The organism is Brevibacillus sp. BC25 (assembly GCF_000282075.1).
GTDB lineage: Bacteria > Bacillota > Bacilli > Brevibacillales > Brevibacillaceae > Brevibacillus.
Genome location: NZ_AKIX01000117.1, coordinates 1 through 114,670 on the forward strand (window position 1 = coordinate 1; position 114,670 = coordinate 114,670).

A 114,670-nucleotide genomic window follows, 5' to 3' on the forward strand; every position below is an offset into this window, starting at 1 on the left:
GCTCGAAGCCCAACACTTTTTCAGCATACAAGCTCCCCATCCCCGCGTATTGTACAAGCTGATGCGGCTTGGCATCCATATTGGCTCCGACGTCCAGCGTCAGTGTTACTCGGCCTTTTGTATTCGGGATATAGGCACAAAGCGCAGGGCGCTCGATTCCATCCATGCGACCTGCATACAACAAACCTGCTGTCATTAATGCGCCAGTATTCCCGGCCGAGATCATCGCGTCGACTTTTTTCTCGCGCGCCATCTCAACAGCTACGACCAGTGAAGAATTTTTCTTACGCCGAACAGCTCGAACCGGTTCATCATCTGGCAAAATCACATCCGCTGCAGGAACGATTTCAATGTTTGCCGGAATATCCTGCGGCAAGTGGTTCCGAATAGCCTGTTCATCTCCCACCAATACAACTGTAATGGCCGGGTTTTCCTTGATGGCAGCAAGCGCCCCTAATACGGTACTCTTCGGTGCGTGATCGCCGCCCATCGCATCCACTGCAATTCGCAACCGTGATTCCTCCTTACTCGTCATTCATGCTGTTATGGTAGCTCGACATTTCAACTACACGGAAGGTTGCGGTAAAGACCAATTCACCTTGGACCTTCGTCTCTACACGTACCTTGCATTCGTCGCCGTTACGACTTCTCACCACTGCTTTGGCAACCAGCTTCTCCCCTGCTCGTACAGGGCGGACAAAGCGGATTCTCGCCGTAGCTGTCAACGCTACGTCTGCGTTAATTACTGCTACTGCCAATGAGTTGGCCTGAGCAAATATATAATGCCCTCTGGCAATTTGTGTTTTCGAAAATACGTGTTCTTCTTTTATTTCCAATACGGAAATAGCCTGTGAATCGAGCTTTAGATCAACCATTTCACCGATGATTTCATCGACACCCAATGATTTTACAGGATCAAGACTTTTCTCTGCGACCGTCTTGATACGTTCACGCAGTTCCGGTATTCCTAATTCCAGTCGGTCTAAACGTATGGTTTGAATACTGACATGAAATAACTCAGCCAGATCTTCGTCCGTCGCAAATGGATTATCCGCCAGATACTGCACCAAGCGGGACTGGCGATCTTTTTTTGGCAAGCGGGCGATGCCGAACACCCCCTTAAGCAAGATTCAATTGTACTATGTATGATTGCGATCTGTTTTTAATACCTGGTACCAAAACACAGTATAAGGGAGAAGATGTGGAATTACAAGTATTGTTCACGAAATTAGGTAGGCGTCCCTAACGATAAATGAGGCGAATGATCTCCTCAATCCCCGGTTCTTTCATCTGAATGTCCAGAGGCTCACCCCACCCCGCGACTTCGGCAAGGATTCGCGGGGAAGAAATTTTTCCTTTGTCGAAGTAAATCGAAAGTACATTTTCTGATAGCTCCATCCGCTCGATTCCCTCTAGGTCGTAAAGCTTTTCGGGCGGTTGTCGAAATTCGATTCGAATAAGGCTTGGCAACCCTATCTGACGTCGCAAATCGGCCAAGCTCGTATCCATCATCTTTTTGCCATGATTGATCACGATGATTCGGTTGCAGAGTTGCTCGATATCGTCCATATCATGAGTCGTCAATAGAATCGTCTTCTTCTGGGATTGATTCACTTCTTTCAAAAACGCTCTGATGCGCGTCTTCGCGACCACATCCAACCCAATCGTAGGCTCGTCTAAAAACAAGACAGGCGGATCATGCAGTAGTGCCGCCGCTAAATCAGCTCTCATCCTCTGACCCAATGACAGCTTACGCACTGGCGTATCAAGGAATTCATGCAGATCCAGCAGTTCCTGATACGCCTCCATCGATCGCCGATATGCCTTGTCCTCAATCTTATACATCGCTTGCAAAATTTCGAAGGAATCTCTGACCGGCAGATCCCACCACAACTGTGTTCGCTGACCGAACACCACACCGATTTGTGAAGCTACTTGAATTCTTTCCCGCTGTGGACTATATCCGCCTATTCGTATTTCCCCCTGACTGGGATGAAGAATTCCTGCGAGCATTTTGATTGTCGTCGATTTTCCTGCGCCATTCGGTCCGATATATCCCACGAACTCGCCTCTGTCAATGGAAAAAGAGATATCGTGGACGGCTTTGACTTCCCTTTGTTCACGAGAAAAGAGTGTTCGTAGAGAAGCAAAGCGCCCCTCTTTCGCTTTTGCCAGGAAAAATGATTTTTCGATGTGCTTTGCTTCAATCATGTTACCCCTCCTTAGCTCCCTGTACTATGGTAGTGTCGAATCCCGACATTCCACAGCATACGAGCGAAATAAAAAGCAATCGCTGCGGCTACCGGGGTGAGTATCGGATAAAACCATTCTCCCCCTTTGCCCAACAGCGTCAACATTGGCAAATAATTCATGTACGCGATTGGAATCGCTGAGAAAAACAGCCATTTGAGCCAGTTTGGATATAGCCCGATCGGATAATTGGAAGCATTGGCTGGCGCATAAATGGTAAAGGTCAGCATGTCTTTCATCTGATGCGTCCAAAAGGCGACCCCTGCCGTAGCAAGCCCAATGGAGAAATAGATTACTCCGCCAGACAATATGGCAATCGGTGAGAATAGCACCAACCCCATGATCGATTTTCCTTCCGTCGCAAGACCCGCCAATGAGATGACCAAAACAGACACCCCTTGCACCAAGCCTCCCACTCTCGACAAATCAAGATTGCGTGTCAATAGCAGAAGCAAAGGTGATACAGGACGGATGAGCAATTGATCGAGTTCCCCTTGTACGATGTACTTCTCAAAGTCGTTGATTTCCGGGGCAAACAGTCGATACAAGGAGACAGATGCCGAGGAAATCCCGTAAAGCATCCCAACCTCGTAAATATTCCACCCGACCACATCGTGAAATCGGTACAAAATCGCAGAGAGAATAATAAAATCAAGCACCATAATCATTCCGGTCGTGGCAGCGCTCGTGACAAAATTTATCTTGTACTGCATTTGCGAGCGAATGCTGGCCGCAATCAGTTTGCGATAGAGGGCAAACATGTGTGGTTATCCTCCTTGAATTTCTAGCTTTCTCCTTGCCATGTTCGTCACCAATAAAGCAACTGCCGTTAAAACGAGCGCCCAGCCAGCTTGTACAAGCATGCCATAAGGAGGCGCAAGCTCTAGCAAGGTCATGACTGGATAATAAATCATCACCGAAAAGGGCAAATAAGGTGCTACCTTTCCAATCATCCCGGGCATCAAGTCTATCGGAATCATTTGTCCACCTAACCCAAAGATCAATGACAAAAGGATGAGGTGTACCCAGCGAATTTCTGTCGTCCAAAAGGAGGAAATCCCTGCGAGATAAAAGAGCAACATACCTACGTAAGTTCCTAGCAGTAGCGAGAGGATAAACGAGAAGTAAGTGAACGGATGGGAGGGAAAAAAGAAGCCTACCGCTAATCCTAGCAGCAAGCCAATCGGAACACTTCGGTAACAAGCGTTGTACAAAAGTCTTCCAAACTCCTGACTAAGCATGTACCAGAGGTAATGAACAGGCTTGATCATATCCAGACTGACAGCCCCGCTTCTTACCGCTATTTGCACATTCAGGCCCGGCGATATAAATGTTGTCATCCAGAGAACACTTTGGCAAATCGCGATGTAATACCCCATCGTTTTGACATCATAGGGACCGTATACTTGTTTTCCAGAAAGGACACCCGTCCAAATGGCAATAAAAACAAGCCCAAAAATCGAGCTTGCGACATTGTTGATGACATGCGATAAACGATACTGAAGATTTCGACGATAGCTCTTGCGAATAATCCGCCAATAGACCATAAAACCCTCCTCTTGGAAAAGTCAGGATTACTAGAATAGCAGGGGCCGTACACAAATGCAAGAAAAAAAGAAAGAGCCCTTCCCTTTTGAAGGACTCTCTCTGATAAATCCATTTGCTGTCACGCTGGTCACCCATTCACGCCAGCCAAATGGAAATTATCCTCTTTTTTATGGATCAATAGCTTCATGTGGAAGCTACAATCACCTCTACATCGTTGGCGTGCAAAGCCTCGGCTATTTCCTTTTCAGGCAGCTTATCGGTCACGATAATATCGATCTGCTCAAAACCTGCAACGCGATACAGCATGCTTTTTCCAAACTTGGTATGGTCGGTGAGTATGATCACTTGATCGGCGCGCTTGATCATTTCTTTGATCAGAAAGCCGTGATCTTCCTGCGTGGACATGAGCCCTTCCTTTGTAAGACCGCAAGCACCAACCAGAACCTTATCCACATGAAAATCAGCGAGGTTTTGAATCACGCGTGAACCGAGCACACATTGATCCTCAGCATGTACGTCTCCGCCTAAAACCTTGACAAGAACGCCTTCTTTTCGGGACATACTGGAGGCAGTCGCTAATGAATTCGTGATGATGACATGGTCGCGGGTCTGCAAGGATTCCACTGTTAGCTGAACAGTTGTGGACGCATCGAGCAGCAAGTAATCGCCATCTTTGATCAGACTGGCCGCCGCTGCTGCAATACTGCGCTTTCCTGTCAAATCAAGCTGCATTCGTTCCTGATGGGAGTAGTTCTTTTTGTTGAGGCTGGGCAATACTGCTCCTCCCCTAGTTCGCAGGATTTGCCCCTGCTCCTCCAGCTTGACGATATCACGCCTCGCTGTGTCACGGGAAACTCCAAACTGCTCAACTACTTCTTGCACGCTGATTCGCTGATACTCCTGCAAATACGCAAGAATTGCAGCGAGCCTCTCCTCTTGAAACACGAAGCCTCAACCCCATCCTTATCTTGACTTCATTATAAGTCATTTAAGTAAACTTCGCAAGTGATAATAAGCGTTTGTAAGTAATCATAAGCAATAGGAAGAAACAAAAAAAGCAAGGCGATTTCTCACCTTGCTTTCTTAGCAGCGAATATTACTTCGCTACTTTCACGCCTTTGTAGTGACCGCAGCTTGGGCAAACACGATGCGCAAGCTTGTATTCGCTGCAATTATCGCATTTGATCATGCCTGGAATCTCTAATTTGAAGTGCGTACGACGCATTCTTTTACGGGTTTTGGAAGTTCTCCGTTGAGGTACTGCCATCTTCCTTACACCTCCTTCAACTGACAAATGCTAAGAAGCTCTATTGGGTGGACAGTATAGGCAAAATGCTTATGCCATCCTTCAAAAATGAGACGCTGCCACGAATGGTCGGCGAATCATCTTGAATACAGTAAGAATACTTATTTGCTGTCTTTGAAAAAGTCAGCCAACCCAGCCAAACGCGGGTCAACACGCTCATTCTTGCAGCTGCATGCCACTTCATTACGGTTCACACCGCAAGTCGGGCACAGACCCTTGCAATCCTCCTCGCAAAGCGGGAAGGTCGGCATTGCCAGTAAGAAATCCTCTTGAAGCAGTGAGTCCAGCTCGATTTCATCGCCTTCCAGAGGAAGGATATCGCTGTCCTCGTCATCTTGCAGGATTGGATCATCCGCAAGCGCAAATGTCTCAGAGAAATCTACTGTTGCCTGATCGACAAAAGGATTCAAGCATCTCGCGCAGACAAAATTCACATCTGCCTTCATGCTTCCTTTTACGTAATAGAGATTGCCCAGCTGTACGGCTTCACCACTCGCAGTCACAGGTGTAATCCCGCGAATCTCATCATGGCGCTTCTTCAGCTCATCTGCTTCCAGGGTTACCTGGAATGGCAACGGCTCTCCTTTTCGGTGCTCTAACTCTGCTAACTTAATGTTCATAGCATTTCACCTCATGCACAACAAAGATGATTATAGACCCTGCCCAAAGCTTTGTCAACCATTTTTGCTTGACAGCTAGTTTGCTCAGGTAGATTTCGGTTTTTGTCCATTCAAGTAAGTAATCGCTTCTTCTACCGTCTTGACCGGAACCACTTTCATTGAAGTTCCAATCCGCTTGGCAGTCGCTAACGCCTCCTCGTAATTGGAGTTCGTATCTGGCGTATCCTGTGGAGCAAAGAAGATTTCTGCGCCCGCTGTGTCCGCTGCGATTACCTTTTGATTAATGCCACCGATCCTGCCTACTTTTCCGTCTAACGAAATCGTGCCTGTTCCTGCAATTTTATAGCCTTTTGTCAAATCCGTCTCCGTATTTAACTGGTCATAAATCTCCAGTGTCATCATTAATCCAGCAGAAGGACCACCAATCCCTTGAGAGGCAATGGTTACTTCTTTCGGAATGATGATTTCCTGTTTGTTGTCAGGGCGTACACCAATTCCAACTGACTTGGATTCAGGTAGTGGTTCCAAGGTTAACATCGTTTTGGCCTCTTGTCCATCTCTTGTGTACGTAATTTCGACTTGATCGCCTGCTTTTTTTGTAGAGAGGGCTGTCAGCAAATCTTTTGCCTCAGACGTGCGCACCCCGTCTACATACGTAATAACATCACCGATTTGCAATTTTTTATAGGCAGGGAACCCTTCCAAGGTACCCATCACCCACACACCCTGCTTCTCGATTTTCACTTCGAAACCGGCAAGACGGAATGCGACTGCCTCCGCAATTTTTTGTGAATTGTCCATGACTGCTTGTTCTCGACGGATAAAATCTTCGCTGTCCTCGCCCTTGCTGACAACGAGCTCCTTGGGCATCAATTCAACATCCTGCGCCACTTTTGCATACCAATACCACGGCAAATTCGCTTCGCCCATTCGAACTGTCGTGAGCATGAAGGAGCCGGTCTCGTCTTTCTTGCCACCTTCCACTTGAATCATCGGCCCCAACTCAATCGCTGAACCCGGACGACTCACGTAATAATTCGTCGGTACAAAAAAAGAAATACCCAACATGACGAAAACCAAGGCAAGTATCCAGCTAAAGCCTCTGGTTCCTGTAGATCTGCGTCTATTGGCATAAAGCTGTTCCTCACTCATTCTTGTGCCTCCCAATTTGCAATTAGTTCCTGAATGCGTTCGATATGTTCAGTACCCGCACGTTCGCCTAGCTCGATAATTTCTTCGACACCCGTATACGCGATACTGCTATAGTGTCCAACATCCGGCCTGATTACGATGTCTGCCGCAATGATTCGATGTCGCAGAATTTCCCTTTCCATCACATCAATCGTCTGGGCGATGACATCAAAAATACTTTTGACCTCCATCCGTGTATCGAATTGGGCGACATCTACCGCAATTACGATATCAGCGCCCATTTCACGCAGCACCGTCACGGGCACACGATCAATGACTCCTCCATCGACTAAAAGCCGACCCCCTACTCTTTCAGGTACGAAGATGCCTGGAATGGATATACTCGCCCTCACAGCTTGATCAATTGGGCCTTCTCGAAATACGACTCGCTCTCCTGATTCAATATCCGTCGCCACAATGGCAAGCGGCTTGTTCAGCTCTTCCAAGCGCTTTCCGTGCGTTAACAGACGAATCAATTGCTTAATCTTTTCCCCCGTAACAAAGCCCATGCTGGGTACGGTTAAGTCGAGCCAATGCTTGCGTTTTAAATTAAGGGCAAGCTTTCCCATCATGTGCGGTTCAATTCCGTTCGCATAGACGGCCCCAATCAGACTGCCCATACTGGAGCCAGCCAGCATGTCAATCTGGATGCCATGGGCTTCTAACGCATTCAATACACCAATATGCGCAAAACCGCGAGCGCCCCCAGAACCCAGGGCTACACCCACGATTGGTTTACTCTTTGTCTCCATGGAAAAACCCCTCCCCGTAACCAGCCTATGTGGTAAATCGCTGTATCTTTCACACTTGGGAGATATTCGTCGACCAAGCTTACGCATAGTTCTCCCGCCTGCCACGTAGACATGTACTACTACTTTTCTTCGATTCAGGAGGAATCCATGTCACGCCACTCACCCGTACTTACTTTGTTGCTCGCCATCTCGACAGTTTTCATTGTTATTTCGTTGATTGCTTACTCGCAGATTTCTTTTGAAGCTGCCGTACGCGGTCTGAAAATATGGTGGGAGGTAGTTTTCCCCTCTACCCTTCCCTTTATCGTGCTGTCTGAGGTGTTGATGGGTCTGGGCGTCGTTCATTTCGTCGGCGTGTTACTGGAGCCATTAATGCGTCCACTGTTTAACGTTCCGGGCACTGGCGGGTTCGTACTGGCTATGGGCTTCTCGTCCGGCTATCCGGTAGCCGCAAAGCTGACAACACGCCTGCGTCTACAAGGCAATGTAACGAAGGCTGAGGGTGAACGTCTCGTCTCTTTTACAACGACGGGAGACCCCTTATTCGTCATGGGAGCAGTGGCAATCGGATTTTTTCACAGTGAGCAAATGGGCATCACATTAGCTCTGACTCATTATTTGTCAGCTGTACTCATGGGCGTAATCTATCGTTTCCATGCGCCTTTTGCCATTACTTCAGCCCCATTGGAGAAAAATTCACTGCCTCTTCCTTTACGCGCCTTGCAAGCGATGCATCGGGCACGTGTCCGCGATGGACGTCCGTTCGGAAGATTGATGGGGGAAGCGGTGCAATCCGCCCTGAATACATTGCTCATGATCGGTGGCTTCATCATTGTTTTTTCGGTATTAATTCAACTATTCTCCACAATTCATCTGACACAGATCATCAGTACGCTTCTCTCGATCATTCTCGGTCCCTTTGGTTTTCCACCAACTTTTTCTCAAGCAATCGTGGCTGGCTTGTTCGAAGTAACCCTCGGCGCACAAGCAGCGAGCATTGTGCCTGACAATGTTTCCTTGGTCTGGAAAGCGGCCATTGCCAGCGCTATATTGTCCTGGGGCGGTTTGAGTGTTCACGCGCAAGTCGCGAGTATCTTGAGTGAAACGGATATTCGTGTCGCCCCTTACTTGATTGCCAGAGCGCTGCACGCTTTTCTAGCTGCGATTTTGACCTTTGTCTTTTGGGGTCCTCTTGCCACAGTCAGCTCCTGGTTCGTGGAGAAAGCCGTCCCCGTATTTGTGCATGTGAAATCTGAGATTCCGGCGACGAGTTGGTGGGAGACCTTGCTCCTATCAGGGGGAATCGCCATCGGCGTCGGTGTAATTCTGTTGTGTACCAGCTTGACTCTTTCGCGCATGAACCGAAGCAAGACACGATAATCTACTCGGCCATTTTTCGCTTCAGTGCCTCTTCTACGACCGGCGGCACCAAATCGGCGACACTTGCCTTGTATTTCGCAACTTCCTTTACAATACTTGAACTCAAGTATGAATATTGATTGTTCGTCATCATGAAAAACGTTTCAATATTTTCGTCGAGCTTTTTATTAATTGAGGCGACTTGCATCTCATATTCAAAATCTGAAACAGCACGAAGGCCACGAATGATCACCTGTGCACCCTTTTTGTTCATATAGTCAATCAACAAGCCGTCAAAAGAGTCCACTTCTACATTTTTCATGTCAGCCGTTGCCTGACGAAGCAAATCGACGCGCTCTTCTACGCTGAACAATGAGTTTTTCTTTGAATTGATCAAGACGGCAACAATGACCTTATCAAAAACGTTGGCACCCCGCGCAATAATGTCGAGATGCCCATACGTAACAGGGTCGAAGCTTCCTGAACATACGGCGATTGCCATAGCGGGTTATCCTCCCTTGGTGCTCTTTTGCACCTTGATTTGAAAATTAGGCTTGTGGCTCCAAAGCGTAATAATACACGGTAACGGCCGTATCCCCATACTTAGCCGCTCGATCCTTTACACAATGACCAATCGTATCTGGAAAGGAGTCTGCGATATCATGCTCAGCCACGATCCACGCTCCGTCCGCCAACATTCCCAGCTCCTGCAACATCTCAATTTCTTCGACAATTTTTTGCTGGGCGTACGGCGGGTCCAAAAAGACGAGATCAAATTTTTGATTGCGCGTACTTAGTGTGCGAATGGCGCGGTCCGCATCCATTCGATATAATTCTGCATAATCGTCTAGCCTGCAAGTGCTGACGTTTTGTTTTACCACGGCAAATGCTTTGTGATCTCGCTCCACGAAAACAGCTCGATCCGCTCCCCTACTCAATGACTCGATCCCGAGACCACCCGTTCCTGCGTATAGGTCCAATGCCCAACCGCCATCGAAATACGGACCAATCATATTAAAAATCGATTCTTTAACTTTATCGGTTGTCGGTCTGGTTCCTTTGCCCGGAACTGCTGCCAACCGTCTTCCTCTGTGCTCTCCAGCGATGACTCGCATACTCATTTCACCTGTCTGCTTTCCTATGTATGTTGTTAGACGCGATTTTCTAAGACTGAGAATGATATCATACTATCACAACTGCATACACCCGTAAAATTAGCAACTGGAAAAATTTATGTGCAAGAAAGGTATACAACCCATTTCGATTGGAAAAGATGATGAATAGCGACGCAACGGTGTCGCTGACAACCGCGGAGAAGACTTACGTTTCCCCATAAGCTCTTCCTCCGGTTTCTCCTCTCCCATAATTGAAAGGCTGTTCACTTTGGCGCACGACGTGTCTGATAGGAGCATTTCGTGCCATCGCTCCCTTCATCGGGAGGAGTTGAACGGCTGCCCCTCGTCATTTGGCGATGGGGTATTTTTTTGTGTGCAGCGCATACTACATGTACCTGCAACACCCCCTACATGTAGATTGCCTGAAAGGAGTGAGTCGTTCATGGCAGAAAAGCGACCGTCTGCACAAAAGCTGAAGGCGTCCAAAGCCCAGTCCATTGCGGACCGTACTGGCAATGATGTAGAGCTGGCGCGAGACATGCAATCACGTGCAGATCAATCGGACATCGTCAAACATGGGCAGTAGCTATACAAGAAGCCAGCCGCATCGAATCGGCTGGCTTTTTACTTTTCCACCTTCAATTACCTCGGCACTTCTTCGATGCAGTTACAGATACTATAAAAAAATAGCTGTGAAGGAGGTATCCGCATGCATACGGTGTGGAAGGGCTCGATCAGCTTCGGCCTCGTCAATATACCTGTTCGCATGTTTACTGCAACGGAAGAACGCGATATTCGCTTTCGCCAACTGCATAAAGAGTGCAATACCCCGATCAAGTACACGAAAATGTGCCCGCACTGCCAACGCGAAGTTGATACGAGCGAAATCATCCGTGGCTTCGAATATGAAAAAGGACACTTTGTCATGATTGACGATGATGATCTGGAAGCCATTACGCCAGAAACACGCAGAGCCATTGAAATTATCGACTTCGTAGACTTGGCGGAGATCGATCCGGTTTATTTTCATAAAAGCTATTTCCTATCCCCACAGGATACTGGTGAAAAAGCATACGCCCTGCTACGCTCCGCCATGGAACAGACAGGCAAAATCGGCGTTGCACAGGTGACGATGCGCAATCGGCAGAGCCTGGCCGTTATCCGACTGTATGAGCATTGTATTATGCTGGAGACGATCTTCTATCCAGATGAGGTACGTCCCGTCAGTCAAGTACCTGCCTTGCCAGAAGCCACTGTACCGTTGGCCGAAAATGAACTGAAGATGGCAACTGAGCTCATTAGCAATATGACGATCGCTTTTGATCCGGCAAAATATACGGATGAATATCGATCCGACCTGCAAAAACTGATTGAGAAAAAACTGGAGGGCCAGGAGATCGCCACAGCACCTACCGTGGCAAGAACCAATGTAATTGATCTCATGCAGGCCTTAAAAGAAAGCTTGGAGACTACAGCTGGTCAAGCCGCAGTGCCCATCAAAATCGAGCCCGAACCGACTCCGTCAAAGCCTGCGCGAAAACGTACCACTGCTGCCTCCTCGTCCGAAAAAGAGCAGGCATCAAAAAAGGAGACTGCAGCCAGTCTGAAAAAGACTACGACTACTTCTACAACCAAAACACTGCGCAAAAAGAAGGCTACCCCTGTTTAATTGCACCTAAAAAAACCTGCCCACTATGGACAGGTTTTTTGCATTTCACATCATGGAATCTAGTTTGGCACCATCTTCCGGCATGGTTCAATATGGATATGAACGGCGTTAATACGGTGAATCTTGCGCATCTGTTCTTCAATTTTCTCGGTGATGGTGTGGCTCTCCACCACATTCAGACCTGGATCTACATGGATCACAACATCCACCAGCACGCTGCTGCCATGGTAGCGGGCTTTGATGTCACTGATATCCTTAACTCCCGAAATCGAGGAAATGGTAGCCCGCAGGTCCGCAAGCTCGCTCTCGTCAAAGCCATCTGTCAAACGGTGAGTTGCTTCCCTGAAAATGTCCCAAGCAGTCTTCAAGATGATGAGACCAACAACAAAAGCAGCTAAAGGATCAAGCCAGTGCAATTGAAATTGTGCGCCAGCTACCCCGATAAACGTCCCGATACTGACGAATGCGTCTGAACGGTTGTCAGCGGCCGCTGCATTTAATGCTTGGCTGTTTGTTTTGATGGCGAGCTTTTTATTATAGCGATAGACGAAAAGCATAATGACTGCAGTCGCAAGTGCTGTCCACCCTGCCAACAGGTCAGGAGCCTCATGCTTTGGGTCCAATAAGGATGGTACGGCATTCGTAACGACTTGAACTCCGACAAATAGCATAATAAATGATGCGACAAGTGCTGAAATCGTCTCCGCCCGAAAATGACCATACGGGTGATCTTTATCAGGTGGTTTCCTTGCAATACGAAGCCCGATCAAAACAGCAATCGATGCAACGACATCCGTTGAGTTGTTAAGACCGTCGGCCATTAAAGCTTCCGACGCAGTGACATACGCAACTCCTATTTTTAATACAGAGCAGAATATGTAGGCGAAAATACTTACCCACGCTCCACGTTCTCCTTGTTTTAGATCCGAATAGACATCCATTCCTCATCACCTCAAAATACTTCTCCATCCTGCTTCGACAACGAGAAAAATCAAAGCGCTGGAAGCAGTTGCTTTTTTTCGAACTTCATCGTAACAGATAGGATTCATGTGGGTCTACAGAAACAGTTTTAGTCCGATTCATGAGAATAGGGGGGAGGAAAATGTGTTGCACACCCGCAATTTTCCCATTGGAAAATTTTCCTTGAAATTAAATGGACTTCCCGTTATCCTATTCTTGCAATCCAAAATAAAAAAAGCACGGGAGCTTGGAAATCACCAGGCTGAGAGGATGGTACTGTGCCATCGACCGTTGAACCTGAACTGGGTAATGCCAGCGGAGGAATGTCATATACGACACGAAAAGATACGTGTATTTTAGGATACCCGTTTCTTCTCTACTCTCGCGTTGGCGTCGCATGTTGTTTATGCGGCGCTTTTTCGTGGGATGTTTCTTTCGCCTCCCTAAACGGTTCTCACTTTCGTGCAACCAAAACAAGGAGGTTTTTCTTATGTCATTGGTGTCATCTTTTCCAGGCAGTCGCAAAGTATACGAAACAGGTAGTCGTGCGGACATCCGTGTCCCGATGCGCGAGATTTCCCTTCATCCTACCGAAGGATTGTCTGGTTCCACACCCAATCCTCCTCTTCGCGTGTATGATACGAGTGGCGAGTATACCGCAACAGGTTACGTCCCTGACATTCAAGCAGGACTGCCCTCCATCCGCCACAAGTGGATCGATGAGCGAAATGATGCGGAAACGTATGTCGGTCGCAAACCACAACTAGTTGACGACGGCATCCGAAACGAAGAAAAGGTAGCCACCCTCCCTACTTTCCCTCGAGAGGGCTACAAACCAAAACGGTCAAAGCCAGGGAAAAATGTTACCCAGCTTCATTATGCCCGAAAAAATATCATCACACCGGAAATGGAATACGTTGCCATTCGCGAGGGTGTCTCCCCTGAATTTGTACGGGCAGAAATCGCCGCTGGACGTGCGATCCTCCCTTCTAACGTCAATCATCCTGAAAGCGAGCCGATGATCATTGGCCGCAACTTTCATGTCAAAATCAACGCCAACATCGGAACGTCGGCCGTTAGCTCTTCGATGGAAGAAGAAGTTGAAAAAATGATTTGGTCGGTCCGTTGGGGCGCCGACACCATTATGGACCTCTCGACGGGAAAACATATACACACTACGCGGGAGTGGATTATCCGAAACAGTCCCGTTCCAGTCGGTACCGTCCCGATTTATCAAGCACTTGAAAAAGTTAATGGGAAAGCCGAGGATTTGACATGGGAGGTTTACCGAGACACCTTGATTGAACAAGCAGAACAAGGCGTTGATTACTTCACGATTCATGCTGGTGTTCTATTGCGCTACATTCCTATGACAGCTAACCGTGTTACCGGTATCGTCTCTCGCGGCGGATCGATTTTGGCCGCATGGTGCCTGGCCCATCATGAAGAAAACTTCTTGTATACGCATTTCGCTGAAATTTGTGAAATTCTGAAGGCCTATGACATTTGTGTATCCCTCGGAGATGGATTACGTCCTGGCTCTATCGCGGATGCGAATGACGAGGCGCAGTTCGCAGAGCTTGAGACATTGGGAGAACTCACAAAAATTGCGTGGGAACACGACGTACAAGTCATGATTGAAGGACCTGGTCACGTCCCGATGCATCTCATTCGCGAAAATATGGATAAACAGTTATCCATTTGCCATGAGGCTCCTTTTTACACACTTGGGCCGCTCACGACAGATATCGCACCCGGCTATGATCACATTACTTCAGCGATTGGCGCCGCCATGATTGGATGGTTCGGAACAGCGATGCTCTGCTACGTAACGCCCAAGGAGCACCTCGGCTTACCCAATAAAGAGGATGTCCGCAACGGTTTAATCGCATACAAAATCGCAGCGCATGCCGCTGATCTCGCAAAAGGGCATCCGCGGGCAAAACAGCGAGACGACGCCTTATCCAAAGCTCGTTTTGATTTTCGCTGGAACGATCAATTCAATTTGTCCCTGGACCCAGAGCGCGCTCGCGAATATCACGACGAAACATTGCCAGCAGAAGCCGCCAAATCCGCTCATTTTTGTTCCATGTGCGGACCTAAATTTTGCAGCATGAAAATATCGCACGACATTCGTCACATCGCCAATCAAGAAGGGTCTGCCCACGATCCCGCTATTCTTGCAGGGATGCAGGAAAAATCGCGTGAGTTCCGCGAACAGGGAAGCCGTTTGTACCAGTCGTAATGAAGGAGGATGCCTATGGAGGAAGCTAGTCGTTTACGTGAAAAGATCAGTCGATTAGAAGCTGAGCTAGAGCAATCTAAACAAAAATTGCAGCTGATTCAACAGGACTGCAGCCACGTCTATATCGAAACCCCACTTACGCGAACATGCTCCAAGTGCCTGCAAACCGAAAGCCTCTATTATTAATAGAAAAAGGTCGAAATCCTTTTGGAGGATCTCGACCTTTTTTCTTGCTTATTTCGTCATTCCGACTTGCAATGGAAGTCCTTCTTTATAATAGAGAGAGGGCGATAGCAGAATGAAGAAAATATGGACATGTAGAAAGCCTTGCTTCTTCAAAAAGCCGTGTATGGCACTAGCAATCGCGTCATGCTGCTTTTGTTCACGTGGAAACATCATGATCTCTACGGACAAAGGACTGTTTGTCAATTGCTCTACCTGAAGCAGCTCCAATTTCACCTTTTCCTGAGCTACCTCAGCAATTTTGGAAAACTCTTCTATAAGAATCTGAGAAATGGGCTCTATGTCTTGCTTTGCAAAGCCTTTAAACCGAAGAAACGGCAAGTCAATTCCTTCTTTCGTAAATGAGTTCGCACAGTCATTATAAACAAGTCTCTAATTGTATATCAATGAAAAAAGGATTAAAGAAAGTGAACAACAAAAATTCCCACCCCGAGCGAGACACAAAGAGGGCCATATCAGAGAGCAGCTTCCTTCCCATGAGGTGTGGTGGACGTACCACGGAAGGAGGAAGCAGCTCAACCAGATATAGCCCAACCCGCTAACCAATCAGTTACTTTATACAGGTAGTATAGCTCGAATTAAATACTTAATCAATAAAAAAGTTTCGTAAAATTCTCACAGGAATTCATCCACCTTCCCCACTCGTATAGATCATGCCCATCCGTGAAACTGTATTAGAAAACTGGGCAAATCCCAACTAAACATAAAGGTGGCAGCTATGGAACTAACTCCGCTTTTTCCTTTTGAGCCTACCAGCACGGAAGCTATACCTGTAGGACCACAATGGATAGGCCAAGTGAAATGGGATGGCGTTCGCATTCTTACCTACTACGATGGACAGGAGGTCAAACTGTTCAACAGAAAATTAAATGAACGGACTTTCCATTATCCTGAAGTGACCGATCTTCGCTCGTATTGCTGTGCCGATTCTGTGATTTTGGATGGCGAAATAATCGCTCTCGGCCCGAACGGAAAGCCTTCTTTTTACGAGGTCATGAGAAGAGACGGGCTGCGTCGTTTAGAGAAAGTCCCCCAGATACAAAAGCTTGTCCCTGTCACATACATGATCTTCGATGTACTGTACTGGAATGATGAATGGGTAACTTCCTACCCACTATCAGAGCGGCAACAAATACTGGGCAAAATCATCACTCCTACTTCTCATGTGCAGCTCGTTGAAAATTTTACTGATGGAGACGCTCTTTACCGTGTCGTAGAAGCTCAAGGCATGGAAGGAATCATTATGAAGGATGCGTCAAGCAGCTACTTGATCAATGGGAAAGATCAACGCTGGAGAAAGAAAAAGTATTATCGGGATCTCATCGCTGTTGTAGGCGGCGTTACGCTTCGGAATGATATAGTCAATTCGTTGCTTCTGGGCCTCTTCGATCAACAAGGTTCTTTTTGGTACATCGGTCATGCAGGTACTGGAAAATTGACGCAAACGGACTGGCGCTCTTTAACGGAGAGAATACAGCCCCTCGTCCAACAGAAGATGGCTTTTGTTAACAAGCCACCACGCGCAACCAATACCTTATGGATACAACCGGAAATCACCGTCAAAATCAAATTTGCGGAGTGGAAGGAAGGGCATTCCTTGCGACAGCCAAGTATACAAGGCTTTGTGGATGTCGCTCCTCACCAGTGTGTTTTGGAGTAAGGAACTCCTTGGCTTTCGACCTCATTGTCGAAACGATCCAGCCTGTTTTGCCTTTCCCAGCTTTTGCTTGCCATGATTAAGAGCCTGCATTTCCCCGTAGCTGGTAAACAGCGCTATCAGTAAGAGGGCAATGTACACAACAGCTGTCGTAACCCCACCTGCCGCTGATTTATCCTTAAAAAAGTCCCCAATAAAAATCACTAGCACACATCCACTCAAACAGAGTTTCGTGATCCACACCATCGACCGGTAAAATCGATAAAGCTTCGTTCCTTCGGGAATGAGGCTTTGCTCTCTTCCTTTATTCTTTCGCCTTACGTGAATGAGCAAAAAGATCGCCAACGGTAATTGAAAAACGAGCACGATCAACGGCAAACTATAACTAATAAATTGATCGATATGCGCTACATTTGGAAACGCAAATATGGATGATACAACGATAAACCATCCACACGGAGCATTGAATGTATTGTAATGCCGCTGTCCTCCAAATGATCCCACCCCCACTAAAAATGCCAAGTAAGCAACTATGACCTTGATTGTGAAAGCGGGGAACCACACGCTAAAGAGGATCATTTCGACCCTGTCCAGAAAATCTGTGATGTGGATTTGCTGGACGAGAATATAGATGGGGAAATTCAGTCGACCGGCGATAATGAAGCCCATTACCCCGAGCAAGACGAGCAACATAATCGTCGTCCCAAAGCCAACAATGATGACCCCGTGCTTCATCGCAGCATAAAATAGTCGCGGCTCTACAATGGCATGTAAGAATGCCCCAATGAGAAAAATATCACCATATACACCCACTGGTAAAAAGTTGCTGACCACGATCCGATCCAACCTACTGGTCAAGATTGGTTCCAATCGCTCTACGTTATATTCATTAATCAGCAGGAAATATAGCGAAATGCACATGATGAAATAAAGGGGAAAATAAAACTCATTTACCCGTGCCGCCACCTCAAGACTCGTTTTGCCATAGTACATCATTAGCAGGACGAAGACGAGTAAGATGACCTCCAATGGTGTGGTTGGCAATAACGAGATATGTAAAAAATCAGCAGCCCCTTTAATATCGATCGCCAGGATGATCCAAATGTAAAACAAAATGAGTAGATTGATAGCTCCACCAATCCACTTTCCGCCAATGATAAACAAGATTTCAAAGATATTTTTCCCGGGGTATGCTTCAACCAGCCCACTCAAAACGTAGGCGATAAAAAGCGCATAAAAGATGGGGAAAATTTGAGAGAACCAAGCATCCATCCTTGCTACCTGAACGACAGACCGCAAGAAACTGATCATCATTCCTGTCATCAAGACACTGCCGACCAGCCAGGCAATTTGTCGATGGTTGACAACTTGCTTGTGAATCATACTTGGGGCCTCCTTATACGAACTGATCCACCCACCGCTTCACATGAGGAGATAGAAAGTTCATCAAATTACTCGTGGGTAGCACTTGATAATACTGGAATTGTAAAGCAATCAGAAAAACAATGGTTAGGGTGTAGAAAATAGCAATGACTCGCTGTTGTCTTCCATCCATGCCTTTTCGCTTCAGGATGAATTCTCCAAAGGAAAGTAACAGCATGAAGACAAAAAAGACCAGAAATATTCTATTCATGATCATCTTCACCTTGGGTTATATTTTTCGTTGTCTGCCCGAAATTGGCCATGTTCACTTTGGTTCGGATTTCATATGTGATTTTCGGAAGCTCCTCATTCCACCTGTTCCGATATCGGTCTCGCCACTCTCGCGGATAATTCCTTGACAATGCGATTCCTAACCCGATGAAGTCTGATTGTTTCTGTTTGATCGTTTGCATCATATGACTCACACCGTTATTGATTTGCTCGACGAGCTTCGCTTGCAGCATTCTAATATTTTTCTCTTCCTCGAGATCGAGGTTTGAAATATTCTCCACCACAACGGCAGAAGCGTAGAGGTCAATTTTGAAATGGATGTGGCCTTTCCTGATTACGGGCTTGATATTCGCCCTTCCTTTCGAAAGAGTTATCGTAAGCCGTTCGTGTTTGTTAAGGGACAACACAACAGAAAACGGTGTAAAATCGCGTTGGAACAATCGCAAGCCGAGCAGTTCTTTGGGCTTCGCGATGGTTACGAGCTTGTCGTGTCGAAATAAGCCTACCCCCGTCGCCTCTATTTCTTTTGACTTTCCTTTCGGATGGGAATCCACTGCTGCCAGAACGGGTAAAATGGCATCAATCCCTGGTGTACCGAGCATCTGGGCCACATCCTTCAACGTTACCGAAATCCCCCCCATCTTGACCAACTCACGCATCGCCTCTCCTGAAAAACGTTCAAATTGCGGCTGGGCGGTTAGTAATTCGATTCCTTTGCCTTTTGTCATGACAATGTAAGCTGTCAGTCTGTTTTCTGGAAAGCGCGCCACAATATCCAGCACCTCCGACATTCCGTTCTTCGCCAGTTCTTCGCCTATGACGATCATCCGGTGATGGGAGTAGTAAATTTCTCGAGACATTCTTGCTTGGATCAATCCATTCGCTTCCCGAATTGTCCTACCTACTGCGGAATCAACGTAATAACTCTTATCACCACTCGTCCCACCGCCACCTCCGGACTGTGCGCCTAGACTGCTGACCAGTGGGACCTGAATGGATAACCGATACCTGCCGTCTGGTTCCTTATCCATCGCCATTGCAATGACGATGGCCATATCATTTACTTCACGTCGATCCCAACATCCCGATACTAGGAACATACAGAGCGACACTACCAGCACGCGGGTCACAGTCTTCACGATTGCCCCTCCTCACTCTGCTGACGGTTCCCTGTCACCCCTGATTGCCCTCCTCTTTGCTGGATAGAATTTGCATAACCATCGTTCATGCGCCTTGCGTTTTGTACGCCTAAGAAGCTCGGGCGTTTTTCCATCATCGACCATGGAGCTCTTATCAGTACGTCTTTAAGATCGCCGATCGACATCGGTCCTAGTGGCGATAAATAAGGGACACCAAAAGAGCGCAGGTTGGCCATATGCCCGAGGATTAGCAATAACGATACCAGCATTCCATAGATGCCGAGGATCGAAGCGGCAATCATGATCGGAAAACGCAGCATTCGCAGTGAAATCGATGCATTAAAATGCGGAATGGTAAACGAAGCAATCCCTGTAAGCGATACGACGATAACCATGGGGGCAGAAACAATCCCTGCCTGCACGGCTGCCTGACCAACGACCAGCGCGCCTAAAATACTGACGGCTTGCCCGACCGTTTTCGGGAGACGAATCCCGGCTTCTCGCAAGGCTTCAAAAGAAATTTCCATGATAAAAGCCTCCACAATAGCAGGAAAAGGAATAGACTCGCGCGCAGCCGCAATACTTAAAAGAAGCGTGGTTGGCAGCATCTGTTGGTGATAAGTCGTAATGGCCACATATAAAGCAGGGGTAATGAGCGAAATGATAAGAAATACATAACGCAGCAGACGAGTAAGGGTAGCCATTTGAAATCGCTCGTAATAATCCTCGCTGGCCTGCATCATCATCCAAAACGTAACAGGCACTATCAAAACCATCGGTGTCCCATCCACAAATATCGCAACACGTCCCTCCAGCAATGCTGCAGCAACCGTGTCTGGGCGCTCGGAATACATAACCTGAGGGAAAGGCGAGAACGTGTTATCCTGGATCATCTCTTCGATATATCCGCTTTCCAGCACAGCATCCATATTGATCTTGCTGATTCGACCAGTGACCTCCTGTACGATCTCTGGATCAGCAATCCCATCAAGAAAGGCAACCACCAGATTGGTGTTCGTCTCACGTCCAACTACCAAGGACTTCATTTTCAATCGAGGTGTTCGCAATTTGCGCCGCAGCATCGACGTGTTCGTGCGAATATTTTCGATAAAGCCCTCACGTGGCCCCCGTACTACCGCTTCTCCTTCTGGTTCGTTGACTGAGCGTTTTTCTGCTCCACGAATGCCCAGCGTCAGAGCTTCTGTATTTCCCTCTACAAGAATGCCCGTATCTCCTGAAAGCACAGCCTGTAGCAGCTTCTTATAATCGTCCACTCTCGCCATCTGGGAAACAGGCAAAAGTGCCTCTTCTATCACTTTTATATCCTCATCGCCGTCTTCAAGCACCATTAACGATTTCAGTGCGGAATTGACCTCTTTGGTATCAATTAGCCCATCAACGAAGACAGCAATCGCTCGGACACTGTTTTTTTGGCGGAATTCTCGTATGACAAAATCAGAGCAATCAGCAAACATTTTTTTCAAAAGATCAATGTTCTCTCCCAATTGAGGCGAAATCGGTATACCCTCCAGCTCAATCAAGCTGCAGGCATTCATTGTCTCAATTAGTTCTTTCATTTTATCTTTCTTCTTGAATTTCATTTCATCACCAGCCATTAGAAAGCTACCCGTATTATGGTTGATTGGCAGGAAATATATGCAAAGAGGTATTCCTTTTACATAGAGAAACACGGATGGGAGATAGTAGGAACACCTAAACCGTTTAATAAGGAAGGTGAAAACGCCATTGCGTACTGCAACAAAAGAGTACGAGCTGACGATCGACAATCACACATTGTCCATTACAAATCCTGACAAGCCTCTATGGTCACAGGCCAAGGTAACCAAGCTAGATTACTTGCGCTATTTGCTGATTGTCGCAGCCCCGCTTCTACGGTATAGCAAGGATCGGCTGTTAACCGTCATTCGCTACCCTCACGGAGTTGGCGACAAGCACTTCTATCAAAAAAACACCCCTGACTATGCGCCTGACTGGATACAAACGCGTATGTGGGAAAATGTCCGTTATGTACTGTGCAATGATCGGGCGACACTCGTGTGGATGGCAAATCAAGCTGCATTGGAGTGGCACGTCTCCTTTCACCTCGCCAAGGATGAGACTCCGACAGAGCTCGTATTTGACCTCGACCCTTCCACAGATGATTTTGCCGTTGTGATAGAGTCTGCCCTCTTATTGAAACAACTGCTCGATGAATTACAGCTGCCTTCATGGGTCAAAACATCTGGTTCCAGCGGCTTGCAAGTATACGTTCCGATTGAACTCCGCTATACGTTTGAACAGACACGCCAGGTCGGACATTTCATCGCATCCTATTTAGTCAGCAAGCATCCCTCACTTTTAACCATAGAGCGACTAGTGAAGAATCGGGGAGATAAGCTGTACATTGACTATTTGCAACACTGGCGCGGGAAAACATTACCAGCCCCTTATTCAACCCGTGCAAAAGAACAGGCAACCGTATCAACACCACTCCTGTGGGAGGAGGTTCCCCATTCTCATCCCACAGATTTTACCGTTTATACGGTGCCCAAACGGCTGGAAACATTCGGAGATTTATTCTCATCCGTATCTGCTCCGACGAAACGAGCCTCCCTTGATGCCATCCTCGGCTTTTTGCAGTCCCAGTAAGCCATTAGTTGGAATCCAGCCGCCTATTTGTGCTATACTTGGCACAGATGTTTTGAGGCAAGGAGGCACATTCATGATTGATCCGATCGCAATTGCAATCGGCCCCTTAAAGATTCACTGGTATGGCATTATTATGGGGCTGGCGTTTTTCTTGGGTACTTATCTCGCGCGCTACAATTCCAAACGTTCTGGCATTGATCCTGATCACGTCTTGAACATGGTGGTTCTGATCATTCCAGCAGCCATCGTTTGTGCAAGATTGTATTATGTAACGTTTGAATGGGAGCAGTACAAAGACAATCCACTGGACATCTTCGCAGTTTGGCAAGGCGGCTTGGCTATTCACGGTGGATTAATCGGTGGTGTTCTGGCAGGAAGCTGGTATATTCGAAAACATAATCTGCCGTTCCTTCGTTTGGCTGACATTTTTATGCCAAGTGTCATTTTGGGTCAAGCCATCGGACGTTGGGGAAACTTTATCAACCAGGAAGCGCACGGCGGTCCCGTCTCTGCTGAGTTTATGGAAAAGTTCCCTGCATTCATTCGCGAACAAATGTTTATCGGCGGACAATATTACCACCCTACTTTTTTGTATGAATCAATTTGGAACCTTCTCGTTTTCGCCGTTCTCATGTTCATGCTGTACCGGTTCAAAAAATTTGATGGACAGGTCTTGTTTAGCTACATGATCCTGTATTCACTCGGTCGCTTCTACATTGAAGGAATGCGTACAGACAGCTTGTTAATAGCAGATACCCTGCGTGTCGCTCAATTAGTCAGTCTGTGCTTAATTGCTGCCGGTGTCATCTTGATGCTCGTGTTTGCACGCAAAAGCAAGCAGACAGGACATTCCCAAAACTCAATTGAATAACGTCAACACGCTATATTCATTACCACTCAGGTCAGTCCGACTGGGTGGTTTTTTCTTTACCTTGTCTGAATTGTCGCAATGCAGGCAATAACTAGGAGAAAGAATGAAAAAAGGAGGGGAATAAGATGGATGATGGAATTTTGGAAGAGTATCTCGATCGCTACGTACGTATTCATTTTGCTCCTGATATGATTGGCCAAGGATTATCTGCATATGCAGAAGGCAAATTGTATGATTACAGCCCTAATGGCGTTTTAATTGAAGAGCGGGATGGCTCGCTGGACTACATCCCATTCTCTGCCGTACGCCTCGTGCAAATTAAACCCAAGCCCGGCTTATGGGAGCGTTTAACTGGATCAAGTTAATGAAAAAGACACCTTCCCGCGTACTCTACACGGAAAGGTGTCTGTTGCCTGTTGGATAAAGATGTAGCTCTACAGGAATACGTCAAACACGACGTAGCATGCTGCAGCCAAAAGTCCGGTAATCGGAAGGGTAATGACCCAAGTGACCAAAATTCGGCCAGCCAAGCCCCATTTTACTGCGTTCAGCTTTTGCGATGCCCCAACCCCCAAGATGGCGGATGTGATCACATGCGTTGTGCTCACAGGCAGTTTCAAAGCTGTAAAGATTGTGATAATCAAGGCAGAGGACAGGTCTGCTGAGAAACCGGAAATTGGCTTGATTTTCATAATCTTACCACCCAAGGTCTTGATGATACGCCATCCACCAAAGGCTGTACCTAAAGCCATTGCAATAGCAGCTGAGAGTTTTACCCACAGTGGAATGACGAATTCGCCCGGTTCTTGTATCAAGAATCCTCCAGAAATCAGAGCAAGGGTGATTACGCCCATTGTTTTTTGCGCATCGTTGGCTCCATGGCTGAAGGCCTGCCAAGCTGCTGACACGACTTGCATCGAACGGAAATTTCGATTGGTTTTGTGGTACGCTGAGTTACGAACAAACCAGGACACAAGCTTGATCACGACAAAACCAACAGCAAAGGCAACAAGCGGTGATACGATCAACGCTTGGATAATGCTAATGAAGCCTGACCAGTTAATGGCACCACTTCCTGCGGCACCAAAAGCAGCACCTGCAACACCGCCGATAATCGCGTGCGAGGACGAACTAGGAATTCCGAACCACCAGGTAATCAGGTTCCACAAAATCGCAGATGTCAACGCGGCCAAAACGACGACCAATCCATTTTCCAGTTTGAATGGATCGGTAATGCCTCCCCCGATTGTCTTCGCTACACCTGTATACGAAAGTGCCCCAAGCAAGTTACACACGGATGCAATAATAATCGCGGTTTTCGGACTTAATGCACGCGTCGAAACAGAAGTCGCAATTGCATTCGCTGTATCGTGAAAACCATTGATAAAGTCAAAAGCTAGCGCCATGATGACGACGAGTACCAGAATAAGCAACTCTGGCGAAAGATCAGGCATTCTTTAACACGATCCCTTCTACCAGGTTGGAGACGTCCTCAGCAAAGTCAGCACAGTCTTCGAGCTTATCGTAAATCTCTTTGAGTTTGATCGCTTCCATTGGGTTGGTATCAGGAGAATTCAACAAATCAGATACCATTTTGCGGTAGTTGGAGTCAGATTCATGCTCCAAATCTTTGATTTCCCCAGCGATTTGTGTAACGACTTTATGATCCAGCTTGCGCAGTGTGCGAATCAGCTCGATCAGCTTAGCCGAGCATTTTACCAAAATATTTGCTTGTGCCAATACACGTGGATCTGGTTGAGTCACTTGGTACAGATACATACGATCAGCGACACCGTCAATGTAGTCGATCATCGAGTCCATCGTATGAGCGAGTTGGTGAATGTCTTCACGCTCAAGCGGAGTGATAAAAGTGGAGTTTAACTCGTTCATGATGCGACGAACGATCTCATCTCCTTCTTTCTCGACAGCCTTGATTGCCTTAACCTTTGTTTCTAGATCTTGATAGTTTCCTATCATTTCATAGAAAAGATGAGTTCCTTTGTGCACAGTGGCAATCTGCTGCTCGAACAGATCAAAGAAGATATACTTGTTTGATTTCAACATACGGGACTTCTTCACTCCTTTGAATAAATGACACCTTACAGATTATATCGAAAGTTATTGTTTCCGTAAATTTAAAATCAAGGTCAAATGTGTATATTTTTCTTTAAGGAATTATTAAGTTTTTGTAAATGCCCTTTACAATCAAAAAAAACACCCGTGTCAAGAGAGATGACGAGTGTTATTCTTGCCAATATTTATCTTTTCATTCGAAGCAACCATCATGCAATCTTTCCGTTTTTTCGCTTCATACATAAGCATATCTGCTTTTTTCGCTAACTCTTCCGCTGTTGAAGCATGGTGTGGGTACGAGGCTACTCCGATGCTGACCGTGACACCTGAAAGAGCTTGCCTCACTTGATTTTGAATACGTTCTCCGATTGCCAGTCCTCTTATTGTGTCTGTATGTGTTAACAAAACGACGAATTCTTCCCCACCCCATCTTCCAACCGTATCTTGTTTACGTACACTTGCTTGCAAGAGTCTTGCAAATTGGCAAAGGAGTCGGTCGCCTTCCAAATGGCCAAATGAATCATTGAATATTTTGAAATTATCCAAATCAATAAACAATAAAGTAACAGATTGATGATTGCTTTTTGCCAACTCTACTTCTACAACCAACTTGTCCAGAAATCTGCGATTGACGAGAACGCCTGTAAGTGAATCGTGATAAGCCATCTGCCGTAACTGATCTACATATTTCCCTATTTGATAGGCAGCAAGCGACTGAATGATAGCCACAAGTAAAAGAAAGACAATCATACTCTCATCCGTCGGTAATCCGTATCCGATCAGCCAAACCGAGATGATCACACAGGACACACCCAAGCTTATCCAGCGTGAGCCCAAAGTACACTACCCCCAATCTATCCGATGTAACCCTATTTCAATTAAATCCGGACATTAGACCTATCCAAACAAGTTTATAGTAGGTCTTTTTTCATATAATCAGGAATATTTTACCTATCTTTTTTTGTAAGTTCAAGCAAAACCACGAAACTGTCACTTATTCATTCACGCGAATCTTGGAAAAATCCTGACAACCAGCCTGTGGTCTATACACATGGTGTAACATGAATTGGAACCAATTGGAAGGGATAAGCTAATGGCTAATGAAGACAGACGGGAGTGAATGAATGTATGCCCCGTATTGAAGCAGTGGCTACAGCAGTACCTTCCCACGAGATTACACAAGAGGATTCCATGAAGCTGGCACGCCTATTTTTTCAAGATGCTTTTCCTGACATAGACCGTTTGTTACACGTATTTGCACACAGTCACATTCAGAAGCGATATTTTAGCATGCCAATGGATTGGTTTTTGGAGGACCGGCCCTTTGCAGAGAAAAATCAATTGTATATCGAACATGCGGAAGCCTTGGCCGAGGAAGCAGCCCGAAAGTGTTTGACAAAAGCTGGCGTCGAGCCGTCATCCATCGATTGTCTGATGTTTGTATCAAGCACTGGCATTGCGACCCCAAGCCTTGATTCCCGCTTGCTTCACCGTTTAGGACTCCGTCCGCAAGCAACCCGTGTACCGTTGTGGGGTCTTGGCTGTGCCGGTGGAGCGATGGGATTGTCGCGGGCATGTGAATACACCCAGGCTTATCCCTCACGACGAGTATTGCTTGTGAGCGTAGAACTGTGCGGCTTGACCTTCATCCGACAAGATTTGTCTAAAAGCAATTTGGTCGCAACGTGCCTATTTGGAGATGGAGCTGCAGCCGCATTAATAGAAGGAGACCAAGTCTTGTCCTCTTCTGACGCACCTAAGGTTCAATTTTGTGATGCGCGAACGACAACATGGCCCGACACTGTAGATGTTATGGGATGGGAATTGACCGATCCGGGGTTAAAAGTCATTTTCTCTCGAGACATCCCTACTCTCATTCGTTCTTCGATGCGAGAAAACGTCGAGAGCTTTTTGTCACCGCATGGGATGTCTATTGATCATCTGCGTCATTTCATTTTCCATCCAGGTGGAGCCAAGGTATTAACGGCTTACCAGCGGTCTCTGGGCATTGGTACAGAAGCCACTCGTTTTTCTGAAGATGTCTTAACCAATTTTGGAAACATGTCTTCCCCTACGGTTTTGTTCGTCTTGGAAAAAAGCTTGGAGAGGGCGTGGGAGCCAGGAGATCGCGGTTTGGTCGCTGCGCTTGGACCTGGATTTAGCTCCGAGCTCTTACTTCTGGAGGCGAGATAGCCATGTTGCTCTTCTTTGGATTCGTCATGGTTGCAGTCGTGTTGCAGCGGCTGGTCGAGCTTCTCGTTGCCGTGAGGAATGCCCGCTATATCCGGTCAAAAGGTGGCTACGAGGTTGGGGCGAGTCATTACAAATACATCGTCCTTCTTCATCTTTTCTTTTTTCTCTCGCTTATTTTCGAGGTGGTGGGAAAAGGCAGCGCCATGGTTCTGCCCTCTTGGTGGGCGGTTCCGTTCAGCCTTTTTTTGATCGCGCAAGGACTTCGTTACTGGTGCATTCGCAGCTTGGGCAAACGGTGGAATACCCGCATCTTCATACTCCCGGGGGAGGCTCCGATCAAGCGAGGTCCTTATCGGTTCATTCGTCACCCCAACTACTTGGTCGTATCGCTTGAGCTGCTCCTACTCCCCCTGACATTTTCCGCTGTGACAACTGCCCTGACGTTTTCACTCTTGAATGCCTGGCTGCTCCTGCGCATACGGATTCCCATGGAAGAAGCAAGCGTCTACGATGGTCATCGTTAGCCATAAAAACGAAAAGTCTTTGGCAAACGCACATGCCAAAGACTTTTTATCGAGCAAAAGGTTTATCACTTGTCATTTCTCGGGTAAAGAAAAGAAGCTGTTACTCTTTCCCGTGAGGTGGATCAAGTGAATCGTACAACCATACTGGAGCCTCAGGAGACGAAGCGTATCATCGTCCGAGACTTTTTCGCTTTGATTGAAACGGTACCGAATAAGGATGACCAGGCTAGCATTCAAACCTTTCTTCGCTATTTGCAAAGTCTGCTAAGAATCAAGCAAGTCGTTCCTCCGGTTGTGGAAATCATGACCGTCTTCAAACAAAACAAGCCACTTCTCTACCACGCGGCACGCAGAATTACTCTTCCTTCAAGCAATCTGCACATGCTATTTCAGCTAGAAATGGATATTATGCTTGCTCACGAAAGGCTCCGTCAGTACGACAAATGATTTGGGTAGGCTTTGTCTTACCCTTTCAAGTTTTCTGGATTCAGACATTCAAGTTCTGCAATGACAAAACGACCATCTTTGCGAATCAGGACGTCATCAAACCAGATTTCTCCTCCGCCCCAATCCGGACGCTGGATGGAAACCATGTCCCAGTGCACAGACGATTTGTTGCCATTGTATGCTTCGTCATAGCATTGACCAGGCGTGAAGTGGAAGCTTCCGTCTATTTTTTCGTCAAACAAGATATCTTTCATCGGGTTGCGAATGTAAGGATTCACACCGATAGCGAACTCGCCAACGAAGCGCGCTCCCTCGTCCGTATCCAAAATTTGATTCAAACGTTCGGTATCGTTCGCTGTCGCTTCCACAATTTTACCGTCCTTGAAGGTCAGGCGAACATTTTCGAAAGTGAAGCCGTGGTATGGTGTTGGCGCATTATGGGTGATAACGCCATTTACGGAATCCTTCACAGGTGCTGTATACACTTCACCATCTGGAATATTGCGCAGCCCAGCACATTTCACAGCAGGAATGTCCTTGATTGAGAAGGTGAGATCCGTTTCAGGTCCTACCAAGCGAACCTTGTCTGTGCGATTCATCAAGTCAACCAGACTATCCATTGCTTTGTCCATTTTCGCGTAATCCAGGTTACATACTTGGAAGTAAAAATCTTCAAAAGCTGCTGTAGACATGTTCGCAAGCTGTGCCATGGAAGGATTCGGGTAACGAAGAACAACCCACTTCGTTTTCGGCACGCGCACGTTCATCACTGGCAGCTCATACAGGCGAGAATAGATACCGAGCTTGTCACTTGGAACATCAGCCATCTCATTGATGTTGTTCGCTGCACGAATCCCGATGTAACCTTGCATTTTCTCCATGAGTTCAACTTCATGTTGAGCCATGGTCTTCAACTGCTCTTCATTGCAATTCATTGCGATCTCTCGGCTTACGGCAGGATTAATCAATTGAACATAAGGACTGCCGCCTGCTTTGTAAATCTCACGCACGAGGGCTTGCACCAAATCCGGTGTGTCCCCTTTCGCGTTGATCAAAATGTTTTCCCCTGGCTGTACTCGTACAGAATAGTTAACCAGATTGTACGCTAATTGATCTAATCGTGAGTCTCTCATTCGTGGCACACCCTTTTTAAATTTTCTGATTCCTCTTGTATTTTTACCGATACAATCTACCAAGTCAATAAAAAATTTTTTATCAACGAAACAAAAAGCGGCCAGCCTCCTTGTATCCAGGCTGACCTTGCTCTTTTCCTATGTTTTTACACCGTCTGTTCCCTGTCCTCAATGGTTCCCATCTTGTACATGTCACTGACCAACTCTTGCGTTGTAGCTAGACCAGCCGTATATTCGTCTGCCTCTTGATAGTAGACGGCTCCACCTGCATCCTCAGTGCCCAACTCTCTCGCCCTGGATCGAGCCTGATCTTTATCATAACCTGCCATTTTCGTTCCTCCTTCCTTTTGGTTTCTATCCGCTATAGTTTGTACGGGAATCTCCAGATTTAGCCGAAAAAAGACGCCTTGCCCAATCGAGGGACAAAGCGTCTTTATCATCAGCTATGCTTATTTTTCGTTATCGGATTCTGGAGCGATCGTTGCCCAACCAGCTGCTGGAGCACTCACAGGAGTTACGCCACCAGTTGTAACAAATTGATCTACTCCTGGCATCATTGCCCAGCCTGCTACGTTAGAGATTACTGGAACATATTGACCACTTACCCATACATACTCATCTTTACCTGGCATGATGACCCAGCCACCTTGTTGAGTCAAACCTTGAATTGGGGTAACTGTTTGTGGAGTCGCAGGTTTTACTTCAGGTTTAGTTGTTGGTGCAGTTGTTGTGGTTTCAGTTGCCGGCTTTTCTTCAGTAGCTGGTTTCTCTTCTGTAGCTGGCTTTTCATCTGTTGCAGGTTTTTCTTCTGTTGTCGTTGTTGTTGCTTCTGTTGCAGTAGTCGTTTCAGTAGCTTTTACTGCCTCTTCTGCAAATGCAGCTTGTGTGAAGAGAGCTGCTCCTAGGATACAAGAACTCATGATCAGTGTGCTTTTCTTTTTCATATGTGTACACTCCCATTCCCGCGGTACACACTTTTGTCTTACACGAATGTCCCCAAACCCGAACTTGAAGGCATGCTATATGCACTGCTGCATTTTCCTGAGAAAATACGTAAACTGCTCTAACTCGTCGTCAGTCAGATTCTCCAGCAGCTTTCCTACTAGTGCTCTCCTGTGGCACAAAAGTCCTTCCAGAGTCGGAATGGCTTGTTGTGACAAAGTGACCCACACGACACGTCGATCCTGTTCATCTCGAACCCGGTCAATAAAACCGGCCTTGACTAACCGATTGAGTGCGATTGTGGTGGCACTATTGGATAACTTCAAAATAGTCGCCAGCTCAGAAACTGTGCTTCGTCCTTTTTGATGTAACACACGCAGCAAGATAAACTGCTTCGGACTGATTGACTCTTCCTCTAGCCAATTGTTAATAAAGAAACGAGCAATCTCGACAAATACTCGATCCAGTTCCTCAAGTTTACTGGCACGGGACATATTGCTCACAACATCACCCATTTTCGGAAAATTAATAATATAAGTACTTTTACTATAAAACTATATAGCCTAAGTACCGGAAGATCAAGAGGACTCCCGAAATTATTTCTTTTCACGAAAGATATGTATGAGCCAGACAAAGTGTTTACCACTTAATATTTTTATTGTAAAACTTATTTCATGAACATCTTAACTCAAACAGGAAAAACTGACAATAGGTAAGCTTGCAAAATAATGTTACGACTTTTTCAGCTTCATCCACGAAGCCAATTATTTCCTTGAATCATCTTTCGTATCTATTCGTAAAGCATGTATAATGGGAAGACAGCCTTACACACACGAGGCATTTGACTCAGGCATATTTGCCACAGAAACTACATACATAGGAGAATTTCAATGGAACAAACCAACCCTACACCAAAATGGAAAGCGGAATTGCTCGATTGGTTAAAATCGTTTGTCTTGATTGGCGGATTGACTGCCTTTATCTACGTATTTGTCATGGCTCCCTACGTCGTCCAAGGGCGTTCCATGGAAAGTACGTTGCAAGACCGCGAGCGTGTCATCGTAAACAAAGCCGTTTACTATCTCAAAGAACCGCAACCTGGCGATATCGTCATCATTCATCCAGATGCAACTGGCGACAACTGGATCAAGCGCGTGGTCGCAGTAGCTGGTGACACCGTAGAAGCCAAAAATGATCAAGTGTATGTCAATGGCCAACCGCTCAGCGAAGAGTATTTGGTCGAAAACAAGCTAAAAGCTTCTTCATCAGGTGTGACGTTAACCGAAGATTTTGATCCTGTGAAGATTCCTGAGGGCAGTGTGTTTGTTATGGGAGACAATCGTAACAACAGTATGGACAGCCGTGTCATTGGCCCTGTTCAACTGGATCATGTAGTAGGACGTGCAGAGGTCGTATACTGGCCGCTGTCCCAGGTTCGCCTTCCACGTTAACATTTATCCATGTAGAAAAAAAAGCCGCTCCTTATCGGGGCGGCTCTTTTCATTTTCGGTGACGTTATTTGTGGGCAATTGCCGCTTCAGAAAAATAATCCTCCAAAGTAAGGCCACCTGCCATAATTTCTTTCGCCATTTCCTTCCCTACATAACGCAAATGCCAAGGCTCATACGCATATCCAGTCGTATCTTCCTTGCCCTTCAAATAGCGAATGACGAAGCCAGAGTCTGCACAGTTGGCTGCCAGCCATGTTCCTTCAGGTGTCTCAGCAAATGATTCTTCCAAGCGTGTACTTGCATCATATCCGGACACATCCATAGCCAAGCCAGTCTGATGCTCGCTCTTTCCAGGTACAGCACTGTAGGCAGCGGCATGTTCAGCACCTTGTGTTCTTACATACGTTTCGTACAGCGATTTTTGGGTCTTATATGAGCGGTAGCCAGAAACAGCATACAGTTCAATACCTTCTGTCTTTGCTTTGGCAAACAGTTCTTCTAATGCTTGTGCGGCTTCTGCTCTCAGCAATCGCTTCTCAACTTTTTCATCAAAAGGAAACGGCACATTCGGCTCTATCAAATCCGGTGGAATATAATCGGCAGGCAATGCCCGCTGTTTATTTACGACAACCGAGAGATCTGTTGCATTCGTAACGGTTGGCACTCCATCCACATCTTTTATCGTCTCTGTAAGAGATGCCCGTTGGGGACGTGCTGTCTCCTCGTTATTTGGCTTAACTGTCGTTGACTGCGTTCCCTCTCCCGCGGACTGTCCATTCGACTCGCTGGATAACATTCCACTTAATGAGGGAGGTTCACATCCGCTGAGTAGTGCTACTGATAATGCTGCGACGATCGCAAGGCTGCTGGTGCGATTTTTGTTCATGATCGATCCTCCTGGTTCCTTACAGACACATATGTTCTGCTCTACCTTACCATGGAGTTATACGAAAGAAAAGGTAGATAGGTCACGCTTTTTCGGAGGTATATTCCTCGTTTAGGTTTTTGACAAGCGCCGACACCCATTCATCCAGCAACCAAAATGGGAAACCCGCGGCCTTAGCCTTTCCGTTATTCATGTAAAAGGATGCTACAAACCCAAAGGGAGACGCATCAGAAGCATCTGTCGTTGGCTCGATGCGGGCAGGTTTTCCGACTGTTTGCGCAATCATCTCCATCAGTTCAGCAAGCGAAACAGCCCCATCCGAGCAGGCATTCACTGGCCCTGTGATGGACGTTGTCGCCACCCATGCCAAAAATTGAGCTGCTTCCTGTGCATGTATAAAGCATATCCGGGCAGCGGGATTCGTGATACCTATTGGGAGCTCCTCTTGCACATGCTCAATGTGAAACCATAGCCGACGAGTGTAATCGTCTTCCGCCAGTACGATTGGAAAACGAACGGCTACGACAGGGAAGGCCTTCTCCTGAAAAAAGACGGCTTCTGCTTGACGTTTGCCTTCTTGATAGGTCATCTCGTCTCTCGTTTTCCGGTTGATTTCATACGTGTATGGATCAAATGCTTCTTCCTGTAGTGGTTCCTCTGCATAATCGTAGACGGACAGGGTAGAGGTCAAAACGTACTTACCCACTTTCCCCCGAAAAACCTTACACGCATCCATTGCATTTTGGGAGGAATAACAGATGTTATCGTACACCACGTCCCACTGCTCTTCCCCTGCAACCGCTAGTGAATGGACGTCATCGCGATCAAGCGTCATTCTTTTGACAGAGTCAGGCAACTCCACTTGGGTAAGCCCTCTCGTTGCCACCGTAACGTCTGCCCCAGCTTCAACGAGAAGCTGGACCAATCGCTTTCCAAAAAATCGCGTTCCTCCGAGTACAAGTACTTTCTTCATTTTGCTACATCCTTTCCTTGATCAGCCTACTTTTTGCGATTTAACTCGATGGACCGCTCCTCTTCCTTCCAAATGACCGTATAACCCAGCTTCTCGCCAACTTTTTTGACAGGCAAGTAAGGCATTCCCCTTACCATGACCACATCTGACTGGAAGGACGTCACTTTTTGTCCCAAACCTAACAGCAACTTGTTGGCGTGAATATACGCTACCCCATCTATCATCACTTTTTGCTCTGCTGTATATGGGTAGACATTGCCGTTTACTCGTAAATCAAAGGGGCCTTCTTTTTCTTGTGGCGACTGGACTGGCTGCGCAGCCGTATACGCAATGGCATCTACCCCGAGTACAGTACCCTCGCGTGTGTTATCCGCTCCGCCGTACATTTTTCCCGTTTCAAAATCGTACACAATCGCTTGGACGTTGCCAATGTTCGTTGGTTCCTCAGCAAAGACGTGACCTTTTGCCATCAATTGCAGGATGACATCTTGGTCAATACCCGCTTCCCACGTCACATTCGGATAGCCGCTAGAAAAAATGCGTGGTGCACGGATGGCATCCTCAATTTCCATTCCATGATCGATCACATTGAGAATCGTCTGCGATACGGAGGCGATAATCGTGGAGCCACCAGGTGAGCCAATTGCTAAAAAAGGCTTCCCGTCTTTTAGCACCATGGTTGGTGTCATGCTCGAACGTGGACGCTTGCCAGGCTCGACCTGATTGACACCGCCTGGAATCGCGTCAAAATCTGTAAGCTCATTATTGAGCATGAAGCCGTAACCCGGAACCATCACACCGCTGCCAAAAATATCTTCAATGGTGGTCGTATACGCAACGATATTCCCCCATTTATCCATCACAGAGAAGTGCGTGGTCTGCTTGACCGGAGATTGATCTCTCAGTTTTATGGACACCTCTGGCTTTCTGCCAGGATCGTACTTCCAAGGGTCGCCTGCCACTATATTGGCATTCGCGGTTTCTTCACGAATGAGCTGACGCCGTTCCTTGATGTATTCCTCCGCAATCAGCCCCTTTTTCGGTACTGGATACACGTCCTCGTCCGCCATATACGCCGCCCGATCTGCGTAGGCGAGGTGGTTGGCTTCAATCAGATGATGCAAATAGGCTACCGACCCGATTCCGTCCTTTGTGTTATCGTAGCCTTCCATCAGCTTCAAAATCTGAATCAGCGTCAAGCCGCCAGAGCTGGGTGGTGCCATCGAAATCACTTCATATCCGCGATACATGCCGCGGACCGGTTCACGCTCTTTTACTTGATACGCCTGCAAATCATCGAGTGTCATGGAGCCACCCGTCCTTTGTACCTCCTCGACGAGGGCCTTGCCAATTTCCCCTTCGTATAAGGCATCCGAGCCTTTGTCGCGGATGATCTTCAACGTTTTCGCCAACTGGGGCTGAATCAGCATCTCACCTTCTTTGAGTGGAACGCCATTTGGCGCAAACACCTGTGCAGCCGTCCCGTGCTTCTTCAGCTTTTCCATGGAATTGGCAATAAATTGAGCAGACACCCAGTTGACGCGAACTCCTTTTTCCGCCAGTTCAATCGACGGTTCTATCACTTTTCCCAGGTCCCATGTCCCATACGATTCCAACGCCTGTTCTACACCCAGCAATGTACCTGGAACACCTACGGCCTGACCGCTCGTATGTCTCTCCTCAAACGGGATCGGCGTACCGTCTGCCCGCAAAAACATATGGGGAGTCACCTTGGCAGGCGCCACTTCCCGACTATCTAACACGGTCACTTTGTTTTGATCCTTCACATAAATCATCATGAAGCCACCGCCGCCGATACCGGACATATACGGTTCTGACACATTCAGAGCAAATTGGATCCCAGCCGCAGCGTCAATCGCATTACCGCCCTTTGCCAAGATATCTCTACCGACCTGCGCCGCTGCTGGATGAGAGACCGCGACAATTCCTTTTGTAGCTCCTTGCACACCTGTTGGTACACCTGGGACTTTTCCCACAGCAAAATGAGGAAACGAAAGCACGGAAACAATCGAGAGAGCAACCAACATTCCTTTTTTCATGCGATCCCTCCTATTCCATTTCATTACTTCTATCTATTATTATAATTTTCAGCATTTTTTAAGGTCAACCCACATTCACAGTTGCCTAGGCAAACTTTTCTCTACAGAAAAAAACACTCTTCTGCAGCAAGACTTGTCGTCTTCACAGAAGAGTGTTGCGATTTTTGCTTATGGCATGACGACCAAATTGCTGACCACGCGTCGTTCTTTGCCGCCTGAAGGCTTGTTCAACAGCTTGCCATTGTAATAAAACGCACTGGAGCCGCCACCATCGAGGTTATACGCATCTACGACATGCCACTCTTGCAGCTTTCTTTGCGCTTCCTCCAGCGTAACACCATTGCTCCAACCATCTCGTCTTCCATCAATAACAATCAGCAGCAAATCGCCGTTGTCGAAATGACCGATCAGTGTTCGCGGTTGACGCGCATTCGCCCAATCACGAGGAATAGGCAATCGCTTTCCGTCTTGCAAGAGACGCGGCAAAAAGCTCGCTCCCTGTAATATCCCTTGTTGCGTAATTTGCGCCTGTGTCTTGATGTTCGTTCCGACCAGATGACCTTTGTTGTTGAAACCGACAAAGCTCAGCTTCGCATTATTGGAAAAGGTTCGAATCTTGCCGTCAACAACAGTGATGCCTAACGGAGTCAGATTGCCCTGCTTGTCCGCCATAAAGCCGCCTGCATTGATCGCAAGTATGGCTCCTGTACGCTTACCAGCTTGACTCGTCGTTTCTCCTTTACTTTTCACAGAGTTGTTGGCTAGCACCATTTTCAACGCGTTCGGATCATTGAGGCGAACTTTGGCCATATAACCGCGGTATCCGCCTTCTTGCAGGGAATAGACTTTCACTGTCGAGTTTTTCCCGAAGTGTTGGCCGATCGGCTTGCCAAGCATGTTGGACAAAATCGTGTCCAATACATCCGCAGATTTTTGCGTCTGGGATTTGCTCGCTTCAAGTGCGCTGCTGATGTTCTTGTTTTGTTGCTCGTATTCTTTCTGTTCCTTTTTCGAGCGATCCTGAATGTCTTCGATGACAACTTCTACATTTCGAAGCTGCACCTTGGTGTCGTTGAGCCGTTCCCCCAGCTCATCTGCTTGGCTCTTCGCTACGGCAGAAGGAAGCTTCAGGCCTTCTGTCTGGAGCTTGTCCCCTGGATTGTCCAGCGCAAAAGCGACCAAAAAACCGAGAGCAGGCGCCAACAGAAAGAGAAAGAAACGGTTTATCTTACCAAGCACGGGCAGCATCCTCCAATTTTTTCAGAGATGCTTTCAAATCAACCAGCTGTTTGTTGAGCTGGTCAACCCGATCCTGCAGAGCTTCTTTGGTCTTGTTAGTTCCACCAATGGTTTCACCAGTCAATGCCAGATCTTCTTCCAGATTTCCCAGACCCTTCTGGACATTTTGCATTTCTTCCTGCACAAGAGTCAATTGATCTCCCAATGCCTTCATCTGCTTTTGATTATCTTCTTGAATTTGATCAATTCGTTGGTTCACAAATTGCTGCTGCTTGTCCAACGTATAAACAGCAAAGGCATATCCAGCGTAGGCAAGTCCTACCCAGACCAGAACGGCCAAAACGATTGGTAGTAAAGGGCGCTTTCCTTCTGTCTGGGAGGGAATCAATGCCTGAAAAAGACTGCCTCTTCTGCGTCTTCCTTTCTGCGTCCCGTTTGCCGGAAGTGGCAGTGTGGGTGACGAAGTCGATGACGCTCCCATGTATTTGTCGTCCATCGGCCCCCTCCTCCTTTCTGTGACTTAGAGTGAGGTTTCATTATAACATAGAAAGTTTTTGAAGCAGCATTTTGCTGAATAATGGGAAAATAAGTCGAAAAAAGAAAATACCGCCACTATTTTTGGCGGTACCTCCCTTTATTTTCGGAGTTGAAATTCGCTTTGCAACTGATTGTGCAGCCTTTGCAAAAACTGGATCGGGTCTTCCTTGGTGTTCTGTTCGTCAACAAGCTCTAATTTTTTGCGCATGATGCTGGCAATTTGATTCCCGAGTTCATATTTTTTCGCTTGAGTTAAAGAGGATAATCTGCTGATAAAGGAGGAAAGCAGCTGCCAGTCCTCTCGGGTAATCGCCTGTTTCTGGCGCTCATCAAGAACGAGTAGCGCATGATTCAAATCAAAGCCGTTTGGCTGTTTGTCTTTCTTTTTCTGAAAAAGAGTCGATTGCTGGCCTGACTCCACCACGACAATTGTGCCCGCTACCATATCGCCAATTCGCTTATCACGGGGGTGAAAAAAGCATACGAGCGCCCCGAGAAAATAACCAGTTGGAATTGCGTCAATGATACGAAACAGATTCCGGATCGTTGAGGAAACAAAAGTCGCAGGCTGTCCGTTATCACGGATGACCCGGATTCCCACCAGCCTTTTGCCAACGGTCTGTCCGCCCCAGAATGCTTCCAATAACCAATAGTAGCCAAAATTCACTACGAAGATAACCAGGAGGACGATGGCCAACACGTAGTTGTCAGAATCCAGGAAAAAACCATCTTCATTTCCAAATAAAACTATACCAAACAAAATAAATACAGTAAGATTAACCAGGAGCAAGATTCCTGTATCAATCAGCATCGCAGTGGCGCGGCTACCTAGACCTGCCGTCTGAAATCGCAGCATAACATGCTCGGGCGTCACGACAGACGCTTCTCGATTTGCCCCACTGACGTATGTCGGTTCATTCATGATATTTTTCTTCCCCCCCTCGAAACTTTGAGGTTTTTTCGAGTTTTACACACGCGCTAATGAAGGAGGCATTATACATGGATATTACCTCGTTTTGGCACAAGCATAAAGCCTCTTGGGCCGAACTGGAACAATTAGTGGAGCGTTTTACCCGACAACCTCGACACATTAGTGCTACCGATATTGATCGCCTGACTCAACTATATAAGAAAACATCTGCTCATTTGGCCTATGTGCGCTCCTACCATCCTGCAGACGAGATCACACTTTACTTAAATCAACTCGTCTTACGTGCACATAATTTGGCGTACAAGCAGCGAATAGGCAGCTGGCAGCAGCTCAAGCATTTCTTTGGTAGCTACTTGATGGGTCTCGTACATAAGCGAATGAGCTTCATTGGTGTGGCAGCGCTTCTCTTCATCATCGGTGGTATTTCTGGCTTTGCCGCCGTTATGGTCGATCCACTCAACCTGTATTATGTATTGCCACAAGGGATGGCTGAGCAGATCGATCCATCTAGGCTGGGAGAAGGGCACGAATCTCTCGACAGTCCGGTCATCTCCACGATGATTATGACCAACAACATCAAGGTTGCGATGCTGGCCTTCGTCAGTGGAATAACGTTTGGAATCGTCCCTATCTACCTTCTCTTGTTCAATGGCCTTCTGGTTGGAGCTTTGGCAGCCGTCTACTATCAGGCAGATAGCAGCTATGCGTTTTGGGCCTACATTTTGCCACACGGCGTGATTGAGCTGACTGCCATTTTCATTGCTGGCGGAGCAGGTCTTCACATGGGGTACCGTCTGCTTGTGCCCGGCCGGTACGCACGAAGACATCAATTTTTGGAGGCGGCAAAAGAATCAGCGTATCTACTATTGGCTACCATCCCACTTTTGTTCATCGCGGGAATCATCGAGGGCTATATTACTCCATCGAGTCTCTCACTCGAAGCCAAGTATATCGTAGCTGTCGGCACATTGCTTTTGCTGATTGCCTGGTACCTCCTCGGATACAGACCCAATTCTCACAAAGCTTCTCTTGATTTGATATCCAAATAAGTATTGATAACCGTTAGCGTCAATTGATCGGCCGGAACGTCCAGTACCTGGATACCCGCGCCGATCATTTTTTGTTGAAACGCCCTGCGATCGAGCTGGAACCGTTGAGCTACCGCCTTCGTAAACGCCAAGCTGCTGTTGCTCGTGTCTATATGACTCCATTCATGCAGAAGAGGATCTGCCAAAGACAGCAGCAAGAGCAAATGCGAACGGCGCATCCGCCACAAATAATTGCTCAACTGATCTTCGACGAGGTAGTTTTCCATATCTGAAAAAAGAACCACCAAGCTCCTTCTCTTCTGCTGGCGATTCAAAAATTCAAGCGCCTTCGCCGGATCAGCCTCTACAAAATCACTCGTCAGGTTGTAGGTTGCCTCCAAAAGGGTGTGCAAGTGGCGCAGCCCTCTACCTGGAGGTATGTACGTCTTGATCTCATGCGAATAGGCTAGTAGCGCTACCTGATCTCCTTGACGCAATGCCACCGCTGCTAACGTGAGCGCAGACTCCAGTGATCGATCCAGTCTCGTCTGGTTATCCAGCTCAACACCCATCAACCTACCGCAATCGACCAGTATGGTAATCACCTTGCCATGCTCTGGTCGATATTGGTTCGTCATCAGACGGCGGGAGCGTGCTGAAGCAGACCAGTTAATCATCCGAGGATCATCGTCAGGCACGTAATCGCGGATCGCATGAAATTCCGTCCCAGCTTTTGCCCTGCGCATGATTTTTTTCCCGTCGACGATCAGGCTCTCCTGCAACGAAGCCAAATAGCCACGAACGGCTGAAAGGTCAGGATATACCTTGATCGTTTGTTCACACGCAAAGCGGCTTTGGCGATACCACAAGCCGAGCTTGCCATGCCACCGCATGTAAAGCCATCGGAACACGTACTCTCCGCGTTCTTTTCCTCTTGTTTCAAAACTTATGTTAGTGAAAGGTTGCTCCATCACACCTGTGACCGGTCCGGCTTCTTCAAATGACAACGGAAGATCATCTACGATGGAGTACGCAACGGATTGCCCGCTTCTGTTCGCCAGCTCAAGCTCGATCAAAAACGATTGTCCGATATCCGTCTGCTCAGGCAAGATTCGCTGGATCGACAAGTCTCGGCGTTTAGGGATGGTCATCCAATCCAAGATGCTAGTGATCAGAAGTAAACCGTTGTACAAAAAGAATGTCGAATAACCAATCTCCAGTAGAAATCCGACGATCGCGATGGGTGTGCCTAGCAAAACTGCCACAAGCAGTCGCTTCGATGGCAAGACAAAACGGTCTGCCAAAAAATCAGCGAGGAACTGGAATAGCCGCCAGCGTCTCTTCGATGATGTGGTCACTGGTACCCCCCTCCAATTCTACCTGCGGTGACAGTATGAGTCGGTGCCGCAATGCAGGACGGGCCACCATCTTCACGTCATCAGGCGTCACAAACTTGCGATTGTCCAAAAGTGCCCAGGCTTTACTCGCCATCAACACACCGATTCCAGCACGAGAGCTGGCACCTAAGAGCAATCGTTTCGTTTCGCGTGTATTCCGAATCAGTGTCGTGATGTACTCCAAAATCGAATCATCCACAACCACTTCTTCTAATTGGCGTCGCTTCTCCAAAATCGCCTCCCATGTAAAGAGCCGCTCTTGATTACGCTCGTGGCTACGCTTGTTGGGAATATGTTTGGCGAGGATTTGCTTTTCGTTTTCATGCGAAGGATAGGACATCGTTAGCTTGAACAAAAAGCGATCAAGCTGAGCCTCCGGCAACACATACGTTCCTTCGTACTCCACCGGGTTTTGCGTAGCGACGACGAAAAACGGATCTGGCAAAGGATAGGTGACACCATGAATCGTCACTTGCCCTTCCTCCATTGCTTCTAAAAGGGCCGCTTGGGTTTTCGGGGGAGTCCGGTTGATCTCGTCCGCCAGCAATAAGTTAGTGAAAACAGGACCTTTGATTGTCTCAAACTGGTTTTGCTGCATATTGAACACCACGTGACCAATAATGTCCGATGGCATCATGTCAGGCGTAAACTGGACGCGTTTGCTTACGCCCCCCATCAATTCCGATAAGGTCCTGACCATTTTCGTCTTTCCGATACCAGGTACACCTTCTAGCAAGACGTGTCCACCAGCAACCAAAGCTGTTAGCAGTAGCCGAACATTTTGCCGCTGACCAACCAGCTCTTTTTCCATTTGTTGCAACAATTGCTCCACAGTTGTTGTCACTCCTTCTCCAGACGCTTCGTAATCTCATCCAACAAAAGACTGTCTGCAAGCAAGCTCTTCGGCGAGTATCGCCCTTCGTTTTTTGCCTGTTCAAGTCGTTCCAATAGATGAGCGAATTTCTCTACCTCTTGATTTGTCCATCTTGTTTTGGCATATCGCACAATTTCCACACGATCAGCCCGTTGGTGCACTCCCCACCGATCGTACAACAGCTGTCGCATGTAAGCCTCTCGATGTCGTAACGCATCCTGTGCCAGCCCTCTTCGCTCATACCAGCTAGCCACGGCGAGCAACGTCTCATCACCACGTCGCACCGTCCATTCCCTAAGCGTATAGACCGGTCCGAAACGTTTTCCTCTCCACCACACATACAGCAACAGCAGGATACCGAGTTGTATGCAGGCAGCTATGAGCCACCCCGGGTAGATCGCCAAAAAACCTGGTTTTTCCTGCAAGCCGTGATGGTATTCGTCTACCCAAAGGACCGACCAATCTCCTTGTACGTACGGCCAGATCGCTTCAAAGTGGGACAGTCGATCAATTTTTTGATTGGTTAGCCATTCCGGTACGAGAAAAAACGTGACACTGCCATCTCCCACTTCTGTTCTTCCTCCGAGTATCCCCTGATCGTCGTAGAGAAGTGGCTCCATGTCGTCATCTTCTAAAAATCTAAATGAGGTCTCTGCTTTGCCCATGAACCTACCCTGAACGAGAGGTCCCTGAATATTTCGCTCCTGATTTTCTTTATCCCGGATGTACTCCGTATAAAAGGGAAGGTCTTCCCACTCTGGTCTCGAGTGAAAGAGAATCAGGTCATTGCCTTCACTGACCCAATCCAGAATGTCTATTTGTTCCTCTGGCATCAGTCTTTCCGGCTCTACTACGAGCATGGCCTGCCCAGTTGCTGTTGGTAAAAAACGCATAGGCTGCCGCCATTCCTTTACCTGCTTGCCTTTTTCCTCCAGTAATACGAGCACAGCCTTGATTCCGCTCGGCTGTGCAGAAGAAGCCAAGTACGGTGGAAGAGGCTCAGCTGTAGGCTTGACAATCAACCAGCCCACGATGACGAGCAGCAAGGTAGCCACAACAATTCCGACACGATAGGTGCGCAAACTATCCATGCTGTCCCTCCTCGCGCCAGATGCCTTCCAGTTCGTTTACACGCTGCCAGAACGACGCTTCATCAACAAGTGCTTGCCCGTACCAAACAGCGTCGAATTCTCGTGCGAAGCTGCCGAACACATCGCGTAAGCTCGGTTGATTTGCCTCAATTTCTTCTGCGTATTCCCAATTCGTTTTCCATTTCTCCACACGAACCCATGATTTCATTTGCAAATAAACCAACAACGCCAAAAATAACGAGCGTTCTCCTTCCCGCCATTCTCCTCGCGCTGCTTTTTCTTTCGCATCACGCAAATAGTCTGCATGAGAACGTATTTTTTCACCTTCCATAAACAGAGGTCGATGCTTCTTCTGTACCCAAATCATTCTGCGGAACAACCAGTAAATGATGCCGACCAGTCCCAGTACTGCCATAATGAGCACGAGTGTAGATACGGTATTAGCCGCACCAGATGGAATACTGGTCCACTCAAAAAGATCGGCGATCAACTCGATCACAAACTCCATCGCTCTTTGAATCCAGTTCTCTCCACTGCCTTGGGGCAAATTGAACTCGTCTCTGGCTAGAATCTCTTGTAAATGCTCCTTGTCATCTACCCAAGGACTCGTGCTAATCATGTGTAACTCCCGGCTCTTGTGCAGGGGTAGGAGTTGTTGGTTCTACTGGTGCAGATGTGGCAAGCTGACGGCTTACTAGCTCTTGTAAATCTGTCCCGTCTTTTCTCACGCGCAGATCAAAGTAAGCCAAAGCGTAAACAATGGCCATCCAAGGGCTCAAGAGGCAGGTAAGTGCAACCAGAATAATTTGCGCGAGGATAGATGTACCTAATACGCTAGTGAGTGCTAATTGCATGCCGCTTGAGAACATCGAGTAGATCACACTGAGAACAACAAAAATACCGAATAAACGCCAAAAGTTTCCTTTTGTCAAATTCCAGCTCTGGCCGATTCCGACACCATCACGTTCGAACAGAACGAGCGGCATATAAAAACCCCAACGAATTAAGAAAAAGCCCGGTACGAGCATCATCCCAGCAATTAAAAATAAATAGCCAAATAAAACCAAAACGATCATAAGCACAATGCTGCCTTCATCTGATGGATCAAACATGGTTTCCAATGTCATTCCACCGGCGAAGGCGATCACAACGAAAATCAATCCATATACGATGACAAATGCTGTCGACACTGCAAACGCGATTACTCCATATAGGAAAGTACTGCCCGCGAGCGGCCAAAATCGACGAAGTGCCCCCTTCAAGGCATCTTTTAAGCTCAAGGTCTCTCCCTCGAGTGCAGCCTTCGTCAGTAAAATCGAACCGGAAATCATTTGCGGGTAGGCGATGATCAAAAGGATTGGTGCGACAAGAAATATGAATATGAGCAGCATAGGCAGGCTTTGTGTCATAAATTCTTCTTGTCCGGCAAATCTTGCGCCTAACGATTCTGCAAAGTCCATACCTTCTGTATCTTGTGCGAGCAAAGGCACTCTGGTAAGGTCAACCAGAAGCAGTTGCTGCAGGAGTAACAATGGACCGAACCAAATTAAAGCCAACAAAAAGAATGCTCCAAAATGCTGGCGATACACAGAAAAGCTCTTGTCCAACAGCTTCCCCACTCCCATGGGGGCAATCGGCGTACGATTCATGAGAAACCTCCATCTTTCTTTTTGAGATTACCTGATAAGTATACACGATTTTCCTATTTTTTTAAAAAAATCATCTAATTTTGCTAATGTTTTCCTGCCTGATTTTGTCAAATCAGGTGTTAGTCCAATGCGGTCGCCCCCCTGCTGAATATGATATTGCATGTATAGGAAGGAGGGTATTGACTTTGAAAGCATTGAGAAAAAAGAAGCTAAAAGCAAAGCAAGCCCGCTGCAAGAAGCGATCTACCAGACGCAAATCCAAAAGTCTGCTCAGGCAATTACGCCGTTTTGTGCGTATCCATGTTCGCGCACCTCGAGTGAATGTGACCACCCCCTTTCCACAAGTAGAAGCCCCTGATGTACATGTAGAAGCACCTGTTGTACAAGTAGAAGCACCCGTTATACATGTAGAACCGCCTGTTGTACAAGTAGAAGCACCCGTTATACATGTAGAACCGCCTGTTATACAAGTAGAAGCACCCGTTGTACATGTAGAACCGCCTGTTGTACAAGTAGAGGCACCTTATGTACAAGTGGAAGCTCCGAAGCCAATCGTCATCCCGGCACCATTAGTGAAGGTAGATGTCGAAGCGGAAGAATCAGCGGATCAAGCATGTATAGAAGGGCTTCGTCAAGAGCTCAGCAAATGCCTGAGAAACGATCAACTTGTGGAGGTCTTACTGACGACGGATTGGGGACCTGAGAGTCGTTCTTACCGAGTCGGCAAGCTTCTTAGAGTGGATGAAGGAATCATTGAATTACAGACCTTAACCTCCTCACGTACAAACGGAGCCTCTATCCTGATTCCTATCACCCACATCGTCGCGATTATTCCAAATGCAGAACCTTATTGAAAAAGCTGATATTCTGCGAGGCTTTAGGTTTGCCTAAAGATGCGGGGAGTCTGTGCGTAGTAGATTCCCCGCATCTCCCCCCATTTCGTGCAATATGTATGTGGGACAAGCCCTTTTGTTCAGACAGGCCTGTCCACTCTAGCAGGACATTGCATGACTCTTTTGTCTCGAAGGTATGAATAAACGCCCACTTCTCCGATCTCTTTTGCGGGAAGTGGGCTGATAGCATTCACTTTTGGGTTTTACCTACCACTGTTATTCCATACGTCTAGCACTTCTCTTGCGACTCGATCCCATGTAAATCTTTGTTCGGCAAGCTGACGTCCACTTCTCCCCATTTGACGTTGGAGATCGCGGCTGGACAATAGTTGTTTCAGTTGTACAGCAAACGCTTGAGGGTCCTCCGGCTGCTCGACCAACAGTCCATTGCCTCCGATGATCACCTCAGCATTTCCACCCCGTTTTGTCGTGACAAAAGGCAGACCGGCAGCCATCGCTTCATAATGGACACGTGCCAGTGGTTCCTCCCATTGCGAAGGACAGACAAAAACGTCTCCCGCCCAGAACCAGTGGTGAATCTGATCTGCCGGAACAAATCCCGTAGTAATAACCGGAACAGGCGAACGATTCGCTAATGAGCGTACATATGCTGCATAGTCACTGATTTTATTTTCACCGTACCAGGACCCTCCAACCAAGACGAGAGCGATGTTGGAATGGTAGGAGCGGAGTTCATTCATCGCACGAACCAGAATGTCGGCTCCTTTTTTCGGCGTCAATCGTCCTACAAACAAAATCACTTGTTTGTTGCCAAGATTATGCGTCGCCCGCAATTCCTGACGAATCTTTTGCGCCGTATTGGATCCTGCCACCGGAACGAATGTTTCCAAGTTCACACCTGAATAAATCGTGCGAACCTTATTTGCGGCTTCTGGATGCAACGAGGCAATGACCCGGCCGACATAATCACTGATGGTGATGATACTCTCCGTTTCAGCAACGGCTCTAGCAGCTTCTGCCTGCCCTATCTTTACCGGATCAAACATATCATTGTGCATACTTAGAATGATACGTGCGTTCGGGCATACTTCACGAATGATGGGAACCATCCGCGGTCGGTTAAAAACATGGATGACATCATAGTTGTTCGCACTCAGGAAAGCGGCTACTTCGCGTGCATAGATCTCGAAAACACCTTGACCATCTACTCGCACATAACGCACATTGCGAACATTTTCATCCTTCGGTAGCGTGGGATCCGACGTTCCCAGGATAGTCAGCTCGTGATGCCTCCCTAGAATATCTGCAATCCCTGCAATATATGTCTGAATCGCTCCCCCTCGTATAGGAGGAACTGGCAATTTTTCTGTACAGACCATGATAACTTTCATCCGTATTCTCCTTTCCCGTTCCGCCTTCTTACATTAGTTGCCTCTCGTCTTCTTTGATTTTTGACGCTGCTTCTTCATCTGATTGTTGATGAATTTACGGCTTGGTTTCGCCGCCTTGGCAACCTTTTTGCTCCTGTTGGAAGTGACGGTCCGGGACTGCTCTTTAGACGTCCACAAAGTTCCTTTTTTGTTTTTCCCTTGACTTGCGGGTTTTGCTTGTGGTGATTTGGCCTTTACATTGATAGAGACCTTTACTCTCCTTTGAGGCTTGCTTGACTTATTGCTGCTGCTTTTTGAGACAGCTGAGCTCATCCCCCGTTTTTTGTTTCGACGAACGAGGTTTCGTGCTTCGCTTGTAGCGAGTGGCGCTGATGGCGTAAAAGGAACATTTCCCGAGAATGAGATTCGAGTTCTGCGAGTAGTGCTTTGTTCTGCCTCTGCCGCTTCTCGCTGGCTTTCTTCCGGTATAACTGGCGTTTTATCGCTTGCAGGCTCCTTGACTTTGGACTCTTTGTCTTTGGATCCCTTCACCTTAGACACTTTTAACTTGGACTCTTTTACCTTGGACACCTTGCTCTTGGACTCTTTGTCTTTCGGCGCCTCGACCAAAGACTCTGTCGGTGGAGTGGATACCGCAACAGGGATGAATTCCTTGATACCCGACGCCAGCCTTTGCGGTTCAACTACTTCCGTTATTTGGTCATAGTTGCCCGGTTCGTATTTGCTGATGTCTTTTGCGAGCTCTGCCAATGCCGCATCTTTCGTTTTATCCCCCGTCAACACTCGCTGCAGAATGCCTTCCGCTTCCGTCGACAGAAAGATTTCGGGATCATAAAACATCTCTTTGAGGTGCTTATAAAATTCGTTTGGCACTGCCATGTCATTTAAGAGCACTTCAAACGATTCGCGATCCAGTGGATTTGCCTTATGATAGGCTTCGATCATGCCGCGCATCCAGGTTACATCCCAGACGCCCATATCATCCATCGTACTGGTGATGAGCTTGCGCAAATCCCGAAACGGCAAATCGTACGACACGCCATCCAGGTCGATGACCCAAAGCCCTCCCGGACCATTTTGACCATTTGACCAGCCATAATCTTGGTGCACTAATCCCCAGTGTGCCTCTCCCGTTTTGATCATTTTCGGATAGGCAGATGCTTTTAGTTTCTCTAAGGCTGCCCATGCTTGCTGTTCATAGTGATCGACGACGGCCAAAATGGATTTACTTGCTGGTGTTTCACTGTAGGCTTTTGCTACTTCCCGCATCCACCCGATTTTTTTGGCAATCTTTTGATAATGATTGGGCCAACGATATAAACGGGAAGAGTTTTTGGCTCCTGCGGGCGGAACATAGCCTTTCGAATGACGATGGAATTCACCAAGACCGTAGCAAAGCTCTTGCGCGCCTATCAAATCTACTTTTGTTGCCGGTTGCAAGGCAATCCAATCGGTAACAATCCAGAGTTTCCCACCCTTTTCCACATATAGACTGCCATTTCGGGCAGGAATCAGTGCTGGTACCCTTGCCCCCTGTTTGACGACGTATTCTTGGAAAGCCACACTATAGAGACTGCGTTCAGGCGTACGGTGCAGTACCTTTAGGCTGCGCGGACCTTTATCTGTCTCAATGCGCCAAATAGCCCCGCCTTTGTCTGGCTTGGAAGTAATGAGCGTACGACTCTTCACCGACATGTCATACTCTTTGATCACTTGTTCTGCGATCGCATCTACTTCCGGTGGCACTGTCATATCCCAGTTAGCCGGCGTTTCCACATTCCCTTCTCGGGTATCCCATGGCTTAATCACATATTGTTCCATTCCATTCCCCCCACACTCCTGTGGTGATGCCTTCGTCCTTCTCCATAAGCTATTCGCTATATCCTTATCTCGAACCGGACAAATATCATTGGGAGTCTGCCAATTCGTTATTCGCACAGGGATAAAGTCTCGCAAAAAAACAGCTTGACCCTTCGCATGGTAGCGATAGTCAAGCTGTTCGTGTTAAATCATCAGCAATTCGCGTATTTCTTGCTCAGTTAAAGCTGAGATTGCCTCTTGCCCCGGTGTAATGATTTCCTCGATCAAGTTTTTCTTTTTTTGTTGCAGCTCGTACATTTTCTCTTCGACCGTTCCCTCTGCAACAAGCCTGATCACTTGGACGACATTCTTTTGTCCGATACGATGAGCACGATCAGCTGCCTGTTGTTCCACAGCGGGATTCCACCACAGATCATACAAGATTACGGTGTCCGCACCCGTCACATTTAATCCTGTTCCCCCAGCTTTCAAAGACATGAGAAACAAATCCCGTTCTCCCTCGTTAAATCGGTTGCACAATTCTAGTCTCTCTGCCACTGGCGTCTGCCCATCCAGATAGAAAAACGGGACACCGTGATACCCCAGCTCGCGTCCGATTATCCCTAGCATCTCCGTAAATTGAGAAAAGAGCAAAACGCGCTTCCCTGCGTTTTTACATTCACCGATAATCTCGAATAGCTGTTCGAGCTTGGCTGACCCTCCGTCATACTCTTTGATGAACAGCGCTGGATGACAACATATTTGGCGCAGTCTCGTCAAGCCTGCGAGAATTTTGATCCGATTTTTTTGAAAACCTTTATTGTACAGGTGCTTCACTGTTTCCTGTTGGAGCTGCGCCAAGTAGGCGACATACAGCTTTTTCTGTTCTGGCAACAGTCTTGCGCTTTGCAGTGTTTCAATTTTGGCCGGCAATTCCTTCAGTACCTCAGTTTTGAGCCTGCGCAATAAAAATGGACGCGTCCGCTTCGCAATCGTATCTCGCGGCAAGTCGAGGAATTCCTTTCGTGCCGGAAAAAGCTCAGGGAAAACAGCATCGTAGATGGACCACAGCTCTTCTACCCTGTTTTCCACAGGTGTTCCCGTAAGAGCAAAGCGATGCTTGGCTTTTATTCGTTTTACTGTCTGGGCTGTTTGAGTCACATAGTTTTTGAAGGTTTGCGCTTCATCCAAGATCAAGGTGTGGAAGGAATGCTCCTCGAACTGGGCATGATCACGACGCAAGAGCGGATACGAAGTAATGAGCACATCGATTTCTGACAGCTCGTTTACGATTTGATTTCGCTCTTCCTTCGTACCATCCACAATAACGCTACGGATATTTGGCGCGAACTTTTTGATTTCATTGTGCCAATTGTATAAAAGAGAGGCAGGAGCCACGATAATCGCTGGGAGCTTTTGTTCTCGGATTTCAGGCAGAACAGAGAGAAGAAAAGTAATACTTTGCAATGTCTTCCCCAGGCCCATATCGTCTGCAAGAATTCCCCCAAAGCCGTAGTGTGCCAGTGTTTTCATCCATTGATAGCCAAACTTCTGATAATCTCGAAGTGTCGCTTGCAAAGATTCGGGTTCTGGAAAGTCCAGATTATCAGGGTTACGCATATTCTCCAAAAACTGGCGCAATGATTTGCCTAGCTGAACAGACTGTCCCTGCATAGGTATATCAAGCAAGCGCAGTCCGCGAAAAGCAGGCAGTTGAAAACCACTTCCCATTTGCTCAGCATATTGCATGCCCATCTCGTCCAGGAAACGATTGATTTGCTCAAATTCCTTTGTCTCAAGCGGCAGAAGCGCTCCATTCGACAGCCGATGATATCTGCGCTTTTCTTCTACCGATTGGATCACACCTCGGATCTCGGACTCGGGTATCCCATCCATATCAAAGCGAAAATCCAGCCAATTTGTTCGCTCATCGACATCCACTTTTACTTTAGGTGGTAAGTGGAGAGGCTGAATCCTGATTTTTACGGAAGTTGTCGCGTATACCTTTAACAGTTTTTCCAGCTTAGGGACGACGTGGTAAAGGAAGTCGTACTCAGCTTCCTCGTCATCGAGAAAATACCCTCCTTCCGTGCGGGTAAAGGCACTTTCCTCCATCAGCTCTAAAATCTGTCGCTCCTTCTCCCCGTCACGCATCAAAATCAGCTCACTGCCACGTTGCCCTCCCCCTTCATTGCCTTCCAACGGATTGATGATGATATCGCCGTATTGAAACTCAAGTCCCGCCAGCAGCCGGTCTCTTACCCTGTCCAAATACAGCTTGGCTTTTAACTGGAATTGCACGACTCGTTCCGAGACGGCCTTTGCAATTTGCACGTTCCCCAGTTTCATCAAGGCCGGAACAATCTGCACCATGAATGACTCTATTTTTTCCGTAGGAATGTGAATCCGCTCACTGCTATGAGATTCTAACAAGTGCTTCAGCTCTGCCAAACTGTGGCATTGTTCCTTTGGCAGTCTGTGCCATTTGCCATCTACGAGCAACAATCCGTAAGCTTCCAAGACAGTGATTTGCTTGAATCCTTGGACTTCCAGCTGATATTGATCGGTTTTTGTCTGGTCGAATTCGAAGTGGAGTGGCGGCGGCTCATCGATACATGCAAACGTTGGATACATTTGGTCATGATGCTGAATGTGAACAGACGGTGCGATAAGTAGCAAAGCAAATAATCGCTCCCAGGTAAAGGGTGGAACAAGAAGAACCCGTTCCCCACCTACATGCTTCTGTTCCTGATACTGGTAGCTGGCTGTCTCTCGATATATTTTTTCCGTACGGTAAATTTGCAGGAGTTCACGGAGGATGGCTTCATGTTCTGGCAAAAAACGATTCAAATTCGGATCATAGGTAAATTGGCTAGAAAAACGATACACTTGCTGCTTATCCACCCGGTCTAAAAACGCACGAATGTCCTTTACGATGTACAACCTCTTTGGCCCTAGCTTCAGCTCTATTCCGATCATGCTCTTGCGAAAGCCGTACGGTACGATTTTACATATGATTTCCAAGTCAAGCGTTTTTCGTGAATCCAGCAACACGCGATTATGGCTTGTCCGAATCGGCCGGTCCACGAACAAGCCGAACAGTCCCTCTGTTAGTTGGGAATCAGACTGTGTTGTCATGCCTGCTTGTCTCGTTGCAGAGGAAGTGGAATAGCTGCCAGGATGCTCGTCTACTTGCAGATCACGCATGGTTAACAACGAGGCTGCGATATGTTGGCAGTAGTGATCGTACGACGCTAAAGTAGGACAACTGCACACTGCTGCCATACCAGACTCGTCCAGTTCAATAGTGACCTGATAATTATTTTTTCCTGCGTTCACTGTCGTTTTGATCCAGGCAGGTTCCTGTTGAAAATGCTCCACAAGCACGTTCCCAGAACGGTAAAAAGTCTTTCCTCTTTCATAAGAAAGGCGACCGCACCATTCTTTTATCGTTTGATGACTCACTTGAAAGCTCATTTTCTGTTCCATCCTCTTCATGAAATATGTTTAATATTACAGAATGCAACAGAAAAAAGATACGCATGTACGCGTATCTTTTTTCAACAAATACAAACGATTAGTCGTCGTCATCTTCGTCTTCGTCTTCATCTTCGTCTTCATCTTCATCTTCGTCTTCGTCTTCGTCTTCGGATTCGGATTCTTCGTCTTCAGATTCTTCGTCTTCAGATTCCTCGTCTTCGGATTCCTCGTCTTCCGATTCTTCGTCTTCATCTTCCTCATCTTCTTCATTACTGCCGAAGTACAATTTTTTCGTGGTACCATCTTCGTATTCAATTTTTACTTCTAATTCTTCTGCACCTTCACCGATGGCCTCACGTAATTGCTCCAACCATTCTTCCACGTTAACCACACCTCCTGGCTATAGATGATTACTTGGTAGCATTTGCCAACAGTTTTCTGTCGACTTTGATACTATATGACGAGTTTCTTTTTCTTGTATGGACAGTTGTCGCCTTACCCAAAGAAGATTTTTACACAACTTGGAATACCGCTTCACTTGCGCTTCTACCTAGCCGCTGTTGCAGATGTACGTTTACATATTTGGAAGTAGACTGGACAAACTTTTGAGGGAATCACCTTAAATACATCACGACTTTGCTACAGAAGGGAGAGCTCATTATTGAAAAGACGATTGATCAAAAGCTTGTTGATCGGGATTAGTTTGTTGCTTACAAGTGCCTTGCCAGTTGACTCGATTATGGCCTCACCAGATCACCCGTACCATTTTGGATTTAAAAAGAGCAAGAATGGTCAGTTACCCTCTATCAACGAGGAAGGCTTTAAAAGCATTGTGGATCGTCACGGTGCGGTTTTTTTAGGGGATACTACGAAAAAAGAGCTTTTCTTGACGTTTGATAACGGTTATGAAAATGGCTTTACGCCAAAGATTTTAGATACACTTGTCGCGAAAAAAGTCCCTGCCATTTTCTTTGTGACAGGGCACTTTGTGAAGGAACAGCCCGAGTTGATAAAGCGAATGGCACAAGAGGGACATCTGATCGGCAACCATTCCTGGAGCCATCCCGATATGACAACTGTATCGAATCAAAAAATCAAAGACGAACTGACGAAAGTAAGCGATGCGGTCCAGCAAGTGACCGGACAAGCTAACATGCGTTACTTGCGACCACCTAGAGGTATTTTCAGCGATCGGACACTTGCTGTAACCAAAGATTTGGGCTATACCAATGTCTTTTGGTCGGTCGCCTATAAGGATTGGGATACCAAGGTCCAACGTGGGGCAAAATATGCCTATGATAGCGTGATGGCCCAATTGCATCCCGGCGCTGTTATTCTGCTCCATTCTGTCTCCAAAGACAATGCAGAGGCTCTCGGGATGATGATCGATGAAGCACGCAAGCAAGGCTATGAATTCAAGAGCTTGGATCACCTTCCGAAAAAGTAGTGCACCCCCTCCTTTTGCAAGCAAAAACTCCCGCTGCTTTACATGTGCAAAGCGCGGGAGTTTTTGGGTTTAGTCGCGATCCAGCAAGGAAGCTCCAGCAATACCTGGATGAGTCATTTCAAATGGATCAAGAATCAGATCCAGTTCTTCTTCTGTAAGTACATTGTGTTGCAAGCACAGCTCACGTACAGACTTTCCTGTCAAAATAGCTTCGCGGGCAATACGTGCAGCAGTCTCATACCCGAGATGAGGATTCACCGCAGTGATGACGCCAACGCTTTTTTCCACGTATTCTTTCATGCGCTCGCGATTTGCTTCGATTCCTTCCAAGCAGTGACGCGTAAAGACATCGAATGCATTGTCCATAATGCTGATCGATTGCAACAAATTGAAGACAAGCACAGGCTCCATAACGTTCAGTTCTAGCTGACCTGCCTCGGATGCCAAACAAATCGTATGATCATTTCCAATGACCTGAAACGCTACTTGGTTGATGAGCTCTGCCATGACAGGATTGACTTTTCCTGGCATGATCGAGGAGCCTGGCTGACGTGCTGGCAAGGAGATTTCTCCCAGTCCAGCTCGAGGTCCTGATGCCATCAAACGCAAGTCATTCGCGATTTTAGACATATTCATCATGCAAACTTTCAGTGCTGCTGATACTTCTGTGTACGCATCTGTGTTTTGTGTAGCATCCACGAGATGCTCTGCACCTGTCAGCGGAAAGCTTGTGATATCCGCAAGATGCTTGACTATTGTTGTAATGTAACGAGGGTCAGCATTCAAACCCGTTCCTACCGCAGTCGCTCCCATATTCACTTCGTACAAATGCTGACGAGATTGCTTGATACGCTTGATGTCGCGCTCAAGTACTCGACGGTATGCTTCGAATTCTTGGCCCAAGCGAATCGGAACCGCATCCTGCAAATGCGTTCTACCCATTTTTATGACATCATCGAATTCTTTTGCTTTTTGGCCAAATGCATCATGCATCTTATCCATCGTCACGAGCAGCTTTTCCAACAGGGTGAGTGTTGCAATATGAATTGCTGTCGGGAAAGCATCATTGGTAGACTGAGACATGTTGACATGTGTATTTGGGCTTAGGTGGAAATAATCCCCTTTTTTCTCACCAAGCATTTCAAGACCGCGGTTCGCGATCACTTCGTTGGCATTCATATTGATCGAAGTACCTGCTCCACCTTGGATCGGATCTACGATAAATTGATCATGCCATTTTCCTTGCATGATTTCTTCCGCCGCAGCGACAATCGCATTTCCTAAGCGCGGATTCAATCTGGAAACTTCCATATTTGCCATCGCAGCTGCTTTCTTTACCATTGCCATTGCATTGATGAGGGAAAAATGAAGACGATACCCGGTGATTGGGAAGTTTTCCGTTGCTCGCATCGTTTGCACGCCATAATAAGCATTTACTGGAATTTGCTTCTCGCCGAGAAAGTCTTTTTCCACTCGAAACGTCTGTTGTTCCATTCTTATCAGACCAGCCTTCTAGGATAATGGTTGCTACTTCCTCTCCATTCTACCACAGTTTGACGCAGGAAGACCGTTCCACCTGAAACACTATTATTTGTTTTTACGTCTTACTATTTGTAGGTACCATTTCATACCAGACAGAATCGAGGGATACCATGAAAAAACTGCTTTTGCTGCTGTTGACGATTGGCTTGCTGCAAGGATGCACGAGTGGCACAACTAGCCCTTCCACTCCAACAGAACAACAGAAGCCACCCGTTGCGGCCGAGCCAGAGAAACCTGGTTCTGAGCCACCCGCAACCACGCAACCACCTACAACTCCTGAGAAGCCACCAACGGAGCAACCAGCTCAGCAAGAGACTGTCTATGCCAATGATATTTTCCGCAATGTCACTGTGAAGAAAACCGCCCAAGACACGTTTGAAATCAAAGGACAGGCAAGCGTGTTCGAAGCTGTACTCAATTATGTCGTAGAAGATGGACATAACGAGCTGACGCAAGGTTTCGTGCAGGCTACGACCGCTGCTCCTGATTGGGGAGATTTTACCCATACACTGAAAGTGAAAAAAGCGGAGCCGAACAGCACACTGACACTTATCTTGTTTGAAACAAGCATGAAAGACGGCAGCCGAAGAATGGAACTCATCATTCCGCTCCCGGAATAAGGCCTGTAAAAAAATCAGACCCTCTCTATGAAACGAGAGGGTCTGATTAAAAGGGTCTATTATTAGATAGCAGTAGACAGTCAGTTGCCGTATGCCTTGCTGTTACTTTTACTCGCTTTTTTCTTCCTTGAAGCATTCCATGCAGAGCGCACCATTGTTCTCGATTTCATACTCGGTCAAGCGAACCTGGCAAGACTTGCATTGTTTTTCCGTGAGCACTAAGTTCAAGACTATAACTCCTCTCAATGATGTAACGTAGTCTATTTATATTATAACCAAAGATTTATATCAGACAAATAGCTATCTGTTAAAATTTCGTGAATTTTCAAATATAAAAAATAATAAACAAAGAGGAGATCATCATGACCTCACCCTATTTTTCACTTTTTCTGACAGGGGAGCCGTTTCGGCTGTTTTCCACTTCTCACGTTATCACCTTGATCCTAGTACTCTGTCTGGTCGTGCTCACCTATTTATTTCGCCAAAAGCTCCAAGCCCCGACAAATCGACTCGCCACACGTTACGTACTTGCGGGTGTCTTGCTTTTGTCAGAGATTTGTTATCAGCTTTGGCATGTTTATACCGAGAGCTGGACGGCTGCTTACACATTGCCCTTGCAGTTGTGTAGCGTGACTCTCCTTCTTTCTACCGTGATGCTGATGACGAGAAGCTACGGGCTGTATGAGATTACGTTTTTTGCCGGGATTGGCGGAGCCATGCAGGCATTGCTTACCCCCGAGTTGTTTTATCCATTTCCGCATTTTCGCTTTGTGCATTTTTTTGTAGCCCACGCGGGAATTGTCCTTGCTTGCCTGTACATGACGTGGGTAGAAGGCTACCGTCCGACTGTCCATTCGATTTGGAAGACGATGGGCTTTTTAAACCTGCTTTTGCTCGTCGCACTTTTCGTCAACCAATGGACGGGTGGAAATTACTTATTTGTCTCGCGCAAACCGGACAATCCCAGTCTGATTGACTTTTTGGGCCCGTATCCGTGGTATATCGTTTCGTTGGAAGGAGTAGCACTCGCTTTGTTTTTCTTGTTGTACCTGCCCTTTGTCCGAAAGCAGCCGTTGGCGAAGGAAGTCAGGGGCGATATATCTGTCTGAATTACGCTTGCTGCTCGTTCACCCAATCGGTTACAAACTGCAAGAAGCTCTTGGCAGCCGGTGACTGCTTGGAAAAAGAAGTTGCTGCCACCCCCAGCGAACGGTAATGCTCCCCTTCAAGCGGGATCATCCGGATATTTGCAGGCAAACGGAACAAAATCATTTCCGGAAGAATGCTGATCCCGAGCCCATTTTGCACCATGGCAATAATCGCGTGATCATCTCCCACTTCATATTTGATTCGCGGCTCGATCTGATACTGGGCCAGCAAGCGCTGTATATCATTGTCACAGCCCGTCTTCGGCATGATAAATGTCTCTTCGGCCAATCGGCTCACATGCACCCGCTCCTCTCCGTAGAGCGGGTGTTCCTCTGTCACCAGCAAATACATTTGATCCTTTTTTAAAGGAATACATTCCAAATCCTCTGTTGTCGGTAAGGAGACGAAGCCGAAATCAATCTCTCCGGTTTGAATCCAGCTCTCAATTCCATCGTAATACCCTTCCATCAGCTTAATCTCGATCGCTGGATACTGGTCTTGAAACCGCTTGAGGATTCCGGGAAGCCATTGCGTGGAAACACTCGTGAACGTTCCAATCCTCACCGTCCCGACCTCCAACCCGTTGATGGCAAACACCTCTTGTTTCATCCGCTCATGACAGCGCAAGGTCTCACGCATGTACGGTAGCAGTCGCTCCCCATTACTCGTGAGGCTAATGCCCGATCGTCCTCTGGTCAAAAGCGAAAACCCAAATTCCCGCTCCAGACTCGCAATCGCATGGCTGATCGCTGATTGTGTCAGACCTAGTATTTCGCCAGCTTTGGTTAAGCTCCCCGACTCAATAACAGTGATCACTACCTCTAACTTGTTCAAACTCACCCTTCTTCGTCCCCTTTACATGAATCCGATTCATGAAAATCATCACAAACATTCATTTTTCTTATTTAAACGATACTCGTATACTGTTTATGGCGCAACACTGATTAGGACCCGCTTTTTCCCGGGCAAGGAGGCTTATCCCATCATGAAACCGCAAATGAAAGCCGATTTGGCTATGATTTTGGTCACCCTGTTTTGGGGAACGTCGTATGTGTTTATGCAAATGGGATTGAAGGATTTGGAGACTTTCAATCTGATCGGCATCCGCTTTGGCATTGCTTTTCTACTGGCAGCCGCCTTGTTCCATAAACGCTTGCGTGGCACGAATCGAAAAACATTGCTCCATGCATTCGTACTCGGTGCGCTCCTTTTCGGGGTTTTTGCCACCATCACGAACGGAGTGAAATCAACGACAGCTTCCCAGGCAGGCTTTCTCGTGAGCCTGACCGTTATCTTTGTTCCGCTCTTATCTATTCTTTTGAGAAACCGTCCTGAAAAAAGAGTCTTTGTCGGCGCTGGACTGGCCATGATCGGTATCGGCCTGCTCACACTAAACGCTGAATTTCGCATCAGCCACGGAGACCTTTTGTGCATCGCAGGTGCCCTCTTTTACGCTACACATATTACCGTAACAGGCCGATGGGCCAATCAATCGGATACGATCCAGTTGGGGATTTACCAGCTTGGCTTTACGGCACTGTTGGGCATTGTTTTTACTTTTGCGTTGGAGACTCCCACATTGCCACAGACTACAGAGGCTTGGATCGCCGTGCTCGCTCTTAGCGTATTGTGCAGTGCAATTGGCTTTGTCGTTCAAACGGTGGCCCAAAAATATACGACTGCCACGCACACCGGTGTTATTTTTTCCTTGGAGCCAGTCTTCGCTGCCATGTTTGCCTTCTTGGTCACAGGCGAAACACTGTCTGCTCGCGGGTACATAGGCGCAGGTCTCGTTTTAATCAGTGTGCTGATTGCGGAAATCAATGTGAAGAGCTTGCTGCGCGGAAAGCAGCTGACAAAAAACCCGACTCACTTATCCTGAGTCGGGTTTTGCGTATGGGTTGTGATTGAAAAAATGAGTGTATCCATGACGAAACTACTTAGTATCTAAAACCGGGCGGTACATGGCAGTTTATCATGCACGGTCCTGATGGCGTTGCTTTTTCAAGACGTGTAGCAAACTTTTCCGCCAATGATGGTCATCATGACCTTTGTCGAGAGCAGCTCGTCTGGATCGATGGTAAACAGGTCTTTGGAATAGACGGTCATATCCGCATATTTTCCACGAGACAGCGTGCCTTTGACATGATCTTCGTTCGTTACCTGCGCACTGCCCAATGTAAACAGATGAATCGCTTCCTCCATCGTCAGTTTTTCTTGCGGGAAGTATCCATCATGTGTTTCCCCTGGTGCTTTGCGCGTGACGGCTGCGTGTATCCCCAACAGAGGATCGATTGGTTCTACTGGTGTATCCGAGCCCGCAGCGCAAATGATTCCGTAGTTCATCATCGTTTTCCAGATGTACGAGTGTTGAATCCGCTCCTGCCCTACGCGATCCATCACCCACGGAAAGTCTCCTGCAAGAAAGCGCGGTTGGATATCTGCGATCCGGTGAGGATGCTTCAAACGGTCCAGCAGGTCCGGTCGCAAGATTTGTGTGTGTATGAGCCGGTCCCGATAGGCGACTGCCGGGAACTGGTCCAAACTGTCCAGCACCATTTCCAGTGCTTTGTCGCCAATGGTGTGTACAGCAATGGGCATCCCGAGTCCACGTGCTTGTCGAACCAGCTCTGTTAGCTCGTCTTGCTCATGTACGGGATAACCACTGGTGCTCGGATCATCAGCGTACGGAGCTGACAGGTAAGCCGTCCTGCGTCCTAATGCCCCATCTGCAAAAATTTTAACCGCACCGATTTGTACATGTGTGTTTCCGTAACCTGCCGTCATGTTTAAGTCGCGCAGCTCATGCATATGCGGATAGAAGACAAGCAGGTTGCTACGCAGCGCAAGCTCTTCGCCATTGATGAGCTCATCATAGAGCCGATATGTTTGCGCAAGTCCGCCCAATTCACGCAAATCCTCCGTATGTGCCCCTGTCAATCCATGCGCCATTGCATAGCGAATCGAGCTGCGCAGGCTTTGCTTCAACTGATCATAGTCAGGTCTCGGAATATGCTTCGTAATCAGGGTGGAGGCAGTTTCTAATAGCATACCCGTTGGCTTTCCGCTCACAGGATCATGTACAATGACTCCCCCCGCAGGCACCTCCATGTCACGATGATAGCCACATAGCGCCAATGCCTTGCTGTTGACCAAATTCGCATGTCCACATATTCGTGCAAGAAGAATCGGGCAGTGCGATGCAGCTTGATCAAGCTCTTCGATAGTAGGAATGCCACCACCATCCGCGAACAAATTCTCATCCCAGCCGTAGCCCTGTATCCACGTATTTTCTGGTGTGGCTTGCGCTTTTTCTTTCAAGAGAAGCAGCATCTCGTCCTTGGAGCGAGCTTTGCTCAAATCCAGCTGCAAAAAGGTGAGACCGAGCCATCCCAAGTGCAGGTGGCTGTCAATCAATCCCGGGGTAGCGGTACATCCTTGCAAATCAATGACCGTTGCATCACTGCCTCCGTATTGAAGAAGCATGTCCGCATCGCTGCCCAAGTCATGGACAATACCATCCCGAACGACCAGGGCTTGTACGAACAAATGCTTGGAATCTCCTGTGTAAATGCGTCCATTCCTGAAAATGGTTGTCGCCATCTCGTGACCTCTTTTCTGTTCGCTTCTGTATTTTCGTATGCCTATCCTCTCTTAATTTGTTTGCTGCTAGTCGTTTTCCTCCCTGAAATGAAATAACGTTCAAAAAATTGCGATCTTCGCTTTTCGTTTGGAAAAACATGGTGTTTACTCACTTTCCTGTTGAAAGCAGCAGCGGTAGGGCACGTTATGTTCATGTCCTATTTTTGCGCGGAGGGAACGTATGCAACAAAAAACAAAAAAACGCCTTCCACCCTTCCTTCAAATTCAGGAGTCCACTGGTCTGAAAATGTCGCGCCACGAGCCTTCTGTGCAAAAGCCATCAGGGCGTCTGGACAATCAAGCCAAGCTGCTGCTCCTGGTCAACGCTGTATTCATTGCCGCCGGCGCCCTTTCTGGCACATTTGTAAACGTCTATTTGTGGAAGGTAAAAAGTCAATTTGCGCCGATCGCTTGGTTTACTTTTTCCGCCCATCTCGCGGGTGCTCTTACTTTCTGGCTTGCTGGCTGGTACGTCAAGCGTTTGAACAAAATGAATGTCTTGCGTGCCGGAATGGCAGTTTCTGCCCTTTTTTATTTGCTCGTTCTTCTGGCGGGTCCAAAAGCTGTTTCTTATGCCGTACCACTTGGGCTCGTTCAGGGTATGGCGAGTGGATTTTTCTGGCTTTCTTTTAATGTGGTGTACTTCGAAATCACGAATGCCGATAACCGCGACCTTTTCAACAGTTGGGCAGGTTTGCTTGCTTCCATTGGCGGTATGCTCGCGCCATGGATATCAGGCTTGCTCATTACGCGACTTCCGGGCAATAGCGGCTACTCCCTTATTTTCGGGATCTCTCTTGCGCTATTTGTCGTCGGCGTGTTCATCAGCTTTTTTTTGAAAAAACGCCAATCGGAAGGGACGTATTCCTGGAGCTTTTCCTTACGTTGTTTGCGTGAGGAGCCCGAGTGGCGTTGGGCAGCAGGCGCTTTAGCTGGTCAAGGACTGCGTGAAGGCGTATTCGGCTTTGTGATCGGTCTACTCGTCTACATTTCCACGAGAAGCGAGATGACTCTCGGTAACTACTGGTTGACTACATCTGCCGTCGGGCTTGTGAGCTATTTCCTGATCGCCAAATGGTTCTCTCCTCGCTATCGCAAGTGGGGAATGCTCACTGGTTCTGTCATCATGTGGGGGATTCTCTTCGTATTTTTTTGGCAGGTGAGCTTTACGACACTGCTTATTTTCGGGATCGCCGTGTCTATCGCTTATCCGCTGTTCTCTGTGCCCATGCTCTCCACGATTTTTGATCTGATTGGCACTAACGAAGAGAGCGCACGCAATCGGGTCGAGTATGTCGTGTTGCGAGAGTTCGCACTGGACGTTGGTCGGCTGGTGGGGATTCTGATCTTTCTGCTGGTAACCTCCTTGAGCGTCTCTCCGCTTACGCTGAACTGGTTGATTCTTTGTATCGGAATCGGCCCACTCATCGCATGGGCGTGCATGACCAAGCTATTCCGTCACGTCCCTGCGACTAAAAAAGCTGACAACTGAACGAAGAATGCGCCCATGACAAAACCCGCTTCGGCTAACTTGCCTCGCGGGTTTTGTTACTGATTTATGAAGACAATCTCCAGCCGCCTGTCGTTTGCTGCAGCTTCCACAGTCGTGCATACAAGCCGTTTTTCATCACAAGCTCATCATGCTGTCCCTGTTCGACGACAGTACCATTTTCCAGCACGTAGATGTTGTCAGCATTTCGGATGGTTTTCAGGCGATGAGCAATGGCAATAACCGTCCTTCCCTCGATAAGCGTATCGATCGCTTTCTGAATTTGCGCCTCATTTTCCGGGTCTAGTGAGGCTGTTGCTTCATCTAAGAGAATGATCGGCGCATTTTTCAAGATCGCTCGGGCAATGGAAATGCGCTGTTTCTCCCCGCCTGACAGCGTGCTTCCCCCTTCTCCTACGAGCGTATCGTAGCCATCGGGCAGCTTCATGATGAAATCATGGCAACTCGCTTGTTTGGCCGCCTCCTCGACCTCAGCTTGTGTCGCATCCCTTTTTCCGAAGCGAATGTTGTTTGCAATCGTGTCCTGGAATAAATACACGTCCTGGAACACCATCGACACTCGGGAGAGAAGTGCCTCCGGGTCCATGTCGACAAGTGGTTGATTGCCTAGCTGAACAGTGCCTTGCGACGGGTCATAAAATCTGGCAATCAGCCGCATCACGGTGCTTTTTCCACTGCCGGACGGCCCGACCAACGCTGTAAATGAACCGACTGGCATGTGCATGCTCACGTTGTTCAGGACGTTCTTTTCGATGTAGCCAAAAGAGACGCCTTCGAGCTTCACATCGTTTTCCGAAGGCGGTTGGTGCTCGCCTGTCATGATCGGCTCCGCCAGTAACTGGACAATCCGCTCCCCCGCTTGCTCGTGGTAACGGAATTCTGCATAGTTGACGAGTGCAGCTGTCAATGGATCAAAGAGACGTGTACCAACCAGCAGGAACATGACAAACGTGATCAGGTCTATGCTACCTGCTACGAGCAAATACACGCCGACCATGACCATGAGTGTGAGGCCAGCTCGGATAAAAGCAATGGCGGCGAGCACAATCGGTCCCAGCAAGCCTTCGATTCGTATGCTCTGCCGCATGAACTCGCGAAAGGATTGCTCCAGCCGTACAAAGCGTTCGCCGGTCAAATTGTACGCCTTGATGACACGAATGCCGTTCAAATATTCCTGCAAACGATTGGCGGCGTCAATTTTGGCCCGCATATGCGTTGCTCCGAGCCTGCGTTGAAGTCCTGATGTCATCAGCACCAAGAGAATCGCTATGGGAAATGCAGCAAACAGGGCCAGTGCCATGCGCCAATCTGCGAAAGAAAGACCTACGATCGCCATGACAGGCATGATGATCGCCCCCAGCATTTGCGGTACGAGATGGGAAATCCCGTGCTCCACCATCGTAAAGTCTCCCATCATCATATTGGCCAAATCCCCTGGGTCTCTTTTGTTCAAGTAACCGAGTGACAACTTGCGAAGATGCTCTGCGAGCTTGGTTCGTCCTTCTGCAGCCGTGCTGTAGGCACCGCGAAACTGAGTACGATACGCTGGAATTTCGCATAGAAACAAAAGGAGCAACGAGACTACCATCCATCCGCATACCCACCAGAGTCGCTCGATGTTCAATGGGGCACCCGGCTGGGCAAACGGCTCAAAAATCAATCGGGCAGCCTCCACGAGCAAGGCAAACGGCAATATTTGCGCAAGGTTGGCAAGTGTCGTGTAAATAACGGGTTTGATCAGCGCCCTTGGTTTACCTGCTGTGATATTGTTCAACATACTCATCTGTGTCCACACTCCCCTTTCCTTCGCCCATTTGCCAGTCCTGCGCATCGGTGTAAGCGTTCCACATCCGGGCATAGAGCCCATTCGCCTCTACCAATGATTGATGCCTGCCTTGTTCGATCAGCTTCCCTTTTTCCAGCACCAAAATTTGATCGGCATCCCGAATCGTTGACAGGCGATGCGCGATGACAATGACGGTTTTGCCCTTCATCAGCTCTGCCAGAGCCAGTTGCATCTCATACTCATTTTCAGGATCAGCAAAGGCAGTCGCCTCGTCGAGGACAAGAATCGGTGCGTTTTTCAGGATCGCCCGTGCGACCGCCACACGCTGCTCCTCTCCCCCGGACAAGTAGACTCCCCCTTCCCCAATCAGGGTGTCGTAGCCTTTCGGGAGCTTTTGAATAAAATCATGACATTGGGCTGCCTTCGCCGCTGCATAGACTGCCTCTGGCGTTGCTTCTGGCAATCCAATGGCAATGTTGTTGTAAACCGTGTCGTAAAACAAAAACGTATCTTGAAAGACGAAAGCTACGGTGTTCATCAAATCGGTGCTCGACAGCTCCCGAACATCTACCTGGCCAATGCGAATCGCTCCCTCTGAAACATCCCAAAATCTTGGAATGAGATTCGCTACCGTAGATTTCCCTGCACCAGACGGTCCGACCAGGGCTGTCACCTGCCCGTGCTTCGCCAAAAAAGATATGCGAGATAGTGTCTCTCCTCCTGTTCTTCCCTCTGCTGCATAAGAAAAAGAGACGTTTTCAAATGCGACATCAAAGCTCTGTGGACGCTGGGAGCTAAGCGGTTCGGTAACGGGTTGCTCTGCCAAAATTCGATCCATGCGCTCCACCCCCTCGCCAATGTCACGCAGGGTAGAGGTCAAAAACAAGAGCTTAAACATCGGTGCAGATACACCTGGCGCCATTACGAGAAAAAAGAGCAGAACAGACGCAAACGCAACATTTTGCGGGTCTTGACTCAGCATAAACACCCCTACCGGGAGTATGAAGGCCGCAAATGAACTCAGGATCACCTTGAACACCAAAAATCCGTTTTGAAAATCATCCGTATGCTTGACGCAATAGTCCCGATAGGTGATCATATCTGCATAAAAGCGCCGGAAGGAATGAACCGTCTGCCCGAATACCTTGATCGCAGGCATTCCGCGTACATACTGGACGGCAGATCCGTTCATCCGTTCTAGCGAATCGTAGTACCTCTTGATATTTTCTTTTGTTTTCGTCCCGGAAAACGTAATGATCTGCACAATCAGTCCCAGTATGATCGGCACGACGCAGGCCAGCGCCAGCCAGACGTTCAAGTAAAACATCACGCCGATCATGAGCACCGTCGTCACGACTACATGCACCAAATCCGGAAGCTGATGCGCGACAAACGTCTCGACCTTTTCCACATTTTGCTCCAATGTTTTTTTAACTGCACCGGTAGACGTTCCGTTGAGCCAACCAAGCGGCAAACGGCCGATATGCGAAGCCAATTTGACCCGCATTCCGTATAAAATGCGAAACGCAGCGATATGAGACACCATCCCGCCCGCATACATCATGACCAGACTTCCCACGAGTCCCAAAAGTGCAATAACTCCCCACCGAATCATGTACGCCCCGTCCGCCATAGCGGGAGACGCTGCATGCGTTAACAGTTCGCGTAAAATGAAGTAGACAGATGCATAAGGCACCAACATGCATATTGCGCTCAAGGAAGACAATATTGCCGAGACGACGAGCAATCCGCGCTTCTCATCCGCAATCTCCAGCAAGCGACGCACGCCTTTTTTGGGTGGCATCCCCTCTTTGCTCTCCATTGTCGTCATTCCTGTTCTCCTCTCTCCTGCTTGCATCTTTTGTCCTACCTCTTATCATAATGTGATCTTCTGCCCTCTACCGCCGATTGCCGGATAGATCTTGCCCCTAGCCGGAGTATTATCTTATTTGGGAACAACAAAAGGTTATGACCGTTTTGTTTGACCGCAAGCGAGTCGCATCCACCTTTATGAAAAACGTCGAGATGTTTCGATCCCCCGATGAGAGAGGACGTTTTTCACACAAAAAACCTTTCCCACTTGGAGGCTAGCTCCCACAGGAAAGGTTGCGTTGGTTTTTTCGATTATGGTTGGACTACTTTTTCTTTCGCTTTCGTTACGATGTGGTGACCGAGCGGCAAGCCGCGCTGCTCCAGCTCATCAGCTGTCACAATATGGAGCGTCTCACTTTTACACGGCATGGGCATCAATCCGCCCAATGGACTCATCACTCTTCCGATCGTGTCTGTCTCAATGAGCACGTACAGGCCTTTTTCCTCCAATTGTTGCATGAATTCTCCCCAACGCTTGGAAGTAATTTGATCGGCGTGCTTGGTGAATATGACACCCATTTCTTGTGCTAGCATGTAAAATCTCCTTTGTTCTATCCGTCAAATATATGCTTCAAAAGATAATCTAACAATACAGGGAAACCTCCCTTCTGGCAAAATCCGTGTAAGCCAAAAAAACACGAAAAACGGTTGTTTTTGACCGCTTTTCGTTTCAGGAATCTCACATCTTCCTCGCACACACCGTTTCAACGCGGCACGCTGTTTTTTGCCGCTTGCTTTTGAAAAAGAGGCCTATTTTTGCAGATTTCCTGAGTAATTTTCATGTCCTGCCCATCATGTACCTGTATTTCCTCGTTTTAGAAGCTCGCTGCCAGCTCCACATGCAGCAGTCGAGCAAAAGGAACCCAGTGAATCTCGGAGCCAGCCCGAAGCTTGAGGCGTCTCGCCGCCTGGTCAATATGGATAATGTGGGCAGACAGGCGTCGCGGCTCTCGCCCGTCATAATAGGTCAGCGTCAGGATGCTCTCTGTCTGGAACGCCTGCCATACCAGCTCGCTCAAGGCGCTGAGCTGCTCCTGATCCAGCTCGGGTGGTACATAGCGGCGCTCTTCTTCCTTGATGCGCAAATACATTTCCCGATGCTCCGGCAGCACAAACCGACTGGCCACGAATACATTTTCCTTTTTGGACACGCGTTTTTCCCTCATCGCTTGTTCTCTCCTCGCTGTTCATATCGGGTCCACAAATGGACGAGCTCCTGACACTCTGCCCGCAATACCTCAATCGTATAGATCGCTTCTCGCACGTACCCGCGTTGTCGATAGTGGACGACATACATATGTCCCTGACGTCGTGAGCTGACGACTGTGTAACCTCGCTGCCGCAAGATGCGACGCAGCTGGTGATGCTGCCGCTCCGCCCACCGCGAGAGCTCATCGAACATCATCTGATAAGAAAACTTCAACGGCACAATCCGCATCTGCCCCAGATCGGCCATGACTGCCCGAAACAAAATGCCAAATAAAATATACTGGCGTATCAATTCCTGCTCGTCTGACACCATCGGCTCCGTCACTTGTAGTGTCCTCCGATCTTACGTGCACGCTCTTTCGCCTGTCCAGCTTCCAAGGTAGAGGTGGCGCGCAGGATGGCGTCCTGACCGTATCGGCTCCGGATATCATCCATGGCTTGTGCCAACGAACGCCGCTTGTGATTGTCCGTAAACAGATTGAGTTGCACCACGTTGTCAGGAACAAGCTGCCCCAGATTGACCCCGATACTGCGGACGGGCGTTTCCTGCCAGTGACGGTCAAACAGAAAGCAGGCCGCTTCGTACAGAGTCATGGCATCGTTCGTCTGGTCCGTGAGCTTCATCTGCCGCCCAAAGCCGGTTCCAGCAGCCAAATCGGCTCCACGACAGCCCACAGACAGAACAGAGCCCATCAGCTCCTTTTTCCGCGCCCGACGGCACACTTCTTCGCACAGCTCCAATAATATAACCTTGATTTCTGCTGCTGTATGGTAATCCCGAGGCAACGTCATGTGATGACCGATCCCTTTTTGTGAATCATAGGAATCCAAAGCCACAGGTGAATCGTCGATTCCGTGAGCCGTGCGCCACAGCACTTCCCCGTTCACTCCCCAATGTCGGGTGAGGATGGCTGGCCTCATATTTGCAAGCTGCCCGATATGATAGACGCCCATTCGATGAAAATGACGCTTCATGCGTGAGCCTACCCCGAACAGCTTTTCAATCGGAAGCTTCCAGAGCGTATCCGCTAACGTTTCCCGCTTGAGCCAAAAAACGCCTTCTTCCCGTTTCTTGGCGAAATTGTCGCAGGCCATCTTGGCCAGTACCTTGTTCTCCCCGATGCCTACCCGACAGTTGATTCCCGTCTCCATCCAGACGCGCTGCCGAATCTGTGCAGCCATCTGCAACGGATCACCAAACAGATGGACGCTGCCTGTCACGTCGAGAAACTGCTCGTCGATCGAGTACGGCTCCACCTTGTCTGTAAATGCTTCGAATATGCGAGTGATTTGCATGGAGATGCGAATGTACATCTCCATGCGCGGACGAACAACGACGAGCTGGCGACACTTTTGCTGCGCCTGCCATAGCGCTTCGGCCGCGACCACTCCGTATGACTTGGCAATCGGACACGCTGCCAGCACAACTCCGCTGCGCCGCTCTGGATCACCTGCGACGATAATCGGCTTGTTTCGCAGCTCTGGATTGGCCCCTTTCTCGATACTGGCATAAAAGCTCTGCATGTCGATCAAAAACACGATCCGCTTGTTCGCATTGGACACACGATCATCCCCTAATAAGAACTTATGTTCTTGTTTTGCTTTGTTCTTATTATAGCAAACAAACGTTCGCTTTTATGCCTGTCTCGCGCAAAAAAAAAGTTGGTAATTATTTCCCCCCCCGGATAAGCACACGCCGGTAGGTGTTCCGCAAGCGAGAGCGAATCCAATAAGGGGTTACTTTTTCACGACAGGAATCCAAATTTCGCTTCGAAAGGTCGGTGATGAAATCTCTTTATTTTCGTTCCACAAAATCTCTGGACCCTCAGCCTGTTCATAACCAGAGGATAAAAACCATTCCGAATAAATCCGGGCCCAGACATCTTGCAGCGTATCAGGAAAAGGACCCACTACTTCGAATACCGCCCAGGTGGAAGCAGGAACTTCGAGTACCGCCAGGTTGTCTGGACAAGCTTTTGTAGTGGCAACGCCGATATAGTGATCGAGCTCGCCATATTCCAGCCGACCTTCTGAAAAATTCGTGGACGCACTGAGCAGTCCAAGTGGCTTGACATCGGATAGCGACTTCAGATGCTGAATCGTCTCCATCTCTAATGAAGCCCACATGATTACGCTTGCAGCTTTTGAGCTTGCGGACAGCAACGAGCGGGTCATTGACATTGCGATCAAATACGGATACGGATCGGCTGATTCCTTTGCCAGAGCTTTTCAGACTGTGCATGGAGTCACTCCGACAGAAGCCAGACACATCGGCAATTCCTTGAAGGCTTATCCGCGAATGAACTTTCATCTATCCATTAAAGGAGGCAGTGCCATGAACTACCGCATGGAAGAAAAAGAGGCATTTCGCATTGTGGGTCTGAAAAAAAGAGTTCCGTTGATTTATCGTGGAGTCAATCCAGAGATTGCGCGCCGACGCCGGATGTACTCGGATAGCGGAACACCAGCGAGAAAAGAAAACATCCTTTTGAAGTGATACTCGGAGCAGCAAGCCACCCCAGCGATTTCTTTGTAGTCAATCTCGCTTGTCAAATTGTCTTCGATATAGTCCAGAGCCTCATTCAGCTTTACAAGCAAATCCATGGTAATGACCTCCCTTTCCCCCTCAGAATAGCAGATGCAAAATCGGGCGATCCGACATTTGGTGCACGATTATGACGGATCGACCTTGTGAAAAATACCAAGAAAGGAGCTTTATCACAATGACAACCACTTCCCCCCTGCTCCCCCAAATCGGAGCTATTTTTGTAGCCGTCAGCGACATCGAGCACGCACGCAACTGGTACTGCCGCCTATTGGGCATTCTCGCAGACGGTGAGATTATGTTCGGACATATATATTGCATTCCCTTGCAAAGCGGACTGACGCTCGTTCTAGACAGCAAAATCTTTCCGAAGCGCATCACAGATGATGCCCCCTTGTTTCATTTCAACACACAGGATATCGAAGCCTCTTATGCCTTTCTCAAGGAGAGCGGAGTTGAAGTCGTTGTTCCTATCCAGCATGGCCACTGGTTCAACTTCCGCGACCCCGACGGCAATCTGATCATGGTAAGCCAATGTTAAACGGAAGAGGAGATACAGGCATGACCATCCACTTGCGCCGCACTACACCGGCAGACATCCCATTCGTATGCGAAGTAGAAAATGCACCAGAAAATACCCCGTTCATTATTCCGTGGAGCGAACATCGGCACCACAACGCTCTTGGCGACCCGGACATCCTCCATATGATTACCGAAAAAATAGAAACAGGCCACCCCGTCGGCTACGTTATCATCGCCGGGCTGACCAATCCTCATCAAAGTATTGAACTCATGCGTATTACAATCGCAGTGAAGGGGGAAGGCTACGGTCGCAACATCCTGCGTCAAATCAAGCATTGGGCATTCATCGAGCAAAAAGCCCATCGACTCTGGCTGGATGTAAAAGAAACGAACGACCGCGCCCGCAGCCTTTACTTGTCCGAAGGGTTTCACATAGAGGGCACCTTGCGCGATTGCCTGAAATCAGGCGATACTTACGAATCCTTGATCATTTTATCGATGCTGGCAACGGAATATGACGCCTAGGGGGCAAATGCGTCCGGAGTCGCGACGTACAGCCATTTGCCATCGTTGCTAGCTCCCAAAATCGATACACTTGCTGGTAGTCCTTTCACCAGCACAGATTGTTGCTTACGATCGGCATCGAACAGGAAGAGCGACGACACCGACTCCGCTCCTTGTTCAGCTTTTTCCCAATCGATATAAACCAAATGGTGAGTGCCTGGAATCCATATCGCTTCTGGCTTCATTTCCATCAGTTTGACGTCGCCCTTAAACACCCCTGCATTCCAATACATTTGATAGGCTCCATCTGTCGACTGGATATAGCCAGACCAAGCTTCTTTGGGAACGGGTGGATTCCAGCTGATCACCTTGCCTGACTGCCAATCGTAGCGTTGACGAAGCTCTTCAAAGCTATCTTCCTCTGTTCTCATTTCAAACGTTGCGTAACGTCCATCATCCATAAAACTGACGGGCTGGACTTGCCCATTCATCTCATCTGTTGGGACCCATCCTTTAATTACACCTGGGAGGCGTCGTTCTTTTCCAGTCGCCAAATCATACACGACCAGATCGAGATCCTTTTTCTGTTCGGTCTTGCCTACTGCCATCAATACATGCTTGCGATCATGGCTAAAGCTGGCTCCATGTACGTATCCATCTACCTTGACACGAGTGGCAAACTCGCTTTTCGGTACTTCTGTCCCTTTCGGTGGATGAGCGAAAAAGAAACCGCGGCGATCTGCCATGAAGTCGCCTGCACCGCTATAGTTGTCAGTCAGCTCCACTGGATAAGCAGTCAGCTCTTTTGTCTGTGTGTCATAAATCGAATACAGCATGGGGAAACGGGCATCGCACTCGCAATATTCTGTAAATCGCTCCAGCAATACATACCGTTCCTCTGGGTCGATAAATTCCATGGGAGTCCTGACGGCAAAGTCCGTCATTTTTTCTTTCACCTTACCATCGACTGAGACACGCCAAATCTGAGACGGAGCAAACACCACCGCCGAAAAATCATTCGTATCGTCAAACACGGTTCCCTTTACCGTCTTCGCTCCTGCTACGTTTACAACATATTCCGTCCAACTTCTGTCTTTGGCAAGCGTATCAGGAAGGGTAGCCAACAATTGCAGTTGACGGTCGTGCACCCAGTGAAATGTAAAAATCGGCTCCACGTAGCCCAAGTCCTCTTTTTTGGTCTCTTCCTTGGCATTTTTACGGATAGCTGCTTCGACTGTTCCACGGTTCACGGCTTCCTTAAAAAAGATGGTGTAGGCCTGTGGTGCAGGTCCCACGACCGTTCTTCGAGGAGAGCGGAGCTGTGGGGCATCGTTTAGCTGAATGACCACGTCTTCTTTCATCGCCACGTAGTCATAAGGCAGTTCCTTTGGCTTCCATTCCTTTGTCGTTTGGCTGGTCGTATGGGATGGGCCAGTCTGAGTAATCCGACTGTCCGTGGAAGTTGCTTGCGCGAAGTCGGATCCTGTCATGATAAGCAATGCGAACACAATGGACATACTCATTCCCCGAATTTTTCGCAAAGACAAAAAACTCGCCTCGCTTCCTAGAAAAATTTACCTTACAGAGGATAGACGTCGATAGCCTGCTTAAAGTTTCACCCCACAAAAGAAAAAGCCTCCCACATGATTAAAGTGGGAAGGCCTTCCTACCTTTCTTAATCGAAGACGACACCGTCCAGCACGCCCTCATTCTTCAAATAGTCACGCAGCCAGTGATACTTTTCGTCGCGCCAGAAAGAGTCCTCTGCTACCAGCTTGACAGTCTCCTGTCTCGCTACCTCCAACGCCTTGTAATCACTTAATAAATCAGCGACTTTAAACTCCGGCAAGCCGCTCTGCTTTGTCCCGAAAAAATCACCCGGTCCGCGCAATTCTAAATCGCGCTGCGACAGCTCAAAACCATCAGTCGTCTCGCACATGACACGCATCCGCTCTTTTCCGATCTCGGATTTCGGATCGGCGATCAGCACACAATACGACTGTTCAGAGCCACGTCCTACCCGCCCGCGCAATTGGTGAAGCTGAGCAAGACCAAACCGCTCCGCATCATAAATCACCATATAGGTGGCATTCGGCACATTCACACCGACCTCTACGACGGTTGTACTGACCAGGACAGCGTGCTCTGCCGCAAGAAAGGCTTGCATGACTGCATCCTTTTCCTTCGCTGGCAGTCGCCCATGCATCAATCCTACGCCGAATTCAGGGAAGATGTGTGTGAGCTGAGCATGTACATCAATCGCATTTTGTACATCGAGCTTTTCGGACTCCTCAATGAGCGGGCAAATAACGTACGCCTGTCGTCCTTTGCGCAGCTCATCCCGCATTTGCTCCAACACAGCCGGAAACTGATCATGCTTTTTCCATGTCGTCTCAATCGGTTTGCGCCCCGCAGGCATTTGATCAATCGTCGAGACGTCCATGTCGCCAAATGCCGTAATTGCCAGTGTTCTCGGAATTGGCGTTGCAGTCATAAACAAGACATCAGGTGACAAGCCTTTATTCCGTAAAATTCGCCGCTGCTCCACACCGAATCGGTGCTGCTCGTCCGTAATCACGAGACCAAGGCGGGAGAAAAAGACATCCTCTTGGATGAGCGCATGGGTGCCGACCACGACATCGATTAACCCCATTTGCAGAGAGCCGATGACTTCGCGTCTACGTTTCGCCGTCAGCGAGCCAGATAAGAGCGCCACCTGAATGCCGTAATTGGACAAGAGCTTCGTCAACGACTGCACATGCTGCTCGGCGAGAATCTCCGTCGGTACCATCAGCGCTCCCTGATAACCTGCTTTCACCGCAGCAATCAGCGCGATGGCAGCTACGACGGTTTTCCCCGAGCCTACGTCCCCTTGCAGCAGCCGATTCATCGAATGAGAGGCCCGCATGTCGTCCAATATTTCTTTTACCACTCGTTTCTGTGCATCTGTCAGCGGGAACGGTAACCCTTTGACAAATTCCCGTACCTCTTCCATCGGGATCGCCAAAGCAACGCCTTCCGTTTGCTGCCGATTAATCTTGCGCAGTGTTTGCATTTTCAACTGGAATAAGAAAAGCTCCTCAAACATAATCCGTCGCCGCGCTTGACGACCATCTTCCGCATTTTCCGGAAAATGAATCGAATGAAAGGCATTTATCCGCGGCATCAGTCGGTAGCGCTCCACGATATCTGCCGGAAGGATCTCAGGAATCTCCTTGCCGTACTGACGCAACGCCAGTTGAATGGTTTTGCGCAGCAGGGTATGCGTCACATCGCCGCCAAGTGGATAGACAGGGGCGAGCTCACCTCGTTTTGTCGCACGTTCGGAGTCTACTTCTGTCATTTCGCTCACAGTGATTTGTAGCTTGTGCTTGTCCCATTTTCCTGTGACGAGGATTTCCTTGCCGGGCGAGAGCCTGCTTTTGACAAACGTCTGATTGAACCAGACAGCCGTCACCACGACACGATCCATGACAACCTTGACGGACAGTCGTGATTTTCTTTTTCCATAAAAACGAACAGAGGGTTCGCCGTACACCGTACCTGCCAGCGTGACCCTCTCTCCGTCTTTTACTTCTGTCAAATCGCGCACACGGTAATCTTCATAGCGAGACGGGAAATACTCCAGCAAATCACCAATGCTGTTGATTCCCAGTCCTGCAAATGCCTTCGCCCGCTCTTCCCCTACCCCGTGCAAAAGGGAGACGGGCGAATGATATGCACCAGCCATCTTACTTCTCCATCCGTACGCCGAACACTTTGGCTTCGATCATGCGGCCCGTTTGCGTGGCAGCAAGACCACCTTGTGCGGTTTCCTTCAGCGTAGTCGGCATGGCGCAGCCGATTCGGTACATGGCCTCGATGACTTCATCTGTCGGGATTACGCTCTTGATGCCCGCCATTGCCATATCTGCGGCTACCGTCGCAATCGCTGCTCCCATCGCATTTCGTTTGACACATGGTACTTCAACTAGTCCGGCTACGGGGTCACAGACCAGACCGAGCATATTTTTCAACGCGATCGCCACTGCTTGGGCAGATTCCTCAGGCGTACCGCCAGCCATTTCTACAATCGCCGCAGCAGCCATAGCCGTTGCAGAGCCCACCTCTGCCTGGCAACCACCTGCAGCACCCGAAATGAATGCATTATTGGCAATGCAATACCCGATAGCGCCTGCTGTGAACAAATAATTGACCATTTCCTCGCGGGTCGGTTGCAGCTTGTCAGATACGGCAAACAACGTCCCTGGTACAATACCACAAGCTCCTGCTGTAGGCGTTGCGACAATCGTACCCATTGCTGCGTTTACTTCGTTAACCGCCACAGACATCGAGACGGCATTCAAAAGTGTGGGACCAGACAAAAACGTCTTGGTCTCCATATATGTTTGCAGCTTCTTCGCATCGCCGCCCGTCAACCCGCTATGCGAGCGAATATCTTCAGTAAGCCCGCGACGTACTGCTTTTTCCATCACATCGAGGTTGGCGTACATATCTTGCATAATGGCATCCCGACTACGCTGGGAAACTTCCATTTCTGCTTCAATCATCACCTCGGAGATCTTCTTCCCCTGGGATTCGGCCAGCTCTACTAGTTCAGCCACATTACGAAACATCTGGTTGTTCACTCCTCTAATCCTGCTCGTCCTTTTGCTTAGTTCAATGCGAGCAGGGATACGTCAAAGATATGGGGGATTTGACGAATTTCCTCCAAGACTTCCGGCGAGATCGTCGAATCCGTTTCGATTGCCATCAAAGCACGCGAACCGCGTGTGTGTCGAGACACTTCCATGAGCCCCACATTAATGTTGTGCTGGGTCAGCACCTTTGCCACAGCCGCAATCATCCCAAAGCGATCCTCATGCAAGACCAAGAGCGTCGGTGTATCGAAGCCCAACTGAAAGGAAAACCCGTTCACTTCCAACACTTCGATCTTCCCGCCACCAATGGAAACACCAACGATTTCAATCTGTTGCTCATCATCAGACAGCTTGATCCGCGCCGTGTTCGGGTGCTCTGTCAAAACCTCAGAAGTGGTCAACTCCACTTCCATGCCAGCTTTTTCTGCAATCACCAACGAATTTTTCAGACGCAAATCCGACGTGTCAAAGTCGAGAATTCCTGCAACAGTCGCCACATCAGAACCATGTCCTTGATACGTTTTTGCAAATGAGCCGTAAAAAACAATTTCTGCTCGCAAAGGCATTCTGCCAAACAGCTTGCGAGCCACACGACCGATACGGGCTGCACCAGCCGTATGGGAGCTAGATGGCCCAACCATAATTGGACCGATAATATCAAATACGCTTTTGTACTTCAACCGGTTCTCCTCCTGAATCACAAGGGGTTCAACAAGATTCACTTTCATTGTATCCTACAGCCTTTGAAAGCGCTACAGAGGAAACTGTACGTAAAGCAATCATAACCGATTTATGCTGACAACATGCGGTCAAATCAGGCTAAATGAAAATACTCCCTCTGAAAAGAAGGGGGGCGTCAAGGATTTCAATCTCGCCTCTAAAGGGGAGTCTTTCATGAATCTGAGATATAAGATTAAATCTTAGTTGCGAAGCCTGCCAATCGAACCAAACATATAACAGCATTCCATGATCACTATTTGATTTTAAAATTTGCTGTTGTCTATTCTCTATTACTTTATGGAAAAAGTTCATGAAATCAGAAACTGTGAACTGACTAGCTAACTGCATACTTAAAGAAATAGACCACATATTAGCAGAAATTTCTTTGTTCAAATCATCTTTATGAGCGCCAATAAATAGAGAGTCATACACAATATCCTCCAGCTCAGTAAGGAATTCATCTTTATTCACCAAACCCCCCCTTATTTTTCATGACTTTTAAATAGTTTTAAAGAACCTCTGTATAAAAAAGAAGCCCCCTACCTCAGGGAAGCTCCTCTCCATATACCATATGTGCCTTACCTATCTTTTACCATGACGAACCCAAGAAGCCCCGGACCTGTATGCGTACCGATCACGGGACCAATCTGTTCCAACCAAGAGTCCGTTACCGAAAACTCTTGCTTGAGTCGCTCCAAGAGCTCAGCCGCTTGATCTGGAACACTGCTGTGTAGCACAGCGATTTTCACAGGCTCCCCTTGCGCGTATTCCTGCAATGCTTCAAATACGCGATTTAGAGCTTTCTTCGTCCCTCTTACCTTGTCAAAAGCAGACACGTACCCAGCGGTATCCAGTGTCAAAATCGGCTTGATATTCAAGAGCGAACCGATAACGGCAGATGCTTTGCCGATCCGACCGCCTTTTTGCAGGAACTCCAGTGTATCCACAATAAAGTATACCTGCACCTCATCCAAATAACGATCAATCTGATCCAGAATCTGCTCCTTGTTCTTGCCTGCTTGTGCGGCTTTCGCAGCCTCCACGCAGATCATTCCATGAACAAACGAAGCTTTACGGGAATCGATCACCGTAATGTCGATATTTTCATCCAGCATCGACTTGGCGATCATCGCTGATTGATACGTACCCGATAAGGAACCTGATAAGAGTATGGCAATGATTTGCACGTCCTTACCATATTTCTCATAGATCGCTTTGTACGCTTCGGCAAATTCGAGCGGAGACGGCTGCGAGGTCGTCGGCATCACGCTCGATTGCTTCAGCTTATCGAAAAACTCCGAAGACGAGATAGTGACTGCGTCCACATACGTTTCCGCCCCAAACATGATTTTCAACGGGACGGCCACGATCCCCAATGACTGCCTCTCAGACGCATCGATATCAGACGCGCTGTCGGTAAGAATCACAATTGGCATTCTCGATCGCTCCTCTCCCTATTCGTTCGTATTCAAAAAGTTGGCTTTTACTCGACAGAAAAAATGAATGGATACAATGGTTGACCGCCTGCCTGGATCTCAACTTCCACATCCGGGTATGCATCAGACAAAGCTTTTTCTAAAGCATGAGCCTGATCTTCTGTGGCATCTTCTCCCAAGAATATCGTCACGATTTCGGAGTCTTCATCCACCATTCCCAAGAGCAGCGTCGTTGCGCAAGCTAGCAAGTCGGGACCTGCAGTGACGATTTCTTTCTCAGCCATGCCGATAAAATCGCCTTCATTGATTTCTACCTCACCCATTTGCGTGTCGCGAACCGCGTGCGTCACCATACCTGTTTTCACCTGAGCAATCGCCTTAGTCAACGCTTGCACGTTCGTTTCCGGTTCAACATCTGCACGGAAGCTGACCAGTGCTGCCAATCCCTGCGGAATGCTCTTCGTCGGTACGACAGATACAGGAACTTCAGCGAGCTCGGATGCTTGCTGTGCTGCCATGATGATATTGCTATTGTTTGGCAGGATGATGATGTGCTGGGCATTCAGTCCTTCGATGGCCTTCATGAAGTCCTCTGTGCTCGGATTCATCGTTTGGCCGCCCTCTACTACCACATGCACACCCATGCTGCGCAGAATCGTAGCGATTCCCCCACCAGCAGCTACCGCGATCAATCCGTATGGAAGCAGCTCTGTAGCAGGTTGAGCAGCTGTTTCTGGCTTCGCCTGTCCTTTGCTCTCTTCCGCTTTTAAAATGTTCGCATGCTGCTCGCGCATGTTTTCTATCTTCAGTCGATGCAGACTACCGAATTGCTGAGCGTATTGCAATACGCTTCCCGGATGCTCTGCATGAATATGCACCTTGACGACTTCTTCATCAGAGACGACTAGTAATGAATCGCCCATCGTATCCAGATGGTTGCGGAACAGCGCTTCTGAGAACGTCTTTTTGTTCGGCTCGGTGCTATGCGCGACATGAACCATAAACTCCGTACAATACCCGTACGTGATGTCTTCTGTTTTCATGTGGATTTGTGCATTATGCTGCTCAGAAATGAGCTTGTCCAGCTCTTCTTGACCGATTTTAGGTACCGAACGCTCACGATCGGCGGATAGCTCTTCCCCGCGCAATGCTCGCAAAAACCCTTCATAAATAAACAAGAGACCTTGTCCACCTGAGTCGACTACGCCCACTTCTTTTAGAACAGGCAGCATTTCCGGCGTACGCAACAGCGTAGCTTGCGCCTGCTCGTATGTTTTTTCCATGACAGAGATAATATCATCTGACGTGCGCGCTGCACGCACAGCCATCTCCGCCGCTTCACGGGCAACAGTCAAAATCGTGCCTTCTACTGGCTTCATCACTGCCTGATACGCAGAGTCAACACCAGCTTTCAAGGCATCGGCAAACTGACGGGCATTAACCTCATCTTTTCCATTGACTGATTTGCTGAAGCCGCGGAATAACTGGGACAAAATCACGCCGGAGTTACCGCGCGCGCCCATTAACAGACCTTTTGCCAAAGCAGCTGCCGATTCAGTGATTCGGGGGGATTCTTTTCGAGTCAGCTCTTCCACACCGGAAGAGAAAGTCAAATTCATGTTTGTCCCCGTATCGCCATCCGGCACAGGAAAGACGTTTAATCCATCCACTACTCTGACGTTGTCGGATAAAAGGTTCGCCCCCAGGTAAACCATCCGGCTAAACAGCACGCCATCTAGACGCGTATGTACCAACTGATGTTCCTCCTTACATATCCCTGTCTGTACGAACTCCCTGCACAAAAATATTAACAGCAGTCACATCAATGCCTACCGTTTGTTCCAAGGTATATCGAACACGGCGTTGAACGTTGCCTGCCACCTCGGAAATTTTCACGCCATAGCTGACGATAATGTGCATGTCCAATACTACTTCGCCATTTGTGTTATGAACGACGACACCTTTGCTCAGGTTGTCTCTTCCTAACAGTTCAGCGATTCCATCTTTCAACGCTTTGCGAGAAGCCATGCCCACAAGTCCAAAAACTTCCATGGCCGCGCCTCCAGCGATCCGTGCGATCACATCTTCTGTAACATCGATCTTTCCTAGCGATGTATTCATTTCCACTGTCATGCAAGGACTCCTCCTCTGTTAAACAGCTTGACCGTCATAGGTAAGCGTAACCATGCTTCCTTACAATTCTACACTAACACAAAAGAGAAATGAAGCGTTTTGTCGATCCTATCAACCCTATAAAAAAACAGTATCGAGGTCTAGCATGGGGGGGCGACCGCGTTTTATTTCATAAATTCCTATACGTAGAGAAAGTAGGGGTAAATCATGTTGTCAAGTATTGCAATTGACAGCAATGTTGTGCTAATATAGTCGAGTATTTGTATTTCCCACAAAGGAAATCCCGTTTATATGTAACAAGGGAGGTGGATTGTAATGGCACGTCGTTGCTTTGTAACAGGTAAATCTGCTAAAGCTGGAAACGCTCGCTCCCACTCCATGCGCGCAACTCGCCGCACTTGGGGTGTCAACGTACAAAAAGTGCGCATTCTCGTAAATGGAAAACCGAAGCGCGTTTATGTAAGTACTCGAGCACTGAAATCCGGTCTCGTAACTCGCGTATAGTTGATCTCAGCTATGCGAAAAAAAGCACCCTCGAGGTGCTTTTTTGCATTTCTCCCGTTTCTCCACTCTTCTCCCAAAGGAGAATCGGGGCCGAAGCTTCACTTTTTCTTGTTGAACGCCTCGATGATGCCCCGAATCATGCCACCCAGGAACTTCGGCAACTTGATGGTGTAAAACCGCATGCTACCCCTCCTCACCGAAATTACTACACACGATACAAATACACGCCGGCCCCTATGAGTGCTAATGCCAATAGGCTATACCAAACCCACGGAGGTGCCCAATACAAGAAAATGGTGATTCCCCCGACAGCCAACGCAACCCCGAGAACACGTCGCAAGGCGCCCCCCTGTCGCAGGCGATAGGAGCGCAATCCCATTTCGTGCCGCACCTCCTTTAGGTGTTCTCAAAAACGTGCATATTACATCATATTCTGCTGTCGGATAAACATGTATCCTGCCACATGAAAAAAGTATATGCCTAAGAAGTAAAAAATCAGGCAACGGAACTCGCTGCCTGATTACATTATGTGGATAGTTTGTACTTGATACCTATTTTTCCTGTTTCTTATGCGACTCGATCGCGTGCGGGGAACAGGAGCTGCGATGCGCTGCTAAGCACAACTGTCAAGACGACTCCTGCGATTATCATTTCTGGCAGCAAATACGTGATGTTATAAATGAGGGAATATTGCCAGACGGGTACACCTTCTGGCGCGTAGCTGCCAAACCAAATAATACCCGATAGAAAATGGCAGACAAATCGTCCAATCACGCCGATGAACAAGCCGCTCCACAGTACCATGATTCGTTGCTTCGTTCCTTCGTAGCCAGACAGGCGAACAAGCCCAGCGAGACCCAGCGCACCAAAAGCGAGCGGGTAATCCAGCAACAGCTGAACTGGATGGACAACTGTACTGCCCAAGAGCAATTGAAGAAATCCGACAACAAGTCCTGTAATGACACCAGCAGCGAGTCCACGGCGAACAGCGATCAACGCGATTGGCACCATCACCAGGGATACAGAGCCGCCCTGTGGCATATCGAAAACCTTGATCTGACTAAACACAATTGCAAGAGCCGCCATCATCGCCATTTCCAACAAAATGACCAACCGTTGACGATCCAAAATAGTCACTCCTCAAAATAGAATAAACAAAAAATTTTTTACACTGATAATGTTTCTGATTCTAGCCCAAGTCTATGCTCGTGTCAAAGAAAAAAGCCGCTGCCTCATCGGCACTGCGGCTAGTTGTATTACCGAACCTTCTCCAAAAACTGCTGGGCACGTTCACTTCTTGGCTTTTGGAAAAACTCTTCTGGTGGCGTGTCTTCCAAGAGACGACCATCATCGAGGAACAAAATACGGTCTGACACCTCTTCAGCAAAGCGCATTTCATGCGTGACGATTGCCATGGTCATTCCGCTATCAGCCAACCCCTTCATAACCTCCAAAACCTCCTTGACCATCTCTGGGTCGAGGGCAGAGGTCGGCTCGTCAAACAGCATGATTTGTGGCTCCATCACCAGCGAACGGGCAATGGCTACACGCTGCTTCTGACCCCCTGACAAGCGTGATGGAAAGACATCCGCTTTGTCTGCCAACCCTACGCGCGCCAATAGCTCTTTCGCCTTTTGTTCTGCTTCTGCCGCAGACATGCCTTTTACTTTCATTGGGGCATAGGTCAAGTTTTTCAATACCGTCATATGCGGAAACAGGTGAAAATGCTGGAAAACCATCCCGATTTGCTGACGAATGCCCATCACGTCAGCTTTTGGAGCTGTGATTTCCTGTCCGTTGATCGTAATTGTACCCGTCGTTGGTGTCTCCATCAGGTTGATGCAACGCAATAGCGTTGACTTCCCCGATCCAGATGGACCGATGATGGCGACAACCTCCCCTTTTCCAATGTTCGTCGTGATGCCCTTCAATACATTCAGTTGTCCAAATGACTTCGTAATGTTATCGATCTTAATCACTGAGTCTCATCCTCCGTTCCAGTACGCGAGCTACCCAAGTCAGGATCATAACCATGACATAGTACAGGGTACCGGCGATCATGTATGGCTCAAAATAGCGGAAGATGGTGCCTTTAACCACATTCGCGTTCTGCATGATGTCTGCAAGACCAATCGTAGAAACGAGTGCAGATTCCTTCAAGAGCGCAATTGTTTCATTGACAAGTGCAGGCAAGATATTTTTGACAGCCTGCGGCAAAATAATGTCGAGCATCATCCGGTGATATGGTACACCAAGCGCCTTGGCCGCTTCCCACTGCCCTTTATCCACCGCCAAAATTCCACCGCGAATCGTCTCAGAAATGTATGCACCTGAGTTTAGTGTAAACGTCAGTACAGCTGCTTCCAGTTGCGAAATGTTGTAGCCAGTAAGCTGTGGCGTTGCAAAATAAACAAAGGTCAGCTGCAAAATCAAAGGTGTCCCGCGGAATACAGACGTATAGGCAACCGCGATCCAGTTTAGCAATTTCACATTCGAAATTTTAATGAGTGCGAGGATGGAGCCCCAGAAAAATCCTAATACAACCGAAATCAAAGTAACAAGTAGCGTGCCCTTTATCCCTTCCAATATGAAAGGAATATAGGGCACGATTTGTGCAAAATCCAAATTCATGCCCATTCTCCCCTCTTGCTGCTTATACCGTTATTCTTCGTTGCCTGGAGAGATTATTGACCGAACCATTTTTGAATCAGCTTGTCCATTTCTCCGTTTTCTTGCATCTTTTTAATAACTTCATTAAATTTCTCTACGTGTGGCGATCCTTGTGGAAACGCAACAGCAGAGCCATTCTGTTCGTTTTCTTCCAGAGTGGTGAATTGAAGAGTGTCATTGTTTTCCACGAAGCCTTTCGCTACCGTGTCCTCGATAATAGCAGCATCTACACGACCCGCTTTTACTTCTTCGACAATCTCAGGTAGCTTGTTCAGCGAAGTGATCTGCAAGCCGGAAACAGTCTTTGCAATCTCCTTTGCTGCCCCTTCCTGAATAGAACCGAGCTGTACCGCCACTTTTTTGCCAGCCAATTGCTCAGGCTTGGTCAGATTGCTGTCTTTCTTTGCTACGATCGTATTTTTCGCATCGTAATAGATGGTAGAGAAATCAGCGTTCTTCTCGCGCTCAGGTGTTGCTGTCATGCCAGCCATAACGAAGTCCGCGCGATTCGTTTGCAGTGCCGGAATAAGTCCGTCAAAGTTCATGTCATTGATTTGCAGTTCATAGCCGAGCTCTTTAGCAATATATTTCGCGATATCAATGTCAAAGCCGACAATCTCATCTTTTCCGCTGCTCAGGTCGTGATATTCATATGGCTTATAGTCAGCAGAAGTAGCCATGACCAATGTTTTCTTATCGCCAGTAGAAGGTGCAGGTGCTTGTCCTGTTGCGGTTTGATTGCCTGTACCGCATCCAGCGATCACGACTGCCGCAAGCATAGAAGTAAGTGCCAGAGAAATAAATGATTTTGTTTTCTTCATGATGAACCCCCGTTGTTCTGATTTTTACGCATAAAGCAGTCTATTCGTAGCATTAATTTGCATGAAAACTTATATTTATGCATCACAATGATTATTTTACTCATAATCTGAACAATTTCAATCATTTTTTACTTACATTTTAAACGCGCAATATACAGAATTTTATGCACAAATCTTTATTTTTGTGGCAGAAAAGCAAACAAGGCTTTATAGTGCTAGTAAAAGGAATTACAGGAGGCTGACATGGAAAAAAACTGGACGACCTATTTTCGGCAGCAGCTCCCAGAAATTATTGAGGAACTGCGTACATATGTAGAGATGGAAACACCTACCCATAACAAGCAAGCTGTCGATCGATTAGGCAGCCTGATTGCCGAACGCTTTCGCCAATTGGGGTGTCGGGTAGAGAGCTTGCCACAAGAACAATATGGAAATCAGCTGCGAATGGAGTATGGAGATGGCGACGAGCAAATCCTCATTCTCGGTCACTTCGATACCGTAAAAGAGATTGGAACATTAGCCGTTGAGCCTTGTCGCGAGGAAAATGGCCGACTCTATGGGCCTGGTACATACGACATGAAAGCAGGGATCGTTTTTAGCTATTTCGCCCTGCGCGCCATGATGGAACATAATCTTTCGCCCAAAAATAAGCTCGTCTTTTTTTGGAACACCGACGAAGAGATTGGCAGTGTTTCCTCCGAAATGCTCATTAGAGAGGAAGCAAAAAGAAGTAAATATGCATTGGTACTGGAGCCTGCCGCAGGAGATGGCTCTTTGAAAACAAGCCGCAAAGGTGGCGGAGACTTCATTTTAAAAGTAACAGGTCGCGCTGCACATGCAGGCAATGATCACGCTAAGGGGATCAATGCGATCGCTGAGCTGGCTCACCACGTCCTCGATATTCAATCGTTTACGAATTATGAGGCAGGCACTACCTTGTCTGTCGGTACCATTACAGGCGGAAGTGCATCGAACGTCGTACCTGACTTTGCCATGACAGAAATCGATGTGCGTATCCAAAGCCGCGAGGAAAGCGAGCGTATTACCCAATTGATGAGTCAGTTGACTCCTGTCCATCCCGAAGCCAAGCTGTCCCTAGAAGGCGGGATCACCAAGCCCCCCATGGAACGAACGGCGGGTACCGAGCAACTGTTCTTGCATGCGCAGGAACAAGCGCGTCTGGAAGGATTTGAATTGACTGAGCAAGGTGTCGGTGGAACAAGCGACGGAAACTTCGCCGCTGATGCAGGAACACCAACGCTTGACGGTTTGGGACCTGTAGGTGATGGAGCCCACGCTTCCCACGAGCATATCGTCATTGACGCCATTCCTGGCAGGATTGCCGTAATGCTTCGGATGTTTTTAACCTTGTCATAATAAATTTACAGGTGTATAATTTTATGGAAAATTAAGGCTCCGTCTATTTAACGACGGAGCCTTATCTGCACTATTTTCGAATGGGCAGTCATATATATTCCTATTCGAATAACAAGGAGAGGTAAAACATGGAATCAATCACCACATCGCCAAGCAATCCCGTAGGATTTTGGCGCCGGCTGGGTGCCGGTCTGCTAGATGCAATCATTATCGGACTACCGCTACTACTGATCACCTATATCATTACAGGCAATACAGAAGACAATCTTGTTACCAATATCATCTCCTCACTGTACAGCCTCCTCGTGCCTGTATTTTGGCATGGCTATACAGTGGGCAAACGAATTGCCGTTATTCGCATCGCCCGAATCGATGGAGAGCCTGTAGGAATCGGAACCATGCTGTTACGCAACTTAGTTGGAGGAATCGTGTATGTCATTACACTCGGTCTTGGTATAATCGTCAGCGCCATCATGGTTGGTGTTCGTCAGGATAAACGCTCGATCCATGATTTGATCGCCGGTACGTATGTAACATCGAATCAGCCTTAATTTACCACTCATCCGAAATAAAATAGCTGCTCTGCACGAAAAAAGGCCGGATATAATCATCCGGCCTTTTTATATTTCTATCCATCAAGCAGTTTATCGGAACAACACCTTATCTGTATTCGCATCCATAAACACCATAGTTGTGTACGGCGGTAGGCTTGCACGCACAATGATATAAGGTGTGTGCACCGCTGGCATTGTAATCTCTTCTGGAGCAGGATTTGTCAGCTCTACATAGACCGTGAGCATTTCCCATCCTTGCTGAGTTCCAACAACCTTCAAATTGTAGCCAGAGGTAGGCATTTCACCACGGGAGACCACATACAGGTCGCCTTGGCGATGTACACCCTTCTTCGATTTTACTTTTCCTACGAAAGCTCGTTCAACCGCTGTCAATGAACCTTCTTTTTCGATAGACAATTTTTTCGTTTGCACGTCTACTTGAGAAATCGAGATCGGCTCCGAATGTTTTTGTTCAGCGTGCACGGCAGTTTGTGAAAATGGCAGAATGGAGAGAATGGTGAGAACCGCTACACTGTTTTTCCATAACGATTTCATACATGATCAACTCCTGATTTTTTTTAGAGGGCGAGAAACATTTCTTGATACTGGCCAGTATCTCTCAGATAGGAAATTTTTACCACTATCTGGATAATTTGATTTAATCATTATATTTATTAAAAAGCAATATTTTCCAAAATGTTTTATTTTTGTTAATTAACCTTTACCATATACGACCAACAAACCTTGTAATAGTAGGAAAAATTCGATTTTATTCTATTTGTAGTATGAACTATAATTATACTTTTATTTTTATTATTAATTGATTTATCATATAATTAGTTACAATATTCAGATGATTACAAACGACATAAACAGGAGAAAGCACAAAAAAGCTGACGCCGATTGCATATCGTCGTCAGCTTACAGCTACGTGTTATTCTTACTATCCACGAATCGCAGCGATCGCTTGACCGCGATCTGCCTGATTGAATACCGCGCTGCCTGCAACGAGGACAGTCGCTCCTGCTTCCTCGCACAAACGTGCTGTTTGTGCATTGACACCGCCATCGATTTCGATTTCCACATGACCCAAGCCACGCTCGTTCAGCATTTGACGCAACTGGGCAACCTTTGGCACAACGCTGTGAATGAATTTTTGTCCACCAAAACCAGGGTTCACTGTCATGAGGAGAACCATATCCAAATCAGCAAGGACTGGCTCAATTGTGGAAATCGGTGTAGCCGGGTTCAATACCACTCCTGCTTTCACGCCTTGCTCCTTGATCAAGTGCAGCGTGCGATGCAAATGACGGCATGCTTCCTGATGAACAGTAATCCAGTCTGCCCCACTTTTCGAGAATTGCGGAATGTAGCGATCTGGCTCCTCAATCATCAAGTGTACATCGAGAGGCAGCTTGGTCACCGGGCGAATCGCCTCCACAATCAGAGGGCCGATCGTAATGTTTGGAACGAAGTGTCCATCCATCACATCCACGTGAATCCAATCTGCTCCTCCCTTCTCGACATCGAGAATTTCTTCACCCAGACGGGCAAAATCAGCAGATAGGATAGAAGGTGCGATTTTTACCATGGTTTGTTCCTCCGTTGGTATTCTTTTAGCTCTTCGCGGAATTGTTTGTAGTGTTCGTAGCGCTGTTCATTGATCTCACCAGCTTCCAGTGCGGCCTGTACGGCACAAGCTGGCTCGCTTACGTGAAGACAGCCGCGGAACTTGCATTCCGAACTGCGATCGGCAAAGTCCCGGAAGGATTCCGCCAGATCAAGCTCGGAGAAATCGATAAATTCGAGTGAACTGAAGCCCGGTGTGTCTGCCACATAGCCGCCGCCCGCAAGCGGAATCAGTTCGACGTGACGCGTTGTATGCTTTCCTCGTCCGAGCTTTTGGCTGACATCTCCTGTCTGCAGGCTGACACCTGGAAACAGCATGTTGATCAGGGAGGATTTGCCTACACCTGACTGACCTGCAAAAACCGAAATACGGTCCCTCAAAATCTCACGCACTTCCTCCACACCGCGTTCATCCGCTGTTGAAGTCGGAATCACGCGGTACCCGATCGCTTCATATTTCTCCACGATTTCGGTTACCTCTTCTTCCGACACTTGATCGGCTTTGGATAGCACAATCACGGAATCAATCCCTGCACGCTCCGTGTGCGTCAGGAACTTGTCCAACAGTAACGGACTGAACATCGGCTTGTACATCGAAAAGACGAGTACCGCCTGATCCACATTGGAAACGGGCGGACGAACCAACTCATTCGTCCGTTCGCCCACCGCCATGATATAGCCTTCTTCCTCATTGATTGCATCGTAGACGACCCAATCCCCAACCAGTGGATTTACTTTTGCATCTTTTTTCTTGAAGAGCCCTCGTGCACGGCAACTGTAGATTCGCCCTCCGTCGGCTACATAATAGAAACCGCTGAGCGCTTTCACAATCCGTCCTTCTGGCATTCATGTCCCTCCACTACACTATGGCAAGCTGTTATACGAAACTGGAATCGTCTGGTATTCATTGAAGCCTTGATCAGTCGATCGTTTCACAAAGACCTTGACTACCGAGTCCTTCTGAGGCGCTAAGACGATTGGTACATCGTACTCTTTATTTTCGGTGATCGTTTCTGTGTGGAGAACTTTTGCCTCTCCACGAGCATCTGTCACTTCAATTTTCACTTCCAGTGTTTCACCAGGCACAACCTCTACATAAACCGGAACGTTTGCCAGCTTGGCGTCCTGCGGATATTGGCCATTGCTGACCTCAAGAGGAACCGCTACATCCTTTTGCACATCCATTCCCGGATCGTAAGGGTGAGTACTGAGAACAATACCTGGTTTGTCCGTCTTATAAGTAGGCACTTCGGTGATTTTCCCAACAGTCAGTCCTCTCTTGTACAATTCTACTTGTGCAGCTTCTACCGATAAATTCCGCACATCCGGCATTTTCACGAAGGCTTTTCCTTTACTAATCGTGACCGTCACATTTGTTTTGGTCGGGAACACCTTTTCATTTGCGGCTGGAGACTGCTTGATAACCGTTCCTACCTCGGCCTTGTCGTCCTCTTCCTCTACGAAAGTGACATTCTCCAGTTTAAATCCATTGCTTTTCAATGCTTCCTCTGCGGTTGCGCGAGGCAGCGTAACCAGATTTGGCATATTGATCTCTTGTTGTCCTTTACTTACATACAAGGTCACAACGGAATTTTCCTTTAACCGCATGGGAGGTGCAGGGTCTTGGCGTATCACCATTCCCTTTTCTATCGTATCATTGGCTTCTTCCACGATACGGGCAACAAGTTTGGCATCCTGAATCTTCTTCTCGGCGAGCGTTACTTCTATTCCTTCCACATGAGGTACCTGTGCCTCCGGAACGGAAGGAAACAGATTCAACAGTAAGTTAAATCCGAAGAATGCCAGTACGAAAAACAGTCCAATACCGCCTACCCATAATAGGGCTTTGACCCACCATTGTTTCTTGGCTGGTTTGGCGTCCTCTTCTTCCGTACGCTGCTCATAGCGACCACGCCCCGCTCCCCCGGTTTTGCCATTGGCATGACCTTCGAGCATGTCAGGTGTGATGATCGGCACCACACGCGTCATCTCTTCATCCACCGGGAACGTCAGCTTTTCTTCGTTTAATCGCTCTGGAAACAGGCAGGTCTCCAAATCTTCTAGCATTTCGCTCGCGGATGCGTATCTGAGAAACGGATCCTTTACCAGCGCCTTCAAAATGACATTTTCCACACTCTGCGGGATAGCCGGATTGACTTGGCGCGGCTCTGGAAGCGGCTCCTGCAAATGCTTGAGCGCCACTGATATAGGCGAATCACCGGAAAACGGCAGTTCACCCGTCACCATTTCGTACAAGACGATCCCCAGCGAGTAAATGTCGGATTTTTCCCCGGTAATCCCACCGCGCGCCTGCTCTGGTGAAAAATAATGGACAGAGCCAAGCATCGCATTCGTATGCGTAATCGTTGCTGATGTAACGGCTCGCGCAATCCCGAAGTCCGTAACCTTCACCCGACCATTTTTTCCAATCATAATGTTATGCGGCTTGATATCTCGATGAATGATCTGGTTTTGATGCGCATGATCGAGTGCATCGCAAATTTGCTCGGCGATCCGCACTGCCTCTTCTACCGGCAACGCACCACGTTGAATGATGACTTCTTTCAACGTGTAGCCTTCTATGTACTCCATCACCATGTAATGGGTATCGCCTTCTTGACCGACATCATACACCCCAACCACATTGGGGTGAGATAAGCTCGCCACCGCCTGCGCTTCACGTCGGAAACGATTGACGAAATCTTCGTCCGTACCAAACTGTGAACGCAGCACTTTGACTGCCACTGGACGATTCAAAATTAAATCTCTGGCCTTGTATACAATGGCCATACCGCCCCCACCGACGCGGGATTCTATTTGGTATCGTCCTCCCAGTCGTTGACCTTCCATCTCTCTCACCCCTCTTCCTGACCGGCATCAAGCGTATTTCGTACGGCAACCAGCGTTATGTTATCTTCCCCACCGGCATCCAGTGCTTCCTGCACCAAACCGTCCACCTTCGCTTGTAACGATATCTGTTTCTGCAAACCTTCTTCTAAAGAAGGATGACTGACCTTGTTGCTCAGTCCATCTGAGCAAATCAAGACGACATCACCCTCTGACCATTCAAACTGCCCAAGATCAATGAGCACATCCGGTTCAGTCCCGAGCGAACGCATAATGACGTTGCGGTGAGGGTGGACAGACGCCTCCTCGGCTGTAATCTGTCCACTTTTCACCAACTCATTGACAAGGGAATGGTCTTCTGTTTTCATGACCAGTCCGTCTTGGTTGTAAAAATACAGACGGCTGTCGCCAATATGCGCGGTAATCACAGTGGATTGATCGAACAAGGCAGCAACCACAGTTGTGCCCATGCCACTGCACTCCGGATGTTCAACCGCATATTCATAGACTTCTTTATTCGCCAGCAGGATAGCGTTCATCAATTGCTCACGCACATCCTCTGCTTCGAGGTCCCCATCTAGGTGACGCAGTTCTTTTACTATTCGCTCAACAGCAAGGCGACTGGCGATATCACCAGCCTGATGGCCACCCATACCATCTGCTACAATGGCGAGCACGCGTCCGTTTAAATCGGTCACACAGGCATAATAGTCCTCGTTAACCTGACGAACGCGGCCAACATGGGATTTCATCGCGATTTCCATGGCATCACCCCACGGTTTCTTTAGCGTGTTGTGCCCTCAATTGTCCGCAAGCAGCAGCAATGTCACTGCCTTGCTCGCGTCTGATGGTCACATTGATTCCTTTTTCCTCTAAAATGCGTTTGAACTGAAAAATCTCGTTGCGAGGCGTACGCACATAATCACGCTCTGGTACGTAGTTCACTGGGATCAGATTCACATGGCAAAGCATGTCGCCAATGAGTTCGGCCAGTTCCTCTGCATGCTCAGGCTGATCGTTTTTCCCACCGAAAAGACCGTACTCAAAACTGATACGGCGCCCTGTCTTGTTAATGTAATGGTGGCATGCTTCCATCAGCTTATCGAGCGGGAAGCCGCGGTTGATCGGCATCAACTGGCTTCTCAGCTCCGTGTTTGGAGCGTGCAGGGAAATCGCCAGGTTCACTTGTCCGCCTCGTTCAGTAAACTCGTAAATCTTCGGCACAATTCCACTGGTGGAAACCGTTATGTGACGAGCACCGATATTCAGTCCACGGTTATCGTTGATTACGGACAAGAACGCCATCAAGCTCTCGAAGTTCTCGAAAGGCTCCCCGATCCCCATGACGACAACGTGACTTACACGCTCACCTTCCGCATCCAATCTGCGTTGTGCCGTCAATACTTGAGAGACGATTTCACCTGCATCCAGGTTACGCTTTAGTCCACCTAATGTAGAGGCACAAAACGTACATCCGATACGGCAGCCCACCTGTGTCGTAACACAAATGCTGTTTCCGTAGTTATGACGCATAATCACCGTCTCAATCGCATGTCCATCGACAAGCTGGAACAAAAACTTGATCGTCCCATCCTGCGACTCCTGATGCGTAATTTCCTTGAGTGGCTCCATGCGGAATGTATCAGCCAGCTTTTCGCGCAGGTCCTTGGACAAATTACTCATCTCGTCAAAAGTAGTGACGCGCTTTACATATAGCCAGTCAAAAATTTGTTGCGCACGAAATGCTTTGTCGCCAGCACTAACCAGCCATTCCTTCATTTCATCTTGTGTCAAACTGTAAATAAGCGGCTTTGCGCTTGTAAATGTCGTTAACGGCATTCTATCTCCACATCCTCAAAATCATTGCTTGCCTAAATCCATTCTATCATTGTACCTCGTGGGGCGTCTCGCTTCAAACGGTTTTGACATCCAGATTCATAAATGCGTCACTTTTCCTAGTGTAAACCAATACGCGCGCTCGCAAACAAAGGCAAAGGAGTGGCATTTTCCACCTGTTGGTGCGCCACCCCTTGTTTGTATGTCCGTTTCCTTATCCTCTTCGTTTCAATCGCGCGATAAAGAATCCATCACTCTCGAAATGGTGAGGCAAAATTTGTACGCAGGCTCCGGTTTCATCGACATGCCCTCTGACAGCCTCAGGCAGGTCTTGTGCCAGTGTATCATCTAATACGAAATCAGGGTGTTCTTCGACAAAGCGGCGAACAATCTCCTGGTTTTCTGCTGGCTCGATCGTACATGTGCTGTAAACCATCACGCCACCCTGAGCAAGCATCGACGCCAATGTCTTAAGCAGTTCGTACTGAAGCTGAGCAATCGCACGGACATCTTCAGGTGTTTTGTTCCATTTCAGATCAGGCTTGCGACGAATCACGCCAAATCCGGTGCATGGCGCATCCAGCAGGATTCGATCGAAAGTTCCCAACGCTTGTTCAGGTAGGTCCAGCGCATCACTAACGATTGGCTCGATGATCGTAATCCCGAGTCTTTTCGCTGCACTCGCAATCAGATCGCGTTTGTGCGCATGCACGTCACTCGCAATGATTTGCCCGCGGTTTCCCATCATTTCTGCTATGTGCGTTGTTTTTCCACCAGGTGCCGCACAAGCATCCAGTACACGCATGCCTGGTTCGGCAGCAAGAGCTGGTGCTACGAGCATAGAGCTCTCATCCTGGATCGTGAAGTAGCCTTCCTTGAACAAGCGAGAGCCTGCTGCATGTCCGCCTTCCATCAGAATAGCATGAGGACTGACAGTCGATGCTTGTCCTTCCAGCCCTTCTTCCGCCAGCTTGTCCAGCAATTGATCCTTCGTCGTTTTCGATGCATTGACCCGGACAGAGCTATGCGGGGTTCTGTTGTTGGCTTCGCAAATCGCAATCGTCGTCTCTTCGCCATATACGGCGAGCCACTGACGCACAAGCCATTCTGGATGAGAATAGGCTACGGCGATTTGCAAGGCACGGCCACCTTTTGGCTGACGCTCCCACACATCCGGCTGGCGCAACACATTGCGCAAGACACCGTTGACCATCGAAGCAATCCCTTGGTGACCGCGTTTCTTGGCGATTTCAACCGCCTGGTGTACGGCAGCACGCTCAGGAATACGATCCAAAAAGTGAATTTGATACAAGCTGAGACGCAGCAAATTACGAACCCAAGTCTGGACCTTTTTATTCCCGACAAAATGGGACAGGACATGATCCAACGTCAACTTGCGCTGAATGGTACCGTACACAAGCTCTGTTACCAGCCCTGCATCTACTGCACTGAGATTTTCCCGATCCAAGACATTGCGCAGCTCAAGATTGCTGTAGGACTTATGTTCTTCTACCCTGTTCAAAACATCGAGGGCGATATCGCGAGCTCCCTTTTTTGCCACGGACTATTCTCCTACCTTTGTGCCGATTTCAATGCTGCTGCCCGCTCCACGCAAAAAGTCGAGTGCACTCATACGTTTTTTGCCTTCTGGCTGCAATTCGGTTATTTTCACTGCACCACTACCGCAAGAGACAACGATACCGTCTTCCTCACAGGCGATGATCGTTCCCGGCTCTTTACCTTCGCCCGACGTAGGCATTTTTTCTACCCACCACAACTTCCAAATCTTTCCTTCGCATGTAGTAAATGCGACCGGCCATGGATTCAAGCCGCGGACTTGGTTGTAAATCTGTTCCGCTGAACGGCTCCAGTCAATTTTTTCGTCTGTACGCTTGATATTCGGGGCAAAAGTCGCTGCCGAATGATCCTGTTGCTCTGCTACGAGCTCACCAGCAAACAGACGCGGGACGGTAGCCATCAACAGCTCAGAGCCTGCCGCAGCCAATTTGTCATGTAAGGTCCCTACGGTATCGCGCTCCTCAATCGGCACGACTACCTTGGACAGCATATCCCCTGCATCGAGAGCTTCCACCATGTACATGATGGTTACGCCTGTTTCCGCTTCTCCCTCGACAATCGATTTATGAATCGGGGCACCCCCGCGATATTTCGGCAAAAGAGAGGCGTGCACATTGATGCAGCCATATTTCGGTGCATCGAGCAGTTTTTTAGGTAAAATCTGCCCATACGCTGCGGTAATGATTAGATCAGGCTCGAGCGCCAACACTTCTTCAAGCGCTTCCTCTGCCTTGATTTTTTCTGGTTGCAATACCAAAAGTCCATGACGCAAAGCCGCCTCCTTCACGGGGGGCGGCGTCAATACTTGCTTGCGTCCAACGGGACGATCGGGTTGTGTTACGACTCCAATCACGTTGTAGCCTGCTTCGAGTACAGCCGTAAGACTCGATACAGCAAAGTCAGGCGTACCCATAAACAGGATGCGAGCATCTTTCAAATGGTTATTCCCCTTCCTGGTTCGGGTTTACTTTGTACACCTTGTCAGCTACATCGATAAAGAGGACACCATTCAAATGATCGATCTCATGTTGAGCGCAACGGGACAACAGGTCGTCTGCCTCGAGCTCAACTACATTCCCGTTACGATCATGACCGCGCAGCTTGATCCACTTGTGGCGACGAACGTCTCCTTGCAGACCAGGAATGCTCAGGCAGCCTTCTGGATAATCGTATTGCTCCCCTTCATGCTCAACGATTTCCGGATTGATCATTTCAATCAGTCCATCACCGCAATCCATCACGATGACACGCTTGGAGATGCCTACTTGTGGAGCAGCCAAGCCTACACCGTCTGCATCGTACATCGTATCTGCCATATCATCAAGCAGCTTGTGCAAGTTGGAATTAAATTTGGTTACGACCATTGCCTTTTCACGCAAAATCGGATCTGGATGTTTTACAATTGTGCGAATCGCCATGTGTTTCATATCCTCCCTAAAGCAGTACGTAAGGGTCGACGTCAATCGTCATCAATACTTTCTGCTGTTTGTTCCATTCTTCAAACGCAGCCGTCGCCTGAGCGAGCAAGGCTGACAGTTGCGGTTCATCACGATATTTTAGCATGATCTGAAAACGAAATCTATCCTTCACCCTTGCAATGGGCGAAGCGACTGGGCCCAAGAGGATCGTTGTCTGCGCCAAACGCTGCCGCAAATAGTCAGCCATTGTATGCGCACCGCGGATAACAACAGGTACATCCTCGTGGCTAAACGTAATTAATACGAGACGGAAATACGGTGGGTAGCCTGTTCGTCTACGATGCATCATTTCATCCTGATAAAATGCGGGATAATCATGCTTGGTCGCGTGAATAATGCTGTAGTGCTCTGGCGTATACGTCTGAATCACGACATCGCCGTCCAACTCATGCCGTCCTGCGCGTCCACCTACCTGTGTCAGGAGCTGAAATGTCTTTTCCGCAGCACGGAAGTCAGGCAGATGCAAAGACGTATCCGCTGCAATGATGCCCGCCAGCGTCACTCGTGGAAAATCGAGCCCCTTGGCAATCATCTGCGTACCGAGCAAAACGTCGCCTTGACCTGAACGGAATTTGTTTAACAGCTCTTCGTGAGAGCCTTTTCGCGAGGTTGTATCCACGTCCATTCGGATGACCCGGATACCTGGGAAAAGTTTTGCCAGCTCTGCTTCCACCTTTTGCGTTCCCGTACCAAAAAAACGTATATGCTCACTCTGACACTCCGGACAATGCTTAGGCTGTGCGATAGTGTATCCACAGTAATGGCAGCGCGCCGTATGATTCGTTTTATGATAAGTAAGCGAGATGTCGCAATGAATGCAGCGCATCGTATAGCCGCAGGATCGGCACATGACAAAGGTAGAGAAGCCTCTTCGGTTAAGGAAAATGACCATCTGCTCTTCTTTTGCCAATCGATCTGCAATCATCTCATGTAGTTTCCTGCTGAACATCGAACGATTCTGGGCCTGAAGCTCCTCGCGCATATCCACAACATGTACCTCTGGCATCGGGCGATTCCCGACACGCTCTGGCATGCGCAACAGCTCGTATCGGCCTCGTGTAGCCAGTGCATACGTCTCCAAGGCAGGAGTTGCGCTTCCCATGACGAGTACACCCTGATTCTCTTTCGCTCGCCACAGGGCTACTTCCCGTGCATGGTAGCGCGGGGTTTCTTCTTGCTTATACGAGCTCTCATGCTCTTCATCGATCACAATCAAACCAACATTCCGAAACGGAGCAAAGATGGCAGATCGTGCACCTACCACCACTTTGACCTGATTGCGAATGATCTTGCGCCACTCGTCATAGCGCTCTCCTTGTGACAACGCACTGTGCAAAACAGCGACGTCTGCACCAAAACGGGCCTTGAAGCGCTCCACCATTTGCGGAGTCAGTGAAATTTCCGGAACGAGAAAGATCGCCTCCCGCCCTTTTTCCAACGTGCGTTCGATCGCTTCGAGATACACTTCTGTCTTACCGCTTCCAGTAACGCCGTGCAGCAAGTAAGAAGCATAGGTTCCCGATTCAATCGATTGCAAGATAGGCGTTAGTACCGCTTCCTGTACCGGGGTAAAGACCGGTTTTTGCTTTTCCTGGAAACGTCGATTGGCGTACGGGTCCCGGTAAACCTCCACTTGCTCGATCGCGATCCAGCCTTTTGATTCCAGGCTTTTCAGCGGAGAACGCGTTATTCCGTATTCATCCCGCAGCATTTGTACAGATAATGACTGCTCCTTGTGCATGAGCATCAGTTGAAGGACACGGCGCATCTGCTCTGCCCGTGCAGGCAACGAACTAATCGCTTCTTCCAGCTTACCCTCATCCAATAAGCTCCGGACAAATGATTGCTGCTTACGGGTAATTTTGTCCCTTACTTGATATTCAGTAGCAAGCAGACCACTCTGTATCCAACCCGGAACGAGCAAATACTCCTCCGCAAATTGTTTCTCCACTTCTGTCAGCGGTAGTTGCCGTTTGCGAAACAATTCCCACAGAAGGCCCGATCTCCCGCATACTTCTTCGTCTAATGCGTCTGTCGCCGTCAGCCACTTCTCCGACTTCCCTTTGAGCACAGCCGGAAGCATCGCCTGTACAGCCGTTACCCATGGACACAAGTATTGCTTAGACATCCATTCGCTCATCTTTAGCAGCTCTAGCGTAAGAGGAGGAGTGTCGTCTTGTACCTGCACGACGTCTTTTAGTCGCGAACGATCTGGTATGGCTTCGTCATCCTCTACGATCCCGATGACATATCCTTGCAGTTGACGGGGACCAAATGGGACAACCACACGGCTGCCAATACGAATCAGTGGACGCAACCAAGGCGGAACATGGTAATCAAAAGGTCGATTCGTCCGATTGACCGGAACGTCCACGATAATTTGGGCAATCATGACAAGTTTCGGAGCGGTCTATGCTCTTGCACTGCAAGGACAGCATCAAACAGCTTATCTGCCACAGCCCGCTTGCTCAATTTATCCAATGCCAGTTGCTCTCCGCCACGAGTTAGCAAGGTCACGATATTCGTATCGCTCCCCATACCAGCTCCCTCGAGCAATACGTTATTGGCTACGATCATATCGAGGTTTTTTCGCTCCAGCTTGGACTGGGCATGCTGTAACACATTTTGAGTCTCTGCTGCAAAGCCTACAACGAATTGCTTCGTTTTCCGCTCACCAATGGTCTTTAAAATATCGGGTGCTTTCTCTAGCGCAAGGTCGAGTGGACCATCACCCTTTTTCATCTTATGTTCAGCTACATGCTTCGGGCGATAATCGGACACTGCTGCTGATTTGACGACGATGTCACAGTCTGGCAACTGCTCCATCACGGCATCAAACATTTCTTGTACCGATTCCACCGCGATGAATTCCACTCCATCAGGACGTGCCAAGGCAGTCGGTCCACTGATCAGTGTGACCTTCGCCCCTCTGTCTCGTGCCGCTTCCGCGATAGCGTAGCCCATTTTTCCTGAAGCATGATTAGTTATGTAACGAACTGGATCAATTTTTTCACGAGTCGGTCCCGCTGTGATCAGTACGTGCTTGTCCAGCAAATCTTTTTCTCGGATCGTTTGTCTGGTCTCATCGGAAGCAAACCATTGACGAACAGCTTCGACGATTTCCTCTGGCTCCGCCAAACGTCCTTTGCCAATCCAGCCACATGCCAAGAGCCCCACACCTGGCTCAACAAACCGATAACCATAAGCCGTAAGCTTATCCATATTTGCGATAACCGCAGGGTGATTGTACATATTGACGTTCATGGCAGGCGCGACCATGACAGGCGCTTTCGTAGCCAGTACAGTCGTCGTCAGCATATCATCCGCTATGCCATTCGCCATTTTGCCAATCACGTTGGCTGTTGCTGGCGCGATCAAAACGAGATCAGCTCGATCAGCCAGTTCAATATGGCTAATCACATGTGGATCAGGCTCAGTAAACGTATCTGTATAAACAGGCAGGTGAGACAAGGCTTGAAACGTCAAAGGCTGAATAAACTGTAAGGCGCTCTCTGTCAAAATGACATGCACCAATGCACCTGCCTGTGTCAGCTTGCTGGTTAGTGCAGCAGCCTTGTAAGCAGCAATGCCGCCAGATACTCCAAGAACAATACGTTTTCCTGCAATCGAATGCATCTGCCCTCTCTCCTTTCTCCCTATCCGAAATCCGAAAAAAACAACCTCGTGAGGTTGTTTTTAAAGGTGACTGCTTATTTGCGACCGTCCAAAAACTCGTGAACGAGCTCGTCGGAGATGAACTCTTCCAGTGCCAAACCTACAAACTTTTTGGATTTGGGTCTCACCACTTGAACTTCACTGTTTTCGCGAAGCTGACGCGCACGCTTGGATGCTACTGTCACCAGGATATACTTGCTCTCCGCTTTTTCAGTCAACTCATCAATAGATGGATACAACATAATTCTATTCGACCTCCTGTAACCATTTACTATATTTGTGAACCTGACGTTCTTTTTTCAGATGTTCCGCTGTAATAATCGCTTGAATTCGATCGCAAGCCGATTCGATGACGTCATTGACGACTACATAATCGTAGTGGTCCATGAGCTCGATTTCAGCACGCGCCACTTCCATGCGCTTGCGAATGATCTCTTGTGATTCTGTCCCGCGACCCACGATCCGGTTTTCCAGTTCGTTTAAATCAGGCGGAGCCAGGAACAGGAATGTACCTTGCGGGAAGCGCTCTTTTACTTGAAGAGCACCCTGAACTTCGATCTCAAGAATGACATCGCGCCCCTCATTCAGCATATCGTCCACGAAATGACGAGGTGTTCCGTAGTAATTTCCTACGTATTCTGCCCATTCCAGAAGAGCATCTTCTTCAATCATCTGCTTGAACTCTTCCTGGCTTTTAAAAAAGTAATTAACTCCCTCCACCTCTCCAGGACGCGGCTGGCGTGTGGTAGCGGAAACAGAATAAACCAGATCAGGCATCACTTCACGAAGCGCCTTGCATACTGTTCCTTTTCCCACACCAGCTGGTCCGGAAAGAACCAAAAGGAGACCACGATCAACCATACTCATTGTTTACACTCCTACTTTATTCGTCCGATTCGTCATCCTTCGTAGTCAAGCGCTGTGCCACTGTTTCTGGCTGTACCGCTGACAAAATCACGTGATCGCTGTCTGTAATAATTACCGCACGTGTACGTCTCCCATAGGTAGCGTCCACAAGCATGTTGCGATCACGCGCTTCCTGGATGATCCGTTTGATAGGAGCGGACTCCGGACTTACAATTGAAATAATGCGGTTGGCATTGACGATGTTGCCAAAACCGATATTGATTAGCTTGATTGCCATGACGGCCCAGCCCATCCTTTCATGCTACTCGACATTCTGTATTTGCTCCCGCATCTTCTCCAGTTCTGTCTTGATCTCGACAGCCAGATGCTGAATGCGCAAATGATTCGCTTTGGAAGCAATCGTATTGGCTTCCCGATTCATTTCCTGGAGCAGAAAATCCAGTTTTCGACCAATTGCTTCTTCTTTGCCTAATTGAATAGCAAACTGTTGGCAATGACTATCTAAACGGGTCAACTCTTCACTAATATCACTTTTATCAGCGAAAAAGGCAACCTCTTGCGCTACACGAGCAGGGTCCAATTCAAAAGGTGTCAAACCGGCCCACTCACTTACGCGTTGCTCAAGTCGGCCCTTGTAATCTTCCCTACAAAGTGGGGCCAACTGGAAGATCTCCCGCGTCCATGTGTTGACGGCAGTCAGGCGACTGGCTAGATCAGCGTTCAGCAGATTACCCTCGGTTTCTTTCATCGAAACGAGATCCATTGCTGCGCCCCTGACCAGGTCTTGGAGCCACTCTGCCAGTTCCTCCACATTGTCCTCTGACTCTTTGGTATGTATCACGCCAGGAAAGTGTAGCAGATCCTTGACGGTTAAAGGCGTCTCAAGCGAAAAACGCTGAGTCATCTCGCGGGAAATGGAGACTAGCTGTTCAGCTACATCCCAGTCAATGTCCATAACCGTAGCAGAGGAATTTTTCCCTTCCACTGAGACAGTGACATCGACACGCCCTCTTCTGACATACTGCGCGACCAGCTTACGAATCGAATCCTCAAGCATATTCCATGTCTTGGGCAGGCGCACGACAATCTCAGAAAAGCGGTGATTCACTGCACGAATCTCGACTGTTGCTCGAATGGAGCCTTTGCTATCTTCTTTTCTACCGTAACCAGTCATGCTTCGAATCACAAGTTTTCACTTCCATAGACGCAAAATCGTTAATTTATTATAGGAGACAACTCTTAGCAGTGTCAACCGAAGCAACCCCACCACGATGAGATTCCTCCTTGCTCTGACTTATGCTACACTGTGACTGGCAGCTCTCTATCTATTATTCTAGCCATTTTTTTGATCTGAGGTGACCTTTGTGGCATTTGATGGCGTAGTAACCCGCTCCGTTGCGAGGGAATTACATAAACTGGTTGGAGGACGCATCTCGAAAATCCACCAGCCCCACCATAGTGATATTGTTATGCAAGTACGGACACAAGGAGAAACGGTAAAGTTCCTCCTGTCTGCAAACCCGACCTATCCCCGCTTGCACATCACGACAGAAGAATTCACGAATCCGCTGGAAGCTCCGATGTTTTGCATGCTATTGCGCAAGCATTGTGAAGGCGGCGTAATTGAATCTGTCCAGCAAATCGGGATGGAGCGAATCATTCACATCGACGTACGCACCCGAGATGAGCTGGGTGACACGGCTGTCCGTCGAATTATTGTAGAGATCATGGGCAAGCACAGTAACATCATCCTCATCGATCCTGCAACCGGAATGATTTTGGATAGCGCCATGCATGTGACGCTCGCCATTAGCCAGTACAGACAAGTTACGCCTGGCAGACCTTATGTCTCTCCTCCGAGCCAAGATAAACGCGACCCTCTCACTGTAACCGAGCAAGCGTTTATTTCTTCCCTCGACTGGAACGGCGGCCGTTTGGACAAGCAAATCGTAGATGGCTACACCGGGATTAGCCCCTTATTGGCAAAAGAAATTTTGCACAGAGCTGGCCTCGCGAATCGTGAAACACTGTGGGCTGCCTTTTCACAGGTGATGAAGGCAATCAACGCTCATGAGTATTTGCCATCCATTATAGAGGCAAATGGCAAAGCGTATTTTCACGTCGTTGAGCTGACTCATCTCTCAAATGGGGTTACCACCCCCTATCCTTCCATCCAAGAATGCTTGCAGGCATTTTACGAAGGAAAGGCGCTCCGTGACACTGTCAAGCAGCGTGCACACGATTTAATTCGTTTTGTCACATCTGAGCGCAATAAAAATGAAAAGAAAATCGAGAAGCTCGAGCAAACACTGCAAGATGCGCATGAAGCAGATCAGTTCCGCCTGTACGGTGAATTGATGACCGCCAATATGCACCAATTGAAGCGAGGGGATCGCGAACTCGTCACAGTCAATTGGTATGACGAAGCGGGAGGTACCATCACAATTCCGCTCGATCCGTTGAAGACCCCATCGGAAAATTTGCAGTCGTATTACAAGCGGTATAACAAGGCCAAAAACAGCATTTCCATCGTAAGTGAGCAGATTGAGCAAGCGCAGGCTGAACTCTTGTATTTGGACGGCGTATTGGTTCAACTGGAACATGCCACCTTAAAAGATGCCGAAGAAATTCGCGAGGAGCTCGTTGAGCAAGGCTACATGCGTGATCGTAAAAAACGCGGTCCGCGCAAGAAAAAAGATACCCGACCAGAGCTTGATACGTACTTTTCTTCGGACGGCATTGAAATTTTGGTCGGTAAAAACAATAAGCAAAATGAATACTTGACCAACAAGCTCGCATCGTCGCAAGAAACATGGCTGCACACCAAGGATATCCCTGGATCCCATGTAGTCATTCGCGCTCGTGAATTTTCGGATGAAACGTTGCTTGAAGCAGCAAATCTGGCGGCTTATTTCAGTCGCGCCAAAGAAGGAAGTCAAATTCCCGTAGATTACACGCTCGTCAAGCATGTAAAAAAACCGAGCGGGGCCAAGCCTGGCTATGTGATCTACGAGCAGCAACGAACGCTGTATGTGACACCCAATGAAGCACTGATCCGCCGTTTAAAATCAAACACCTCTTCTACGAATAGTGCGACTACCTAAGTTCATACTAAGGGCATGAAAGGTGGTGTTCGCTCTTTGAACATCGTTCTCAAGCTCTTGTTTAACGGAATCATTGCCATTCCAGGGCTTTGGTGGTCGGGAACGTCCCTTATGTTTGCAGTGCTCGCAAGCGTGATTGTCAGTTTACTGGGTTATGTACTTGATTTGACAATCCTTCCGCGTACGAACAATACGTTTGCGAGCTCCGCTGATTTCTTGTTCGTGTTTGCCTCCTTGTGGCTTGGCTGTTACTTGTTTGGTCAGACCATATCCTTATCTGGTTTGTTGTTGACGGCATTTGCCATTACGGTGGTCGAATACTTTTTCCATGGTTACCTGCAACGGCACGGAGTCCATCATTCCAAACATCCGGGCTGAAGCATCATTTCTATTTTGGAAGGAGGATCAGGATGAACGTCATTGGCATCATCCAGACCGATCTTAACGAATTCAACGTGCTGTTTGAGCAGCAAGGCGGACAGGGCGGACAAGGTGGAAACGGACAAGGACAGCAATCACACGGCAACGGACAGAACAACCAACAAGACCAAGACAGCGACTCAATGTTTCTCAGCTTTCTTGATGAGCAGCCGAGTTCAAACGAAAACAGCGGGCAAGGGAACAGCCAAGGTGGGCAACAGCAAAGTGGCGGCGGCCCGCAAGAACTGACCGTTCGCATTAAAGGAATTCCTGAGGGGCAAAAAGCAAACTTCCTGCAAATGTATCAAATTCTTCAAGATGCCCAAGACTCCCAAACACTTGAAAAGGACCTGACCATTGTCGATCACGGGGACCAAGACCAGGGCTCCCAAAAACAAGGGCAGGGGCACGGCTCGGGCAAGCAAAACAAAACCACCCATTAATCAAGGTACAAAAACAAAAACCACCTGGAAGCAGATTCCAAGTGGTTTTTGTGCTATCGGCAATTCATTGCATTCATAAACGGCCAAGTCCCCGCTCTGCCGTTGACCTCATGTTTCTATAACCTGCGCTCACACAGGTGGGCGACCCTTCTGCACTTCAGTCTTCCCATGCATCCAAAAAGGAGGTGGGCCTGACATCCATCACAGTTTCCGTCTCCCGAAAAACACGTATAAGGTTAGAAACATTTACGGCCTATCGTACATCGCAGGATCTTGATATCCCTACTTTATCATAGAATGGTCCTTTGCTCAACGGATAAAGTTCCCTTTGGACTTTTATCTCATCCCTTCTTCACGAAGGATACACATTTTAACTCCCAAGAATAGTTCCACTCCAATTTCGCCAACCTAGAGAGGAAAACGAATGAAAGGAAGAAAAAACATGCAATTTCGAACAAATATGCTGACAACCTGCTTACTCGCCATGAGCTTGACTGCTGTATCATTCCCCACAATCATTCCGCCCGCAGCAGCTAGCACACATTCTCATCCTGTTGGCGAGGACAAGGGACGATACGAGAATGAATCGTTTCGGAATATTGTGATCACCAAAACAGGTGAAGGACAATATACGATTAAGGGTGAAGCGCGCGTGAACGAAGCCAACGTACGATTCGTCGTGACGGACGGAGACAAGACATTGGCAAATAGCTTTGTGACAGCTAGCATGGGCGCTCCTGACTGGGGGAGCTTTTCCATCGATCTCAAGCTGGACCCAAGCGCAAAATCACCTGTGCTCTCTTTGTTCGAGGAAAGTGCAGCGACAGGACAGCGCATTCATGAGCTAAACATCCCATTGCCAAAATAAACCTCTACGTGCGCTTCAGCTTCGCTTGTACAAGCGCCTGAAATTCAGGACGTGCGATTAGGGACGGCTGCTGTTGCTTTTCCCAGGCCAGTGCATATTCTAGGCCGTTTGCCTGGCAGCGTCCCAATCCTTCTTTTGTTACCGCATACGCTTGCTTCGGCAGGCGACGTACCGCAGCAACCAATTTTTCAACCTCACTTTCGACTTGACTAGCTTCTACCGCTCGATAGATCAAGCCGATTTCCTCCGCTTTTTTCCCTGTAATCTTTTCTCCCAGCAGTGCGAGACGCTTCGCCCACGCCGTACCAACAAGCCTTGGCATAAGGTATGTCCCGCCAAAATCCGTTGTCAGACCGATTTGGACAAAAGGCTCCTGCAACAGAGCGTCCTCCCTCGCAATGACGAAATCAGCATGCAACGCGAGATTGAGTCCCGCTCCGACGGCTACTCCCTCGATCACTGCAATCACAGGCTTTGGCATTTGATGCAAGTTGGTGATGAAATCATTAATGATCGTCAATGATTGATCAGCGTCACTCTTATCCGTCAGGGCAGTCAACACGCCCAAATCAGCACCGGAGCAAAAGTTCCCCCCCGCTCCCCGCAAAATAAGCACATCGACTTCCTCATCTGTTGAGGCTTTTGCGAGCGCGTCCTGCAAAAGGGAAAACATTTCAACCGTCATCGCATTAAGGACCTGTGGTCGGTTGAGTGTAATCGTGCAGATTCCACCAGCTTTTGTTACGATCAGTTGCGTATGATGATCCTGTTCCATCATTTTTCTCACCCTTTCCTATAAAGAAGCTGCAGGAATAACCCCCTGCATTTGCAGCCTGCTCAAATCCTCCTCTGTGAGGTTCAGCTTGCGCTTGAGCAGCTCGTGCGTGTAATCGGTGTGCCACGGGGGTGACAATCGTTCCGCTCTGTATCGATGTGCGAAGCTCCCCTCTTGATCGGGCGACTTCTTTTCCAAATAAGGAAGCGTATACGCTATCTCCCTGTTCGCAACGTACGGATTGTCTACCCAGTTTTCCCAATCTTCAACGGCGGTCAGACAGCAATCCACTTCACTACCCAGTTCACTCCACTCGGCTTGGGTTCTGGACAGAAACAGTGCTTTCATATCGTCAAACACCTCCGGATGCTCAGCAACGCTAGCTCGATAGCATATCTCCCAGTCTGCTCTTCCTACCGCGCGGCAAAAATTAAGCCAAAACTTCTCTTCCAACGCAGCAAGTGCGACATACTGACCGTCTGCTGTCTCAAAGACCTGATACGCCAGCAAACTCCCTCTCCCGGTCTCCCGTCCAATCGAGGAGCTGTATAACATGAACAGTGCATGCAGCCCTGTCCAAGAACTAAACAAGTCAGCCGACGAAACATCCAAATAAGCTCCTCGTCCTGTCCGTGCACGTTGCACAAGCGCCGCGCATATTTGTTCACTGGCATACAACCCGAGTGCATAATCAGATAGCGGAATATCTGCAACGACAGGCTTGCCTTCCAGATCGCGAACCAATGAGAGAAATCCGCTTACTGCCTGGACATTCAAGTCATGTCCCCCTATTTGGTATAGCTCGCCGCTTTGACCATAGCCCGTCACGGAGCAATAAATGACCGCAGGGTGCATCTCCCACAAGCGATCGTAATCAAGTCCCAAATGTCGCATTACACCTGGTCGATAGCTTTCCACCACGACATCAGCCTGTCTGGCCAGAGCAAACGCGAGCGCTTTTCCCTCATTCGTCCGCAAATTCAAGGAAATACTTTTATGATTGCGATGTGAACGCAGGTAAAACGCTCCCGTCTCTCTAGCTTCAGGATGAGAAGGCCTGGTTAACGGTGAGTGAGCTTTGTCGTGAAACGGTTCCACCTCGATGACCTCTGCCCCCAAATCAGCCAGGCGCATCGTACAAATCGGACCTGGAAGATGGCGAGAAAAATCAACTATCGTCACTCCCGTCAACATAATTTGACTCCCCCTTCACCAACTACACTCTCTTTTAATTCGAGATGAACGACTGTTCACCCTCTTTTTTAATAGAAAATTCAAACAAATATAAAAGCCGTCCCAAGTGGAACGACTTTTCCAAAAACGGTTATTTTATAAACCGGAGAGTGAGCGGGTAACGGAATTCTTTTCCCTCATTCGCTTTTACCGCAGCGATAATAACGAAGATCGCCCAAAAAATAAAGAGGGCTCCCAATAATAGTACGCCGATAAAAATGATGATCAACAAACTCGAAATTGCGGCATAAATCGTCACTGAGATGCTAAAATTCAGTGCCTCTTTTCCATGCTGATAAAAAAAGGCTCCTTCTTCACGCTTGATCAACCATACGATTAAAGGTCCTAGTACATTGCCGAACGGAACGATAAAACCAAGGAAGGCGGATAGATGTACGATCATCGCCCACATTCGTTCCTCTTTCCCATTCAGGAATTGCATATCCATACCTCCATTAATCCTTTTCCTCTATTGTACGACAAATTGCGCAAAACTTGCGAAAAAACGAAAAAAGCGCCACCGCGGCGCCTTTCTCTATTAATACTTGCTCTCGTTACTTCCGTGACTTCCACCGTAACCGCCACCGAACCCTCCACCGTATCCGCCACCATAAGAGGAGCCGTAACCATCGAAACCGCCATAACCGCCGCCAAAGTGTTCAAAACCACCACCGTGACCGTGTCCACAACTACGACCGTATGGTTTACAATGGGTTTTGTAGTGTGGCTTGTAGAAGCAATGCTTTCTGTACACTTTCTTTTCGCAGCATTTAAAGCATCTGCGACGAGATCTTCTGCATCCGCAACTCATTAACCTCACCCCTTCCTGTTCGTTACATCTACAAGGTATGTAGGTGAAGGCATATCGGCATGGACAGAAGTCTATATACTAGTCAAAATCAGCGGATGTCTCGTAGGCAATTCAGCAGTTGGAGTGGTCAAACGCTGATTCGATCGCGCTTTTCCGACAATCTGCCCCAAAAATAACGGATTCTGCCGGTAACTCCGGTACATGAGAGCATACTCATTCATCTAACTTAATGGGTAACGAGCTTGCGCAGCTCATTAATACCGTGGTGGTCGGGGATTTCTTGAAATTCCTTTACTTTTGGCAACGTCAGCAAATGAGGCTTCACCATATAGCCAGGCTTGGAAATATACACGACATCACAAGATGTAATCAAATCAAACACTTCGGCATGGTTCGCTTCTATTGTCCGAATATCCAAATGCGTAATGCCTGCGTTGTAGAGATCATTGATCATCCCCGCACCACCTCGTATGGTCGCACAGATCAATCCAACTTTCGTATTTCGTGGGTAGGCCTCCATGGCAGGGATCACAGTTGTCGGGTCCGGGATAAAATCAAGGCTAACGATAGGAGGAGCATCCTTCGGAAGTTTCAGGTTAACACAAGGAGGGATAACGATGGCTTTGTATTGTTGCAAAAAATTCGCATCGCATTGTACCTGCTGGGAAAAATCCTCGAAAGTTCTCCCTTCGACCATCACACTCGGAAGATGGTACTGCACCAACCGCATATATTCAGTGACCTCCAGCTCTGTGAACCGCAAAAAAAGAACCGGAAACTGATTGATTTCTTGTAACACACAGGAAAGGACGCGAGAGAATTCATCCATGGAATAGCCTATTGCTTTTACTTTATGAATGGTTTCTTTGGCGAGTAAAGCAAGATGGATCGGGTTACGTGTCAAGAGCGCGTCACTTGCGCTGTTGCTTACAATCGTTCCCCTCCCTTGCCGACAATCAACCAGCCCTTCTTGCTGGAGACGCAAATACACGCTGCGAACGGTGTTGTAATTGACTTTCAACTGTGCCGCCAACTCCCTAACCGTTGGCAACTGCTCTTGGGAAGGAAGCTCACCGCTTCGAATCGAGGATGAAATTTGTTGGTATAATTGCTCGTGATAAGATATATTGGATTCCTTTTTCAAGGTCAAAGGTAGCATGTATTCACCTCTCCAAAAGTAATGAAAATGATCGTATAGGAATTCAAAATCGATCGTCAATAGAAGGGAAAGCATGAAGCCAGTGTACCGGGTCATACTAATTCAGATGACAATTCCTTTAGGAAGAAGGTGCCTTCGTGGGAGAACACAGTCGTTTTCGTGAAGGAGAAAAGTCTCCGAAAAATGCCGTATACATGGAGATTGGTGAATCCGGCGCAAGTGTGCAGGACCCGATGATCATCGAGCTTTCCAGAGGGGAAAAGTTCCCCGCTACACGAAATAAAAATCGCGTATGGACGCAAAAGTAAGGAATGCAAAAACCAACCTGGCACCATGCACAAGGTTGGTTCTCTTTTTTACTAATTATCGTCGTCTTCGTTGTCTTCTTCCTCTTCGTCTTCTTCATCACCGCTCAAGTAAATAATGGTGACTCCCAAGCTCTCCAATAACGAAATGACTTCTTTGTTCAACTCCTGATCCATGAGCAATCCCAGGCTTTCCACGAGCTCGAGCTCTTCCAGTTCTCCCTGTTCAGCATCCTCGATCAGTTCTATGATTTCGGTCATTCGCTTTTTTTCCAATACGGCTACGAGTTCATCTCTTGTCATAAATGGTTTTACACCTCATTTTCTACTCTCTATGCTTTATAATAGTACATAAACGAACTATTGAAAACCAAGCAGTGAGGTGAAGATCACCATGTATCCACAACCGTATCTGGATTATTTGATCCAGTTTCATGTAGAACGCGATTATTTTGAGTGTCATGAAATTCTCGAGGAGTATTGGAAAAGCGCTCCTCCACATGAGCGACAGCCAGTATGGGTTGGCTTGATTCAAATCTCCGTCGCTCTTTATCACCAGAGACGAGGGAATCAGTCAGGTGCAATCAAAATGCTCACAAGCGCCATATCCCTTGTTAAAAAGCATCATCTTGACATCCAAAAGCTTGGGTTGGATAGTGACAGTCTAGCGAGCCTGCTTGAAGAGCGCCTGACGGAAATACAAAATGGTCAGCCCTATAGAAGTCTGTCCTTGCCCATGTCTGATGCTTTGAAACAGGCGTATCAAGAGGCTTGTATGATACAAAATCACCCTGAACATCGGGATAGCGATATGCAAGACCCCTACTTGCTGAATAAGCATACCCTGAGAGATCGAAGCGACGTTTTGGCAGAACGCCAGCACCAGCTACAAAGGCGCGAGGCACGTCGAAACAACGAGTCGAACTAATCTGCGTACATCTGCAAATAACCGGCTGGGACAGCATCGCTCAAACAATAGTGTTCACCCACTCGGTAAAAGCAAATCCCGGCTTCATGGGCCTCCTTTGCATTCACAGTGACGAGGCGCAATGTGTCTGTCGGCTCTCCAATATGCTCCGGTCTATCCGCAAGCTGCACATACTCACTGGCAATCGGCAACAGGCCGCCAGTGAGTACTTGTTTCACTAACTTTCGATGTGTTCCGTAATAAAGAACGTCAGGTGGTACGATCTCGATGAGCCTGCTTTTTGCAATCGAAGGCAAAAATCCGTAGGTAACTCGAATGAGTGCTCCACCGTCCCATTCGACACTCCGCTCCGGATCGAATTCCACGACTTGATGAAGATCTTGCCTGGTTATGTATGCGCACCCTTTCAGCGTATGAAGATAGTCCAGTAACGGCTCAACCGGGGTATAACCATACGTGTCATAGTAAAGTTGAAATGCTTCACTGTTTTGCCGAAGTATACTGAGCAATCGCTTGCGAAGCCTCGTTTCTTCATGAATCGCCAGCATCAGTTTCTCCCTCCTATCCGGTCAATAAATCCAGAGAATCACAGCTAGTGCGAGACCCAAATCCGCGAACAAATGACTAAGCCAGTTTGGATAAATCGAAGGAAACATTCCTTTCATCCATCCCCAAATCAGCCCAGCACCAAAAACCATCGACGTAATGAGCAAGCCGTTTCGAAAACCAAATAGGATCGTAGAGATAATCAGGTGATACAAAGAATAAAAAAAGCTGGAAAGAAAAATGGACATCAAGATGGATAAGGATGCGCGCAACCGCTGCAATACGAAGCCTCGCCAGAACAACTCTTCCAGCAGCGAGTTAATGAAAACGAGGTAGAAGGAAAAACCCAAAATCCAGCGGCGTTCAATCCCCCATGCTTCCATACCTATTCGAACAGCTTCAGGTCTTCCCGGTTCCTGCAGGAGCAACCAAAGCCCAGCCAGCACTCCTGTCAACATAAGAACGCCAAATGCCAGTCCGTATAAAGTACCCTGCCATTCAAAACTTCCCCACACTAAGCGCCCGTGCTTTCGCAAATCTCCTTCCCACCATCCGTGAATGACGGGGATACAGATGCAAACGAGCACATGAAAAGAAAAGAACGTGACAATGACGCTATGCTTTTCCACCAATCCATAAAAGATCGTGAGTGTCGCAGCAAATCCATACACGATCAACAGTAGCAACGTTCGTTTTCGCGCCATTTACGAATAGCTCCTTTTGGGCGTAATGGCCGCAGCATTGCGTTAGTTTGTCCGTTATGAATGCGAAGAATACCCACAAAGACAATAAATATACAAGCGTTTGCATGAATGCTATACTAGATAAATCGTTTTTTATCAAATGAATGGATCTGTTCAAATTTTTACCTATCTAACGAATGTTTGGAGTGGCTCTCATGTTATGGCGTAATCGTACCTTTCTGCTTTTAATGAGCGGAGAGATCGTCGCGGGAGCGGGCATGTGGATTTCGATTATTGCCAATCTTTCGTTCATGCAGAAACTCGTTCCTTCTGATACGGTGAAGGGCTTGATTCTGATGTGTGGATTGGTGGTCAGCATTCTCCTCGCCCCTAAAGCGGGTGTGGTGATTGACATGTACGACAAGGGCAAGATCATGCTGTTTGCCAGCCTGGTCCGAACACTCAGCCCAGTCTTCATGTTCCCGGCTCTTGCAAACGATTCTCTTCTGTGGATGATCGTATCTTTGATCGTGATGCAATGCTCTGCTGCGTTTTATTTTCCGACCGTGCAGGCTTCCTTGCCAGCCATCCTTTCCCAAGACGAGTTACTCAAAGCAAACAGCGCGTATTTGAATATTTCTACCCTCTCGCGCATTGGGGGAACAGCGATCGGCGGTATACTCGTTGCGTCTATGGACCTATCCATGCTGTATGTGTGCTCCATCATCGCGTACGCTGTACTCGCTGTCGTCACGCTCTTTCTCCGCATTCCTCCAGTCACTTCTCGGAAGATTCAGGAAAAAGTGGAGTTTCGCGAAGTACTGACGATCTCGCGACAGGACCCAGCCTTGTTTGTCGGATTGATTAATAACGGGTTGATCACCTTGTTCCTCGGCGGTGTGAACCTGATGATCTTGAACTTTAGCGAGCTGCAACAGGAACCTCAGCTCATGGGATGGATCTATGCAGCAGAAGGAATCAGCATTTTGATTGGGGGGCTCTTGGCAAAACGGTGGATAGGCCGCAGAAACCTTGTGGCAGCGTCCACCATCATGCTCTTTTTCTTCGCACTGTCCCAGTTCGGCATGTCATTCGCTGATAACAAATTCATGGTGCTTGCTTCCTTCTCCATGTTCGGCTTTGTCGTTGCTTTCTTCTTCCCGGTTATCGCAACGATTTTCCAGAAGCGCCTACCTCCACACCAGCAAGGTCGATTCTTTTCTTTCAAAAGCATGCTGGATCGTGGATTCTTCTTGTTGGCTCTCGCGATTACAGGGGTTGGGCTGGACCTTCTCGGCATTAGCGGCTACCTCCTCTTCATCGGATCGGTGACATTGATCTTTGGCTTGTTGACTTTCTTCTACAGTAAAAAGCATAAGCTGGATGTACGCTCTCACGATGAAGCAGCTGCCTAGTATCGGAATGTAACATGCCATGACAAACGCTTTCCCACAGACCATGCTTTGGTGTACACTAGTGGAAGTATGTTGAACACTTATGGAGGCGTTTTTCCATGCAGATACTTTCCTCTCCCGTTTTGGGAATCTTGCTGCCTCTCGTGATGGCCATTGCAGTGATCTTTGTGAGAATGCGTCGGCAAAAAAAGCCGGCTTCTGCAAAAAGCATTATTTTGCCACCTTTCTTTATGGCGACAGGATTTGCGATGTTCTTGTTCCCGGAGGCGCAATTACCGCCCAAGTTTGATATTGCAGCCTTTGTGGTTGGGCTTATCTTTTCGATTCCGTTGATTATGACGTCACGTTTCGAAATCATTGGGCAAGATGTGTATTTGAAACGGTCCCGTGCGTTTTTCTTCATTTTGTCCGGTCTGTTGGTCATCCGGCTGATTATTAAACTGCTGATCAATGATAGCTTTACACCGATTCAAACAGGTGGACTGTTCTTCTTGCTCGCATTCGGTATGCTCGTACCTTGGCGTATCGCGATGCTGGTGATGTACCGGAATTTAACCAAAAAGACGTTTGGCACCTAGTAAAAAAACCACCTCCAATGCGAGGTGGTTTCTTTCATTATTCAGTCATCAAAAAAGAAATCTGCATTCGCTTCACATCTGTTTGATACTCCAGAGCCAGTCGGTAATTCGTAAGGCTTCTCTTTCCCGCAAAGATTGATGGGGTACCCTTCCGTCGGAAGTTGATCCCTCGTAATGGTTTTGATTTCTTTCCCCAGGATCACATATTTTTGCTGATACTCGTCAGTATCCTTTATCCGTTCGCCATCGAATCTGAGGGTATACCCTACAAATGGCTGTTCCAGAGAAAGGTTTCGGACCTGAACCTCATCCAAAACTTCAAAAAACCTCGAAGCCTCTACAAATTCCACATATTCTAACCCTTCAACACCAATTTTCTCAGCGCGAATTGTATATCGATTTGTGTCAGCAGAAAAATTAATATCATAATAAACAGAGTTCTTTCCAGAAACGCTGACTACATAATAGTACAAGTCATCTATCTGACCATTTTTTTGATAATGCGCCTTAAAATATACCAGCCGTGCACGCTCTTCGATTTTGAGTTGATCTCGTATAGTCATCCAATCGTTCGTGAAATTGATTTGAAACATATTGTCGCTGGCAGCAACTACATCTCGTGGACGTTCAAACAGATCCCTCTCCACTGCTGGCAAAATCAAATGCAGGATGAGGAAACATATGAAACCGAGATAAGCGGAACGTTTTTTTGTTTTAACATTCGTCTTTGGGCGGAAAATCAAAAGAAATAACAAAAAACCTAAAGGTAAGGGGGTCTCGTCTCCCTTAAAAGCAAATCCCCCTAACCAAAAATATCCAATAAATTTCCACCCTAGGTTCGACTCGGTTTCTTCACGTTTTTTGTAAATAATGACTAACAGAACAATTAGTATTATGGTTAATAAGATACTCACTATGAGCATCCCTATCACCTCCACTTTCTCTTCTGTCTTGTATTTTATCTTCATTTTTGCGTTTTTTCATCCAAATTTCACCATTTTTACAAATTCTAATTTTCATTCCGTTTCAGATTGGGCATTCCAGCATCACAAGAATCCTCTGGGTAAGAAAACGGTTGGCATCCAGGGATCGAGGAACGTACGACATAAAAAACCAAAAACCCTCTCTGATTACGAGATGGTTTTTGGTTTGAATGCTTTCGCTTCTTCGTTTCCGGTAAGTTCTAGCAAAACCGGGTTCTCGTCGTTGCTTGCAATGACTGTAAACGTTAAGAATGGGCAAAAACCGTATGGCAACAAACGACAGATATTTCTTTACTCAATACTATCTTCCCCCTTTGGTAACGAGATATAATTGATCATTAAACTTAAAGTTAACTTTAAGTCAAGGAGTGAAGGAGAAGAAAAAACAGCTTAACTCGATGATACAGATACTAGACAGAGGGCTAAGCTGTAAATGTCTTACATGGGCGGAATGCTTGGAGAAGATAGAAAATACGGGTTCGTGTTAGGAAGGGGAAGTGCAAGAGTGATTTCAAGAGAACAATTAGAAAAGAATCAAGTATGGCTTTATGCTTTCGTACTAATTATTGCCGCTGGAACAGGCTTGTTGTGGCCAGAATCCAGTAAGAGCTTAGATAGCATGATTTCGTTCATACTTGCCATCTTAATGTATGGAATGTTTGCTCAAATACCGTTTTTTCGTTTAAAAGAGGCACTGACGAACCGAAAGTTCACCTATGCGCTACTTGTTACGAATTACATAGCTGTACCTATCCTTGTTTGGGGGTTAACTCGGTTTCTTCCAACCGATCCAGCAATTCTATTAGGTGTACTTCTTGTTTTGCTTACCCCCTGCATTGACTATGTTATCGTCTTTACACATCTTGGGCGAGGGAACGAAAAGCTTGTTTTGGTTTCAACCCCTATACTCTTTGTCACCCAAATGCTTTTATTGCCTATTTATCTATGGCTTTTTATGGGCACGACATCGGCAGAAATTGTGAGTGTCGGGCCGTTTCTCGAAGCATTTTTAGGTCTTATTGTTGTTCCACTGGTACTTGCTCTACTTACTCAATGGTGGTCAAGACGCCAACCAAACGGAGAACGTTTTCTTGATGCTACAGCATGGCTTCCTGTGCCTTTTATG

At 47.8% G+C, this 114,670-nt stretch carries 120 protein-coding genes, 1 other RNA gene, 4 pseudogenes and 1 riboswitch (1 of these 126 cut by a window edge); of the genes and pseudogenes, 35 read left to right on the top strand and 90 right to left on the bottom strand.

The genetic code is table 11. The annotated features are described in order from the left end of the window. The 10 genes and pseudogenes from PMI05_RS25495 to PMI05_RS25540 form a co-directional block, all read right to left on the bottom strand. Positions 1–511: pseudogene (locus PMI05_RS25495) on the bottom strand (phosphate acyltransferase); the annotation flags it as partial. A gap of 13 nt (positions 512–524) precedes the next feature. Next, a complete protein-coding gene (gene fapR / locus PMI05_RS25500; protein ID WP_007728185.1) occupies positions 525–1,115 on the bottom strand; it encodes a transcription factor FapR in 591 nt (196 codons plus the stop codon). A 127-nt stretch (positions 1,116–1,242) separates the two neighbouring features. Continuing rightward, positions 1,243–2,211 carry an ATP-binding cassette domain-containing protein gene (locus PMI05_RS25505; protein ID WP_007728187.1) on the bottom strand — a complete coding sequence of 323 codons (969 nt, stop codon included), beginning with the start codon at positions 2,209–2,211 and terminating at the stop codon, positions 1,243–1,245. An 11-nt stretch (positions 2,212–2,222) separates the two neighbouring features. Further along, positions 2,223–3,011, bottom strand: coding sequence for an ABC transporter permease (locus PMI05_RS25510; protein WP_007728188.1), 789 nt, complete (start codon positions 3,009–3,011; stop codon positions 2,223–2,225). Positions 3,012–3,017: 6 nt separating this feature from the next. After that, entirely contained in the window at positions 3,018–3,797 is a 780-nt protein-coding gene (locus PMI05_RS25515; RefSeq protein WP_007728189.1) for an ABC-2 family transporter protein, read from the bottom strand. Between the two features lie 184 nt (positions 3,798–3,981). Then, a complete protein-coding gene (locus tag PMI05_RS25520) occupies positions 3,982–4,743 on the bottom strand; it encodes a DeoR/GlpR family DNA-binding transcription regulator (protein ID WP_007728190.1) in 762 nt (253 codons plus the stop codon). Between the two features lie 151 nt (positions 4,744–4,894). Next, complete coding sequence (gene rpmF, locus PMI05_RS25525; RefSeq protein ID WP_005834357.1) at positions 4,895–5,065, bottom strand: 50S ribosomal protein L32; 171 nt, start codon at positions 5,063–5,065, stop codon at positions 4,895–4,897. Between the two features lie 140 nt (positions 5,066–5,205). Then, positions 5,206–5,724 (bottom strand): DUF177 domain-containing protein, encoded by a 519-nt coding sequence (locus PMI05_RS25530; protein WP_007728192.1) that lies wholly within the window; start codon positions 5,722–5,724, stop codon positions 5,206–5,208. Between the two features lie 84 nt (positions 5,725–5,808). Next, positions 5,809–6,876: a SepM family pheromone-processing serine protease gene (locus tag PMI05_RS25535; RefSeq protein ID WP_007728193.1), complete on the bottom strand. Its 1,068-nt coding sequence runs from the start codon at positions 6,874–6,876 to the stop codon at positions 5,809–5,811. Continuing rightward, positions 6,873–7,667, bottom strand: a complete 795-nt coding sequence (locus PMI05_RS25540; protein ID WP_007728195.1) for a patatin-like phospholipase family protein — start codon at positions 7,665–7,667, stop codon at positions 6,873–6,875. The genes PMI05_RS25535 and PMI05_RS25540 overlap by 4 nt, the downstream gene beginning before the upstream one ends. A 147-nt stretch (positions 7,668–7,814) precedes the next feature. On the opposite strand from PMI05_RS25540, the gene ylbJ reads away from it, so the two are divergent. Further along, on the top strand, positions 7,815–9,047 hold the full coding sequence (gene ylbJ, locus PMI05_RS25545; RefSeq protein ID WP_007728197.1) for a sporulation integral membrane protein YlbJ: 1,233 nt from the start codon (positions 7,815–7,817) through the stop codon (positions 9,045–9,047). Position 9,048: 1 nt separating this feature from the next. Here the strand turns inward: ylbJ and coaD are convergent, their stop codons facing one another. After that, positions 9,049–9,528 carry a pantetheine-phosphate adenylyltransferase gene (gene coaD / locus PMI05_RS25550; protein ID WP_007728199.1) on the bottom strand — a complete coding sequence of 160 codons (480 nt, stop codon included), beginning with the start codon at positions 9,526–9,528 and terminating at the stop codon, positions 9,049–9,051. A gap of 46 nt (positions 9,529–9,574) precedes the next feature. Beyond that, complete coding sequence (rsmD, locus tag PMI05_RS25555; RefSeq protein WP_007728201.1) at positions 9,575–10,141, bottom strand: 16S rRNA (guanine(966)-N(2))-methyltransferase RsmD; 567 nt, start codon at positions 10,139–10,141, stop codon at positions 9,575–9,577. A 442-nt stretch (positions 10,142–10,583) separates the two neighbouring features. On the opposite strand from rsmD, the gene PMI05_RS31180 reads away from it, so the two are divergent. Next, entirely contained in the window at positions 10,584–10,727 is a 144-nt protein-coding gene (locus tag PMI05_RS31180) for a hypothetical protein (RefSeq protein ID WP_007728203.1), read from the top strand. 123 nt (positions 10,728–10,850) lie between these two features. Continuing rightward, positions 10,851–11,810 carry a Ku protein gene (locus PMI05_RS25560; RefSeq protein WP_007728205.1) on the top strand — a complete coding sequence of 320 codons (960 nt, stop codon included), beginning with the start codon at positions 10,851–10,853 and terminating at the stop codon, positions 11,808–11,810. A gap of 59 nt (positions 11,811–11,869) precedes the next feature. Here PMI05_RS25560 and PMI05_RS25565 read toward each other — a convergent pair whose 3' ends face one another. Then, a complete protein-coding gene (locus PMI05_RS25565; RefSeq protein WP_007728207.1) occupies positions 11,870–12,751 on the bottom strand; it encodes a cation diffusion facilitator family transporter in 882 nt (293 codons plus the stop codon). A 248-nt stretch (positions 12,752–12,999) separates the two neighbouring features. Next, positions 13,000–13,112: riboswitch (TPP riboswitch) on the top strand. Positions 13,113–13,260: 148 nt separating this feature from the next. Between PMI05_RS25565 and thiC the strand changes: the two genes are divergently transcribed. Continuing rightward, positions 13,261–15,015 carry a phosphomethylpyrimidine synthase ThiC gene (thiC, locus tag PMI05_RS25575; RefSeq protein ID WP_007728210.1) on the top strand — a complete coding sequence of 585 codons (1,755 nt, stop codon included), beginning with the start codon at positions 13,261–13,263 and terminating at the stop codon, positions 15,013–15,015. Positions 15,016–15,030: 15 nt separating this feature from the next. After that, positions 15,031–15,201, top strand: a complete 171-nt coding sequence (locus tag PMI05_RS31185) for a hypothetical protein (RefSeq protein ID WP_007728211.1) — start codon at positions 15,031–15,033, stop codon at positions 15,199–15,201. Between the two features lie 48 nt (positions 15,202–15,249). Here PMI05_RS31185 and PMI05_RS25580 read toward each other — a convergent pair whose 3' ends face one another. After that, positions 15,250–15,579 carry a DUF1904 family protein gene (locus PMI05_RS25580; protein ID WP_007728212.1) on the bottom strand — a complete coding sequence of 110 codons (330 nt, stop codon included), beginning with the start codon at positions 15,577–15,579 and terminating at the stop codon, positions 15,250–15,252. 397 nt (positions 15,580–15,976) lie between these two features. Here PMI05_RS25580 and PMI05_RS25585 point away from each other — a divergent pair, with 397 nt between their 5' ends. Beyond that, positions 15,977–16,918 (top strand): RNA ligase family protein, encoded by a 942-nt coding sequence (locus tag PMI05_RS25585; protein ID WP_007728213.1) that lies wholly within the window; start codon positions 15,977–15,979, stop codon positions 16,916–16,918. 21 nt (positions 16,919–16,939) lie between these two features. Here PMI05_RS25585 and PMI05_RS25590 read toward each other — a convergent pair whose 3' ends face one another. Genes PMI05_RS25590 through PMI05_RS25605 form a run of 4 tightly spaced genes read right to left on the bottom strand, consistent with a single transcriptional unit; the run spans position 16,940 to position 21,284 of the window. Next, entirely contained in the window at positions 16,940–18,298 is a 1,359-nt protein-coding gene (locus PMI05_RS25590; RefSeq protein WP_007728214.1) for an endospore germination permease, read from the bottom strand. A 13-nt stretch (positions 18,299–18,311) separates the two neighbouring features. Next, positions 18,312–18,548 (bottom strand): hypothetical protein, encoded by a 237-nt coding sequence (locus PMI05_RS25595; protein ID WP_039961375.1) that lies wholly within the window; start codon positions 18,546–18,548, stop codon positions 18,312–18,314. After that, positions 18,541–19,707 carry a Ger(x)C family spore germination protein gene (locus tag PMI05_RS25600; protein WP_007728217.1) on the bottom strand — a complete coding sequence of 389 codons (1,167 nt, stop codon included), beginning with the start codon at positions 19,705–19,707 and terminating at the stop codon, positions 18,541–18,543. The genes PMI05_RS25595 and PMI05_RS25600 overlap by 8 nt, the downstream gene beginning before the upstream one ends. Continuing rightward, positions 19,704–21,284 (bottom strand): spore germination protein, encoded by a 1,581-nt coding sequence (locus PMI05_RS25605; RefSeq protein ID WP_369751251.1) that lies wholly within the window; start codon positions 21,282–21,284, stop codon positions 19,704–19,706. The genes PMI05_RS25600 and PMI05_RS25605 overlap by 4 nt, the downstream gene beginning before the upstream one ends. A gap of 169 nt (positions 21,285–21,453) precedes the next feature. Here PMI05_RS25605 and ligD point away from each other — a divergent pair, with 169 nt between their 5' ends. From ligD to PMI05_RS25620, 3 genes are all read left to right on the top strand, one after another. After that, positions 21,454–22,356 carry a non-homologous end-joining DNA ligase gene (gene ligD / locus PMI05_RS25610; RefSeq protein WP_007728220.1) on the top strand — a complete coding sequence of 301 codons (903 nt, stop codon included), beginning with the start codon at positions 21,454–21,456 and terminating at the stop codon, positions 22,354–22,356. Between the two features lie 73 nt (positions 22,357–22,429). Further along, on the top strand, positions 22,430–23,227 hold the full coding sequence (gene lgt, locus PMI05_RS25615) for a prolipoprotein diacylglyceryl transferase (protein WP_007728222.1): 798 nt from the start codon (positions 22,430–22,432) through the stop codon (positions 23,225–23,227). Positions 23,228–23,352: 125 nt separating this feature from the next. Next, positions 23,353–23,592: a hypothetical protein gene (locus tag PMI05_RS25620; protein WP_007728224.1), complete on the top strand. Its 240-nt coding sequence runs from the start codon at positions 23,353–23,355 to the stop codon at positions 23,590–23,592. A 69-nt stretch (positions 23,593–23,661) separates the two neighbouring features. On the opposite strand, the gene PMI05_RS25625 is transcribed toward PMI05_RS25620, so the two are convergent. The 3 genes from PMI05_RS25625 to PMI05_RS25635 form a co-directional block, all read right to left on the bottom strand. Continuing rightward, positions 23,662–24,681: an inorganic phosphate transporter gene (locus PMI05_RS25625; protein ID WP_007728237.1), complete on the bottom strand. Its 1,020-nt coding sequence runs from the start codon at positions 24,679–24,681 to the stop codon at positions 23,662–23,664. Next, the gene (locus PMI05_RS25630; RefSeq protein ID WP_007728239.1) at positions 24,674–25,291 is read right to left on the bottom strand and encodes a DUF47 domain-containing protein; all 618 of its coding nucleotides are present in this window, start codon (positions 25,289–25,291) and stop codon (positions 24,674–24,676) included. Before PMI05_RS25630 ends, PMI05_RS25625 begins: the two co-directional genes overlap by 8 nt. Positions 25,292–25,450: 159 nt before the next feature. Continuing rightward, on the bottom strand, positions 25,451–26,137 hold the full coding sequence (locus tag PMI05_RS25635; protein ID WP_007728242.1) for a GGDEF domain-containing protein: 687 nt from the start codon (positions 26,135–26,137) through the stop codon (positions 25,451–25,453). 291 nt (positions 26,138–26,428) lie between these two features. Here PMI05_RS25635 and PMI05_RS25640 point away from each other — a divergent pair, with 291 nt between their 5' ends. The 3 genes from PMI05_RS25640 to PMI05_RS25650 all read left to right on the top strand — a co-directional run bounded on the left by PMI05_RS25640 (position 26,429) and on the right by PMI05_RS25650 (position 28,464). Then, the gene (locus PMI05_RS25640; protein WP_007728244.1) at positions 26,429–27,493 is read left to right on the top strand and encodes a type III polyketide synthase; all 1,065 of its coding nucleotides are present in this window, start codon (positions 26,429–26,431) and stop codon (positions 27,491–27,493) included. Positions 27,494–27,495: 2 nt separating this feature from the next. Further along, positions 27,496–28,017, top strand: a complete 522-nt coding sequence (locus PMI05_RS25645; protein WP_007728246.1) for an isoprenylcysteine carboxyl methyltransferase family protein — start codon at positions 27,496–27,498, stop codon at positions 28,015–28,017. Positions 28,018–28,143: 126 nt separating this feature from the next. After that, positions 28,144–28,464 carry a hypothetical protein gene (locus PMI05_RS25650; protein ID WP_007728255.1) on the top strand — a complete coding sequence of 107 codons (321 nt, stop codon included), beginning with the start codon at positions 28,144–28,146 and terminating at the stop codon, positions 28,462–28,464. A 17-nt stretch (positions 28,465–28,481) separates the two neighbouring features. On the opposite strand, the gene PMI05_RS25655 is transcribed toward PMI05_RS25650, so the two are convergent. The 4 genes from PMI05_RS25655 to PMI05_RS25670 form a co-directional block, all read right to left on the bottom strand. Continuing rightward, complete coding sequence (locus PMI05_RS25655; RefSeq protein WP_007728257.1) at positions 28,482–29,597, bottom strand: aminopeptidase; 1,116 nt, start codon at positions 29,595–29,597, stop codon at positions 28,482–28,484. 146 nt (positions 29,598–29,743) lie between these two features. Continuing rightward, the gene (locus PMI05_RS25660) at positions 29,744–29,926 is read right to left on the bottom strand and encodes a DUF4025 domain-containing protein (protein WP_007728259.1); all 183 of its coding nucleotides are present in this window, start codon (positions 29,924–29,926) and stop codon (positions 29,744–29,746) included. Between the two features lie 120 nt (positions 29,927–30,046). Next, positions 30,047–30,541, bottom strand: coding sequence for a hypothetical protein (locus tag PMI05_RS25665; protein ID WP_007728261.1), 495 nt, complete (start codon positions 30,539–30,541; stop codon positions 30,047–30,049). Positions 30,542–30,616: 75 nt separating this feature from the next. Further along, positions 30,617–31,042 carry a MarR family winged helix-turn-helix transcriptional regulator gene (locus PMI05_RS25670; RefSeq protein ID WP_039961380.1) on the bottom strand — a complete coding sequence of 142 codons (426 nt, stop codon included), beginning with the start codon at positions 31,040–31,042 and terminating at the stop codon, positions 30,617–30,619. A 387-nt stretch (positions 31,043–31,429) separates the two neighbouring features. On the opposite strand from PMI05_RS25670, the gene lepB reads away from it, so the two are divergent. Then, on the top strand, positions 31,430–31,990 hold the full coding sequence (lepB, locus tag PMI05_RS25675) for a signal peptidase I (protein WP_007728265.1): 561 nt from the start codon (positions 31,430–31,432) through the stop codon (positions 31,988–31,990). A gap of 64 nt (positions 31,991–32,054) precedes the next feature. Here lepB and PMI05_RS25680 read toward each other — a convergent pair whose 3' ends face one another. The 6 genes from PMI05_RS25680 to PMI05_RS25705 form a co-directional block, all read right to left on the bottom strand. Further along, on the bottom strand, positions 32,055–32,876 hold the full coding sequence (locus PMI05_RS25680) for a D-alanyl-D-alanine carboxypeptidase family protein (RefSeq protein WP_007728267.1): 822 nt from the start codon (positions 32,874–32,876) through the stop codon (positions 32,055–32,057). Between the two features lie 82 nt (positions 32,877–32,958). Continuing rightward, the gene (locus PMI05_RS25685; protein ID WP_007728269.1) at positions 32,959–33,849 is read right to left on the bottom strand and encodes an NAD-dependent epimerase/dehydratase family protein; all 891 of its coding nucleotides are present in this window, start codon (positions 33,847–33,849) and stop codon (positions 32,959–32,961) included. 26 nt (positions 33,850–33,875) lie between these two features. Then, positions 33,876–35,909, bottom strand: a complete 2,034-nt coding sequence (gene ggt / locus PMI05_RS25690; RefSeq protein ID WP_007728272.1) for a gamma-glutamyltransferase — start codon at positions 35,907–35,909, stop codon at positions 33,876–33,878. Positions 35,910–36,077: 168 nt separating this feature from the next. Further along, on the bottom strand, positions 36,078–37,157 hold the full coding sequence (locus PMI05_RS25695; RefSeq protein WP_081496878.1) for a phosphodiester glycosidase family protein: 1,080 nt from the start codon (positions 37,155–37,157) through the stop codon (positions 36,078–36,080). Then, positions 37,138–37,644, bottom strand: a complete 507-nt coding sequence (locus PMI05_RS25700) for a hypothetical protein (RefSeq protein ID WP_007728276.1) — start codon at positions 37,642–37,644, stop codon at positions 37,138–37,140. Before PMI05_RS25700 ends, PMI05_RS25695 begins: the two co-directional genes overlap by 20 nt. A gap of 138 nt (positions 37,645–37,782) precedes the next feature. Beyond that, the gene (locus tag PMI05_RS25705; RefSeq protein ID WP_007728278.1) at positions 37,783–38,607 is read right to left on the bottom strand and encodes an RDD family protein; all 825 of its coding nucleotides are present in this window, start codon (positions 38,605–38,607) and stop codon (positions 37,783–37,785) included. Between the two features lie 77 nt (positions 38,608–38,684). Here PMI05_RS25705 and PMI05_RS25710 point away from each other — a divergent pair, with 77 nt between their 5' ends. Then, positions 38,685–39,665 (top strand): stage II sporulation protein M, encoded by a 981-nt coding sequence (locus tag PMI05_RS25710; protein WP_007728280.1) that lies wholly within the window; start codon positions 38,685–38,687, stop codon positions 39,663–39,665. On the opposite strand, the gene PMI05_RS25715 is transcribed toward PMI05_RS25710, so the two are convergent. Genes PMI05_RS25715 through PMI05_RS25735 form a run of 5 tightly spaced genes read right to left on the bottom strand, consistent with a single transcriptional unit; the run spans position 39,632 to position 44,655 of the window. Further along, complete coding sequence (locus tag PMI05_RS25715; RefSeq protein WP_007728282.1) at positions 39,632–41,002, bottom strand: DUF58 domain-containing protein; 1,371 nt, start codon at positions 41,000–41,002, stop codon at positions 39,632–39,634. The two genes, PMI05_RS25710 and PMI05_RS25715, sit on opposite strands and share 34 nt — an antisense overlap. Then, a complete protein-coding gene (locus PMI05_RS25720; protein WP_007728285.1) occupies positions 40,953–41,873 on the bottom strand; it encodes a MoxR family ATPase in 921 nt (306 codons plus the stop codon). Before PMI05_RS25720 ends, PMI05_RS25715 begins: the two co-directional genes overlap by 50 nt. An 8-nt stretch (positions 41,874–41,881) precedes the next feature. Further along, positions 41,882–43,006: a DUF4350 domain-containing protein gene (locus tag PMI05_RS25725; RefSeq protein WP_007728287.1), complete on the bottom strand. Its 1,125-nt coding sequence runs from the start codon at positions 43,004–43,006 to the stop codon at positions 41,882–41,884. After that, entirely contained in the window at positions 42,999–43,625 is a 627-nt protein-coding gene (locus tag PMI05_RS25730) for a DUF4129 domain-containing protein (RefSeq protein WP_007728288.1), read from the bottom strand. Before PMI05_RS25730 ends, PMI05_RS25725 begins: the two co-directional genes overlap by 8 nt. Beyond that, entirely contained in the window at positions 43,618–44,655 is a 1,038-nt protein-coding gene (locus tag PMI05_RS25735) for a hypothetical protein (protein WP_007728289.1), read from the bottom strand. Before PMI05_RS25735 ends, PMI05_RS25730 begins: the two co-directional genes overlap by 8 nt. Positions 44,656–44,840: 185 nt before the next feature. On the opposite strand from PMI05_RS25735, the gene PMI05_RS25740 reads away from it, so the two are divergent. Next, positions 44,841–45,509, top strand: a complete 669-nt coding sequence (locus PMI05_RS25740; RefSeq protein ID WP_007728290.1) for a hypothetical protein — start codon at positions 44,841–44,843, stop codon at positions 45,507–45,509. A 242-nt stretch (positions 45,510–45,751) separates the two neighbouring features. On the opposite strand, the gene PMI05_RS25745 is transcribed toward PMI05_RS25740, so the two are convergent. The 4 genes from PMI05_RS25745 to PMI05_RS30905 all read right to left on the bottom strand — a co-directional run bounded on the left by PMI05_RS25745 (position 45,752) and on the right by PMI05_RS30905 (position 52,562). Beyond that, entirely contained in the window at positions 45,752–46,900 is a 1,149-nt protein-coding gene (locus PMI05_RS25745) for a glycosyltransferase family 4 protein (RefSeq protein ID WP_007728292.1), read from the bottom strand. Between the two features lie 33 nt (positions 46,901–46,933). Then, a complete protein-coding gene (locus tag PMI05_RS25750; RefSeq protein ID WP_007728294.1) occupies positions 46,934–48,721 on the bottom strand; it encodes a CotS family spore coat protein in 1,788 nt (595 codons plus the stop codon). Positions 48,722–48,904: 183 nt separating this feature from the next. Next, positions 48,905–52,177 (bottom strand): DEAD/DEAH box helicase, encoded by a 3,273-nt coding sequence (locus PMI05_RS25755; protein ID WP_007728296.1) that lies wholly within the window; start codon positions 52,175–52,177, stop codon positions 48,905–48,907. 100 nt (positions 52,178–52,277) lie between these two features. Beyond that, complete coding sequence (locus PMI05_RS30905; RefSeq protein ID WP_007728300.1) at positions 52,278–52,562, bottom strand: hypothetical protein; 285 nt, start codon at positions 52,560–52,562, stop codon at positions 52,278–52,280. A 279-nt stretch (positions 52,563–52,841) separates the two neighbouring features. Here PMI05_RS30905 and pdaA point away from each other — a divergent pair, with 279 nt between their 5' ends. Continuing rightward, complete coding sequence (gene pdaA, locus PMI05_RS25765) at positions 52,842–53,627, top strand: delta-lactam-biosynthetic de-N-acetylase (RefSeq protein WP_007728302.1); 786 nt, start codon at positions 52,842–52,844, stop codon at positions 53,625–53,627. A 69-nt stretch (positions 53,628–53,696) separates the two neighbouring features. Here pdaA and aspA read toward each other — a convergent pair whose 3' ends face one another. Further along, entirely contained in the window at positions 53,697–55,121 is a 1,425-nt protein-coding gene (gene aspA / locus PMI05_RS25770; protein ID WP_007728303.1) for an aspartate ammonia-lyase, read from the bottom strand. Between the two features lie 158 nt (positions 55,122–55,279). On the opposite strand from aspA, the gene PMI05_RS25775 reads away from it, so the two are divergent. Further along, positions 55,280–55,789 (top strand): Gmad2 immunoglobulin-like domain-containing protein, encoded by a 510-nt coding sequence (locus tag PMI05_RS25775; protein WP_007728305.1) that lies wholly within the window; start codon positions 55,280–55,282, stop codon positions 55,787–55,789. A 362-nt stretch (positions 55,790–56,151) separates the two neighbouring features. After that, positions 56,152–56,898, top strand: a complete 747-nt coding sequence (locus PMI05_RS25780; RefSeq protein ID WP_007728306.1) for a TIGR02206 family membrane protein — start codon at positions 56,152–56,154, stop codon at positions 56,896–56,898. Between the two features lies 1 nt (position 56,899). On the opposite strand, the gene PMI05_RS25785 is transcribed toward PMI05_RS25780, so the two are convergent. Continuing rightward, complete coding sequence (locus PMI05_RS25785; protein ID WP_039961387.1) at positions 56,900–57,778, bottom strand: LysR family transcriptional regulator; 879 nt, start codon at positions 57,776–57,778, stop codon at positions 56,900–56,902. 145 nt (positions 57,779–57,923) lie between these two features. Between PMI05_RS25785 and PMI05_RS25790 the strand changes: the two genes are divergently transcribed. Further along, positions 57,924–58,820, top strand: coding sequence for a DMT family transporter (locus tag PMI05_RS25790; RefSeq protein WP_007728308.1), 897 nt, complete (start codon positions 57,924–57,926; stop codon positions 58,818–58,820). Positions 58,821–58,942: 122 nt separating this feature from the next. Here PMI05_RS25790 and PMI05_RS25795 read toward each other — a convergent pair whose 3' ends face one another. Further along, positions 58,943–60,541, bottom strand: a complete 1,599-nt coding sequence (locus tag PMI05_RS25795; RefSeq protein WP_007728310.1) for an amidohydrolase — start codon at positions 60,539–60,541, stop codon at positions 58,943–58,945. Positions 60,542–60,761: 220 nt separating this feature from the next. Between PMI05_RS25795 and PMI05_RS25800 the strand changes: the two genes are divergently transcribed. Then, a complete protein-coding gene (locus PMI05_RS25800; protein WP_007728319.1) occupies positions 60,762–62,072 on the top strand; it encodes an MFS transporter in 1,311 nt (436 codons plus the stop codon). Positions 62,073–62,136: 64 nt separating this feature from the next. Here the strand turns inward: PMI05_RS25800 and PMI05_RS25805 are convergent, their stop codons facing one another. The 7 genes and pseudogenes from PMI05_RS25805 to PMI05_RS31490 form a co-directional block, all read right to left on the bottom strand. After that, positions 62,137–63,873, bottom strand: coding sequence for an ABC transporter ATP-binding protein (locus PMI05_RS25805; protein WP_007728321.1), 1,737 nt, complete (start codon positions 63,871–63,873; stop codon positions 62,137–62,139). Then, on the bottom strand, positions 63,842–65,680 hold the full coding sequence (locus PMI05_RS25810) for an ABC transporter ATP-binding protein (protein ID WP_039961407.1): 1,839 nt from the start codon (positions 65,678–65,680) through the stop codon (positions 63,842–63,844). The genes PMI05_RS25805 and PMI05_RS25810 overlap by 32 nt, the downstream gene beginning before the upstream one ends. A 320-nt stretch (positions 65,681–66,000) precedes the next feature. Next, positions 66,001–66,282, bottom strand: a complete 282-nt coding sequence (locus tag PMI05_RS25815; protein WP_007728325.1) for a hypothetical protein — start codon at positions 66,280–66,282, stop codon at positions 66,001–66,003. Between the two features lie 281 nt (positions 66,283–66,563). Beyond that, positions 66,564–66,914 (bottom strand): YolD-like family protein, encoded by a 351-nt coding sequence (locus PMI05_RS25820; protein WP_007728326.1) that lies wholly within the window; start codon positions 66,912–66,914, stop codon positions 66,564–66,566. Then, positions 66,911–67,282, bottom strand: coding sequence for a hypothetical protein (locus PMI05_RS25825; protein ID WP_007728328.1), 372 nt, complete (start codon positions 67,280–67,282; stop codon positions 66,911–66,913). Before PMI05_RS25825 ends, PMI05_RS25820 begins: the two co-directional genes overlap by 4 nt. Then, the gene (locus PMI05_RS25830; protein ID WP_007728330.1) at positions 67,279–68,520 is read right to left on the bottom strand and encodes a DNA polymerase IV; all 1,242 of its coding nucleotides are present in this window, start codon (positions 68,518–68,520) and stop codon (positions 67,279–67,281) included. Before PMI05_RS25830 ends, PMI05_RS25825 begins: the two co-directional genes overlap by 4 nt. A 174-nt stretch (positions 68,521–68,694) precedes the next feature. Beyond that, positions 68,695–69,084: pseudogene (locus PMI05_RS31490) on the bottom strand (GyrI-like domain-containing protein); the annotation flags it as partial. A 1-nt stretch (position 69,085) separates the two neighbouring features. Here PMI05_RS31490 and PMI05_RS31495 point away from each other — a divergent pair. Continuing rightward, a pseudogene (locus tag PMI05_RS31495) lies at positions 69,086–69,388 on the top strand (helix-turn-helix domain-containing protein); the annotation flags it as partial. Here the strand turns inward: PMI05_RS31495 and PMI05_RS31855 are convergent. Then, positions 69,388–69,561: pseudogene (locus PMI05_RS31855) on the bottom strand (AraC family transcriptional regulator); the annotation flags it as partial. The pseudogenes PMI05_RS31495 and PMI05_RS31855 sit on opposite strands and share 1 nt — an antisense overlap. Positions 69,562–69,680: 119 nt before the next feature. On the opposite strand from PMI05_RS31855, the gene PMI05_RS25840 reads away from it, so the two are divergent. After that, complete coding sequence (locus PMI05_RS25840) at positions 69,681–70,043, top strand: VOC family protein (RefSeq protein ID WP_007728336.1); 363 nt, start codon at positions 69,681–69,683, stop codon at positions 70,041–70,043. A 20-nt stretch (positions 70,044–70,063) separates the two neighbouring features. Beyond that, positions 70,064–70,549, top strand: a complete 486-nt coding sequence (locus PMI05_RS25845; protein ID WP_007728338.1) for a GNAT family N-acetyltransferase — start codon at positions 70,064–70,066, stop codon at positions 70,547–70,549. Here PMI05_RS25845 and PMI05_RS25850 read toward each other — a convergent pair. The 8 genes from PMI05_RS25850 to PMI05_RS25885 all read right to left on the bottom strand — a co-directional run bounded on the left by PMI05_RS25850 (position 70,546) and on the right by PMI05_RS25885 (position 79,457). Next, entirely contained in the window at positions 70,546–72,045 is a 1,500-nt protein-coding gene (locus tag PMI05_RS25850; protein ID WP_039961389.1) for a hypothetical protein, read from the bottom strand. The two genes, PMI05_RS25845 and PMI05_RS25850, sit on opposite strands and share 4 nt — an antisense overlap. A 158-nt stretch (positions 72,046–72,203) precedes the next feature. Then, positions 72,204–74,258 carry an ATP-dependent DNA helicase RecG gene (gene recG, locus PMI05_RS25855; RefSeq protein WP_007728343.1) on the bottom strand — a complete coding sequence of 685 codons (2,055 nt, stop codon included), beginning with the start codon at positions 74,256–74,258 and terminating at the stop codon, positions 72,204–72,206. Position 74,259: 1 nt separating this feature from the next. After that, entirely contained in the window at positions 74,260–75,144 is an 885-nt protein-coding gene (sdaAA, locus tag PMI05_RS25860) for an L-serine ammonia-lyase, iron-sulfur-dependent, subunit alpha (RefSeq protein WP_007728344.1), read from the bottom strand. Between the two features lie 38 nt (positions 75,145–75,182). Continuing rightward, positions 75,183–75,848 (bottom strand): L-serine ammonia-lyase, iron-sulfur-dependent subunit beta, encoded by a 666-nt coding sequence (gene sdaAB, locus PMI05_RS25865; RefSeq protein ID WP_039961391.1) that lies wholly within the window; start codon positions 75,846–75,848, stop codon positions 75,183–75,185. A gap of 139 nt (positions 75,849–75,987) precedes the next feature. Beyond that, a complete protein-coding gene (locus tag PMI05_RS25870; RefSeq protein WP_007728346.1) occupies positions 75,988–76,359 on the bottom strand; it encodes a hypothetical protein in 372 nt (123 codons plus the stop codon). Positions 76,360–76,466: 107 nt separating this feature from the next. Further along, on the bottom strand, positions 76,467–77,324 hold the full coding sequence (locus PMI05_RS25875) for a DegV family protein (RefSeq protein WP_007728357.1): 858 nt from the start codon (positions 77,322–77,324) through the stop codon (positions 76,467–76,469). A gap of 47 nt (positions 77,325–77,371) precedes the next feature. Then, the gene (locus PMI05_RS25880) at positions 77,372–79,078 is read right to left on the bottom strand and encodes a DAK2 domain-containing protein (protein ID WP_007728359.1); all 1,707 of its coding nucleotides are present in this window, start codon (positions 79,076–79,078) and stop codon (positions 77,372–77,374) included. A 13-nt stretch (positions 79,079–79,091) separates the two neighbouring features. After that, positions 79,092–79,457, bottom strand: coding sequence for an Asp23/Gls24 family envelope stress response protein (locus tag PMI05_RS25885; RefSeq protein ID WP_007728362.1), 366 nt, complete (start codon positions 79,455–79,457; stop codon positions 79,092–79,094). Positions 79,458–79,772: 315 nt separating this feature from the next. Here PMI05_RS25885 and rpmB point away from each other — a divergent pair, with 315 nt between their 5' ends. Next, positions 79,773–79,961, top strand: coding sequence for a 50S ribosomal protein L28 (gene rpmB, locus PMI05_RS25890; protein WP_005831020.1), 189 nt, complete (start codon positions 79,773–79,775; stop codon positions 79,959–79,961). A 98-nt stretch (positions 79,962–80,059) separates the two neighbouring features. Here the strand turns inward: rpmB and spoVM are convergent, their stop codons facing one another. From spoVM to PMI05_RS25920, 6 genes are all read right to left on the bottom strand, one after another. Next, positions 80,060–80,143: a stage V sporulation protein SpoVM gene (gene spoVM / locus PMI05_RS25895; RefSeq protein WP_005831022.1), complete on the bottom strand. Its 84-nt coding sequence runs from the start codon at positions 80,141–80,143 to the stop codon at positions 80,060–80,062. A 23-nt stretch (positions 80,144–80,166) separates the two neighbouring features. Then, entirely contained in the window at positions 80,167–80,340 is a 174-nt protein-coding gene (locus PMI05_RS31195; RefSeq protein WP_007728365.1) for a hypothetical protein, read from the bottom strand. 188 nt (positions 80,341–80,528) lie between these two features. Beyond that, a complete protein-coding gene (gene thiT, locus PMI05_RS25905) occupies positions 80,529–81,089 on the bottom strand; it encodes an energy-coupled thiamine transporter ThiT (protein WP_007728366.1) in 561 nt (186 codons plus the stop codon). Between the two features lie 128 nt (positions 81,090–81,217). Beyond that, the gene (locus PMI05_RS25910) at positions 81,218–81,940 is read right to left on the bottom strand and encodes an amino acid ABC transporter ATP-binding protein (protein ID WP_007728367.1); all 723 of its coding nucleotides are present in this window, start codon (positions 81,938–81,940) and stop codon (positions 81,218–81,220) included. Next, positions 81,933–82,592, bottom strand: coding sequence for an amino acid ABC transporter permease (locus tag PMI05_RS25915; protein ID WP_007728368.1), 660 nt, complete (start codon positions 82,590–82,592; stop codon positions 81,933–81,935). The genes PMI05_RS25910 and PMI05_RS25915 overlap by 8 nt, the downstream gene beginning before the upstream one ends. Before the next feature lie 53 nt (positions 82,593–82,645). Next, a complete protein-coding gene (locus PMI05_RS25920) occupies positions 82,646–83,452 on the bottom strand; it encodes a transporter substrate-binding domain-containing protein (protein ID WP_007728369.1) in 807 nt (268 codons plus the stop codon). Between the two features lie 243 nt (positions 83,453–83,695). Between PMI05_RS25920 and PMI05_RS25925 the strand changes: the two genes are divergently transcribed. Beyond that, positions 83,696–84,829 (top strand): M20 family metallopeptidase, encoded by a 1,134-nt coding sequence (locus PMI05_RS25925; RefSeq protein WP_007728370.1) that lies wholly within the window; start codon positions 83,696–83,698, stop codon positions 84,827–84,829. 128 nt (positions 84,830–84,957) lie between these two features. Beyond that, the gene (locus PMI05_RS25930) at positions 84,958–85,380 is read left to right on the top strand and encodes an RDD family protein (protein WP_007728371.1); all 423 of its coding nucleotides are present in this window, start codon (positions 84,958–84,960) and stop codon (positions 85,378–85,380) included. A 93-nt stretch (positions 85,381–85,473) separates the two neighbouring features. On the opposite strand, the gene PMI05_RS25935 is transcribed toward PMI05_RS25930, so the two are convergent. From PMI05_RS25935 to PMI05_RS26005, 15 genes are all read right to left on the bottom strand, one after another. After that, positions 85,474–85,938 (bottom strand): protease complex subunit PrcB family protein, encoded by a 465-nt coding sequence (locus PMI05_RS25935; RefSeq protein ID WP_007728372.1) that lies wholly within the window; start codon positions 85,936–85,938, stop codon positions 85,474–85,476. 388 nt (positions 85,939–86,326) lie between these two features. Beyond that, positions 86,327–86,974, bottom strand: a complete 648-nt coding sequence (gene rpe / locus PMI05_RS25940; protein ID WP_007728373.1) for a ribulose-phosphate 3-epimerase — start codon at positions 86,972–86,974, stop codon at positions 86,327–86,329. Then, complete coding sequence (gene rsgA / locus PMI05_RS25945) at positions 86,968–87,858, bottom strand: ribosome small subunit-dependent GTPase A (RefSeq protein WP_007728374.1); 891 nt, start codon at positions 87,856–87,858, stop codon at positions 86,968–86,970. Before rsgA ends, rpe begins: the two co-directional genes overlap by 7 nt. 18 nt (positions 87,859–87,876) lie before the next feature. Then, the gene (gene pknB, locus PMI05_RS25950; protein ID WP_007728375.1) at positions 87,877–89,862 is read right to left on the bottom strand and encodes a Stk1 family PASTA domain-containing Ser/Thr kinase; all 1,986 of its coding nucleotides are present in this window, start codon (positions 89,860–89,862) and stop codon (positions 87,877–87,879) included. Positions 89,863–89,867: 5 nt separating this feature from the next. Then, a complete protein-coding gene (locus PMI05_RS25955; RefSeq protein ID WP_039961395.1) occupies positions 89,868–90,623 on the bottom strand; it encodes a Stp1/IreP family PP2C-type Ser/Thr phosphatase in 756 nt (251 codons plus the stop codon). A gap of 4 nt (positions 90,624–90,627) precedes the next feature. Beyond that, complete coding sequence (rlmN, locus tag PMI05_RS25960) at positions 90,628–91,698, bottom strand: 23S rRNA (adenine(2503)-C(2))-methyltransferase RlmN (RefSeq protein ID WP_007728377.1); 1,071 nt, start codon at positions 91,696–91,698, stop codon at positions 90,628–90,630. 211 nt (positions 91,699–91,909) lie between these two features. Then, positions 91,910–93,256 (bottom strand): 16S rRNA (cytosine(967)-C(5))-methyltransferase RsmB, encoded by a 1,347-nt coding sequence (gene rsmB / locus PMI05_RS25965; protein ID WP_007728379.1) that lies wholly within the window; start codon positions 93,254–93,256, stop codon positions 91,910–91,912. A 3-nt stretch (positions 93,257–93,259) separates the two neighbouring features. Beyond that, the gene (gene fmt / locus PMI05_RS25970) at positions 93,260–94,210 is read right to left on the bottom strand and encodes a methionyl-tRNA formyltransferase (RefSeq protein WP_007728381.1); all 951 of its coding nucleotides are present in this window, start codon (positions 94,208–94,210) and stop codon (positions 93,260–93,262) included. Between the two features lie 4 nt (positions 94,211–94,214). Beyond that, complete coding sequence (gene def, locus PMI05_RS25975; protein WP_007728382.1) at positions 94,215–94,691, bottom strand: peptide deformylase; 477 nt, start codon at positions 94,689–94,691, stop codon at positions 94,215–94,217. A 16-nt stretch (positions 94,692–94,707) separates the two neighbouring features. Then, a complete protein-coding gene (gene priA, locus PMI05_RS25980) occupies positions 94,708–97,143 on the bottom strand; it encodes a primosomal protein N' (RefSeq protein ID WP_007728384.1) in 2,436 nt (811 codons plus the stop codon). After that, positions 97,140–98,387 (bottom strand): bifunctional phosphopantothenoylcysteine decarboxylase/phosphopantothenate--cysteine ligase CoaBC, encoded by a 1,248-nt coding sequence (gene coaBC / locus PMI05_RS25985; protein WP_007728386.1) that lies wholly within the window; start codon positions 98,385–98,387, stop codon positions 97,140–97,142. Before coaBC ends, priA begins: the two co-directional genes overlap by 4 nt. A gap of 74 nt (positions 98,388–98,461) precedes the next feature. Next, positions 98,462–98,668, bottom strand: coding sequence for a DNA-directed RNA polymerase subunit omega (gene rpoZ / locus PMI05_RS25990; RefSeq protein ID WP_007728388.1), 207 nt, complete (start codon positions 98,666–98,668; stop codon positions 98,462–98,464). Between the two features lie 4 nt (positions 98,669–98,672). Then, positions 98,673–99,293, bottom strand: coding sequence for a guanylate kinase (gmk, locus tag PMI05_RS25995; protein WP_007728389.1), 621 nt, complete (start codon positions 99,291–99,293; stop codon positions 98,673–98,675). 16 nt (positions 99,294–99,309) lie between these two features. Beyond that, positions 99,310–99,570, bottom strand: coding sequence for an extracellular matrix/biofilm regulator RemA (gene remA, locus PMI05_RS26000; RefSeq protein WP_015891999.1), 261 nt, complete (start codon positions 99,568–99,570; stop codon positions 99,310–99,312). Between the two features lie 24 nt (positions 99,571–99,594). Continuing rightward, positions 99,595–100,479 (bottom strand): YicC/YloC family endoribonuclease, encoded by an 885-nt coding sequence (locus PMI05_RS26005; protein WP_007728393.1) that lies wholly within the window; start codon positions 100,477–100,479, stop codon positions 99,595–99,597. A 178-nt stretch (positions 100,480–100,657) separates the two neighbouring features. On the opposite strand from PMI05_RS26005, the gene PMI05_RS26010 reads away from it, so the two are divergent. From PMI05_RS26010 to PMI05_RS26020, 3 genes are read left to right on the top strand one after another with little or no spacing between them, the layout of a single operon-like run. Further along, a complete protein-coding gene (locus PMI05_RS26010; protein WP_007728395.1) occupies positions 100,658–102,397 on the top strand; it encodes an NFACT family protein in 1,740 nt (579 codons plus the stop codon). 36 nt (positions 102,398–102,433) lie between these two features. Next, complete coding sequence (locus PMI05_RS26015) at positions 102,434–102,775, top strand: DUF2512 family protein (protein WP_007728396.1); 342 nt, start codon at positions 102,434–102,436, stop codon at positions 102,773–102,775. 32 nt (positions 102,776–102,807) lie between these two features. Then, positions 102,808–103,260, top strand: coding sequence for a hypothetical protein (locus PMI05_RS26020; RefSeq protein WP_007728397.1), 453 nt, complete (start codon positions 102,808–102,810; stop codon positions 103,258–103,260). 84 nt (positions 103,261–103,344) lie between these two features. Here the strand turns inward: PMI05_RS26020 and ssrS are convergent. Beyond that, a non-coding RNA gene (gene ssrS, locus PMI05_RS30360) (6S RNA) lies at positions 103,345–103,535 on the bottom strand. A gap of 167 nt (positions 103,536–103,702) precedes the next feature. On the opposite strand from ssrS, the gene PMI05_RS26025 reads away from it, so the two are divergent. Next, positions 103,703–104,128 (top strand): Gmad2 immunoglobulin-like domain-containing protein, encoded by a 426-nt coding sequence (locus PMI05_RS26025; RefSeq protein ID WP_007728398.1) that lies wholly within the window; start codon positions 103,703–103,705, stop codon positions 104,126–104,128. A 4-nt stretch (positions 104,129–104,132) separates the two neighbouring features. On the opposite strand, the gene PMI05_RS26030 is transcribed toward PMI05_RS26025, so the two are convergent. The 5 genes from PMI05_RS26030 to PMI05_RS26050 all read right to left on the bottom strand — a co-directional run bounded on the left by PMI05_RS26030 (position 104,133) and on the right by PMI05_RS26050 (position 108,106). Beyond that, positions 104,133–104,903, bottom strand: a complete 771-nt coding sequence (locus PMI05_RS26030) for an enoyl-CoA hydratase/isomerase family protein (RefSeq protein WP_007728399.1) — start codon at positions 104,901–104,903, stop codon at positions 104,133–104,135. An 18-nt stretch (positions 104,904–104,921) separates the two neighbouring features. Next, positions 104,922–106,097: a CaiB/BaiF CoA-transferase family protein gene (locus PMI05_RS26035; RefSeq protein WP_007728401.1), complete on the bottom strand. Its 1,176-nt coding sequence runs from the start codon at positions 106,095–106,097 to the stop codon at positions 104,922–104,924. Between the two features lie 130 nt (positions 106,098–106,227). Then, positions 106,228–106,578, bottom strand: coding sequence for a DUF4870 domain-containing protein (locus PMI05_RS26040; protein ID WP_007728403.1), 351 nt, complete (start codon positions 106,576–106,578; stop codon positions 106,228–106,230). Between the two features lie 96 nt (positions 106,579–106,674). Beyond that, positions 106,675–106,947 carry a hypothetical protein gene (locus PMI05_RS30365; protein WP_081496880.1) on the bottom strand — a complete coding sequence of 91 codons (273 nt, stop codon included), beginning with the start codon at positions 106,945–106,947 and terminating at the stop codon, positions 106,675–106,677. 226 nt (positions 106,948–107,173) lie between these two features. Beyond that, a complete protein-coding gene (locus PMI05_RS26050) occupies positions 107,174–108,106 on the bottom strand; it encodes a GntR family transcriptional regulator (protein WP_007728411.1) in 933 nt (310 codons plus the stop codon). A 137-nt stretch (positions 108,107–108,243) separates the two neighbouring features. Between PMI05_RS26050 and PMI05_RS30370 the strand changes: the two genes are divergently transcribed. Continuing rightward, positions 108,244–108,414: a YjzC family protein gene (locus tag PMI05_RS30370; protein ID WP_007728413.1), complete on the top strand. Its 171-nt coding sequence runs from the start codon at positions 108,244–108,246 to the stop codon at positions 108,412–108,414. 51 nt (positions 108,415–108,465) lie between these two features. Here the strand turns inward: PMI05_RS30370 and PMI05_RS26055 are convergent, their stop codons facing one another. After that, entirely contained in the window at positions 108,466–108,714 is a 249-nt protein-coding gene (locus PMI05_RS26055; RefSeq protein ID WP_007728415.1) for a hypothetical protein, read from the bottom strand. Between the two features lie 91 nt (positions 108,715–108,805). Between PMI05_RS26055 and PMI05_RS26060 the strand changes: the two genes are divergently transcribed. After that, positions 108,806–109,339, top strand: coding sequence for a DUF309 domain-containing protein (locus PMI05_RS26060; RefSeq protein ID WP_007728417.1), 534 nt, complete (start codon positions 108,806–108,808; stop codon positions 109,337–109,339). On the opposite strand, the gene PMI05_RS26065 is transcribed toward PMI05_RS26060, so the two are convergent. After that, positions 109,336–109,887, bottom strand: a complete 552-nt coding sequence (locus PMI05_RS26065; protein ID WP_007728418.1) for an RNA 2'-phosphotransferase — start codon at positions 109,885–109,887, stop codon at positions 109,336–109,338. The genes PMI05_RS26060 and PMI05_RS26065 overlap by 4 nt on opposite strands. Positions 109,888–109,908: 21 nt before the next feature. Next, complete coding sequence (locus PMI05_RS26070) at positions 109,909–110,589, bottom strand: CPBP family intramembrane glutamic endopeptidase (protein WP_007728419.1); 681 nt, start codon at positions 110,587–110,589, stop codon at positions 109,909–109,911. Between the two features lie 194 nt (positions 110,590–110,783). Here PMI05_RS26070 and PMI05_RS26075 point away from each other — a divergent pair, with 194 nt between their 5' ends. After that, positions 110,784–111,983, top strand: a complete 1,200-nt coding sequence (locus tag PMI05_RS26075) for an MFS transporter (protein ID WP_007728420.1) — start codon at positions 110,784–110,786, stop codon at positions 111,981–111,983. Positions 111,984–112,081: 98 nt separating this feature from the next. After that, entirely contained in the window at positions 112,082–112,561 is a 480-nt protein-coding gene (locus tag PMI05_RS26080) for a CcdC family protein (protein ID WP_007728422.1), read from the top strand. 41 nt (positions 112,562–112,602) lie between these two features. On the opposite strand, the gene PMI05_RS26085 is transcribed toward PMI05_RS26080, so the two are convergent. Next, on the bottom strand, positions 112,603–113,484 hold the full coding sequence (locus PMI05_RS26085; RefSeq protein ID WP_007728424.1) for a hypothetical protein: 882 nt from the start codon (positions 113,482–113,484) through the stop codon (positions 112,603–112,605). 565 nt (positions 113,485–114,049) lie between these two features. Between PMI05_RS26085 and PMI05_RS26090 the strand changes: the two genes are divergently transcribed. Then, positions 114,050–114,670 carry the 5' portion of an arsenic resistance protein gene (locus tag PMI05_RS26090; RefSeq protein ID WP_039961411.1) on the top strand. Its footprint extends 372 nt past the window's final position, so only the first 621 of its 993 coding nucleotides appear in the window; the start codon lies at positions 114,050–114,052; its stop codon lies off the right edge, out of view.

Excerpts from the sequence above, each read along its gene's own strand:
- PMI05_RS25505 (WP_007728187.1), bottom strand. The coding sequence starts at position 2,211 with ATGATTGAAGCAAAGCACATCGAAAAATCATTTTTCCTGGCAAAAGCG.
- PMI05_RS25510 (WP_007728188.1), bottom strand. The coding sequence starts at position 3,011 with ATGTTTGCCCTCTATCGCAAACTGATTGCGGCCAGCATTCGCTCGCAA.
- PMI05_RS25515 (WP_007728189.1), bottom strand. The coding sequence starts at position 3,797 with ATGGTCTATTGGCGGATTATTCGCAAGAGCTATCGTCGAAATCTTCAG.
- rpmF (WP_005834357.1), bottom strand. The coding sequence starts at position 5,065 with ATGGCAGTACCTCAACGGAGAACTTCCAAAACCCGTAAAAGAATGCGT.
- PMI05_RS25530 (WP_007728192.1), bottom strand. The coding sequence starts at position 5,724 with ATGAACATTAAGTTAGCAGAGTTAGAGCACCGAAAAGGAGAGCCGTTG.
- PMI05_RS25535 (WP_007728193.1), bottom strand. The coding sequence starts at position 6,876 with ATGAGTGAGGAACAGCTTTATGCCAATAGACGCAGATCTACAGGAACC.
- PMI05_RS25540 (WP_007728195.1), bottom strand. The coding sequence starts at position 7,667 with ATGGAGACAAAGAGTAAACCAATCGTGGGTGTAGCCCTGGGTTCTGGG.
- ylbJ (WP_007728197.1), top strand. The coding sequence starts at position 7,815 with ATGTCACGCCACTCACCCGTACTTACTTTGTTGCTCGCCATCTCGACA.
- coaD (WP_007728199.1), bottom strand. The coding sequence starts at position 9,528 with ATGGCAATCGCCGTATGTTCAGGAAGCTTCGACCCTGTTACGTATGGG.
- rsmD (WP_007728201.1), bottom strand. The coding sequence starts at position 10,141 with ATGCGAGTCATCGCTGGAGAGCACAGAGGAAGACGGTTGGCAGCAGTT.
- PMI05_RS31180 (WP_007728203.1), top strand. The coding sequence starts at position 10,584 with ATGGCAGAAAAGCGACCGTCTGCACAAAAGCTGAAGGCGTCCAAAGCC.
- PMI05_RS25560 (WP_007728205.1), top strand. The coding sequence starts at position 10,851 with ATGCATACGGTGTGGAAGGGCTCGATCAGCTTCGGCCTCGTCAATATA.
- PMI05_RS25565 (WP_007728207.1), bottom strand. The coding sequence starts at position 12,751 with ATGGATGTCTATTCGGATCTAAAACAAGGAGAACGTGGAGCGTGGGTA.
- thiC (WP_007728210.1), top strand. The coding sequence starts at position 13,261 with ATGTCATTGGTGTCATCTTTTCCAGGCAGTCGCAAAGTATACGAAACA.
- PMI05_RS31185 (WP_007728211.1), top strand. The coding sequence starts at position 15,031 with ATGGAGGAAGCTAGTCGTTTACGTGAAAAGATCAGTCGATTAGAAGCT.
- PMI05_RS25585 (WP_007728213.1), top strand. The coding sequence starts at position 15,977 with ATGGAACTAACTCCGCTTTTTCCTTTTGAGCCTACCAGCACGGAAGCT.
- PMI05_RS25590 (WP_007728214.1), bottom strand. The coding sequence starts at position 18,298 with ATGATTCACAAGCAAGTTGTCAACCATCGACAAATTGCCTGGCTGGTC.
- PMI05_RS25595 (WP_039961375.1), bottom strand. The coding sequence starts at position 18,548 with ATGAATAGAATATTTCTGGTCTTTTTTGTCTTCATGCTGTTACTTTCC.
- PMI05_RS25605 (WP_369751251.1), bottom strand. The coding sequence starts at position 21,284 with ATGAAAGAACTAATTGAGACAATGAATGCCTGCAGCTTGATTGAGCTG.
- lgt (WP_007728222.1), top strand. The coding sequence starts at position 22,430 with ATGATTGATCCGATCGCAATTGCAATCGGCCCCTTAAAGATTCACTGG.
- PMI05_RS25620 (WP_007728224.1), top strand. The coding sequence starts at position 23,353 with ATGGATGATGGAATTTTGGAAGAGTATCTCGATCGCTACGTACGTATT.
- PMI05_RS25625 (WP_007728237.1), bottom strand. The coding sequence starts at position 24,681 with ATGCCTGATCTTTCGCCAGAGTTGCTTATTCTGGTACTCGTCGTCATC.
- PMI05_RS25630 (WP_007728239.1), bottom strand. The coding sequence starts at position 25,291 with ATGTTGAAATCAAACAAGTATATCTTCTTTGATCTGTTCGAGCAGCAG.
- PMI05_RS25640 (WP_007728244.1), top strand. The coding sequence starts at position 26,429 with ATGCCCCGTATTGAAGCAGTGGCTACAGCAGTACCTTCCCACGAGATT.
- PMI05_RS25645 (WP_007728246.1), top strand. The coding sequence starts at position 27,496 with ATGTTGCTCTTCTTTGGATTCGTCATGGTTGCAGTCGTGTTGCAGCGG.
- PMI05_RS25655 (WP_007728257.1), bottom strand. The coding sequence starts at position 29,597 with ATGAGAGACTCACGATTAGATCAATTAGCGTACAATCTGGTTAACTAT.
- PMI05_RS25660 (WP_007728259.1), bottom strand. The coding sequence starts at position 29,926 with ATGGCAGGTTATGATAAAGATCAGGCTCGATCCAGGGCGAGAGAGTTG.
- PMI05_RS25665 (WP_007728261.1), bottom strand. The coding sequence starts at position 30,541 with ATGAAAAAGAAAAGCACACTGATCATGAGTTCTTGTATCCTAGGAGCA.
- lepB (WP_007728265.1), top strand. The coding sequence starts at position 31,430 with ATGGAACAAACCAACCCTACACCAAAATGGAAAGCGGAATTGCTCGAT.
- PMI05_RS25680 (WP_007728267.1), bottom strand. The coding sequence starts at position 32,876 with ATGAACAAAAATCGCACCAGCAGCCTTGCGATCGTCGCAGCATTATCA.
- PMI05_RS25685 (WP_007728269.1), bottom strand. The coding sequence starts at position 33,849 with ATGAAGAAAGTACTTGTACTCGGAGGAACGCGATTTTTTGGAAAGCGA.
- ggt (WP_007728272.1), bottom strand. The coding sequence starts at position 35,909 with ATGAAAAAAGGAATGTTGGTTGCTCTCTCGATTGTTTCCGTGCTTTCG.
- PMI05_RS25695 (WP_081496878.1), bottom strand. The coding sequence starts at position 37,157 with ATGCTGCCCGTGCTTGGTAAGATAAACCGTTTCTTTCTCTTTCTGTTG.
- PMI05_RS25700 (WP_007728276.1), bottom strand. The coding sequence starts at position 37,644 with ATGGACGACAAATACATGGGAGCGTCATCGACTTCGTCACCCACACTG.
- PMI05_RS25705 (WP_007728278.1), bottom strand. The coding sequence starts at position 38,607 with ATGAATGAACCGACATACGTCAGTGGGGCAAATCGAGAAGCGTCTGTC.
- PMI05_RS25710 (WP_007728280.1), top strand. The coding sequence starts at position 38,685 with ATGGATATTACCTCGTTTTGGCACAAGCATAAAGCCTCTTGGGCCGAA.
- PMI05_RS25725 (WP_007728287.1), bottom strand. The coding sequence starts at position 43,006 with ATGGATAGTTTGCGCACCTATCGTGTCGGAATTGTTGTGGCTACCTTG.
- PMI05_RS25730 (WP_007728288.1), bottom strand. The coding sequence starts at position 43,625 with ATGATTAGCACGAGTCCTTGGGTAGATGACAAGGAGCATTTACAAGAG.
- PMI05_RS25735 (WP_007728289.1), bottom strand. The coding sequence starts at position 44,655 with ATGAATCGTACGCCGATTGCCCCCATGGGAGTGGGGAAGCTGTTGGAC.
- PMI05_RS25745 (WP_007728292.1), bottom strand. The coding sequence starts at position 46,900 with ATGAAAGTTATCATGGTCTGTACAGAAAAATTGCCAGTTCCTCCTATA.
- PMI05_RS25750 (WP_007728294.1), bottom strand. The coding sequence starts at position 48,721 with ATGGAACAATATGTGATTAAGCCATGGGATACCCGAGAAGGGAATGTG.
- PMI05_RS25755 (WP_007728296.1), bottom strand. The coding sequence starts at position 52,177 with ATGAGCTTTCAAGTGAGTCATCAAACGATAAAAGAATGGTGCGGTCGC.
- aspA (WP_007728303.1), bottom strand. The coding sequence starts at position 55,121 with ATGGAACAACAGACGTTTCGAGTGGAAAAAGACTTTCTCGGCGAGAAG.
- PMI05_RS25775 (WP_007728305.1), top strand. The coding sequence starts at position 55,280 with ATGAAAAAACTGCTTTTGCTGCTGTTGACGATTGGCTTGCTGCAAGGA.
- PMI05_RS25780 (WP_007728306.1), top strand. The coding sequence starts at position 56,152 with ATGACCTCACCCTATTTTTCACTTTTTCTGACAGGGGAGCCGTTTCGG.
- PMI05_RS25790 (WP_007728308.1), top strand. The coding sequence starts at position 57,924 with ATGAAACCGCAAATGAAAGCCGATTTGGCTATGATTTTGGTCACCCTG.
- PMI05_RS25795 (WP_007728310.1), bottom strand. The coding sequence starts at position 60,541 with ATGGCGACAACCATTTTCAGGAATGGACGCATTTACACAGGAGATTCC.
- PMI05_RS25800 (WP_007728319.1), top strand. The coding sequence starts at position 60,762 with ATGCAACAAAAAACAAAAAAACGCCTTCCACCCTTCCTTCAAATTCAG.
- PMI05_RS25805 (WP_007728321.1), bottom strand. The coding sequence starts at position 63,873 with ATGAGTATGTTGAACAATATCACAGCAGGTAAACCAAGGGCGCTGATC.
- PMI05_RS25810 (WP_039961407.1), bottom strand. The coding sequence starts at position 65,680 with ATGCCACCCAAAAAAGGCGTGCGTCGCTTGCTGGAGATTGCGGATGAG.
- PMI05_RS25815 (WP_007728325.1), bottom strand. The coding sequence starts at position 66,282 with ATGCTAGCACAAGAAATGGGTGTCATATTCACCAAGCACGCCGATCAA.
- PMI05_RS25820 (WP_007728326.1), bottom strand. The coding sequence starts at position 66,914 with ATGAGGGAAAAACGCGTGTCCAAAAAGGAAAATGTATTCGTGGCCAGT.
- PMI05_RS25840 (WP_007728336.1), top strand. The coding sequence starts at position 69,681 with ATGACAACCACTTCCCCCCTGCTCCCCCAAATCGGAGCTATTTTTGTA.
- PMI05_RS25845 (WP_007728338.1), top strand. The coding sequence starts at position 70,064 with ATGACCATCCACTTGCGCCGCACTACACCGGCAGACATCCCATTCGTA.
- PMI05_RS25850 (WP_039961389.1), bottom strand. The coding sequence starts at position 72,045 with ATGTCCATTGTGTTCGCATTGCTTATCATGACAGGATCCGACTTCGCG.
- recG (WP_007728343.1), bottom strand. The coding sequence starts at position 74,258 with ATGGCTGGTGCATATCATTCGCCCGTCTCCCTTTTGCACGGGGTAGGG.
- sdaAA (WP_007728344.1), bottom strand. The coding sequence starts at position 75,144 with ATGTTTCGTAATGTGGCTGAACTAGTAGAGCTGGCCGAATCCCAGGGG.
- PMI05_RS25875 (WP_007728357.1), bottom strand. The coding sequence starts at position 77,324 with ATGCCAATTGTGATTCTTACCGACAGCGCGTCTGATATCGATGCGTCT.
- PMI05_RS25885 (WP_007728362.1), bottom strand. The coding sequence starts at position 79,457 with ATGACAGTGGAAATGAATACATCGCTAGGAAAGATCGATGTTACAGAA.
- rpmB (WP_005831020.1), top strand. The coding sequence starts at position 79,773 with ATGGCACGTCGTTGCTTTGTAACAGGTAAATCTGCTAAAGCTGGAAAC.
- spoVM (WP_005831022.1), bottom strand. The coding sequence starts at position 80,143 with ATGCGGTTTTACACCATCAAGTTGCCGAAGTTCCTGGGTGGCATGATT.
- PMI05_RS31195 (WP_007728365.1), bottom strand. The coding sequence starts at position 80,340 with ATGGGATTGCGCTCCTATCGCCTGCGACAGGGGGGCGCCTTGCGACGT.
- PMI05_RS25915 (WP_007728368.1), bottom strand. The coding sequence starts at position 82,592 with ATGAATTTGGATTTTGCACAAATCGTGCCCTATATTCCTTTCATATTG.
- PMI05_RS25920 (WP_007728369.1), bottom strand. The coding sequence starts at position 83,452 with ATGAAGAAAACAAAATCATTTATTTCTCTGGCACTTACTTCTATGCTT.
- PMI05_RS25925 (WP_007728370.1), top strand. The coding sequence starts at position 83,696 with ATGGAAAAAAACTGGACGACCTATTTTCGGCAGCAGCTCCCAGAAATT.
- PMI05_RS25930 (WP_007728371.1), top strand. The coding sequence starts at position 84,958 with ATGGAATCAATCACCACATCGCCAAGCAATCCCGTAGGATTTTGGCGC.
- PMI05_RS25935 (WP_007728372.1), bottom strand. The coding sequence starts at position 85,938 with ATGAAATCGTTATGGAAAAACAGTGTAGCGGTTCTCACCATTCTCTCC.
- rpe (WP_007728373.1), bottom strand. The coding sequence starts at position 86,974 with ATGGTAAAAATCGCACCTTCTATCCTATCTGCTGATTTTGCCCGTCTG.
- rsgA (WP_007728374.1), bottom strand. The coding sequence starts at position 87,858 with ATGCCAGAAGGACGGATTGTGAAAGCGCTCAGCGGTTTCTATTATGTA.
- pknB (WP_007728375.1), bottom strand. The coding sequence starts at position 89,862 with ATGGAAGGTCAACGACTGGGAGGACGATACCAAATAGAATCCCGCGTC.
- PMI05_RS25955 (WP_039961395.1), bottom strand. The coding sequence starts at position 90,623 with ATGGAAATCGCGATGAAATCCCATGTTGGCCGCGTTCGTCAGGTTAAC.
- rlmN (WP_007728377.1), bottom strand. The coding sequence starts at position 91,698 with ATGCCGTTAACGACATTTACAAGCGCAAAGCCGCTTATTTACAGTTTG.
- def (WP_007728382.1), bottom strand. The coding sequence starts at position 94,691 with ATGGCGATTCGCACAATTGTAAAACATCCAGATCCGATTTTGCGTGAA.
- priA (WP_007728384.1), bottom strand. The coding sequence starts at position 97,143 with ATGATTGCCCAAATTATCGTGGACGTTCCGGTCAATCGGACGAATCGA.
- coaBC (WP_007728386.1), bottom strand. The coding sequence starts at position 98,387 with ATGCATTCGATTGCAGGAAAACGTATTGTTCTTGGAGTATCTGGCGGC.
- rpoZ (WP_007728388.1), bottom strand. The coding sequence starts at position 98,668 with ATGTTGTATCCATCTATTGATGAGTTGACTGAAAAAGCGGAGAGCAAG.
- gmk (WP_007728389.1), bottom strand. The coding sequence starts at position 99,293 with ATGAGTATGGTTGATCGTGGTCTCCTTTTGGTTCTTTCCGGACCAGCT.
- remA (WP_015891999.1), bottom strand. The coding sequence starts at position 99,570 with ATGGCAATCAAGCTAATCAATATCGGTTTTGGCAACATCGTCAATGCC.
- PMI05_RS26020 (WP_007728397.1), top strand. The coding sequence starts at position 102,808 with ATGAACGTCATTGGCATCATCCAGACCGATCTTAACGAATTCAACGTG.
- PMI05_RS26025 (WP_007728398.1), top strand. The coding sequence starts at position 103,703 with ATGCAATTTCGAACAAATATGCTGACAACCTGCTTACTCGCCATGAGC.
- PMI05_RS26030 (WP_007728399.1), bottom strand. The coding sequence starts at position 104,903 with ATGGAACAGGATCATCATACGCAACTGATCGTAACAAAAGCTGGTGGA.
- PMI05_RS26035 (WP_007728401.1), bottom strand. The coding sequence starts at position 106,097 with ATGTTGACGGGAGTGACGATAGTTGATTTTTCTCGCCATCTTCCAGGT.
- PMI05_RS26040 (WP_007728403.1), bottom strand. The coding sequence starts at position 106,578 with ATGCAATTCCTGAATGGGAAAGAGGAACGAATGTGGGCGATGATCGTA.
- PMI05_RS30365 (WP_081496880.1), bottom strand. The coding sequence starts at position 106,947 with ATGAGTTGCGGATGCAGAAGATCTCGTCGCAGATGCTTTAAATGCTGC.
- PMI05_RS26050 (WP_007728411.1), bottom strand. The coding sequence starts at position 108,106 with ATGCTACCTTTGACCTTGAAAAAGGAATCCAATATATCTTATCACGAG.
- PMI05_RS26055 (WP_007728415.1), bottom strand. The coding sequence starts at position 108,714 with ATGACAAGAGATGAACTCGTAGCCGTATTGGAAAAAAAGCGAATGACC.
- PMI05_RS26060 (WP_007728417.1), top strand. The coding sequence starts at position 108,806 with ATGTATCCACAACCGTATCTGGATTATTTGATCCAGTTTCATGTAGAA.
- PMI05_RS26065 (WP_007728418.1), bottom strand. The coding sequence starts at position 109,887 with ATGCTGGCGATTCATGAAGAAACGAGGCTTCGCAAGCGATTGCTCAGT.
- PMI05_RS26070 (WP_007728419.1), bottom strand. The coding sequence starts at position 110,589 with ATGGCGCGAAAACGAACGTTGCTACTGTTGATCGTGTATGGATTTGCT.
- PMI05_RS26075 (WP_007728420.1), top strand. The coding sequence starts at position 110,784 with ATGTTATGGCGTAATCGTACCTTTCTGCTTTTAATGAGCGGAGAGATC.
- PMI05_RS26080 (WP_007728422.1), top strand. The coding sequence starts at position 112,082 with ATGCAGATACTTTCCTCTCCCGTTTTGGGAATCTTGCTGCCTCTCGTG.
- PMI05_RS26085 (WP_007728424.1), bottom strand. The coding sequence starts at position 113,484 with ATGCTCATAGTGAGTATCTTATTAACCATAATACTAATTGTTCTGTTA.